Annotated in this window: 108 protein-coding genes and 1 pseudogene (2 of these 109 cut by a window edge); 29 read left to right on the top strand and 80 right to left on the bottom strand. The window is 61.0% G+C overall.

Annotated elements, in window-relative coordinates:
• Positions 1–164, top strand: the 3' portion of a protein-coding gene (locus NXC14_RS03670; protein WP_085777007.1) for an ATP-binding protein. The gene continues 3,619 nt to the left of window position 1, outside the view; 164 of the gene's 3,783 nt are visible here — the last part of the coding sequence; its start codon lies off the left edge, out of view; its stop codon occupies positions 162–164.
• A 259-nt stretch (positions 165–423) separates the two neighbouring features.
• Here NXC14_RS03670 and NXC14_RS03665 read toward each other — a convergent pair whose 3' ends face one another.
• Complete coding sequence (locus NXC14_RS03665; RefSeq protein WP_085777006.1) at positions 424–2,376, bottom strand: acetoacetate--CoA ligase; 1,953 nt, start codon at positions 2,374–2,376, stop codon at positions 424–426.
• Between the two features lie 247 nt (positions 2,377–2,623).
• Here NXC14_RS03665 and NXC14_RS03660 point away from each other — a divergent pair, with 247 nt between their 5' ends.
• Positions 2,624–4,516: an AsmA family protein gene (locus NXC14_RS03660; protein WP_085777005.1), complete on the top strand. Its 1,893-nt coding sequence runs from the start codon at positions 2,624–2,626 to the stop codon at positions 4,514–4,516.
• 237 nt (positions 4,517–4,753) lie between these two features.
• On the opposite strand, the gene NXC14_RS03655 is transcribed toward NXC14_RS03660, so the two are convergent.
• The 5 genes and pseudogenes from NXC14_RS03655 to NXC14_RS03640 form a co-directional block, all read right to left on the bottom strand.
• Complete coding sequence (locus NXC14_RS03655; protein ID WP_085777004.1) at positions 4,754–6,481, bottom strand: biotin carboxylase N-terminal domain-containing protein; 1,728 nt, start codon at positions 6,479–6,481, stop codon at positions 4,754–4,756.
• A complete protein-coding gene (locus NXC14_RS03650; RefSeq protein WP_085777003.1) occupies positions 6,478–8,094 on the bottom strand; it encodes a 5-oxoprolinase/urea amidolyase family protein in 1,617 nt (538 codons plus the stop codon). Before NXC14_RS03650 ends, NXC14_RS03655 begins: the two co-directional genes overlap by 4 nt.
• 7 nt (positions 8,095–8,101) lie before the next feature.
• Positions 8,102–8,197 (bottom strand): annotated as a pseudogene (locus NXC14_RS32275) (DUF1445 domain-containing protein); the annotation flags it as partial.
• A 45-nt stretch (positions 8,198–8,242) separates the two neighbouring features.
• On the bottom strand, positions 8,243–9,010 hold the full coding sequence (locus tag NXC14_RS03645; RefSeq protein WP_085779967.1) for a 5-oxoprolinase subunit PxpA: 768 nt from the start codon (positions 9,008–9,010) through the stop codon (positions 8,243–8,245).
• Between the two features lie 74 nt (positions 9,011–9,084).
• Positions 9,085–10,341: an NRAMP family divalent metal transporter gene (locus NXC14_RS03640; RefSeq protein WP_085777002.1), complete on the bottom strand. Its 1,257-nt coding sequence runs from the start codon at positions 10,339–10,341 to the stop codon at positions 9,085–9,087.
• 370 nt (positions 10,342–10,711) lie between these two features.
• Here NXC14_RS03640 and NXC14_RS03635 point away from each other — a divergent pair, with 370 nt between their 5' ends.
• The gene (locus tag NXC14_RS03635) at positions 10,712–11,374 is read left to right on the top strand and encodes a GntR family transcriptional regulator (protein ID WP_085779966.1); all 663 of its coding nucleotides are present in this window, start codon (positions 10,712–10,714) and stop codon (positions 11,372–11,374) included.
• Positions 11,375–11,479: 105 nt separating this feature from the next.
• Here the strand turns inward: NXC14_RS03635 and NXC14_RS03630 are convergent, their stop codons facing one another.
• The 5 genes from NXC14_RS03630 to NXC14_RS03610 form a co-directional block, all read right to left on the bottom strand.
• Positions 11,480–12,298 carry an ABC transporter permease gene (locus tag NXC14_RS03630; RefSeq protein ID WP_085777001.1) on the bottom strand — a complete coding sequence of 273 codons (819 nt, stop codon included), beginning with the start codon at positions 12,296–12,298 and terminating at the stop codon, positions 11,480–11,482.
• A gap of 3 nt (positions 12,299–12,301) precedes the next feature.
• Positions 12,302–13,213, bottom strand: a complete 912-nt coding sequence (locus tag NXC14_RS03625; RefSeq protein ID WP_085777000.1) for an ABC transporter permease subunit — start codon at positions 13,211–13,213, stop codon at positions 12,302–12,304.
• 4 nt (positions 13,214–13,217) lie between these two features.
• Complete coding sequence (locus tag NXC14_RS03620) at positions 13,218–14,360, bottom strand: ABC transporter ATP-binding protein (protein WP_085779965.1); 1,143 nt, start codon at positions 14,358–14,360, stop codon at positions 13,218–13,220.
• Between the two features lie 89 nt (positions 14,361–14,449).
• On the bottom strand, positions 14,450–15,547 hold the full coding sequence (locus tag NXC14_RS03615) for a polyamine ABC transporter substrate-binding protein (RefSeq protein ID WP_085779964.1): 1,098 nt from the start codon (positions 15,545–15,547) through the stop codon (positions 14,450–14,452).
• 127 nt (positions 15,548–15,674) lie between these two features.
• Positions 15,675–17,084: an XRE family transcriptional regulator gene (locus tag NXC14_RS03610; protein WP_085776999.1), complete on the bottom strand. Its 1,410-nt coding sequence runs from the start codon at positions 17,082–17,084 to the stop codon at positions 15,675–15,677.
• Positions 17,085–17,276: 192 nt separating this feature from the next.
• Here NXC14_RS03610 and aceA point away from each other — a divergent pair, with 192 nt between their 5' ends.
• Together aceA and NXC14_RS03600 are read left to right on the top strand one after the other, a co-directional pair.
• Positions 17,277–18,566, top strand: a complete 1,290-nt coding sequence (aceA, locus tag NXC14_RS03605) for an isocitrate lyase (protein ID WP_085776998.1) — start codon at positions 17,277–17,279, stop codon at positions 18,564–18,566.
• 20 nt (positions 18,567–18,586) lie between these two features.
• Entirely contained in the window at positions 18,587–18,823 is a 237-nt protein-coding gene (locus NXC14_RS03600) for a hypothetical protein (RefSeq protein WP_064800722.1), read from the top strand.
• A 112-nt stretch (positions 18,824–18,935) separates the two neighbouring features.
• Here the strand turns inward: NXC14_RS03600 and NXC14_RS03595 are convergent, their stop codons facing one another.
• Positions 18,936–19,805 carry a LysR family transcriptional regulator gene (locus NXC14_RS03595; protein WP_085776997.1) on the bottom strand — a complete coding sequence of 290 codons (870 nt, stop codon included), beginning with the start codon at positions 19,803–19,805 and terminating at the stop codon, positions 18,936–18,938.
• A gap of 90 nt (positions 19,806–19,895) precedes the next feature.
• On the opposite strand from NXC14_RS03595, the gene NXC14_RS03590 reads away from it, so the two are divergent.
• A complete protein-coding gene (locus NXC14_RS03590) occupies positions 19,896–20,144 on the top strand; it encodes a hypothetical protein (RefSeq protein ID WP_198175495.1) in 249 nt (82 codons plus the stop codon).
• On the opposite strand, the gene NXC14_RS03585 is transcribed toward NXC14_RS03590, so the two are convergent.
• From NXC14_RS03585 to NXC14_RS03575, 4 genes are all read right to left on the bottom strand, one after another.
• The gene (locus NXC14_RS03585) at positions 20,117–21,964 is read right to left on the bottom strand and encodes a methyl-accepting chemotaxis protein (RefSeq protein WP_085776995.1); all 1,848 of its coding nucleotides are present in this window, start codon (positions 21,962–21,964) and stop codon (positions 20,117–20,119) included. The two genes, NXC14_RS03590 and NXC14_RS03585, sit on opposite strands and share 28 nt — an antisense overlap.
• A 154-nt stretch (positions 21,965–22,118) precedes the next feature.
• Complete coding sequence (locus NXC14_RS03580) at positions 22,119–24,650, bottom strand: HAMP domain-containing methyl-accepting chemotaxis protein (protein ID WP_085776994.1); 2,532 nt, start codon at positions 24,648–24,650, stop codon at positions 22,119–22,121.
• A 313-nt stretch (positions 24,651–24,963) separates the two neighbouring features.
• Positions 24,964–25,107: a hypothetical protein gene (locus NXC14_RS32855; RefSeq protein WP_198175494.1), complete on the bottom strand. Its 144-nt coding sequence runs from the start codon at positions 25,105–25,107 to the stop codon at positions 24,964–24,966.
• Positions 25,108–25,252: 145 nt separating this feature from the next.
• Positions 25,253–26,434, bottom strand: coding sequence for an NAD(P)/FAD-dependent oxidoreductase (locus NXC14_RS03575; protein WP_198175493.1), 1,182 nt, complete (start codon positions 26,432–26,434; stop codon positions 25,253–25,255).
• Between the two features lie 125 nt (positions 26,435–26,559).
• On the opposite strand from NXC14_RS03575, the gene NXC14_RS03570 reads away from it, so the two are divergent.
• From NXC14_RS03570 to edd, 5 genes are all read left to right on the top strand, one after another.
• Complete coding sequence (locus tag NXC14_RS03570) at positions 26,560–27,996, top strand: glutamine synthetase family protein (protein ID WP_085776992.1); 1,437 nt, start codon at positions 26,560–26,562, stop codon at positions 27,994–27,996.
• An 8-nt stretch (positions 27,997–28,004) separates the two neighbouring features.
• Positions 28,005–29,300, top strand: a complete 1,296-nt coding sequence (locus NXC14_RS03565) for an FAD-binding oxidoreductase (RefSeq protein WP_085779963.1) — start codon at positions 28,005–28,007, stop codon at positions 29,298–29,300.
• A 134-nt stretch (positions 29,301–29,434) separates the two neighbouring features.
• Complete coding sequence (zwf, locus tag NXC14_RS03560) at positions 29,435–30,910, top strand: glucose-6-phosphate dehydrogenase (protein WP_085776991.1); 1,476 nt, start codon at positions 29,435–29,437, stop codon at positions 30,908–30,910.
• A gap of 10 nt (positions 30,911–30,920) precedes the next feature.
• Positions 30,921–31,619 (top strand): 6-phosphogluconolactonase, encoded by a 699-nt coding sequence (pgl, locus tag NXC14_RS03555; protein ID WP_085776990.1) that lies wholly within the window; start codon positions 30,921–30,923, stop codon positions 31,617–31,619.
• A 78-nt stretch (positions 31,620–31,697) separates the two neighbouring features.
• Entirely contained in the window at positions 31,698–33,518 is a 1,821-nt protein-coding gene (gene edd / locus NXC14_RS03550) for a phosphogluconate dehydratase (protein WP_085776989.1), read from the top strand.
• An 84-nt stretch (positions 33,519–33,602) separates the two neighbouring features.
• Here the strand turns inward: edd and NXC14_RS03545 are convergent, their stop codons facing one another.
• The 6 genes from NXC14_RS03545 to NXC14_RS03520 form a co-directional block, all read right to left on the bottom strand.
• A complete protein-coding gene (locus tag NXC14_RS03545; RefSeq protein ID WP_009996042.1) occupies positions 33,603–33,956 on the bottom strand; it encodes a hypothetical protein in 354 nt (117 codons plus the stop codon).
• 176 nt (positions 33,957–34,132) lie between these two features.
• Positions 34,133–35,221, bottom strand: coding sequence for a sn-glycerol-3-phosphate ABC transporter ATP-binding protein UgpC (gene ugpC, locus NXC14_RS03540; RefSeq protein ID WP_085776988.1), 1,089 nt, complete (start codon positions 35,219–35,221; stop codon positions 34,133–34,135).
• A 21-nt stretch (positions 35,222–35,242) separates the two neighbouring features.
• On the bottom strand, positions 35,243–36,895 hold the full coding sequence (locus tag NXC14_RS03535) for an alpha-glucosidase (RefSeq protein WP_085776987.1): 1,653 nt from the start codon (positions 36,893–36,895) through the stop codon (positions 35,243–35,245).
• A 33-nt stretch (positions 36,896–36,928) separates the two neighbouring features.
• Positions 36,929–38,092, bottom strand: a complete 1,164-nt coding sequence (locus NXC14_RS03530) for a carbohydrate ABC transporter permease (RefSeq protein ID WP_085776986.1) — start codon at positions 38,090–38,092, stop codon at positions 36,929–36,931.
• 1 nt (position 38,093) lies between these two features.
• Positions 38,094–39,107 carry a sugar ABC transporter permease gene (locus tag NXC14_RS03525; protein ID WP_085776985.1) on the bottom strand — a complete coding sequence of 338 codons (1,014 nt, stop codon included), beginning with the start codon at positions 39,105–39,107 and terminating at the stop codon, positions 38,094–38,096.
• A 184-nt stretch (positions 39,108–39,291) separates the two neighbouring features.
• Positions 39,292–40,653: an ABC transporter substrate-binding protein gene (locus NXC14_RS03520; protein ID WP_085776984.1), complete on the bottom strand. Its 1,362-nt coding sequence runs from the start codon at positions 40,651–40,653 to the stop codon at positions 39,292–39,294.
• Between the two features lie 293 nt (positions 40,654–40,946).
• On the opposite strand from NXC14_RS03520, the gene NXC14_RS03515 reads away from it, so the two are divergent.
• On the top strand, positions 40,947–41,975 hold the full coding sequence (locus NXC14_RS03515; protein WP_085776983.1) for a substrate-binding domain-containing protein: 1,029 nt from the start codon (positions 40,947–40,949) through the stop codon (positions 41,973–41,975).
• Here the strand turns inward: NXC14_RS03515 and folD are convergent, their stop codons facing one another.
• From folD to NXC14_RS03385, 26 genes are all read right to left on the bottom strand, one after another.
• On the bottom strand, positions 41,976–42,875 hold the full coding sequence (folD, locus tag NXC14_RS03510; protein WP_085776982.1) for a bifunctional methylenetetrahydrofolate dehydrogenase/methenyltetrahydrofolate cyclohydrolase FolD: 900 nt from the start codon (positions 42,873–42,875) through the stop codon (positions 41,976–41,978). It lies immediately after the preceding gene.
• A 121-nt stretch (positions 42,876–42,996) separates the two neighbouring features.
• Positions 42,997–44,760 (bottom strand): succinoglycan biosynthesis protein exop, encoded by a 1,764-nt coding sequence (locus tag NXC14_RS03505; protein ID WP_085776981.1) that lies wholly within the window; start codon positions 44,758–44,760, stop codon positions 42,997–42,999.
• A gap of 171 nt (positions 44,761–44,931) precedes the next feature.
• Positions 44,932–45,771, bottom strand: a complete 840-nt coding sequence (locus tag NXC14_RS03500) for a WecB/TagA/CpsF family glycosyltransferase (protein ID WP_085776980.1) — start codon at positions 45,769–45,771, stop codon at positions 44,932–44,934.
• Between the two features lie 293 nt (positions 45,772–46,064).
• The gene (locus NXC14_RS03495; RefSeq protein ID WP_085776979.1) at positions 46,065–46,601 is read right to left on the bottom strand and encodes a hypothetical protein; all 537 of its coding nucleotides are present in this window, start codon (positions 46,599–46,601) and stop codon (positions 46,065–46,067) included.
• A complete protein-coding gene (locus NXC14_RS03490; protein WP_003556590.1) occupies positions 46,601–46,966 on the bottom strand; it encodes a hypothetical protein in 366 nt (121 codons plus the stop codon). The genes NXC14_RS03495 and NXC14_RS03490 overlap by 1 nt, the downstream gene beginning before the upstream one ends.
• 11 nt (positions 46,967–46,977) lie before the next feature.
• Positions 46,978–47,538: a rod-binding protein gene (locus NXC14_RS03485; protein WP_085776978.1), complete on the bottom strand. Its 561-nt coding sequence runs from the start codon at positions 47,536–47,538 to the stop codon at positions 46,978–46,980.
• Between the two features lie 31 nt (positions 47,539–47,569).
• Complete coding sequence (locus NXC14_RS03480; RefSeq protein ID WP_085776977.1) at positions 47,570–47,983, bottom strand: hypothetical protein; 414 nt, start codon at positions 47,981–47,983, stop codon at positions 47,570–47,572.
• Positions 47,984–47,990: 7 nt separating this feature from the next.
• On the bottom strand, positions 47,991–48,743 hold the full coding sequence (fliR, locus tag NXC14_RS03475) for a flagellar biosynthetic protein FliR (protein ID WP_085776976.1): 753 nt from the start codon (positions 48,741–48,743) through the stop codon (positions 47,991–47,993).
• The gene (gene flhA / locus NXC14_RS03470; protein ID WP_085776975.1) at positions 48,740–50,827 is read right to left on the bottom strand and encodes a flagellar biosynthesis protein FlhA; all 2,088 of its coding nucleotides are present in this window, start codon (positions 50,825–50,827) and stop codon (positions 48,740–48,742) included. Before flhA ends, fliR begins: the two co-directional genes overlap by 4 nt.
• 89 nt (positions 50,828–50,916) lie before the next feature.
• Entirely contained in the window at positions 50,917–51,183 is a 267-nt protein-coding gene (gene fliQ / locus NXC14_RS03465; RefSeq protein WP_011424049.1) for a flagellar biosynthesis protein FliQ, read from the bottom strand.
• Between the two features lie 90 nt (positions 51,184–51,273).
• Positions 51,274–51,699, bottom strand: coding sequence for a flagellar hook assembly protein FlgD (gene flgD / locus NXC14_RS03460; protein ID WP_085776974.1), 426 nt, complete (start codon positions 51,697–51,699; stop codon positions 51,274–51,276).
• On the bottom strand, positions 51,690–52,139 hold the full coding sequence (gene flbT, locus NXC14_RS03455; protein WP_012482697.1) for a flagellar biosynthesis repressor FlbT: 450 nt from the start codon (positions 52,137–52,139) through the stop codon (positions 51,690–51,692). The genes flgD and flbT overlap by 10 nt, the downstream gene beginning before the upstream one ends.
• Entirely contained in the window at positions 52,136–52,483 is a 348-nt protein-coding gene (gene flaF / locus NXC14_RS03450; RefSeq protein WP_064800698.1) for a flagellar biosynthesis regulator FlaF, read from the bottom strand. Before flaF ends, flbT begins: the two co-directional genes overlap by 4 nt.
• A gap of 31 nt (positions 52,484–52,514) precedes the next feature.
• Positions 52,515–53,567 (bottom strand): flagellar hook-associated family protein, encoded by a 1,053-nt coding sequence (locus NXC14_RS03445; RefSeq protein ID WP_085776973.1) that lies wholly within the window; start codon positions 53,565–53,567, stop codon positions 52,515–52,517.
• A 3-nt stretch (positions 53,568–53,570) separates the two neighbouring features.
• Positions 53,571–55,058 (bottom strand): flagellar hook-associated protein FlgK, encoded by a 1,488-nt coding sequence (flgK, locus tag NXC14_RS03440; RefSeq protein WP_085776972.1) that lies wholly within the window; start codon positions 55,056–55,058, stop codon positions 53,571–53,573.
• Between the two features lie 19 nt (positions 55,059–55,077).
• Positions 55,078–56,382, bottom strand: a complete 1,305-nt coding sequence (locus NXC14_RS03435; RefSeq protein ID WP_085776971.1) for a flagellar hook protein FlgE — start codon at positions 56,380–56,382, stop codon at positions 55,078–55,080.
• Between the two features lie 126 nt (positions 56,383–56,508).
• On the bottom strand, positions 56,509–57,180 hold the full coding sequence (locus tag NXC14_RS03430; protein WP_064709879.1) for a winged helix-turn-helix domain-containing protein: 672 nt from the start codon (positions 57,178–57,180) through the stop codon (positions 56,509–56,511).
• 280 nt (positions 57,181–57,460) lie between these two features.
• Positions 57,461–58,045: a lytic transglycosylase domain-containing protein gene (locus NXC14_RS03425; protein ID WP_085776970.1), complete on the bottom strand. Its 585-nt coding sequence runs from the start codon at positions 58,043–58,045 to the stop codon at positions 57,461–57,463.
• Positions 57,966–59,408: a flagellar hook-length control protein FliK gene (locus NXC14_RS03420; RefSeq protein ID WP_085776969.1), complete on the bottom strand. Its 1,443-nt coding sequence runs from the start codon at positions 59,406–59,408 to the stop codon at positions 57,966–57,968. Before NXC14_RS03420 ends, NXC14_RS03425 begins: the two co-directional genes overlap by 80 nt.
• Positions 59,405–60,700 (bottom strand): chemotaxis protein MotC, encoded by a 1,296-nt coding sequence (gene motC, locus NXC14_RS03415; protein ID WP_085776968.1) that lies wholly within the window; start codon positions 60,698–60,700, stop codon positions 59,405–59,407. The genes NXC14_RS03420 and motC overlap by 4 nt, the downstream gene beginning before the upstream one ends.
• Positions 60,701–60,710: 10 nt before the next feature.
• Complete coding sequence (locus NXC14_RS03410) at positions 60,711–62,039, bottom strand: MotB family protein (protein ID WP_085776967.1); 1,329 nt, start codon at positions 62,037–62,039, stop codon at positions 60,711–60,713.
• Positions 62,036–62,665, bottom strand: a complete 630-nt coding sequence (locus tag NXC14_RS03405) for a hypothetical protein (RefSeq protein WP_085776966.1) — start codon at positions 62,663–62,665, stop codon at positions 62,036–62,038. Before NXC14_RS03405 ends, NXC14_RS03410 begins: the two co-directional genes overlap by 4 nt.
• A gap of 202 nt (positions 62,666–62,867) precedes the next feature.
• Complete coding sequence (locus NXC14_RS03400; protein ID WP_085776965.1) at positions 62,868–63,830, bottom strand: flagellin; 963 nt, start codon at positions 63,828–63,830, stop codon at positions 62,868–62,870.
• 299 nt (positions 63,831–64,129) lie between these two features.
• Positions 64,130–65,041, bottom strand: a complete 912-nt coding sequence (locus NXC14_RS03395; protein ID WP_085776964.1) for a flagellin — start codon at positions 65,039–65,041, stop codon at positions 64,130–64,132.
• Between the two features lie 245 nt (positions 65,042–65,286).
• Positions 65,287–66,195: a flagellin gene (locus tag NXC14_RS03390; protein ID WP_085776963.1), complete on the bottom strand. Its 909-nt coding sequence runs from the start codon at positions 66,193–66,195 to the stop codon at positions 65,287–65,289.
• A gap of 282 nt (positions 66,196–66,477) precedes the next feature.
• Positions 66,478–67,383 carry a flagellin gene (locus NXC14_RS03385; RefSeq protein WP_085776962.1) on the bottom strand — a complete coding sequence of 302 codons (906 nt, stop codon included), beginning with the start codon at positions 67,381–67,383 and terminating at the stop codon, positions 66,478–66,480.
• 430 nt (positions 67,384–67,813) lie between these two features.
• Between NXC14_RS03385 and NXC14_RS03375 the strand changes: the two genes are divergently transcribed.
• The gene (locus NXC14_RS03375) at positions 67,814–69,730 is read left to right on the top strand and encodes a glycosyl transferase (RefSeq protein ID WP_085776961.1); all 1,917 of its coding nucleotides are present in this window, start codon (positions 67,814–67,816) and stop codon (positions 69,728–69,730) included.
• A 79-nt stretch (positions 69,731–69,809) separates the two neighbouring features.
• Here NXC14_RS03375 and fliP read toward each other — a convergent pair whose 3' ends face one another.
• The 13 genes from fliP to flgF all read right to left on the bottom strand — a co-directional run bounded on the left by fliP (position 69,810) and on the right by flgF (position 78,733).
• Positions 69,810–70,547: a flagellar type III secretion system pore protein FliP gene (gene fliP, locus NXC14_RS03370; RefSeq protein WP_085776960.1), complete on the bottom strand. Its 738-nt coding sequence runs from the start codon at positions 70,545–70,547 to the stop codon at positions 69,810–69,812.
• A complete protein-coding gene (locus NXC14_RS03365) occupies positions 70,544–71,047 on the bottom strand; it encodes a flagellar basal body-associated FliL family protein (RefSeq protein ID WP_085776959.1) in 504 nt (167 codons plus the stop codon). Before NXC14_RS03365 ends, fliP begins: the two co-directional genes overlap by 4 nt.
• A gap of 12 nt (positions 71,048–71,059) precedes the next feature.
• Positions 71,060–71,776, bottom strand: coding sequence for a flagellar basal body L-ring protein FlgH (flgH, locus tag NXC14_RS03360; protein ID WP_085776958.1), 717 nt, complete (start codon positions 71,774–71,776; stop codon positions 71,060–71,062).
• Positions 71,773–72,312 carry a MotE family protein gene (locus NXC14_RS03355; protein WP_085776957.1) on the bottom strand — a complete coding sequence of 180 codons (540 nt, stop codon included), beginning with the start codon at positions 72,310–72,312 and terminating at the stop codon, positions 71,773–71,775. Before NXC14_RS03355 ends, flgH begins: the two co-directional genes overlap by 4 nt.
• Complete coding sequence (locus NXC14_RS03350) at positions 72,309–73,430, bottom strand: flagellar basal body P-ring protein FlgI (protein ID WP_085776956.1); 1,122 nt, start codon at positions 73,428–73,430, stop codon at positions 72,309–72,311. Before NXC14_RS03350 ends, NXC14_RS03355 begins: the two co-directional genes overlap by 4 nt.
• Complete coding sequence (flgA, locus tag NXC14_RS03345) at positions 73,427–73,909, bottom strand: flagellar basal body P-ring formation chaperone FlgA (RefSeq protein ID WP_085776955.1); 483 nt, start codon at positions 73,907–73,909, stop codon at positions 73,427–73,429. Before flgA ends, NXC14_RS03350 begins: the two co-directional genes overlap by 4 nt.
• A 16-nt stretch (positions 73,910–73,925) precedes the next feature.
• Positions 73,926–74,714 (bottom strand): flagellar basal-body rod protein FlgG, encoded by a 789-nt coding sequence (flgG, locus tag NXC14_RS03340; protein WP_011424026.1) that lies wholly within the window; start codon positions 74,712–74,714, stop codon positions 73,926–73,928.
• Positions 74,715–74,733: 19 nt separating this feature from the next.
• Positions 74,734–75,075: a flagellar hook-basal body complex protein FliE gene (locus tag NXC14_RS03335; protein WP_085776954.1), complete on the bottom strand. Its 342-nt coding sequence runs from the start codon at positions 75,073–75,075 to the stop codon at positions 74,734–74,736.
• A gap of 3 nt (positions 75,076–75,078) precedes the next feature.
• On the bottom strand, positions 75,079–75,495 hold the full coding sequence (gene flgC / locus NXC14_RS03330) for a flagellar basal body rod protein FlgC (protein ID WP_064693821.1): 417 nt from the start codon (positions 75,493–75,495) through the stop codon (positions 75,079–75,081).
• A 5-nt stretch (positions 75,496–75,500) separates the two neighbouring features.
• A complete protein-coding gene (flgB, locus tag NXC14_RS03325) occupies positions 75,501–75,893 on the bottom strand; it encodes a flagellar basal body rod protein FlgB (RefSeq protein WP_085776953.1) in 393 nt (130 codons plus the stop codon).
• A 159-nt stretch (positions 75,894–76,052) separates the two neighbouring features.
• Complete coding sequence (locus NXC14_RS03320; protein WP_085776952.1) at positions 76,053–76,595, bottom strand: flagellar protein; 543 nt, start codon at positions 76,593–76,595, stop codon at positions 76,053–76,055.
• 2 nt (positions 76,596–76,597) lie between these two features.
• Entirely contained in the window at positions 76,598–77,995 is a 1,398-nt protein-coding gene (gene fliI, locus NXC14_RS03315; RefSeq protein WP_085776951.1) for a flagellar protein export ATPase FliI, read from the bottom strand.
• Between the two features lie 3 nt (positions 77,996–77,998).
• A complete protein-coding gene (flgF, locus tag NXC14_RS03310; protein ID WP_085776950.1) occupies positions 77,999–78,733 on the bottom strand; it encodes a flagellar basal-body rod protein FlgF in 735 nt (244 codons plus the stop codon).
• A 252-nt stretch (positions 78,734–78,985) separates the two neighbouring features.
• Here flgF and motA point away from each other — a divergent pair, with 252 nt between their 5' ends.
• The 6 genes from motA (at position 78,986) to NXC14_RS03280 (ending at position 84,288) form a co-directional block, all read left to right on the top strand.
• Positions 78,986–79,858: a flagellar motor stator protein MotA gene (gene motA / locus NXC14_RS03305; protein ID WP_020920386.1), complete on the top strand. Its 873-nt coding sequence runs from the start codon at positions 78,986–78,988 to the stop codon at positions 79,856–79,858.
• Positions 79,859–80,809 carry a FliM/FliN family flagellar motor switch protein gene (locus tag NXC14_RS03300; protein ID WP_085776949.1) on the top strand — a complete coding sequence of 317 codons (951 nt, stop codon included), beginning with the start codon at positions 79,859–79,861 and terminating at the stop codon, positions 80,807–80,809.
• Between the two features lie 65 nt (positions 80,810–80,874).
• Positions 80,875–81,462, top strand: a complete 588-nt coding sequence (gene fliN, locus NXC14_RS03295; RefSeq protein WP_085776948.1) for a flagellar motor switch protein FliN — start codon at positions 80,875–80,877, stop codon at positions 81,460–81,462.
• Between the two features lie 27 nt (positions 81,463–81,489).
• Positions 81,490–82,530, top strand: coding sequence for a flagellar motor switch protein FliG (gene fliG / locus NXC14_RS03290; RefSeq protein WP_085776947.1), 1,041 nt, complete (start codon positions 81,490–81,492; stop codon positions 82,528–82,530).
• Between the two features lie 232 nt (positions 82,531–82,762).
• Positions 82,763–83,842: a flagellar biosynthesis protein FlhB gene (gene flhB / locus NXC14_RS03285; protein ID WP_085776946.1), complete on the top strand. Its 1,080-nt coding sequence runs from the start codon at positions 82,763–82,765 to the stop codon at positions 83,840–83,842.
• Positions 83,843–83,847: 5 nt separating this feature from the next.
• Entirely contained in the window at positions 83,848–84,288 is a 441-nt protein-coding gene (locus NXC14_RS03280) for a hypothetical protein (RefSeq protein WP_085776945.1), read from the top strand.
• A gap of 48 nt (positions 84,289–84,336) precedes the next feature.
• Here NXC14_RS03280 and NXC14_RS03275 read toward each other — a convergent pair whose 3' ends face one another.
• The 13 genes from NXC14_RS03275 to NXC14_RS03215 form a co-directional block, all read right to left on the bottom strand.
• A complete protein-coding gene (locus NXC14_RS03275; protein ID WP_085776944.1) occupies positions 84,337–85,083 on the bottom strand; it encodes a helix-turn-helix transcriptional regulator in 747 nt (248 codons plus the stop codon).
• 8 nt (positions 85,084–85,091) lie between these two features.
• Positions 85,092–85,838 (bottom strand): LuxR C-terminal-related transcriptional regulator, encoded by a 747-nt coding sequence (locus NXC14_RS03270; protein WP_085776943.1) that lies wholly within the window; start codon positions 85,836–85,838, stop codon positions 85,092–85,094.
• 447 nt (positions 85,839–86,285) lie between these two features.
• A complete protein-coding gene (gene fliF, locus NXC14_RS03265; protein ID WP_085776942.1) occupies positions 86,286–87,977 on the bottom strand; it encodes a flagellar basal-body MS-ring/collar protein FliF in 1,692 nt (563 codons plus the stop codon).
• 197 nt (positions 87,978–88,174) lie between these two features.
• A complete protein-coding gene (locus tag NXC14_RS03260; RefSeq protein WP_064800665.1) occupies positions 88,175–88,564 on the bottom strand; it encodes a hypothetical protein in 390 nt (129 codons plus the stop codon).
• 16 nt (positions 88,565–88,580) lie between these two features.
• Positions 88,581–89,138, bottom strand: a complete 558-nt coding sequence (cheD, locus tag NXC14_RS03255; RefSeq protein WP_085776941.1) for a chemoreceptor glutamine deamidase CheD — start codon at positions 89,136–89,138, stop codon at positions 88,581–88,583.
• Positions 89,135–89,524 (bottom strand): response regulator, encoded by a 390-nt coding sequence (locus tag NXC14_RS03250; protein ID WP_004672258.1) that lies wholly within the window; start codon positions 89,522–89,524, stop codon positions 89,135–89,137. Before NXC14_RS03250 ends, cheD begins: the two co-directional genes overlap by 4 nt.
• Positions 89,525–90,568: a protein-glutamate O-methylesterase CheB gene (gene cheB / locus NXC14_RS03245; RefSeq protein ID WP_085776940.1), complete on the bottom strand. Its 1,044-nt coding sequence runs from the start codon at positions 90,566–90,568 to the stop codon at positions 89,525–89,527.
• Complete coding sequence (gene cheR, locus NXC14_RS03240; RefSeq protein ID WP_085776939.1) at positions 90,565–91,473, bottom strand: protein-glutamate O-methyltransferase CheR; 909 nt, start codon at positions 91,471–91,473, stop codon at positions 90,565–90,567. Before cheR ends, cheB begins: the two co-directional genes overlap by 4 nt.
• A complete protein-coding gene (locus NXC14_RS03235) occupies positions 91,470–91,937 on the bottom strand; it encodes a chemotaxis protein CheW (RefSeq protein WP_011424005.1) in 468 nt (155 codons plus the stop codon). Before NXC14_RS03235 ends, cheR begins: the two co-directional genes overlap by 4 nt.
• Before the next feature lie 4 nt (positions 91,938–91,941).
• Complete coding sequence (locus tag NXC14_RS03230; RefSeq protein ID WP_085776938.1) at positions 91,942–94,224, bottom strand: chemotaxis protein CheA; 2,283 nt, start codon at positions 94,222–94,224, stop codon at positions 91,942–91,944.
• Positions 94,225–94,241: 17 nt separating this feature from the next.
• A complete protein-coding gene (gene cheY1 / locus NXC14_RS03225) occupies positions 94,242–94,607 on the bottom strand; it encodes a chemotaxis response regulator CheY1 (RefSeq protein WP_003570362.1) in 366 nt (121 codons plus the stop codon).
• Positions 94,604–94,900 carry an STAS domain-containing protein gene (locus NXC14_RS03220; protein ID WP_085776937.1) on the bottom strand — a complete coding sequence of 99 codons (297 nt, stop codon included), beginning with the start codon at positions 94,898–94,900 and terminating at the stop codon, positions 94,604–94,606. Before NXC14_RS03220 ends, cheY1 begins: the two co-directional genes overlap by 4 nt.
• Before the next feature lie 63 nt (positions 94,901–94,963).
• Entirely contained in the window at positions 94,964–96,595 is a 1,632-nt protein-coding gene (locus NXC14_RS03215) for a globin-coupled sensor protein (protein WP_085776936.1), read from the bottom strand.
• Positions 96,596–96,636: 41 nt separating this feature from the next.
• On the opposite strand from NXC14_RS03215, the gene NXC14_RS03210 reads away from it, so the two are divergent.
• Together NXC14_RS03210 and NXC14_RS03205 are read left to right on the top strand one after the other, a co-directional pair.
• On the top strand, positions 96,637–96,837 hold the full coding sequence (locus tag NXC14_RS03210; protein ID WP_157131368.1) for a hypothetical protein: 201 nt from the start codon (positions 96,637–96,639) through the stop codon (positions 96,835–96,837).
• 399 nt (positions 96,838–97,236) lie between these two features.
• Complete coding sequence (locus tag NXC14_RS03205) at positions 97,237–98,658, top strand: glycosyltransferase family 39 protein (protein WP_085776934.1); 1,422 nt, start codon at positions 97,237–97,239, stop codon at positions 98,656–98,658.
• A gap of 5 nt (positions 98,659–98,663) precedes the next feature.
• Here the strand turns inward: NXC14_RS03205 and NXC14_RS03200 are convergent, their stop codons facing one another.
• Positions 98,664–98,969, bottom strand: coding sequence for a helix-turn-helix transcriptional regulator (locus tag NXC14_RS03200; RefSeq protein WP_085776933.1), 306 nt, complete (start codon positions 98,967–98,969; stop codon positions 98,664–98,666).
• 33 nt (positions 98,970–99,002) lie between these two features.
• Here NXC14_RS03200 and ybaL point away from each other — a divergent pair, with 33 nt between their 5' ends.
• The 4 genes from ybaL (at position 99,003) to NXC14_RS03180 (ending at position 104,784) form a co-directional block, all read left to right on the top strand.
• On the top strand, positions 99,003–100,823 hold the full coding sequence (gene ybaL / locus NXC14_RS03195) for a YbaL family putative K(+) efflux transporter (protein ID WP_085776932.1): 1,821 nt from the start codon (positions 99,003–99,005) through the stop codon (positions 100,821–100,823).
• Positions 100,824–100,877: 54 nt separating this feature from the next.
• Complete coding sequence (locus NXC14_RS03190) at positions 100,878–101,258, top strand: hypothetical protein (RefSeq protein ID WP_085776931.1); 381 nt, start codon at positions 100,878–100,880, stop codon at positions 101,256–101,258.
• Between the two features lie 85 nt (positions 101,259–101,343).
• Positions 101,344–103,893 carry a protein translocase subunit SecD gene (gene secD / locus NXC14_RS03185; RefSeq protein ID WP_085776930.1) on the top strand — a complete coding sequence of 850 codons (2,550 nt, stop codon included), beginning with the start codon at positions 101,344–101,346 and terminating at the stop codon, positions 103,891–103,893.
• A gap of 174 nt (positions 103,894–104,067) precedes the next feature.
• Positions 104,068–104,784 carry an ATP-binding protein gene (locus NXC14_RS03180; RefSeq protein ID WP_085776929.1) on the top strand — a complete coding sequence of 239 codons (717 nt, stop codon included), beginning with the start codon at positions 104,068–104,070 and terminating at the stop codon, positions 104,782–104,784.
• Positions 104,785–104,908: 124 nt separating this feature from the next.
• On the opposite strand, the gene NXC14_RS03175 is transcribed toward NXC14_RS03180, so the two are convergent.
• From NXC14_RS03175 to NXC14_RS03165, 3 genes are all read right to left on the bottom strand, one after another.
• Positions 104,909–105,346: a response regulator gene (locus tag NXC14_RS03175; protein ID WP_085776928.1), complete on the bottom strand. Its 438-nt coding sequence runs from the start codon at positions 105,344–105,346 to the stop codon at positions 104,909–104,911.
• Between the two features lie 29 nt (positions 105,347–105,375).
• Positions 105,376–106,080 carry a helix-turn-helix transcriptional regulator gene (locus tag NXC14_RS03170; protein WP_085776927.1) on the bottom strand — a complete coding sequence of 235 codons (705 nt, stop codon included), beginning with the start codon at positions 106,078–106,080 and terminating at the stop codon, positions 105,376–105,378.
• A gap of 477 nt (positions 106,081–106,557) precedes the next feature.
• Complete coding sequence (locus NXC14_RS03165) at positions 106,558–106,935, bottom strand: response regulator (protein WP_085776926.1); 378 nt, start codon at positions 106,933–106,935, stop codon at positions 106,558–106,560.
• Between the two features lie 194 nt (positions 106,936–107,129).
• On the opposite strand from NXC14_RS03165, the gene NXC14_RS03160 reads away from it, so the two are divergent.
• Genes NXC14_RS03160 through NXC14_RS03145 form a run of 4 tightly spaced genes read left to right on the top strand, consistent with a single transcriptional unit; the run spans position 107,130 to position 112,990 of the window.
• Positions 107,130–109,274 carry a PAS domain-containing sensor histidine kinase gene (locus NXC14_RS03160; protein WP_085776925.1) on the top strand — a complete coding sequence of 715 codons (2,145 nt, stop codon included), beginning with the start codon at positions 107,130–107,132 and terminating at the stop codon, positions 109,272–109,274.
• Positions 109,261–109,686, top strand: coding sequence for a response regulator (locus NXC14_RS03155; RefSeq protein ID WP_064800648.1), 426 nt, complete (start codon positions 109,261–109,263; stop codon positions 109,684–109,686). The genes NXC14_RS03160 and NXC14_RS03155 overlap by 14 nt, the downstream gene beginning before the upstream one ends.
• 4 nt (positions 109,687–109,690) lie before the next feature.
• Entirely contained in the window at positions 109,691–111,286 is a 1,596-nt protein-coding gene (locus tag NXC14_RS03150) for a response regulator (protein WP_085776924.1), read from the top strand.
• A gap of 21 nt (positions 111,287–111,307) precedes the next feature.
• A complete protein-coding gene (locus NXC14_RS03145; RefSeq protein ID WP_245362123.1) occupies positions 111,308–112,990 on the top strand; it encodes a VOC family protein in 1,683 nt (560 codons plus the stop codon).
• Here the strand turns inward: NXC14_RS03145 and NXC14_RS03140 are convergent.
• Positions 112,956–113,861: a DMT family transporter gene (locus NXC14_RS03140; RefSeq protein ID WP_085779962.1), complete on the bottom strand. Its 906-nt coding sequence runs from the start codon at positions 113,859–113,861 to the stop codon at positions 112,956–112,958. The genes NXC14_RS03145 and NXC14_RS03140 overlap by 35 nt on opposite strands.
• A 109-nt stretch (positions 113,862–113,970) precedes the next feature.
• Positions 113,971–114,104: the 3' portion of an FAD/NAD(P)-binding protein gene (locus NXC14_RS03135; protein ID WP_085776923.1), read on the bottom strand. The gene runs 1,351 nt beyond the window's last position; 134 of the gene's 1,485 nt are visible here — the last part of the coding sequence; the start codon falls outside the window, past its right edge; it ends in the stop codon at positions 113,971–113,973.

Genomic DNA, 114,104 nt, shown 5'->3' with positions numbered 1-114,104 from the left:
CCTCGACCCAGTCACGCCATCGCGGCGACGGCACAGGGCTCGGCCTGCCGCTGACCAAGGCGATGGTGGATGCCAATCGGGCGACATTCTCGATCAATTCGGCGCCGAACGAAGGCACGCTTGTCGAGATCACCTTCCCGTCGCAACGTGTGCTGGCCGGCTGATCTCTATCGACGGAGCGGAGCCTCCTGAAGCCTGCACGGGCAAGCAAAAAAGAGGCAGCCCGGAGGCTGCCTTCAAATAGGTGCTGTTCAACAAAGAGCTCAGTCGATCAACGTCATGTTTCGTAAGCCCGGAGGCTTCAGGCCGCCTCGTTCATGTTCGGCCCCCAAGTTGTTTCACCTTTGACAAAGGTTTCTTAACGAAAGGTTTCCATGACAGGTCATTGCTGAATGGTGAAAGCTTGTGGTTTACCGTTCCTTATCAGTCCCTCAGTTCGCTCAAATTGGCGAAGAGGCGCAATGCTTCGGGGTTGGCGAGCGCCTCCTGGTTTTTCACGGGCCTGCCGTGAACGACCTCGCGCACCGCAAGCTCGACGATCTTGCCTGACTTGGTGCGGGGAATATCGGCAACCGCGATGATCTTTGCCGGCACGTGCCGCGGCGAGGCGCCGGTGCGAATACGCGTCTTGATCGCCTTGATGAGATCCTCGGTCAGCGTCACACCTGACGCAAGGCGGACGAAGAGGATGACACGGACATCATCATCCCACTCTTGGCCGATGCACAGCGCCTCGGCCACCTCGTCCATCTGTTCCACCTGGTTGTAGATTTCGGCCGTGCCGATGCGCACACCGCCGGGGTTGAGCGTCGCATCCGAACGGCCATGGATGACGAGACCGCCATGCTTGGTCCATTCGGCAAAATCGCCGTGGCACCAGACATTGTCGAACCGGTCGAAGTAGGCGGCGCGATATTTGGCGCCATCAGGGTCGTTCCAGAACATGACAGGCATGGAGGGGAAGGCCTTTGTGCAGACGAGTTCGCCCTTCTCGCCGCGCACCGGCTTGCCGTCATCATCCCAGACGTCGACCGCAAGACCGAGGCCCGGCCCCTGGATCTCGCCGCGCCAGACCGGCTGCAGCGGATTGCCGAGCACGAAACAGGAAACGATGTCGGTGCCGCCCGAGATCGAGGCGAGCTGTACATCTTCCTTGATGCCCTCATAGACGAAGGTGAAGCCCTCGGGCGACAGCGGCGAGCCGGTGGAGGTCATCAGCCGGAGGCTGGAGAGATCGTGGCTTTTGCGCGGCGTCAACCCGCCCTTGCGCACCGCATCGATATATTTTGCCGAGGTGCCGAAAATCGCGAATTTTTCCGCCTCGGCATAGTCGAACAACACATTGCCGTCAGGTGCAAAGGGCGAGCCGTCGAACAGGCAGAGCGTGGCGCCGCTGGCGAGCCCGCTGACCAGCCAGTTCCACATCATCCAGCCGCAGGTGGTGAAGTAAAAGAGCTTCTCGCCTGCCTCCAGGCCGCAATGCAGCCGGTGCTCCTTGAGATGCTGCAGCAGTGTGCCGCCGGCCGAATGCACGATGCATTTCGGCACCCCGGTCGTGCCTGAGGAAAAAAGGATGTAGAGCGGATGACCGAAAGCAAGCGCCGTGAAGGCGATCTCTTTGGCCTCATAGGGAGCAATGAAGGCGTCCAGCGTCGAAGCCCCGGGCGTCCTGCCCGCCACCGCCTGGGCATCGCCGGCATAGTGAACGACGATCGTGGGAACACCGAGGCTTTTGGCCACCGCGGCAACCTTCTGGCCTACGTCCTGCAGCTTGCCGGAATACCAATAGGCGTCGCAGGCGATGAACAGCCGGGGGCCGATCTGGCCGAAGCGGTCGAGCACACCCTGCTCGCCGAAATCGGGAGAGCAGGATGACCAGATGGCGCCGATCGAGGCGGCGGCAATCATGGCGGCGACGGTCTCGGGCATGTTCGGCATCATAGCGGCAATGCGGTCGCCCTTGCCGATGCCGAGTGCCGCGAAGGCCTGCTGCAGCTTGGAGACCAGTGCGCGCAACCGATCCCACGACCAACGGTCTTCGGCCTTGTCCTCGCCGCGGAAGATGATGGCGTCGGCCTCACCGCGGCCAGGCAGCAGGTTTTCGGCAAAATTCAGCGTCGTGTCGGGAAAGAAGCGGGCGCCGAGCATGCTGTCGCCGTCGACGAGCACCTCTGCGCCGCGCTCTCCCTTCACGCCGCAGAAATCCCAAACCGTCGACCAGAATTTCTCCCGCTCGGCCACCGACCATGCATGCAGATCCTCGAAGCCGGAAAGCGCAAGCCCGAACTCGGAATTACAGCGCTCGATGAAGGCATGGATCGGGCTTGTTGCAACGGTCTCGGCCGAGGGCACCCAAAGTGGCTTGTTATCCTGCATTCACTCCTCCTCCCCAATCCCGTCCTTATATCATGCTGCATTGCATTATAAAGTGCGCGACCGTCCGATCCCAAGCCTAAACGCGTCGCATAAACCGGATTCATGCGACGCGGTTCGGCTCTTCGTTTTATGATGTCATTGTCCCGGGCCCGCTGCACGCTTCCGGGCGACATGCATTGGATTTGCATAGGCCTGATATTTCATATATCGGGCGAAATCAGCGCTTGACCGGTAAGCGGCGGAGATCATGAGTACGTCTAGACATCACAGGTGGCGCAGGAAGATCGGGCCGGTTTCGCGCTGGCTTCCGGCCTTTGCCCGCATGTCGACACTGCTTCTGCTGGTTGCGCTTGCGCTGTTCGTGGCCCTCAGGGTCGCAGCACCCTATCTCATCACGGCCGGTTTCGTGCGCTCCGGCATCGAGGATGCGCTGTCGAAATGGACGGGCTACCATGCCGAGATCAAGGGTAATCCGGTTCTCGAATTCTGGCCGACGCCGCGCATCACGCTGAACCAGGTCACCATCCGCCAGCCGCGCGAAAGCGGCGACAAGCTGCTCGGCAGTATTGAAAGCCTGTCGGCGGATTTCAGCCTCATCGATGCGCTGCGAGGCCGGACGAGTTTCCACGAATTCCATCTGCTGCGGCCCAACCTGGCGCTGACGCGTGACGAGAACGGCCTGATCGACTGGAGTTACGCCGGCCTGCTTGCGCGCGCGATCAGCGGCGTGCGCTACGAAAACGGGGCTGAGGTGCTCGATCCCGCTCTCGATGCCGAGATCGGTGCGGTCACCGTCGAGGACGGCACGCTTGCCGTCACCGACCTCAAGAGCGCCAAGACTTACAATTTTGACAGCGTCACGGCCGACATTGGCTGGCCACGGCTCTCGGGCGCGATCTCGGCTGTCGTGATCGCCCGTATCAACGGCGTGGACCTGAAGGTGGATTTCGCCTCGCGCCAGCCGCTGCTTGCCTTTGCCGGCAAGAGCGCGGAGACGCGGACATCGCTGACGTCAAACCTGCTGACGGCCCATTTTCAAGGGATCGCCAGCATCGCCAACCTTTCGGCGCTGTCCGGCAATATCGCCGTCAGCATTCCCGATGTGCCGGCATTTCTGACATGGTCGGGCAGATCGCTCCCCGGCGTCGGCACTCTGAAGAGCGCCTCGCTGGAATCCGACATCATGTCGTCGGGCAGCGGGCTGCGTTTCAACAATCTCAGCCTGTCGCTGAACGAGGCGAGCGCCACTGGCGTGATGGACCTTTCGACCACGGCCGGCAGACGGCCGAAGATCGGAGGCACGCTCGCCTTCGACCACATGAACCTGAAGCCGTTCCTTGATGCTTTCGCCCTGAGATTGGCGGCCGGTGAGGCGGAGGACATCTCCGCCGGCATCAGCGAACCGCTGCAGTTGCTCGACGTCGACGTCAGGCTTTCGGCGCGGCGCGCCGAGATGGGCCGCTTCGAGCTTTCCGATGTCGGCGCCAGCATGATCGTCACGGGCGGCGAGGCGAAATTCGATATCGGCGACAGCGGCTTCGAAGGCGGCGAAATGACGGCGCATCTGGAGGCGACGCGGCGTGACTTCGACGGCGGCGGCAAGCTGCAGCTGTCGATCCGCGACGCCGACTTCGCCGGCCTTGCCGAGCGTCTGCAGCTCAAAGGGCCGCTGCCGCTTGCGACGGGATCGCTCGATCTTGACCTGCAGTCGTCGAAGGCGATCTGGACGGCCGGTCTTGCCGACGTCACCGGCAGACTGCATTTCTGGACGAGGGAGGGCACGATTCCCGGAATTGACCTAGGAGCGCTCAGGACACAGGCGGCCCAAAAGCCGTTCTTTCCGCTGAGTGCCGCAGCGGGCGGCGCTTTCGCCTTCAACCAATTGGACCTTCAGGCCGATTTCGCCAACGGCTCCGCCGAAATCCATGACGCCCGCATCGTCGGGCCGACGCAGACGCTGGCGCTTTCCGGCGTGGTCACCTATCAGTCCAACGGTCTGGCGCTTTCCGGTTCGCTGGAGACAACCGATCCGGCCAAGGCAGCAGAGCTGCCGCTTCTGCCGTTCTTCGTCGGCGGCTCATGGCCGAACCCGGTGATCTCGCCGGTTCCACTTCTGAACACCGCGCCCCACGCGCAATAGCCATCGGGACGACCGATCTGCCGTCGTTTCACAACAAGTTCCATTGACACAGCGAATCGCTAGTTGGCGGCAACCCAACGCTGCGGCCTTCTCAAAGGGCGGGCGTACCAGCCTCTCGCCGAGAAAAGGCCTGGCGGTCATCGGCGAAAAGCATTCCGAGCAAGACCAGCCTGCGCCGGGGACGATCGGTTAATTACCAATCGTATGGCGGCGGTAGATCGACCGTGCTCCTTCATACTATTCAAGCGCCATGAGCGGCACGCCAGCCTGCAGATAGTCGCCTTCCTTTACAAGAAGGTGGACCTTGCCCGCCTTCGGGGCAGCGATCTGTGTTTCCATCTTCATGGCCTCCATGACCGCCAGGAGATCACCTTCGGCAACAGTAGCGCCATCCTCTACCTTGAAGGATTGCAGCGTTCCGGAAACTGGTGCCACAACGCCTTCTTCCTTGTTTTGACCGTTCGCATCGGCTGCGGCGGTGTCGATCCGACCGACTGTGCTAAGACCGGATAACAATATGTTTGGCAGTCCAACTGATACGCGCTTGCCGTCAATCTCCAGCCATGTGTGGGTCATGGATGGGTCATTTGCCGGTTCGGGACGTTCCATCGCGTCTGGCATGGCGGCAAAGTCAGTCTCGATCCATCGCGTATGCACCTTGAAACCATCGCTGCCGATGAAGTCCTTGGTTTCGATGGCCGCACGGTGGAACGGCAGGACGGTTGCCACGCCCTCGATGCGGAATTCTTTCAAGGCGCGGCGAGCGCGGCGCAGCACTTCGTCTCGGTCTGAGCCGCTTACGATGAGCTTCGCCATCAGCGAATCGAACACGCCCGGAATGCTGGAACCGCCAACGACGCCACTGTCCACACGTATTCCGGGGCCGGAAGGCGCATCGAAAACCGAGATGGAGCCGGGCGTCGGCAGGAAACCCCGGCCGGGGTCTTCGGCGTTGATGCGAAACTCCATGGAATGGCCACGCGGTTCCGGCGTATCGATGACACGCAGCTTATGGCCTTCTGCGATGCGAAATTGCTCGATGACCAGATCGATGCCAGTCGTTTCCTCGGTTACGGGATGTTCCACCTGAAGCCGAGTATTGACTTCGAGGAAGGAAATCGTTCCGTCAACGCCGAGCAGGAATTCAACGGTACCGGCACCTGAATAGCCTGCAGCCGCGATGATTGATTTCGCCGCCTCGTGAATCTTGTGCCGCTGCTCCTTGGACAAGAAAGGTGCCGGCGCTTCTTCGATCAGTTTCTGGTTCCGGCGCTGTAGGGAGCAGTCTCGCGTTCCAAGAACGAGGACATTGCCGTGCTTGTCCGCAACGACCTGCGCTTCGATATGGCGGGGTCGATCGAGGAAACGTTCGAGGAAACATTCGCCGCGACCAAAGGCGGCGGTTGCTTCACGAACGGCGGATTCGTAAAGATCGGAGATTTCCTCCATTTTCCACGCGACCTTCAGGCCGCGACCGCCGCCGCCGTGAGCCGCCTTGATGGCAACAGGAAGGCCATATTCCTCGGCAAAGGCGATGACTTCTGCGGCGGAGCAGACTGGACCATCGCTTCCCGCGACCAACGGTGCACCTACGCTGGTGGCAATGCGTCGCGCCTCCACCTTGTCGCCGAGCGCTTCAATGACCTGGGGGGCCGGGCCGATCCAGGTCAAACCGGCATCCATTACCGCTTGCGCAAATTCGGCGCGCTCGGAGAGAAAACCATAACCGGGGTGTACGGCGTCTGCGCCGGCACGTTTTGCAATGGCGATCAGCTTGGAAATGTCAAGATAGGTTTCCGCAGGGCGGATACCTTCAAGTGCATAAGCCTCATCCGCCAGGCGCACAAATAGTGCGTCTTGATCAGGGTCGGCATAAACGGCGACGGACTGGATACCGTAGTCGCAGCAGGCGCGGATGATGCGCACCGCGATCTCGCCCCGATTGGCAATCAGTACTTTCTTCATCGCTGTTCTCCTCGGAATTCTGGGTTCTCGCCCGCCGATATTTCGGCGAACGGGCCTATTGGCCGGAACCTGATTTTTGCGTTCACCGGAATCTGACCCGCAAGATCAAGGTGATAATTGGCGACTGCGCCGATAACCGGATAACCGCCGGTCAACGGGTGATCGTTAAGGAACAGGACCGGCTGGCCGCTGTGAGGTATCTGGATGGCGCCTGTCGCAGTACCTTCGCTTGCCAGTTCGGCGCTATCCTTCCGTTCGACCGGAATGTCGCCAGCCAGCCGGATGCCGACGCGATTCGACTGTGGCGTCACCTGCCATAGCTGGCCTGTCAGGGTCTCGAGTCCCCTTTGCGTGAACCAGTCCGTGCGAGGACCCAGAACCACATCGAGCGTTACCACATCGCAAGGCCCCGGTGGATCGAAAGCCGGTACCTCGAAGATCGAAACGCTCGAAAGGCCTGAGTTCACGAGATTTAAAAAGAGGGTTGAGCCAGCAGTGACCGGCTGGGGGCCGACAATCGCCAACGTATCGGTTGCTACGCTGCCAAGAACAGGTTCGACCTTGAAACCGCCGCGCACAGCAAGATAGCTGCGCATGCCCTTCAGCGGTTGGCCAAAGGTCACCACATCGCCGGGCTCAACGGATACCGGGGCATAAGCTTCGGCAGTGAATGTGCGTCCGGCTGCGGTTTTGATCGTGATCGAGCCGAGCGCTCCGGCAGCACCAATAACGGTCCGGCTTGAGCTTTTGAAGGAAAAACCGCCGAGCGTCAGTTCAAGACAGGGTGTGTTGGCGGGATTGCCGACAATGCGGTTAGCGGCATTGAAAGCACTTCGATCAAGCGCTCCGGCTGCCGAGATGCCCTGCCCGGTTTGGCCGAAGCGTCCGAGATCCTGAAACAGCGCCGGCATCGGTGCCGCAAGAACCTCGAAGCGTGGTGCGGTCCTGTCTGTTTCCGCCTCATCTTTACGCGGCGTCGTGGAGGCAACAGAAACGGTGTTGCCTGCCATATTGAGGAAGCGGACGCGATAACCAGGCTGGAGAAGCGCGCCTGGATCGCGATCGATATCCCACATCTTCAATGGCGTTGTGCCGATGATCTGCCAGCCACCGGGGCTGTTTTGCGGGTAGACGCCACTGAAAGCGCCGGCAAGCCCGACGGAGCCAGCGGGTATACGGGTGCGGGGGCTTTGGCGGCGTGGTACGTGAAGCGCGGGGTCGCCACCGACGAGATAGCCGAAACCGGGCGCAAAACCACAAAAGGCGACAATGAACTCGCTTTCGGTGTGCCGACGGATGACCTCTTCAACACTCAGGCCGGTCAATTCAGCGACGTCGCCGAGATCTTCGCCGTCGTAACGAACGGGAATTTCGACGAGATTTTCCGAGACGGCGATTTTGGCCGAGAGATCGCGGGTCGCAAGCCTGCTTGCCAGTGTCTCGCCGCTAATTCTCTCTGGGCGAAAACGGATCATCAGCGTCCGGGCCGCCGGAACTGTTTCTTCGATACCTTCGATCGGATCGGCTTGAAGGGAGGCGAACAAAGCAAGCGTCTGGTCAAGATCGGCCAGTTCGACAAGCAGGGTGGTGAGGCTGACCGGAAGAAAACGCATTCTGTTCTCACACGTGATCGGCAGAATCGGAAATGTCGGTTACGAACATGTGGCTCGGTGCACGGGTTATGGCGAAGCGAACGCCGGAGGCCATGATGGCTGCCACGGCTTGCCTAAGGCAAGAGGGGGAATGCTCATGCGCTGTTCCTCAATTGGCGGGCGTGAACGAACGGATTTCGACGCCTTCCAGTTCGAAACGGCGGCGGACTTCCTGTGCTATGGCAACGGCGTCGGGGCTGTCGCCATGAACACAGATGGATTGCGCTTCAATCTTGATGCTGCTGCCGTCGATGGCCTCAAGCGTACCTTCACGGGCAAGCTGCAACATGCGCTCGGCGATATGGGTGGCGTCGTGCAGCACCGCACCGGCTTGGCGGCGGGAGACCAATTGTCCCTGCGGAGTATAGGCTCGGTCGGCAAAGGCTTCTGCGACAACAACGAGCCCCTCCTTGCGGGCGAGATCAAGAATGGGTGCTCCGGCAAGGCCCACTAGGATTAAGGAAGGATCGACGGCCTTTATGGCGTCGATGACGGCCCGTCCCTGTCTTGAGTCGTTCGCGATACGATTGTAGAGTGCGCCGTGTGGCTTCACGTAACGAACGGTCGTGCGAGCGGCTGCGGCAACGCCCTTCAGCGCGCCGATCTGATATATGACGTCGGCAATCAGTTCTTCAGAGGTGGCATCGAGATCGCGGCGGCCGAAGCCGACGCGATCCGGGTAGGAGACATGCGCGCCGACCGCGACGCCCTTCTCAGCAGCACCCTTGACTGTGCGGTAGATCCCGGCCGGATCACCGGCATGAAAACCGCAGGCAATGTTGGCGCTGGAAACAACGGCGAGCATTGCGGCATCATCCCCCATGCTCCAAGCGCCGTAACCTTCGCCAAGATCGCTGTTGAGATCGATAACGGCCATCATGATATTCCTCCTGAAGCAGTGGACTTGCGTGGCCACACCAATATGGCCGGCTAAAGTTTGGGTGGATGATTTTAATAGCCGAGCAGCGCGAAGATAGGGCCAACGGACTTGTAGGCCATGTACCAGGTCAGGCAGCAGGCGAGTGCACCAAGGCCCAGGAGCCACCGAGGATATTGGTATCCATGCATCAGGTCTGCGCGCTTCCAGGCTGCGAACAACAGGATCGAAAGACCGATGGGCAACACGAGACCGTTCAGACCGCCGACGAACACAAGCATAGCGGCCGGCGGGGTGGTGACAAGCATATAGGCGATCAGCGAGATGCAGATAAAACCAACTGTCGACAAGTTACGTTGCCGCTCGCTCATATCCGGCTTGAAGGCCGTGAGGAACGAGACCGACGTGTACGCTGCGCCGATAATGCTGGTTAGCGCCGAAGCAAGGAAGACTGCGCCGAACAGGCGGAAGCCGATGTCGCCGGCCGCGGCATGGAAGGCCTGGCCTGCCGGATTTGCTGCTTTGCCGGACAGGTCGATGACCGCTCCAGAGGCAACGACGCCGAGAACGGCCAGGAACAGGATATAGCGCAACACTCCGGTGATAGCGATGCCGCTCAGCGCCGCGCGATTGACCGCGCCGATGTTTTCGACTCCGACCGTTCCTTTGTCGAGCAGGCGATGCGCACCGGCATACGTAATGTAGCCGCCGATCGTGCCGCCCACGATCGTGGTGATGGTGGCAAAGTCAATTGTGGATGGCAGGACCGTCTGGTGGAAAGCATCAGCGACCGGTGGACCGGAAACGACTGCAGCGTAAAGAATAAGTGCAAGTTTGACGAAGGCGGCGACGAAGACCACGCGATCCATCGCCACACCCGCACGACGCGAAACGAAGATGCCGATGGCAACAAGGGCGCCGATCGCTCCGCCGATCTTCGGATCGAGACCGATCATGGCATTGAGGCCAAGCCCTGCCCCTCCCATATTGCCAATATTGAAGAACAGGCCACCGATAATCACCAGAACGGCCAGCAGATAACCTGAACCCGGGATTGCCGCGTTGGCAACTGCCGGCGCCCGCATGCGGGTCACCGTTACAATACGCCAGACATTTGCCTGGACGACGAAGTCGATCAAGATGGAAACGATGATCGCGAAGGCAAAGGCTGCCCCGAGCTTAACGGTGAAATTGGCCGTCTGTGTGATGAAGCCCGGTCCTACGGCTGCCATCGACATCAGGAACATTGCGGAAAGTAAGGCGTAGCGCTGCGCTTTGGCGCTTTGCACAGCCGCAACCTGGCGGCCGTGCGCGAGCTCGGTCTGCTGCATGGAAGTTTCTCCGTTTATCGTCACCCGCCCCTCGCGGATGCTTTTAGCACTCCCATCATGATCTGCTCTGCGACGTTGTCAAGATTGTTCAACGATCATTACTCATCGTTCCGCCAAAAACATGCAAAAATGGAGCGTATCTCTCATATTGTTGATCGATACACAATGTCTTAATCAGAGACACCTCCAGCGCGATGGGAGCAGGCGAAGACGTAGCTAACTGATTGTTCAACGATCAAATTGCATCGTTTACTGAAACCGTACTGATTTCCCCATTAAATGGATTTTCCGTTCTCACATTGGCGCTTCCAGTCGCCCATTTTAGTGGTATGCAATGGCCGAGTATCCCCATGCGGCAGAAGAGGTTTCGGTGACCGAAAAAGCTGAGAATCAGCCCTTGGCAGACCGATTGGCGAAGCGCATCCGCGCTTTGTTGATCTCCGGTGAATTGTTACCTGGGCAGCGGGTGTCGGAAGCAGGCTTCAGTGATCGGTTTGAAGTGTCGCGTAACTCACTCCGCGAGGCCTTTCGGCTGCTTACCAAGGACGGATTGCTCCGCCACGAGACCAATCGGGGTGTATTTGTAGCAACACCGAATGTGGCTTCTATCATGGACATCTACCGAGTTCGCCGGATGTTGGAATGCGGCGCGCTTCGGCAAGCCTGGCGACTTCATCCTGCGGTCAAAGCGATGCGCGAGGCTGTGGAGGAGGCGAAGACCAAGCGTGAAGAGCAGGACTGGCATGCAGTAGGAAGTGCGAACATGAAATTTCACAGCGCGATCGTGGACCTAGCAGACAGCGCACGGCTTAGCGATTTCTACGAACGCGTTGCAGCAGAGTTGCGCCTTGGGTTCGGGCTTCTGGATAATCTGGAGCAACTTCACGCACCGTTCATTGATATGAACAACACTATCGTTACCCTGACAGAAAAAGGTGAGAACAGTCAGGCGTGCCACGAGATGGAGACCTACCTCAATCTGTCCGAGCGAGCACTCTTAAAGGCGTTCGAGCGGGCATCCTATCTCGGCTGAGATTTCACAACGATGCGCTCTCGGCGACATCGGTGAACGAAGTCAAACGTTCATGTCGTCAGCGACCGCCAGCCAGACCTGCTGGAGCTCTTCGTTTTCGTTGGATCAGGCGCCGGCAGCAGCCGCCCACTCATCGCGCTCGCGCTGCACTTCGCGGCGCTTGGTGACGATCGATGCGCAGATAACGCCGACCGCGACGATGGCGATCAGGATCGTGCAGATCGCGTTGATCTCGGGCGTCACCCCAAGGCGCACCTGGCTATAGATCTTCATCGGCAGTGTGGTTGCGCCGGGGCCGGAGGTGAAGCTTGCAATCACGAGGTCGTCAAGCGACAGCGTGAAAGCCAGGATCCAGCCCGAAAACACCGCCGGCGAGATGATCGGCAGCGTGATCTCGAAGAAGGTCCGCACCGGCGGCGCACCCAGATCCTGGGCGGCTTCCTCAATGGACTGGTCGAAGCTCAAGAGCCGTGACTGCACGACAACGGCGACGAAGCACATGGTCAGCGTCGTATGCGCCAGCGTGATCGTCCAGAAGCCGCGGTCGAAGCCGATCGCCACGAAGAGCAGCAGCAGCGACAGACCGGTGATGACTTCCGGCATGACGAGCGGCGCATAGACCATTCCCGAAAAGAGCATGCGGCCGCGGAAGCGGCTATAGCGCACCAGCGTCAGCGCCGCCATCGTGCCGAGGACGGTCGCGAAGGTGGCCGACAGCAGACCGACACGGATCGTTACCCAGGCGGCATCGAGCAGGGCCTGGTTCGAGAGCAGCGAGACATACCATTTGGTGGAGAAGCCACCCCAGACGGTGACGAGCTTCGATTCGTTGAAGGAAAAGACCACCAGCAGCACGATCGGCAGATAGAGGAAGGCAAAGCCGAGCACGACGGAGATGATGTTGAAACGGGTCCATCTCAGCATGGCTTACTTCCCCCGCTCTTCGGCCTTGGCCTGGACATTCTGGAAGAAAACGATCGGGATCACCAGGATCATCAGCAGGATGGTTGCGACCGCCGAGGAGACCGGCCAGTCTCTGTTCGCGTTGAATTCGTTCCAGAGCGTCTTGCCGATCATCAGCGTCTGCGAACCGCCGAGAAGATCGGGAATGACGAACTCGCCGACGGCAGGGATGAAGACCAGCATGCAGCCGGCAACCACACCGGGGATCGACAGTGGGAAGGTGACGCGCCAGAAGGCCTGGATCGGCGTGCAGCCGAGATCCTGCGCTGCCTCGATCAGCGTGCCGTCCATCTTTTCGAGCGCCGAATAGAGCGGCAGCACCATGAAGGGCAGATAGGAATAGACGATGCCGATATAGACGGCGGTGGTGGTGTTGAGGATGATCAATGGGCTGTCGATCACATGCAGCGACAGGAGAAGCTGGTTCAGCAGCCCTTCGGGCTTCAGGATAGCGATCCAGGCGTAAACGCGGATCAAGAAGCTCGTCCAGAACGGCAGGATGACGAGCATCAAAAGCGTCGGCCGCATGCGGCGCGGGGCCTGAGCCATGCCATAGGCGATCGGATAGGCGATCAGCAGCATCAGCAAAGTCGAGACCGCCGCGATGATGACGCTCGAGAGATAAGCGTTGAAATAGAGCGGATCGTCGGTGAGATAGCCGTAATTATCGAAGGAGAAGGTCGCGACCTTGCTCCAGAAACCACCCCAGCCATCGGCAAAGGAGAAGACCGGCTCGTAGGGTGGGATGGCGATTGCCGTCGTCGACAGGGAAATACGGAAGACGATGAAGAACGGCGCCAGAAAGAAGAGCAGCAGCCAAGCATAGGGGATAATGATGACGAGACGGTTGTAAAGGCGAGATGCGAAAGTTTCCATAGCCTCAGTCCTTCAGCAGCACGCCGCCATTCTCGTCGAACGAAACCCAGACCTCCTGATCATAGGTGAAAGGGTCTTCGACGGAACGCTGCGCGTTGAGGGAAGAGGCTCTGACGAATTTGCCGCCCGGCAGCTTAATGTGGAAGACGGTCATGTCGCCGAGATAGGCGATATCCCAGATCTCGCCCTTGGCGGCATTGACCGAGGCGTTCGCGGGGGCCGTGCGCGTCACGCGAATCTTTTCCGGGCGGATAGCAAAACCGACCGTGCTGCCGGTCGCCGGCGCCTCCGTGGCGGCAGTCCGGATCGTCAGGCCGCTTTCGACTGATATCTCGACCGCCCCGCTTCCAGACGTCGTCACCTTGCCGTCGAAGATATTCACGTCGCCGATGAAGTCCGCGACAAAGCGGCAATTCGGCGCCTCGTAGATTTCGCCCGGCGTTGCCACCTGCACGACCTGGCCGTGGCTCATGACCGCGATGCGGTCGGCCATGGTCATCGCCTCTTCCTGATCATGGGTGACCACAACGAAGGTGAGGCCGAGCGTCTGCTGCAGGTCCATCAGTTCGAACTGGGTTTCCTCGCGCAGCTTCTTGTCGAGCGCGCCGAGCGGTTCATCGAGCAGCAGCACTTTCGGGCGTTTGGCGAGCGAGCGGGCGAGCGCGACGCGCTGGCGCTGACCGCCGGAGAGCTGGTTCGGTTTGCGTGAGGCAAACTGCTCCAGCTTTACGAGCTTCAGCATCTGCGTCACGCGCTCGACTATTTCGTCCTTCGGCATGCCGTCCTGCTTGAGGCCGAAGGCGATATTCTTCTCGACGGTCATATGCGGAAAAAGCGCGTAGGACTGGAACATCATATTGACCGGCCGCTTGTAGGGCGGCGTGCCGGCGAGGTCGGTGCCATCGAGGATGATCTCGCCCGAGCTCGGCTGCTCGAAGCCGGCGAGCATGCGTAGAAGCGTCGACTTGCCGCAGCCGGAGGCGCCGAGCAGAGCAAAGAACTCGCGATGATAAATGTTCAGCGACAGATCATCGACGGCGGTGAAATTGCCGAAACGCTTGGTGACATTCTTGAAGGCTATGAAAGGTTTTGCAGAAGGATCGGTCCAGGGTGCGAAGGCGCGGCGGATATTGCCCAAAGATTTCATCATATTCCCCGAGAATAAGTTTTCAGCCGGCCTCCACCCCGGCCGGTAATTGAAAGGCCCGGACGTTTCCGTCCGGGCCTGGCACCAACCTACTGGCCGGTCACGACCTTCGTCCAGATCCGCGTCGCCGTGCGTTGGGTCTTCGGATCCCACGGCTTGACCGTGAACAGGTTCTTCATCACCGCGTCGGTCGGATAGACGGCCGGATCTTCCAGCACTTCCTTGCTGACGAACTGCTGCGAGGCCTTATTGCCGTTGGCATAGAAGGTGTGGTCGCTCGCCTTGGCGATGACCTCGGGCTTCATCAGGTAGTTCAGGAATTCGTGCGCCTCGGCCACATGCTTGGCATCGGCCGGGATTGCCATCATGTCGAACCACATCTGGGCGCCCTGCACGGGGATCGAATAGTTGACCTCGACACCGTTCTTGGCCTCGGCCGCGCGGTCGCGGGCCTGCAGCATGTCGCCGGAATAGCCGAAGGCGATGCAGATATCGCCATTGGCAAGGGCGTTGATATATTCGGAGGAGTGGAACTTGCGGATATAAGGGCGCACCGCCGTCAGCAATTCCTCGACCTTCTTGAAATCTTCGGCCTTGGTCGAGTTCGGATCGAGGCCGAGATAACGCAGCGCCGTGGTCATCACGTCCTTCGGCGTGTCGAGCACGTAGATGCCGCAATCCTTGAACTTCTCGGCCACCTTCGAGTCGAATATCACTTCGAGACCTGGCTTGGCATCAGGCCCGAGGATTTCTGCGACCTTCTTGACGTTATAGCCGATCCCGTCGGTGCCCCACATGTAGTCGACAGCGTATTCGTTGCCCGGATCGTAGGCAGCGGTGCGCTCCTGGATCACATCCCACATGTTGGAAAGGTTCGGCAGCTTGGATTTGTCGAGTTTCTGGAAGACGCCAGCCTGGATCTGACGCTGCAGGAAGTCGGCCGTGGGAACTACGACGTCATAACCGGTGCCGCCGGCAAGCAGCTTGGTTTCGACAGTCTCATTGGAATCGAACGTGTCGTAGACGACCTTGATGCCGGTTTCCTTGGTGAAATCGGCAAGGATGCTGTCGTCGATATAATCCGACCAGTTGTAGACGTTAACGACGCGCTCCTGCGCAACGGCCGGCGCGGCGGCAAGGAGCGCGGCGATGGCTGCGGCCGTCACGGTTGCGATGGTTGACCTCATGAATTCTCCTGTTTGTTCGAAGAGCCCGCATCCCGCGAACATTTTTTTCCCTCTGGTTTTGTCCGCAGACTAAGAAGGAATTTCTAAGCCCACAAGCGCAAAAACTGCGCCTTCAATCATTTCACAATCACTGGAAGTCGAAGGCGCTGAGACCCGCCACCATCTCGTCGAGCCCGAGCGGCCGCGTTACCGGCGGCTCGGCGCGGGAAAGGCAGCCGCGCCGCTCGCAGAGACGACAGGCCGGGCCGATTGCAACCGGATCGAGCGCCGCCGCCTGCCCGTAGACCACGCCGTCTGCAAGAGCGGCATCGCAGCCGACCAGGATCGCAGTGCGTCTGATTCTTTCGCCGAATTCGACGCTCGGCCCCTCCAGGGTGCGCGCGACCGTCAGGAAGGACGCGCCATCTTGCATGACCACTGTCTCGGCAAGAATCTGGCCCGGCTGCAGGAAGGCGGCGTGGATATTGAGCTTCGGACAGCCGCCGCCGAAACGGGCCTGCGGAAAGCCTTGGGCGCCAGCTCGCCGCAGCCGATGGCCGGCCGCATCGATCTCGATCAGGAAGAAGGGGATTGCTGCCGCGCCGGGTCGCTGCATCATCGTCAGACGCGTTGCCGCATGGCCGAAGGAGACGCCGAAACGCGTCCGAAGAATATCGATGTCGTAACGCGTCGCCTTGGCCGCCGAAAGGAAGGCTTCATAGGGCATGGCCAGCGCCAGTGCCGCAATGCGGGCAAACTCGAAGCGGGCGATGCGGCGCGCCTCGGCGGAGGAAAGTTGGAGATCGTCGAGCTCGGCATCGATGGCCGGCAGCAAGGCAAGGGTCGCTGCCTCGACCGCTATCTCGTGCGCACGATCGGCCGGCGACAGGCGTTCCGAAATGAAAAGCCGCATCGAATGGCGATCGAAACGGCGGCGCAGATCCGGCATGACGTGCACGGGTAAGACGCGCACCGCAATGCCGCGTTCGGCGCGCAGCCAGTCCTTCAGTCCCGCCGCAAGATCGAGGCCGCCGGGCACCGTCGCAGCAAAGGCTTCCGCCGCTGCCTCGATCCGTCCGAAATAGCCGGATCGGCGCTCCAGCGCCTCGCGCAGCTCGTCCAGCGGCAGTCGGCCGGCGGCAACGGGCGCATGCCCCTCGGCCGCCATCAGCACTGTCAGATCGGATAGCCGCGCGGCCTGTTCGCGGTAGGCACGATAAAGCTTGATCATGCCGCTTGCGGCATTCGGCGCCGCTTCAGCCACCTCCACCAGTTCCTGGTCACCGGGCAGTTCGCCTGATAGCAGCGGGTCGGCGAAGACCTCCTTCAGCTGACCGAGACTGCCGCCGGTCTGTCCCCGCAACTCCTCCAGATCGATCCGGTAGACGGCCGCAAGCTTCAGGAGCAGCTGAACCGTCAACGGCCGCTGGTTGCGTTCGATCAGGTTCAGGTAGGAAGGCGAAATCTCCAGCGCCTCGGCCATGGCGGTCTGCGTCAGCGCCAGCGCATTGCGAATGCGCCGCAGTTTAGGGCCTGCGAAGATCTTCCGTTCCGCCATGTCACACCTTTGACAAAGAACAGGGGCGCTTAATTTACAAAACTTTACTACTTCACAGCGCCCCTCTGTCAATCCTCGTCATCTTAACCTCTTTCCGGTCCGAAAATCAAAGGTTTTTCTGGCCATAACGGCGCAAATTGTCAATCTTGTCATTCATTCACGCAATGACGATTTTCAGTGAGGAAAGCCCGCATGACCGATTTTTACAAGCTTGTCCGAAATGCGCCAGCAGGCCGCTTTGACGGTATCGAACGGCCCTATTCCGCCGCTGACGTAGAGCGGCTGAGAGGCTCGGTGGCGCTCAGCCATACGCTCGCCGAAATGGGGGCGGATCGCTTGTGGCAGCTCATTCATCAGGAAGACTTCGTCAATGCGCTCGGCGCGCTCTCCGGCAACCAGGCCATGCAGATGGTGCGCGCCGGGCTGAAGGCGATCTATCTCTCCGGCTGGCAGGTGGCGGCCGACGCCAATACCGCATCGGCGATGTATCCCGACCAGTCGCTTTATCCCGCCAATGCCGGGCCGGAACTCGCCAAGCGCATCAATCGCACGCTGCAGCGCGCCGATCAGATCGAGACCGCAGAGGGCAACGGCCTTTCCGTCGAGACCTGGTTTGCACCGATCGTTGCCGATGCGGAAGCCGGTTTTGGTGGGCCGCTCAACGCTTTCGAGATCATGAAGGCCTATATCGAGGCGGGTGCGGCAGGCGTCCATTTCGAGGACCAACTCGCTTCGGAGAAGAAATGCGGCCATCTCGGCGGCAAGGTGCTGATCCCGACGGCCGCCCATATCCGCAATCTCGACGCCGCCCGGCTTGCTGCCGACGTCATGGGCGTGGCGACCCTGGTCATCGCCCGCACCGATGCGGAAGCAGCAAAACTGCTGACGTCTGACATCGATGAGCGCGACCAGCCCTTCGTCGACTACGATGCCGGGCGCACGGTCGAAGGCTTCTATCAGGTCAGAAACGGCATCGAGCCCTGCATCGCCCGTGCCGTCGCCTATGCGCCGCATTGCGACCTGATCTGGTGCGAGACCTCGAAGCCGGATCTGGAGCAGGCTCGCCGTTTTGCCGAGGGTGTCCACAAGGTCCATCCGGGCAAGCTGCTTGCCTATAATTGCTCGCCATCGTTCAACTGGAAGAAGAACCTCGACGAGGCGACGATCGCCAAGTTCCAGCGCGAGCTCGGCGCAATGGGCTACAAATTTCAGTTCATCACGCTCGCCGGCTTCCACCAGCTGAACTATGGCATGTACGAGCTGGCGCGCGGCTACAAGCAGCGGCAGATGTCGGCCTATTCCGAATTGCAGCAGGCCGAATTCGCCGCGGAAGTGAACGGCTATACCGCCACCAAACATCAACGCGAGGTCGGCACCGGCTATTTCGACGCCGTGTCGCTCGCCATCACCGGCGGCCGGTCTTCGACCACGGCCATGCACGATTCAACCGAACATGCGCAGTTCAAACCGGCTGCGGAATGACCCGAAGAGGAGGATAGATCATGGCATCCATCGCACGCGTCCGCGAACGGGCCGAAGAGCAGGCATCGAGCATGAGCGAGGATCAGCAGACGACGATCCGCATGCTCGCCAATGACCTGCATCGGCTGAACCAATCCGTCATGAAGGCCGTCGAGGCCGGCGTTTCTGTCGAACTGGTGCGCTCGGCCCGTCACCACGGCGGCGACGGCAACTGGGGCGACCTGTTGATCCCGGTCGTCGTCACCAACCGGCACTGACGAAATAGGCGGCAGCCCGGGCACGTCGCTCGGATTGCGCTCGGTCACAGCGTCCGCGCCGCGAAAGAATGCGCGGACGCCCTATCGTCTTCCAGTCTTCCCGGGCCGGGTATCAGCCGCGGCTCGGACGCTTGCCGGCGAAAAGGTCGGCATAGCTTCTAACGAGCTTCGTCATGCGGTCGGCGACCGTGCGGATCTCCGGGCGATGGCGATCCTCGGCATTCATGACGATCCATTGACGATGACGCAATTCCGGCAATTCGCCGCCTTGGCGCTGCAATTCGGGATGAAGATCGCCGACGAAACAGGGAAGCACCGTCTTGCCGGCGCCGGCGCGCACCAGATCCGGCAGCGAGCGCGGCCGGTTGACGGTGGCGACGATATCAGCCGCGGCATGGGAATGCGGCCAGCGCAGATAGGCCGAGATCGCCTCCTCCTCGCCGACGGCAATCCAGCGCTCGTCGGTCTCGACTGCATTTCGCCTGACATAGACGGCGTATGCCACCTCTCCAAGCTGGCGGGCGGCCAGATTGGGTTCCTCCGGCTCGAAAGCGCGAATGCCGATGTCGCTCTCGCGATAGGCAAGGCTTGCCCGCGCCTCACCGATGGTGAGCGCAATGGCGAAGGCATCGCCCGGCATGCGGATGGCAGCGAAATTCTCCGTCAGAAGCCAGGCGACCCAGGTGCCTGCGGTGATCCTGACTGTCGTGCCGCCCTCACCCGATTGCCGCCAGGCTTCGACCTTGCGGGCGGCGGCTTCCATCTCTTGAAGGTGATCGAGCAGCGCCTGGCCATCCCGCGTCAGCCGATAACCTGTCTGGCTGCGGGAAAACAGGGTGCGGCCGACCTCCTGTTCGAGATCGAGCATGCGCCGGCCGATGGTCGCGGGGCTAAGACCGCTGGCGGCACTGGCCCCCGTCAGACCGCCAAGGCGGGCCACCTGCAGGAAAAGCTGATAGGAATCCCAATTCGCGTTTTTCATCAGTGAAAAACATAGCGTGGATTTCCCTGTTTATGAAGAGAAATTCGATGCTTAAATCAAGAGATGTCTTTGAGTAGGAAAGGACATCTCATGATCGACATGATCACCATCGCAGGCGTGCATGGATTTCGCCACCATCGCCCGCCGAGCAACAGCAAGGCGGATGAGGATCGATTCTATGACGAGTTCGGAGACAGCGGCACCATTCGCTTCGCCGCCTGGCTGACCTCGCTCGACCTCATCATCAGGCGCGTGGTGTCAAAGCGCCGCAAAGCTGCGGCGCAGTCTTGCGGCAGTCGCGGCCGGGTTCCTCAGGCGACTTTCCTTGCGCCGAGGTGAGCGGCCGCGGGCTCGGCGCCAATACGGAAGCGTTCGATCAGCGCCATCAGCGTATCGGCCTCGCCGGCGAGCAGACGGCTTGCCTGCGTGGTCTCGGCAACCATCGAGGCGTTCTTCTGGGTCATCTGGTCCATGGCGTTGACGGAGCCGTTGACCTCCTGCAGCGCGGCCGACTGATCGCGGCTGGCAGTGGCGATGGTCTCGACATGGCCGCTGATCGCGATGATCTCCTGGCTGATCGAGGCAAGAACGCCGCCGGTCTTCTGGACGAGTTCCGAGCCTGCCGTCACTTCCCGGCTCGACGTTTCGATCAACGACTTGATCTCGCGCGCCGCATCGGCTGAACGCTGGGCGAGTTCGCGGACTTCCTGGGCGACGACGGCAAAGCCTTTGCCCGCCTCGCCGGCCCGCGCCGCTTCGATGCCGGCATTCAGCGCCAGAAGGTTGGTCTGGAAGGCGATATCGTCGATCACCTCGATGATCTGCTCGATACGCTGCGAAGCCTCTTCGATACGCTCCATGGCGGCGACGGCATCGCCGACCACGGTGCCGGAATTGTCGGCCGTCTTCTTGGTCGCGGCGACGACGCTGTTGGCTTCGCGGGCACGCTCGGCGGAGGAGCGAACCGTCACTGTGATCTCCTCCACCGCGGCGGCGGTCTCCTCCAGGCTCGCCGCCTGCGCCTCGGTGCGCTTCGAAAGCTCGCCGGCGGAGGCCGAAACGGCGCTGCTGTTGCGCTGGATCGTCGAAGCGCTGTCGCGGATACCGGAAAGCGTATCCTGGAGCCGCAGCAGCGACGCGTTGAAATCGACGCGCAGTTGTTCCAGCCGGCCGATAAAGGGCGTGCCGATCGTTTGCGAGACATCGCCCTGGGACAGGCGCCCGAGGCCGGCCGCAAGCTGGCTGACGGCAAAATCGATCTGGCTGTCGAGCGAGCGCTTGTCGGCATCATTGCGGGCGCGTTCCGCGTCGCTCAAGGCGCGCTGTTCGACCGCTTCGGTTTCCAGATCGCGCCTGGCGCGGGCGCTGTCGCGGAAAAGCGCCAGGGCTCGGCCGATATCGCCGAACTCGTTCTTCTTCTCAAGACAAGGGATCGTCCCTTCGAGATCGCCCGAGGAGATCGAGTGGACGCTGGCGGTCAGCGCCTGCAAAGGCTTCACCGACAGGCGGATCGCATAAAAGGCGAGTACACCGACGAGCAGCATGACGATGGCGCCGATGCCGAGAATCAGGATCTGCAGCTCATTCATGCGTTGGTAATAGAATTCCATCGGAATGCCGATGAAGAGAATACCAACATTGGCATTGGATGCGTTCTTGATCGGGAAATAGCCGGTCATGAACTTGCGGCCGAATAGCTCGGCCGGGCCGTAATAGGCCTCACCCCTGGCAAGAACCGGCTGAGCCGGGTGCTCGGCTGCGAGCTTGGTGCCGACGGCGCGCTCGCCGTTTTCTTTCTTGACGTTCGTGGAGATGCGGACGTAGTCGCTGCCCTGCTTCTGGAAAATGGTCGCGACGCCGGCGATCGACTGCGCGGTGCGATCGACAAGCGAATGATCGGCAAGGGCTGGAACCGCATCCTCGGTGACGGCGGAGAGCTGATTGTCCTTCACCGCAATCTTCGCCGCCGGATCAGCCGCGCCGTAAAGGACAGCCATGGCGCGGGCGGCATCCCTGGCGTCGGAGACGGCCCCGTCCATCACATGACGGCTGAGATTGTAATAGGTTGCGCCGACAATGGCGGCCGTGCTGATCGCCAGCAGAAACAGCGTGATCGCAACGATCTGTCGCACGATAGACGTAGAAAAAAGGCGCAGCATCGTAACCCCCGGCCGGCATGACAAATGCTAAATTAAGCCAAAAGCGTTAAGGAAAAATTTTCCGTAAATCAGAGCGGCGAGAAGCGCGATTCTGCACACAAAAGAAAACGGCCCCGGGAAGAACCGGGGCCGTTCGGACGTGAAGTGATCGCGATCAGGCGGCGCGATAAACCTGGGCTTCGGCCGCCTCGCCGTGGATCTTGAACTGCTGGATCAGGCGGCGCAGCGCGTCAGCCTCGTCGGCTAGTTCGCGGCTGGCGGCCGTCGTCTCCTCGACCATCGCGGCGTTCTTCTGCGTCATCTGGTCCATCTGATTGACCGTCGAGTTGACGCTCTGCAGCGCGTTGGATTGGTCGTGGCTGGCGCGAGCGATCATCTCGACATGCTGGCTGATCGTGACGATCTGGGCGCTGATCTTCGCAAGCACGGTGCCGGTTTCCTGGACGAACTGCGAGCCGGAGCTGACCTCGCTGGTCGACTTGTTGATCAGGCCCTTGATCTCCTGCGCAGCCGCCGCGGAGCGCTGGGCAAGTTCGCGGACTTCCATGGCGACGACGGCGAAGCCCTTGCCGGCCTCGCCGGCGCGGGCCGCCTCGATGCCGGCGTTGAGCGCCAGCAAATTGGTCTGGAAGGCGATCTCGTCGATGACGCCGATGATCTGCTCGATCTGACGCGAGGCCTCCTCGATGCGGCCCATGGCGTCAATCGCATTGCTGACGACGACCGCGGAATCGTCGGCGCTGCGTTTGGCCTGGCGGACGATCTGGTCCGCGTCCTTGGCGCGTTCGGCCGACGAGCGGACAGTGACGGTGATCTGATCGACGGCTGCGGCGGTCTCTTCGAGCGAGGCAGCCTGCTGTTCCGTGCGCTTGGAGAGATCCTCGGCCGAGTGGGCCATCTGGTTGCCGTTGCCCTGGATCAATTCGACGTTGTCGCGGATCTGGCTCATTGTTGCCTGCAGGCGCAGCATCGAACCGTTGAAATCCTGACGAAGTTGTTCGAGTCGGCCGATGAAGGGGGTATCGATCGTAGTCGAGATATCGCCCTGCGACATGCGCTCGAGGCCGGCCGCAAGTGCGTTGACCGCGAACTCGATCTGACGGTCCATCTCGCGCTTTTCGGCATCGTTGCGCTGGCGCTCGTGCTCGGCGGCAGCGCGCTCCTCGTCGCTCTGTTCCTCGATGCGAATCTTCGAGATGGCATTTTCCTTGAAGATGCCGAGCGCCCGGGCCATGTCGCCGATTTCGTCATAGCGCTGCTCGCCCGTTATGCTGGTATCCAGGGCTCCGTCGGCAATGCGGCGCATCGCGGCGGTGATCTGGCTGATCGGGCGCTGCAGCGTCAGCACCAGGGCGATGCCGCCGAGGATCGACAGAAGAATGCCGAGGCCAGTGGTCATGACGGAGATGCTGTTTGCCTGGGTGCGCTCGGTTCCGGCTGTCTGCTTCTGCAGTTCGGCGAAATCAGTGAGCTTCTTCCAGATCTCGTCGAGTTCCTGTCGCGCCGCGGCATAGGCCGTCACGCGCTCGCCGATCGTATCGACGATCTTCGAACCGCCGCCCGATATGACGTCAAGCGCCGGCTTGATCGCGTCCGATATGCCTTCGGCAAAGCCCATTCCCTTGGCGCTGGTGGCCAGCACCTCCATGTCCTTGCCGAGCGTGCCGGTCTGCTGCTGCAGACGGACCAGATTGTCCTTGCTTGAATTGGCGAGGAAATCGGAAAGGACGATCTGCAGCGCATAGACCGAATTTTCCAGGCGCCGCGTATCCTGAAGAACGGAATTGGTCTGGCCAATGCGGCCCTCGAGTTCAGCAAAACTCTGTGTCGCCTGACGCATCATTTGCGTCGCGGTCAACTGTGTATAAGTCGAGGTCTGACGGAAGCGCGAAATGAGGCGGCCGAGTTCGGTGATGTTCTCGTCGGTCGGGCTGGGCATCTGGGCGATCGCCTTAATGCCGTCGATGGTCGCTGCCAGCGCGTCGATGACATTCTTCTGATTGGCCGGAACCGAAATGGCGATCAAGCGCTGCGACTTGATGATCGCGGGCATCTGTTCGTTGATGAAGGCGATCTTTTCCTCAGGCGTCTGCGGCTTGGCGTAGCCGCTGGCCACGGTGCCGAAGAAATCGCCGCCCTTCAATAGGCGGTCGGCAGTGCGCAGCGTTATGGTGGCAGCGCCTTCATCGCGCTGGAGCGCGGTCTGCAATTCCTCGGCCTGATAGGAGACCGTGAAACGGGTGCTGATCAGGCTCTTCTGCGCCGCATCGATCTGCTCATGCAGCGCCTGTTCCTGCTCGTGCAACGCCCAGAGCTTGTCGACGACGCCCGAAATCTCCTTGGTGCGGCTCGAAGCTTCCGCGAGGCTGTCCCGGCCGGCAGCCTGTTCACCGACCTGGTCGAGCGTCTGATCGAGCACGCCCTGCTGCATCTTCAGATCCGACAGCAGCTTGTCGCGCGCCTCGGGGCTGGTGACGCGCAGGAAATCGTCCATCGAACCGTAGAGATCCTTGAACCCGCTCAGCGACTGCAGCACGCTATTGGATATTTCCATGCGGCCCTGAAGAAGGCCGGATGCGTAAAGGCCGGTCAATCCCACCGCCGAAATGGTAACGACAAAGGGCAGAACGAAGATCAAAACCTTGGTCTTGATCCTGAAACGGGAAAGAATCTTGTCAATCAACATGGCGTTCCGGGCCTTTCATACACTACTCCTCCCGCCGGCAGCCATAAGGCGCGCCAGCCGAGTGCACATCGAATTATTCTCTTTCCATCGGGGGACCTGGAGGCCAGGCGGCAGTCATTGCCAGTTCATGTCCAAGCAAACTTGGAAACGCCCAAATAATCGCGGGCGATTGTGTCAGATTAGATATTAATTTTCAGATAAGCGGTAATGGTGACTTAAGCCAACACGGTGAAATAATTGCAGATTATGCGCCACGCGGGCGCAGCGTCGCGATCGGAGGCCGGCAAGTTTGCTTTCAGATGGGCGGGCAGGATCAGATGAGGTTGGCTAGCAGCAGCGCCAGGCTGGCGGCGGTCGCGCCGGCTGCGAGCATCAGGTATCGCAGGCTGGCGATGCGGGCGTCGGGTTTTGCCTGGGCGATTGCGATGGCGCGGGCGCGTCGTGCGTTTCTGTTCATGCTCGAAACCTCACTCTTGTGACACAACAGTCCAACAAAAAGGCCTGCCGGTAAAGCTTAATTTGGGAAAAGCTTTCAGATCCGGCAATTGAGACAGGATGGCGCACCTCTCTTAAGAAGTCTTGAATCGTTATTGCGGATATTTCTACGCAGATTCGCCGGCGGCAAAACCGGAAGCCCAGGCCCATTGGAAATTATAGCCGCCGAGCCAGCCGGTGACGTCAACACATTCACCGACGAAATAAAGGCCGGGAACGGTCTTTGCTTCCATGCTGCGGGAATCGAGGCCCGCGGTGTCGATGCCGCCGAGCGTCACCTCGGCAGTGCGATATCCTTCCGAGCCGGATGGTTTGATGATCCAGTTCTGGGCGCTGGCGGCCAGCCGCTGCAGCGCCTTGTCCGGCAGGTCGGCCATATTACCGGCGATCTTTTCCCGCTCGACGAGAAACTGGGCCAGCCGCTTCGGCAGGATATCGCCGAGAGCTGTCTGGGCCGACTGGCGGCCATTCAGCTGCTTCGCCGTCTTCAAATGCGCCGATATGTCGACATCCGGTTCGACTGCAACGACGATTTCATCACCCTCCCGCCAGTAGGAGGAAATCTGCAGGATGGCGGGGCCGCTTAAACCCCGGTGGGTAAACAGCAGCGCTTCACGGAAGGCAGTGCGGCCGTGGCGGATTTTGGCGGGGGCCGATATGCCGGCAAGCGGCGCAATGCTTGCAAGCATGCCTGGATCCAGCGTCAGCGGCACGAGAGCCGGGCGGGTTTCGAGCACGGTGAGGCCGAACTGTTCGGCAAGGCGATAGGCAAAGCCGGTGGCACCCATCTTCGGGATCGATTTGCCGCCGGTCGCCACGATGAGAGAGGATGCCTCGAAGACGCCTTCGCCCGTGGAGACGCGGAAGCCTGCCTCCCTCCTCTCGACGCCGGATATTTCGGTGCCGAGATGCAGGCCCGCGCCGACCGCGCGCATCTCGTCCAGCAGCATACGGATGATGTCCTTGGCGCTGTCATCGCAGAACAACTGGCCGAGCGTCTTTTCATGCCATGCAATGCCGTGCCGATCGACCATGGCGATGAAATCGGCGGGCGTGAAACGGGCAAGCGCCGACTTGCAGAAATGCGGATTGGCGGAAAGGAAATTCCTCGGTCCGGCATGGATATTGGTGAAATTGCAGCGGCCGCCGCCTGATATGCGGATCTTCTCGCCAGGCGCCTTCGCATGGTCGATGACCACGACCGAGCGGCCGCGTCTGCCCGCGCGAATGGCCGCCATCATGCCGGCGGCTCCGGCGCCGATGACGATGACGTCGCTTTTGTGCTGCAAACCTTTTTCCCCGATCCAACCGGCGTCTTCTTTTCCATCAAAGGACGAAAGTCAACGTTCTCAACCCCTCGCCAATTGGCAAACTCCGGCTATGATGGCGCCACGATCAACCAAACCGGTGTGTCATGTCCCCAAAAAAGACGACGCTGAAGCCTGCCAGAAACGTACCCGCCTCGACCAAAACACCCCCGGACCCCGGATCCCTGCGCGGCGTTGCGAACTGGAAGGAAGCGGCGCAGTGGCTGAGGGCCAGGGGCATCGAAGACATTGAATGCATCACGCCGGATCTTGCCGGCGTTCCGCGCGGCAAGATGATGCCGAGTTCCAAATTCACCTCCAACACCTCGCTGGCGCTGCCGTCGGCGATCTATCGGCATACGATTTCGGGCGAGTATCCGGAGGAGACGGAGAGCTTCCGCTACGAGCCGCGCGACAGCGATCTGAAGCTGATGCCCGATCTTTCGACGCTGTCGGTCGTGCCCTGGGAAACCGACCCGACGGCCCAGGTGATCTGCGACATTGTCGATTCCGACGGCGGCGAAGTGCCCTATACGCCACGCAACGTCTTGAAGCGGATCATGAGCCTCTATCACGACCGCGGCTGGAAGCCGATCGTGGCGCCCGAGATCGAGTTCTACCTGGTCGCCAAGAATGACGACCCCGACTATCCGCTGCATCCTCCGAAAGGCCGCTCCGGCCGCTCGATCCTCGGCGGCCAAGGCTATTCGATCGCCGGCATCAACGAATTCGACGAGCTGATCGACGACATCTACCATTTCTCCGAGAAGCAGGGGCTGGAGATCGATACGCTGATCCACGAAGAGGGACCGGCGCAACTCGAGATCAACCTGCGCCACGGCAATCCGATCGAGCTTGCCGACCAGGTGTTCCTGTTCAAGCGCACGATCCGTGAAGCGGCGCTGAAGCACGACATCTATGCGACCTTCATGGCCAAGCCGATGCAGGGCCAGCCGGGATCGGCGATGCACATCCACCAGTCGGTGGTCAATGTCGAGACAGGCAGAAACGTCTTCTCCAATGCGGATGGATCGGCCTCGAAGGAATTCTTCCATTTCATCGGCGGCATGCAGAAATTTGTGCCGAGCGCGATGGCGATGCTGGCGCCCTATGTGAATTCCTATCGGCGCCTGCAGCCCGACATGTCCTGCCCCGTCAACAACGCCTGGGGCTACGACAACCGGACGACCGCCTTCCGCGTTCCGGTTTCCGATCCGCAGGCGCGGCGGGTGGAAAACCGGCTGCCGAGCTCGGACGCCAATCCCTATCTGGCGCTCGCCGCCTCGCTTGCCGCCGGCCTGCTCGGCATCATGAGGCAGATCGAGCCGACGGCGCCGACCGAGGATTCGGCCAATGAGGGCTCGATCGACCTGCCGCGCGGCCTGCTGGAAGCCGTGGCGCTGATGGAGGACGAGCCCGCCTTCGAAGAGGTGTTCGGCAAGCAGTTCATCGGCCTTTACGCCGGCGTCAAGCGCGGCGAATTCGAGACCTTCATGCAGGTGATCAGTCCCTGGGAGCGGGAGTTTCTTCTGCTCAACGTGTGAGCGATATCATGGCATCGCAGGCGATGTGGCAGAGCCCGATTGCGCCCGGGCTATCCTGGTATCAGGCAACTGTCGGGGAGCGGCCGACCTACGCCGCTCTCGACGGCTCGAGAACATGCGACGTCGCAATTGTCGGCGGCGGCTATACCGGCCTGCAGGCCGCCTACAACCTCGCCAAGTCAGGCGTTTCCGTCGTGCTGATCGAGGCCTGGCGCTTCGGAGACGGAGCGTCGGGGCGCAATGGCGGCCAGCTCGGCACCGGCCAGCGATGGTGGCCGGAAGAGCTTGAGGAAAAGATCGGCTACGAACGCTCGAAAGCCCTGTTCGATGTCGCCGAGGCGGCCAAGCGCCATCTTCTCGATTTCGCCCGGGAACATCAGATCGAGATCGATTATGTGCCCGGGCAGCTCAACGTCGCGCACAAGGCAAGCTACGAACGTGACTACCGTGAGAATGCCGAAATCGCCGCCGAGCGCTATGGCTACCCGCATTTGAGCTTCATGGATGAGAAGGAAACGCAGGAGCGGCTCGGCTCGAAGCGTTTCCACTGCGGCGTGCGCGATGTCGGGACCGGCCATATTCATCCGCTCAAGCTGCTCATCGGGCTCGCCCGGGTGGCCGCCAATGCCGGCGCGTCCATTTTCGAGATGACCCATGCAAAGGCGATCCGCCAAAGCGGCGGCAAGGTGACGATCGAAACCGAAAAGGGCACGATCACCGCCGACCGGGCGCTGATCGCCTGCAACGGCCATATCGGCAATCTTGAGCCGGTGACGGCAAGTCATGTTATGCCGATCCGCTCCTTCATCGGCGCCACTGTTCCGCTCGACGGCTACCCCGATGTGCTGCCGGGGGGCGAGGCCGTCGCCGATTCGCGCTTCGTCGTGCGCTATTTCCGCAGATTCGAAGGCCGCCTGCTGTTCGGTGGGCGCGAGGCCTATACGGCGGACAATCCGCGGGACATATCGGAGCATATCCGCCGGCAGATCGCCGAGATCTATCCCGACCTGAAGGATATCGAGATCACCCATGCCTGGGGAGGCAGCGTCGGCATCACCATGCCACGCCAGCTTTTCGTGCGCGAGGTGATGCCCGGCGTCACCTCGATCGGCGGTTACTCCGGCCATGGCGTCATGCTGTCAAACTACTGTGGCAAGCTCTACGCAGAAGCGGTGCTCGGAAAATCCGGCGATCTTGATCTGTTCAAATCGCTCGACATTCCCGCCTTTCCCGGCGGAGCCCGGATGCGGGCGCCGTTGCTTTTCCTCGCCTTGTCGTGGTTTGCGCTTCGCGACAAGTTTTAGTCCGATTGCGGATTTCCTCTTTGCGGAATTCGCTCTAAAACCGGTGCCTGACAGATTCATTGCACTGCACACTGGCTTTTTTAAATCGATTAGATTAAAAGGGCCGCCAACCAGCCTGATTGAGAGACAAGCTCATGAGCAGCCAGATCATTCCCGTTGAGCCTTTTGATTATGTCGTCTTCGGTGGCAGCGGCGACCTTGCCGAACGTAAGCTTCTGCCTGCGCTCTACCATCGCCAGATCGAGGGTCAGTTCACGGAACCGACGCGTATCATCGGCGCCTCGCGCAGCCCGCTTTCGCATGAGGAATATCGCAAGTTCGCCAAGGACGCGCTGAAGGAACACCTGAAGAAAGGCGAATACGACGACGCGGAGGTCGAAAAGTTCTGTGCCCGCCTCTACTATGTTTCGGTCGACGCCCGCACTGACACGGGCTGGGATCAGCTGAAGAAACTGCTCGACGAAAGCAGAGATCGGGTGCGCGCCTTCTATCTGGCGGTTGCGCCCGGCATCTTCGGCGATATTTCCCAGAAGATCCATGACCACAAGCTGATCACCAAATCGACCCGCATCGTCGTCGAGAAGCCGATCGGCCGTGATCTGGCTTCGGCGTTGCAACTCAACGACACGATCGGCCGCGTCTTCAAGGAAGAGCAGATCTTCCGTATCGACCACTATCTCGGCAAGGAGACGGTGCAGAACCTGATGGCCTTGCGTTTCGCCAATGCGCTTTACGAGCCGCTGTGGAACGCCAACTATATCGATCATGTGCAGATCACCGTGGCGGAATCGGTCGGTCTCGAAGGCCGCGCCGGCTATTACGATACGGCCGGCGCGCTGCGCGACATGGTGCAGAACCATATCCTGCAGCTGCTCTGCCTGACGGCGATGGAAGTACCATCGTCGATGGATTCGGAAGCCGTTCGCGACGAGAAGCTGAAGGTGCTGCGCGCCCTGAAGCCGCTCGATGCCTCCAATGTCGAGCAGGCGACGGTCCGCGGCCAGTATCGCGCCGGCGCTTCGGGCAGCGGCCCGGTCAAGGGTTATCTCGAAGAGCTGGAAGGCGGCGTCTCGAACACCGAGACTTTCGTCGCCATCAAGGCCGAGATCAATAACTGGCGCTGGGCGGGCGTTCCGTTCTACATCAGAACCGGCAAGCGGCTTACCGGACGCATGTCCGAGATCGTCATCACCTTCAAGCCGATCCCGCATGCGATCTTCGACCAGGCGGCCGGACGCATCGTCGCCAACCAGCTGATCATCCGCCTGCAGCCGGATGAGGGCGTCAAGCAGTCGCTGATGATCAAGGATCCGGGTCCGGGCGGCATGCGGTTGCGCAACGTATCGCTCGACATGAGCTTCGCCCAGGCGTTCAATGTCCGCAATCCCGACGCTTACGAGCGCTTGCTGATGGATGTGATCCGTTCCAACCAGACCCTGTTCATGCGCCGCGACGAAGTCGAAGCCGCCTGGAAATGGGTGGATCCGATCCTCAAGGGTTGGGAAACGACCGGCCAGCAGGTGCAGGGCTATACGGCTGGCACCTGGGGCCCGAGCCAGGCCATCGCGCTCATCGAGCGCGACGGCCGCACCTGGCATGACGACATCTAGGACGACATCGATGGCCTCAACCCTGCATTCCTTCGCTAGTGCCGCCGAACTCGCCGGCGGCCTCGCCGATAAGGTTGCCGATACGCTCTCGGCGTCCATCTCCGCTCGAGGTGCGGCGTCCATGGCCGTTTCCGGCGGTTCGACGCCGAAGGCCTTCTTCCAGGCGCTTTCGACACGCGACATTGCCTGGGACAAGGTGACGATCACGCTGGTGGACGAACGTTTCGTTCCGGCCGATAATGCCCGCTCGAACCATCTGCTGGTCGATGCCAATCTCTTGCAGGACAAGGCGAAGGCGGCGCGTTTCGTGCCGCTTTACCAGCCGGCATCCTCAGTCGAGGAAGCCGCACGGCTTGCGACGGAAAAGAGCGCCGAAATCGGCATCCCCTTCGACGTGGTGATCCTCGGCATGGGCGGCGACGGCCACACGGCCTCGTTCTTTCCCGGCGGCAGCAATCTTGCCCAGGCGCTCGACGCATCGACGCCGCGCGGCGTCATCCCGATGGAAGCGGAAGGAGCCGGCGAGCCGCGCCTGACCTTCACCTTCTCCAGTCTTCAGGATGCCGCACTCCTGGTGCTCCATATCGAGGGCGAAGGCAAAAAAGACGTTCTCGCCAAGGCGGAAGGCAGCGGTGACGAGGCAGAAATGCCGATCCGCGCCGTTCTGCGCCGGGCCACTTCCCCGGTCGAGATCTACTGGGCTCCCTGATCGGCCCCAGACCCGGATCCGGATTCAGGCCGGAGCCGCCGAGAGAGATAGAGACAACGAATAAGGCAGGGATTTTCCATGTCCGCTCATGCACGCATTTCTGCGATCACGGATCGCATCGTCGAACGCTCGAAGCCGACCCGCGAGCGCTACCTGGACCGCCTGCGCGCCGCAGCTTCAAAGGGTGTGCAGCGCTCGGTGCTCGGTTGCGCCAACCTCGCCCACGGCTTCGCCATCTGTTCCCCCGCCGATAAGGACGCGCTCGCCGGCGACCATGTCCCCAACCTCGGCATCATCACCGCCTATAACGACATGCTCTCGGCTCACCAGCCGTTCGAGACCTATCCGGCAATCATCCGCGAGGCGGCCGCCGAGGCTGGCGGTGTCGCCCAGGTGGCCGGCGGCGTGCCCGCCATGTGCGACGGCGTCACCCAAGGACAGCCTGGCATGGAGCTCTCGCTCTTCTCGCGAGACCTGATCGCCATGGCCGCGGGCGTCGGCCTATCCCACAACATGTTCGATGCCGCCCTCTTCCTCGGCGTCTGCGACAAGATCGTGCCGGGCCTCGTCATCGCGGCCCTATCCTTCGGCCATTTGCCGTCGATCTTCGTTCCGGCAGGTCCGATGACGACGGGGCTGCCGAATGACGAGAAGTCGCGCGTGCGCCAGCTCTTTGCCGAGGGCAAGGTCGGCCGCGCCGAGCTGCTGGAGGCGGAATCGAAGTCCTATCATGGCCCCGGCACCTGCACCTTCTACGGCACCGCCAATTCCAACCAGATGCTGATGGAGATCATGGGTTTCCACATGCCGGGATCCTCTTTCATCAACCCCGGCACGCCGTTGCGCGAAGCGCTGACGCGCGAAGCCGCCAAGCGGGCGCTGGCGATCACGGCACTCGGCAACGAATTCACGCCGGCCGGCGAGATGATCGATGAGCGCTCCGTCGTCAACGGCGTCGTCGGCCTGCATGCGACCGGCGGCTCGACCAATCACACGCTGCACCTCGTCGCCATGGCGCGGGCAGCCGGCATTCAGCTGACCTGGCAGGACATCGCCGAGCTTTCCGAAATCGTGCCGCTGCTTGCCCGCGTCTATCCGAACGGCCTTGCCGACGTGAACCATTTCCAGGCGGCCGGCGGCATGGGTTTCCTCATCAAGGAACTCTTGAAGCACGGGCTGGTGCATGACGACGTTCGCACCGTCTTCGGCCAGGGCCTCGAAGCTTATACGGTCGATGCCCGCCTCGGCGAGAACCGCACCGTGCTGCGCGAACCGTCGCCTGACAAGAGCCACGATCCGAAGGTGCTTGCCAGCATCGAGACGCCTTTCCAGGCGAATGGCGGGCTGAAGATGCTGCGCGGCAACCTCGGCAAGGCGGTCATCAAAATCTCGGCCGTCAAGCCGGAGCGCCACGTCATCGAGGCGCCGGCGATCATCTTCCACAGCCAGCAGGAACTGCAGGACGCCTTCAAGGAAGGCAAGCTCAACCGCGATTTCGTCGCCGTCGTGCGCTTCCAGGGGCCGAAGGCGAACGGCATGCCGGAACTGCACAAGCTGACGCCGCCGCTCGGCGTGCTGCAGGATCGCGGCTTCCGCGTGGCGCTCCTCACCGACGGGCGCATGTCCGGCGCATCCGGAAAGGTACCGGCGGCGATCCACGTAACCCCAGAAGCCGTCGACGGCGGCCCGATCGCCCGCATCCGGGACGGCGACATCATTCGCCTCGACGCGATCAAGGGCACGCTCGAAGTGCTGGTCGACGCTGCCGACATGGCCGAGCGCGAGCCGGTGAGCATCGATCTCTCGGACAATGAATTCGGCATGGGCCGTGAACTCTTCGCCCCCTTCCGCCGCGCCGTCGGCGCTTCCGATCAGGGTGCGAGCGTGCTCTTCCACTGAGCATGAACGCCCGGAGCAAACAAAAACCCGCGGGGTGCGCACGAAGCACCCCGCGGGTTTTCTGTATCAGGTCCGGTGATATCCTTAGGCGCGGATATCGAGAACGTAATCCTTGTGCGCCGGGTGCGTGCTGTAGACGAAGATCTTGTTGAGTTCCTTCTGGGTCAGCAGTCGCAGGAAACGCACCTCGATCGTGTTGTTGGCATTCACCTTCATCAGCAGGCAACCGACCTTGGTGATGCGGGCATCCGGAATATCCAGATAGAACTGCTTCGGCAGGTTGAACTGGGTCAGGATGGCGAGCGTCGCGCTGCTCATCGAGATGCGGACGATATCGCAGCGGCGCGAAGCCGCGTGCATGACGCCCTTTTCCGTATATTCGATGCGCGCGGCATTCATTGTGTCCTCCATCTTGAACCGCGCCTCGCGGTCATACATGAAGGATTCTTCCTTGCTCAGGAAGTGAGGTCTTGGCTGTGATGGATTGGAAGCGGCCACGTGCTTGTCCCCCTCGTAAATCGACTGGGAAAAGGTAGCAGCCGATCTTTAACAGAAAGTGAGAATTCGGCCCGTCCCGCACAATTTCTGGTGTTATTACCCCAAAAATGGCTTCCTCATTTCCGATAGGTGTGGCCGGTCGCGTCAAAGAGATGCAGCTTCTGCCGATCGGCGGCAAAGCGCATCTTCTGGCCCTTATGGACATCGTATATGCCCGGCAACTTGACAACGATCGGCTCACCGGGAACCAGGCCCTCGATATAAAGCAGCGTCACTTCGCCGAGCGCCTCGACGATCGAGACTTCGCCCTCGAAAACATAGTCGCTCCCGTCGGCGATCCTCAGATCTTCGGGACGAACGCCGAAGCTCGCCTGCTTGCCTTTCTCGGAAGCTTCGGTCGCCACATCTAATGTCACCGACATGCCGCCGGTCAGCGTTACGGTCGTCTGGCTGCCGGTCCCGGCGATCGTCGCGGGAATGATGTTCATGGCGGGCGAGCCGATGAATTTCGCGACGAAGAGGTTGGCCGGGCGTTCGTAGAGTTCCAGCGGCGCGCCGACCTGCTCGATATTGCCGGCCGAGAGGACGACAATACGGTCGGCGAGCGTCATCGCCTCGACCTGGTCGTGGGTGACGTAGATCATCGTCGTATCGGCCATCTGCTCGTTGAGACGGGCAATTTCGATACGGGTGGCAACGCGCAGCGCTGCATCGAGGTTGGACAACGGCTCGTCGAACAGGAAGACCTTGGGATCACGGCAGATGGCGCGGCCGATCGCCACGCGCTGGCGCTGGCCGCCCGACAACGCCTTCGGCAGGCGGTCGAGATATTTGGTCAGCTGCAGGCTCTCGGCCGCCGCGCGAACACGGCGGTCGATCTCCTGCTTGCTTTCGCCGGCGATCTTCATGCCGAAGGCCATATTGTCGTAGACGGTCATGTGGGGGTAGAGCGCGTAGGACTGGAAGACCATGGCGATGCCGCGCTTCGACGGCGGCACGTCATTGACGAGCTGGCCGTCGATATACATCTCGCCGCCGGTGATCGCCTCGAGACCGGCAATCATGCGCAGAAGCGTGGACTTGCCGCAACCGGACGGACCTACGAAGACGATGAATTCGCCCTGCTTGATATCGAGGTCGATACCATGGAGAACATCCACGGAACCGTAGGATTTGCGGATGTCCTTCAGTGTCAGTCCAGTCATTTGTCACTCCCCTCCTGATCCTTAAGCGAGACGGGCGAAATACGCCCCCCAGGCCGGAATATCGATCTTGTCGCCATAGTTGTTGCTGGTAAAGCCATGGCCCGTCAATGCCTGCCATTCTCCCGCAGGCAGAGTGACGCCGGTCTCGGCCGGGCTCATGTTGAAAATGCAGAGCAGCTTTTCATCGCCGTATTCGCGGGTGAAGACCAGGCTGTCGCCCTGCGCCTCCTCGAATTCGATTTCACCCTTGGCAAAGGCCGGATGCAACTTGCGAAAGGCAATGAAGCGGCGATAGTGCTCCAGCACCGAAGTCTCATCACCCTGCTGGACGTTGACCGCGCGCAGGATGTGCTCGACCGGCACCGGCAGCCAGGGCTTGACGGTTGAAAAACCGCCCTGGGCGACGTGGCTGTCCCAGACCATCGGCGTGCGGCAGCCGTCGCGGCCCTTGAACTCAGGCCAGAACTGAATGCCATAGGGATCCTGCAGATCCTGATAGGCGAGATCGGCTTCCGTCAGCGCCAGTTCCTCGCCCTGGTAGAGGCAGACGGAGCCGCGCAGCGTCAAGAGCAGCGAGGCATAGAGTTTGGCGAAGGCGTCGTGATCGGCGACCAGCCCGCCCCAGCGGCTGACGTGACGCATGACGTCATGATTGGAGAAGGCCCAGCAGGCCCAGCCATCGGGTGCGGCAGCTTCGAAATCCTCCATCACCTCCTCGACGCGCTCCGGCGTCAGTGGATCGGGCGCCAGGAACTCGAAGGCATAACACATGTGCATCTTGTCATTGCCGGAGGTATATTCGCCTACGATTTCGAGGCCGCGCTGGCTGTCACCCACCTCGCCGACGGCGGCGATTGCCGGGAACTCTTCGAGCACGGCGCGGAAACGCTTCAGGAAGGCAAGGTTCTCCGGCCGGTTCTTGTCGTAGATATGCTCCTGGAAGTTATAGGGATTGACCGCCGGCGCCGTCGAGGCGTTGCGCCGCTCGGGCGCAAGCGCCGGATTGTCGCGCAAGAGCGGGTCGTGGAAATAAAAATTGATGGTATCGAGGCGGAAGCCGTCGACGCCGCGATTAAGCCAGAAGCGCACGACATCGAGCAGACGATCCTGCACTTCCGGGTTATGCAGGTTCATATCCGGCTGAGAGGTCAGGAAATTGTGCAGGTAATACTGCATGCGCGTCGGGTCCCACGCCCATGCGGAGCCGCCGAAGATCGACAGCCAGTTGTTCGGCGGCGAGCCATCGGGTTTTGCGTCGGCCCAGACATACCAATCAGCCTTGGCATTGGTCTTGCTGGAACGGCTCTGCACGAACCAGGGGTGCTGGTCCGAGCTGTGGGAGATGACGAGGTCGATCATCACGCGGATTCCGAGGCGATGGGCCTCTGAAATCATCGTGTCGAAATCCACCAGCGTGCCGAAGATCGAATCGACATTCTCGTAATCGGAAACGTCGTAACCGAAATCGCGCATCGGCGAGGTGAAGAAGGGCGAGATCCAGATCGCGTCGACGCCGAGGCTCGCCACATGCGGCAGGCGGGCGGTGATGCCCTTCAGATCGCCGATGCCGTCGCCGTTCGAATCCTGGTAGGAGCGCGGATAGATCTGATAGATCACCGCGCCGCGCCACCAGTCCTTGTCGGCGGTCAAGATCGATTGGGAAGCCACGTTCATGAGATATCCTGTTCGTCACATTTCGGGGGATTGTCAGCCGCCCTTGACCGAACCCGCCAGCAGACCACGCACCAGATAACGCTGCAGTCCGAAGAAGACGAGCAGCGGCACGACGATAGTGACGAAGGCCGACGCCGTCAAAATCTCCCAATTGCCGCCGCGCGAGCCGAGCAGCGCGTTCAGCCTGCCGGTCAGCACGAGGTGATCCTGATCGGTGCCGAGGAAGACCATGGCGACGAGCAGGTCGTTCCATACCCACAGGAACTGGAAGATGGCGAAGGAGGCGAGTGCCGGGAAGGACAAGGGCAAAACGATACGAGTGAAGATCTCGAAGTCGCTCGCGCCGTCTACGCGGGCCGATTCGATGATCTCCTTCGGCAGGCCGGCAATATAGGCCCGCAGGAGAAAGATGGCGAGCGGCATGCCGAAGGCGGTGTGCGCGAACCAGATACCGGGATAGGTCTTCGACGGCTGGCCGAGCATATTGCCGATCTCGTTGTAGAGGCGAAGCAGCGGAATCAGCGACATCTGCAGCGGCACGACGATGAGGCCGACGACGAGGGCAATCAGCAGCGCGCGGCCGGGAAACTCCATCCAGCTCAGGGCATAGGCGGCAAAAGCGGCAATCAGGATCGGGATGATCGTCGCCGGGATCGTCACCGTCAGCGAATTGATAAAGGACTGGCCGATGCCTTCGCCGGTCAGAACCGTTTTATAGTTCTGCAGCGTGAATTGCGGCGGCGCCGAGACGGACACGTAGATGCGCCGCGGCCGCTCGTCAGGTGAAAAGGCCGTGTTCTTCGTATAGCGATAGCTGCCGTCGCTGTTGATCTGCAGCATTTCGCCATCACCGAGATCGGCGGTCTCGCCGGCTTCGAAAGCGGCCGGCTGCTGCACGCGGTTGCCGAAGGCTTTTACCGAGCGGCCGGTCTGCCCTTCCAGCACATTGCCTGAAATGACGTAAGTGGCGCCTTCCTGCTTTTGCTGATCGGGCGTGCCCAGGCGGACGGCGACGGTCTGCGTCGAGCCGACAAAGGCCGTCCACCATCCGGAGACGACGATCTGGTCCTTGTCGCGCAGCGCGCTGACGAAGATGCCGAGCGTCGGGATCAGCCAGATGATGACGATCAGCAGAACGGCAAGGTGAACGAAGAGACGGGCGGGACCGATCTTGAAATAGTTTCCGACAGCGGTCATCTCAATGGCCCTTCAGTTCGCGGTTGGCGCGGCGCACGTTCCAAATCATGATCGGCGTGACGGCAAGCATGATGATGATGGCGATGACGGCGCTTCGGCCGGAATCGCCGCCGCCGCGGAACATCCAGTCGAACATCAGGTTCGCCAGCACCATTGTCTGCCACTGGCCGTTCGTCATGGTCAGCACGATGTCGAAGACCTTGAGGACGAGGATGGTGATCGTCGTCCAAACCACGGCGATGGTGCCCCAGACCTGCGGCACCATGATGCGCCAGAAGATCTGCCAGCCATTGGCGCCGTCGATGACGGCGGCCTCGATCGTCTCTTCCGGGATGCCGCGCAGCGCCGCCGAAAGGATGACCATGGCGAAACCGGTCTGGATCCAGATCAGGATGATCATCAGGAAGAAATTGTTCCAGAAAGGAACCGAGATCCAGACTTCCGGCGTGCCGCCGAAAAGCTGGACGATGGCGTTCAGCAAGCCGATCTGGACGTCGTTACCGCCGCGATATTCATAGATGAATTTCCAGATGACCGATGCGCCAACGAAAGAGATCGCCATCGGCATGAAGACGATGCTCTTGGCGATATTGCCCCACCAGATGCGGTCGGTCATCACGGCGATGACAAGGCCGAAGAAGGTGCAGGCGGCCGGCACGACGGCAAGCCAGAGGATGTTGTTGAAGATCGACTGGCGGAATTCGCGGTCCCCAATCGCCCATTTGTAGTTGGCAAGCCCGACGAACTGCAGACCGGTGCGGTCGTAGAAGGAGAGGATGAAGGTCGCGACGACGGGATAAACGAGGTAGACGAAAAGCAGGAACAGCGCCGGCCCGATGAACAACCACGGCCGGATCAGTGCGCGCCGGTTGAGGTTGCGCGATGCGGCGCGGATGTCGCCATCCTTCACCGGCAGAGCCAGATCCAGAATCTTGTTCGAAAAATAGAAATAGGCCGAGCACGCGACAACGGCCACGACCACGACGCCCAACGCGGACACTATCTGCAACAGCATTTCGCCCTCCCCTGCTTCCCCTGATTTCATTCCGACCGGATTTTATTCTGACGGATCAAGGCCGGCCACCGTCAATCTGTTTGATTGCCCAGTCACAATATATCCCGCGAAGGCCGGGCTCTTTGAGAACCCGGCCAGTCACGCAGGCCATGCCGCCGGCAAACCGGCGGCATCGTATTAACGATTATTTGATGCCGTCCCAGGCGCTCTGGATTTCGCCGGCCGCCTCTTCGGCAGTCTTGCCGCCGACGAAATCGACCATGCCCGTCCAGAAGGCGCCTGCGCCGATCTTGCCCGGCATCAGGTCGGAACCGTCAAAGCGGAAGGTGGTGGCCGACGTCAGGATCTCGCCTTCCTTCTTCATCTGCGGATTGGCATAGGCCTCCGTGCTGACGCCCTTGTAGGGTGTCAGGAAGCTCGACTGCGCCATCCAGACCTCGTGTGCGATCGGGGTCTTCAGGAAATCGATGAAGGCGCGGGCCGTTTTCGAGTCCTTGGTGATCGAGACGAGCGTACCGGCGCCGAGCACCGGCTTGCCGAGCTCGGGATGCGAAGCATAGGTCGGCATATAGAAGAAGTCGGCGTCCTGTCCGAGCTTCGTGCCCTCAGGGAAGAAGGAGGGTATGAACGAGGCCTGATGGTGCAGGTAGCACTTCGGCGGAACGGTGAAGAGGCCCTTCGGGCTGTCGCGGAAATCGGTCGAAGCCACGGCTGCGACACCACCGTTTACATATTTCTCGTTCTTGGCGAACTTGCCGAATTCGTCGATCGCGGCAACCACGGCCGGATCGGTGAACTTCAGCTCGTTGGTCGTCCACTTGTCGTAGGCTTCCGGCGGCTGCATGCGCAGCATGATGTCCTCGACCCAATCGGTCGCCGGCCAGCCGGTCGCGCCGCCGGAACCGAGACCGATGCACCAGGGAACGCCGCCATCCTTGACGATCTGGTCGGTCAGGGCATGGAGCTCTTCCATGGTCGTCGGGATCTTATAGCCGGCTTCCTCGAAATTCTCCGGCACGTACCAGACGAGCGACTTGACGTCGGCCTTATAAGGGAAGGCGTAGAAGGCTTCCTTGCCGTCCTTGCCCTTGTAGGTGCCATAACCGACCCAGCTGTCGCCGGCGCCGTAATTGTCCTTGATCCACTTGGAATTGTCGTCGCCGAGCGGCGTCAGGAAGCCCTTGCCGGCGAGATCGGCCAGCAGCCCCGGCTGCGGCAGAACAGCGATGTTCGGCGGCGAGCCTGCCTGCGTGTCGATGACGATCTGTTGTTCGTAGTTTTCGGAAGAGGAATATTTGACGTCGATTCCGGTCGCTTCGGTGAAATAGGCGAGAACGCTCCGGAAGAACGCCTCGTCCTCACCGCGCCACGGGCCGAAGATCGTCAGCGGCTGCCCCTTCAGGTCGGCATGAGCGGCCTTGAATTCGTCATAGCTCTTCCAGTTGAACTTGGCATCTTGTCCCGGCGCAAACTTCAGATCGGCCGCGGACGCAGCACCGGCAAAAAGCGCCGCCACGGCAACGCTCATCAAAAATGACTTTTTCATGTGATCAACCTCCCATCACAAACTCAACAGCGCCAAACTTCTTCAACGGAAATTTTCAAAGCGCTTTGGCACCCAACTCATTCCACTTTCGGTGGAGCGAAGTCAAGTCATTTCGCGAAAAGCCGCCGCAGACATGCGGAATGGCGCCGTCCACCGGTTTCTCTTGGGCAATATGGAGCGATTTTTCTTGAGTCAAGCGCGCCAAATGAATACATAATTGAAAGCGCTTTGGATGTCGCTGGGAGGCGGCTTGCCTGTCGAGGCGCCAAGCGGGCCGGGAGGAAGCATAGCAGGTGAATCTCAAACAGCTATCGGAATTGCTGGGGCTTTCGCAGACGACAGTGAGCCGAGCCCTCAACGGCTATCCCGAGGTCAACGAAGCGACCCGGGAGCGCGTGCTCCAGGCTGTCAAGGAAACCGGATACCGGCCGAACAAGGCTGCCCAGCGGCTTGCGACCGGCAAGGCGGGCTCGATCGGCCTTGTCATGCCGACGGCGCCGGGCCATCAGTCCGACGTGCATTTCGGCGAATTTCTGGCCGGACTCGGCGAGGAGGCCGTGCGCCACGATTTTCACTTCGTCATCATGCCATCCGACCCGGACGACGAGGTGGCGGCGCTCCGGCGCCTTGCGATCAGCGGCAATGTCGATGCGCTGTTCGTCGCCTATATGCGCGGCCACGACCCGCGGCTTCCCATGCTGAAATCCCTCTCCATGCCCTATGTCGTGCATGGCCGCTCCTTTGGGACGGATCCGGACTATCCCTACCTCGACATCGATAATGAGGGCGCCTTCTACGATGCGACGCGGCTCCTGTTGCAGCTCGGTCATACGCGCTTTGCGCTGATGAACGGGCCAATGCATCTGGATTTCGCGATTCGCAGGAGGAATGGCGTGACAGCCGCTCTAGCAGAGCGCGGGCTCACTCTCGACGAGGATTGCATCAGCCATGCGTTGATGACCGATGAGCAGGGCCTGCTTTCGATGGAGCGCTTCCTGCAGCTGCCGAACCGCCCGACGGCAATCCTCTGCTCCAGCACGGTACTGGCGCTCGGGGCGATCCGCGCAGTGAACCAGGCCGGATTGCGGCTCGGCGAAGACATTTCGCTGATCGCCCATGACGACGTGCTGCCGCTGTTGAAACCCGAGAGCTTTTCGGTGCCGCTGACGACGACACGCTCCTCGCTCCGGGCGGCGGGTGTGCGCATCGCGCAGCGGCTGATCGGCACGGTGAAACAGGCCGGCCCCTTTCCCGAACAGGAGCTCTGGAAAACCGAACTGATCGTCAGGGCCTCGACCGGCCCTGCCCCGCAGCAGGCTTAATCAGAACTGCGGCGGCGTCTGCCCTGCGGCCCGGTGGGCGGCGATGACAGTATTGGCCATCAGCATGGCGATGGTCATCGGACCGACACCGCCGGGAACGGGCGTGATGGTGCTGGCGATCTCGGAGACTTCGCCGAAGGCAACGTCGCCGACCAGCCGGGTCTTGCCCTCTCCCTTATCGGGAGCCGGCACGCGATTGATGCCGACGTCGATAACGGTTGCGCCGGGCTTGACCCAGTCGGCCTTGACCATCTCCGGCCGGCCGACGGCGGCGACCAGAATATCGGCGTTGCGGCAGACCTCGGCGAGATTCTTGGTTCTGGAGTGCGCGATCGTCACCGTCGCATTGGCGTTGAGCAGCAATTGCGCCATCGGCTTGCCGAACAGGTTGGAGCGGCCGATGACGACGGCATTGAGCCCGGAGAGATCCTCGCCATGGGTGCGGCGGACGAAGACCATGGCGCCGGCCGGCGTGCAGGAGACCAGCCCGGTCTTCAGGTCGCCGGTGGCGAGCTTGCCGGCATTGACGACGCTGAGGCCATCGACATCCTTTTCCGGCAGGATCGACTGGATGATCGGTTCACTGTCGAGCGGTTTCGGCAACGGCAACTGCACCAGGATGCCGTGGATCGACGGATCGGCGTTAAGCGTGGCGACAAGCGCTGCGAGCTCTTCCTGCTTCGTCTCGGCCGGCAGCGTGTGCTGCACGGACTTGAAGCCGCATTCCTTGGCCATGCGGCTCTTGGAGCCGACATAGGCATGGCTTGCCGGATCGTCGCCGACGATGATGACCGCAAGGCCTGTCGTGACGCCGCTCATCTTTTCCAGCGCTGCCGTCGCACTCTTGACCGTCTGAATTACGGATGCAGCAACAAGTTTGCCGTCGATTACTGTCGTCACGCGTCTCTCCGCCCTGTTTTGCGTCAATCTAGGAATAGTTGACGAGCGTCAAATGCCCGCTAACGCCCTATCCTGTCGGAAAGCGGCAAGGCAATATCAAATTTGCAAGGAAATGGGTGCTTCAGCGCCGCGGTTGCCGCGTTTCCATCACATGAACCCGAAGCCGGTCCCGCAGGCCTGAGATTTCGGAGCGCAGCTGCGCGATCTCGTCGACCGCCGCCGGGGCTTGCATGGGCAATGGCGGCGGAGAAGCAACGGGCGGAGATGCCGGCAACTCCGTTGCCGGAGACGCGACGGATTTGCGCAAGGACAGCAGGAAAGCCAGGGCAAGGCCGATTGCCAGGCCCGTGGCGGCGCCGGCCAGAGCGCGGCCGGTCAGACCACTCTTTGCCGATATCGCCGATGTCAGCGGTGGTTTCAAAACGGTGATATGGCCGTCGCCGGCTGTCGCCGATGCGGACGTCGCATCATCCAGGCGCGAGCGGGCGGCATTCGCCTTCTCTCGCAGTTCGGTCAGCCGCGACAGATCGACGCCGGTATCCCGGCTCTGGGCGATCAGCGTGTTGCGGCGGTCGTTCAGGCCCTTGCGTGCATCGACCGCAGCCTTGGCGGCGGCATTGGCGACCTGTGTGAGCCGGGCAAGCTCCCTGCCCATGTTCTCCTTGAGGCCGTCGGTTTCGGCCTGCTGTTGCAACAGGCGCGGATGACGCGGGCCAAGCTCAGCCGAAAGCTGCGCAAGCGTCGTCCTGGCGACCGCATATTTGTCGCGCCAGTCCTGCATCGCCGGCGAGAGCATGTCGGAGGGCAACGAACCGTCCAGCACGCCGGCAAGCTTCGCCGCCTTCAGCCGGTCGGCCTGCGCCTTGGCCGCGAGAATGTTCTGGTCTGCCTCTTTCAGATCGGCATCGAGCCGGTCGATCTGGCGGCGAAGATCGATCGCCACCTTGACGTTGCCTTCGCCGCTCTTTGCCGTGAAGGCGGCAAGCTCCGCCTGAGCCTCGTCATAGGCCTTGCGTAAAACCGCGTCGGTTTCGGTGTTGCCGCCGCGTGCGTCGCCGCCCGCTGCCTCGGCAAGCCTTGCGGCGATGCGGGTGGATTTGGCGCCGTCGCCGGTCGTCACCCGCACCCGGATCGTGCCGGCGGCGGCATCGGGCACAATCTCGACTGCACGTCTCAGCGCGACCTCGGCGCGCGAGGCCGGATCGGCGGCAGCACCGGTCGCCGAGAGAAGATCGAGCGCAACGGCGAACGCATTGGCGCCCGTGCCGACGAATTCGGGATCGTGATCGAGCTTCAGGGTGGCGACCGTCGACGCAGCCACGCGCGCCGACAGCAGTCCCTTCGCCGCAGCCTGCGTGAAAGCGGCGCGGCTTGCGGCATCCGTTCTCACAGCAAGTGTCGTTTCGGCGCGGTAGAGGACGGGCGCAGCCGGCATCAGCATCGGCAGGCCGGCGCCCAGAATCGTTGCGGCGGCGACCGTTACCGCAAGGCCGGCCCTGTCCGCGCGGCGATGCAGTGCTGCCGGGCGGGGCTCGAGCGTTTCCTGATGAATTGCGGCAAGCGGTTCGACCGAAATCGCCGGCTCTCCGGCGGAAGCCACCGGCTCCTCATATCGCGCTGGTTCCGGCGGAAGACGATGGCCGACATCGTTGGCAGCCCGGAGGCGGTTGCCGAGAATTGTTTCGATGCGGTCGACGAGCGGCGCCTCGGGCGCCGCCCTCATGCGCTGCTCTTCCAGCACACGGCCGATGGCGCGCAGCAGGTCGGCTTCGGGCGGGGCGATATCCGGTCCGTTTGATCGGGGCGGCCGATAGGGATCGTCATGGGCGCGCGGCCTTGCGGCTGCGTGATCGAGAAAACTACTTCTGGCCCTGCTATCGTACATTTGCGCCACATCTCATGCACATGATGGCCGAGTTTACTCATCCGCATGCGAAGCAGATGATTAAGTCACTCTAAATATTCATGGCAAAGAAATGGTTAACCGCAGCCGGCAAGAATTGCGGTCCGATTCTCGATAGCGCTGCTGCGCGTCAAACGCGCGGACACTGCAGGCTCAGCTCGCCCTCTTGCGATCGGCCGCCGGCTGCACGGCGTTGCGGGCCTCTTCCGGATGGCTGAGCATTCTTTCGCGCCGGCGGAAGCGGTAGCGCAGGACATGAAAGAGGAAGACCGGAATGCCGACGATGTAGCGCCGCCACAGGCGCGCGGGCTCCTGTATCAGGCGATAGGCCCATTCCAGACGCATCATCCGTACGGTCTTCGGCGCCCGCGGCACGGCGCCGGAGACGAAGTCGAAGAGCGCGCCCACCGTCAGCACCAGGCGCGCATGGTCGGCACGGATATTGTCATGAACCCATTTCTCCTGCAGCGGCGTCCCCATGCCGACGATCAGAATATCGAGTTTCTGGCGCTCGACCTCCTCGATGACATCCGTGGAGTCGACCTTGTCGAAAAATCCATCGGAAATAACCACAAACTCATGCCAGGGCGTGTGCTTGCGGAAATTTTCCGCCGCCGCCTCGACGACCGAGCGCTTGCCTCCGATGAGACCGATGCGGCGCGGGGTCTCCATGAAGGTGAGCAGGGCCGGCACGAAGTCGGTGCCGTTCAGATTGGCGGGAAATGGCCCACCATGGGCGATCTGCGATGCTATATTGAGGCCGATACCATCCGGCAGCACCAAGTTGTGCGACATGATCCGGTAATATTCATCGTCGCGCAGCGCCGTCAGCATGTTATGGGCGTTGACGAAGCAAACCACGGTCTGGCCGACGGGAATGGACGCCAGCTCGTTGATAAAAACGAGGGCATCGTCCCAGCCGAGATCGCAGACCGGCAGATCGAAGATCGTCCGCCGCGACGCAAGCACCGCGAAGTTTGCAATCAAATTCATTCCTACCTCCTGCCGAGGGTGCGTCATGCGCCCGAAATCCCGGAAAACAAGCCCATATTTCCGCACCCCGGAGATCTCGAAAGAACCGGTCGCGTCACGCATGGACGGCGTCGCCCCGATCGCGGAAAACGGCGCATGCCAAGCTGTGCCACCTGATATAGCAGGACGGTTTCAAACAACCCTTAGGAAAATTCCTTGGATTTTGATGCTCGCATAAGTAGTTTGTTAACCAAAGGCGGCCCAACGACAAACGGCGCCCGAAGGCGCCGTTTGTGCATCGATGATCGGTTGCTTCAATGTGCGGGGGCCGATGCTTCCTCGGCTGGGGCGCCCTCGACGATCTTGACCGGTGCGCCGAGCTTCTTCGGTTGACCGGCCGAATTTTCCTTGACCTCTTCCTTGGAGAGATAATCGAGCTGCTCCAGCATCACGTCAGCGACATACTCGCCGCCGAGGCGCTCGTTCATGCCCTTCCTGATCTCCTCGCGAAAGGCTTTCGGGTTGAAAGATTTGATGTGGGCAAGATCGACCATCTTGTTGCCGACGAGCAGGCTGAAAAGTTCGTCGGTCGTCATCTCGGTGAGCGGCAAGGTCACGCCCTTCAGCATGTCCTTGTTCATCATGAAGGAAATGCGGCCGAGAAAATAACCGGTGATCGCACCGTCGCCGATGACCGGCACAGTGATCGTTTCACCCTTCACCAGTTCGAGCGCGCTCTGCTTGGAATCCGTTGCCGCGGGTGCCGGCGCCGTCGCCAGGTACACCGAAAAATAGACTGAGGCCAAGGTGATGGCGCAAACCCAGATACCGGTAAGGACGAGCTTGACCATCAGTTTCCACGCGCGGCGAATTGTTCCTGGGAATAGGTGCCGTCGGCGTCGGCGTCCTGAACCGCGTTCTTCAGGAGGTCGGCCACGGCACGAACCGCTTCGAGATGCGCCTCGACACGCCTGGCGTTCAGAACCAGTTTCTTTTTCAGGCCGTGCAGTTGATCGAGATGGGCAGCGGCAAGCTCGGCCGGATCGGTATCGCGGAAAAGCATCGACAGTTCGTAGAGGCAACGGCTCTTGTGCGCGTTGGAGACCTTGAGATCAAATTGCGGATCGTTGCCGATCCGGGTGTTCTCATTGTCGATGATCATCTCGAGGCGTCCGAGAACGGATTTGATCCTGTATTCGTTCGAAACTATTTCCATTGTGTCCTCGATTATGTGTCGCTTGCTGTCTTGGAGTCGGCGGTCGGCGTGCCGAAGGTCCTGCGCTGGAAGTCGTCGATCATGCTGAGCGCTGTGTTGCGGTCGCGATCATCGGTCGAAGCGTTGACGATCTTGCCTTCCTGGCGGCGCAGCTGCTCGCTGTACATCTGCTTGGCGATGCCGATGCCATCGCCCTTGGCCATGGTGTTGCCGAGCTGCTCGGCCATCATGCCCTTCCAGATATCGCCGGTCGCGCCCTTGCCGTAAACGTCTTCGCTCTCGCTCGGCAGCATCGACTTCACGAAGTTCTGCAGCACCATGGCCTCGAACTTCCGGTAGCTTTCCGGAACCTCGGTCTTGGCGCGGTTCTGGATGTTGGAGAGGCCGCTCTTCTGGCCGATATGATCGAGAACGTCGACCGTATTGGAGAAGCCCTTGCCGTTCTCGGCGAGGCTCGTCGCGGCAAAAGCCGCACGGTTTGCCTTCAATTTTTCCTGGGCTGCCTGAACCTCCATGGGGTCGGCAGCTTTGACCACGTCCAAGACCAGATCACTGGGGGGCGAAATAGCCACGTTACAATCCTCTGAATTAAGATCGCAACGATTATGGTTTTTGAAGCTTGCTGGAGGCTGGCGTTGCGAATTGCTGATCGATTACATCGTAAACGGCATTGTCGTCGGCCTCGCGGCGCTCAGTGTCCAAGGCCTCTTTCATGCCCTCTTCGAGCCGATCGGCCTTGGCGCGCTCGCGCGACAGCCGCATCTCGTGGATCTGCTGCATGCCGGTCAGCTGCTGATCCTTGATGGTGAGCCGGCCGAATCGATCGGCATAATTCTGCGAGAAAGCGTGGTGGACGGGATCCATCGAGCCAAGCGCGACGATGACATCGTCCATCGCCGCATTGACCTCGATGCGTTGACGGCTGGTTTCGGCCAGATCGTTTTCCGCCATCCTTTCGATATGCCGCTGCACCGACAGGAGACGCTTGAGCTTCTGGGAGCGGCTCTTCTCGATCATGACAGCCTCATCGCCCGATATAGATCGAACTGAAGGCTTGGCCGAACTGGCTGACCAGCGCCGCAATCGAGATGTAAAGAAGGAAGAGCCCGCCCATCAGGAGATAGGGCGTGGAAATGAAATAGACCGGGATCTGCGGCGCCAGCTTGTTGATGAAGCCGATCGAGACGTTGAAGATCATGCCGTAGATCAGAAAGGGGCTCGACAGCCGCAGCATGATGTAGGTCGTCTGCTCGAGCGTGTCGGTGAAGGAGATCAGCGTCGCGCGCATCTGCACCAGGCCGCCGAAAGGCATGGTCGTGTAGGAATCGATCAGGGCGCGGAAGACGATGTGATGGAAATCCATGATGAAGAGAATCATGATCCCGGCAAAGGTGATGAAGGCGGAAAGGCTGGTCTCGGGAGTGTCTTCGATGACATCGGCCGAACCCGGTTGGGTATAGCCGACCATCATGGCGAGGATCGTCGCAGCGAATTGCATGCCGAGCGTATAGAGTCTGGCCAGCATGCCGTACATCACGCCGATCAGTGATTCGCTGAAGATCAGGCCGATATAGGTCGCGGATCCCGTATGAACGGCGGGATAAACGGTGTCCCAGAGCAGCGGCATGACGGCGATCGACAGCGCGAGAGCAATGAAGACGCGCAGCTGCTCAGGCACGCGCGCCGAGGAAAAACCCGGAAGAACCAGCACACAGCCGCCGATCCGGCAGAAAACCAGAAACAGCGCGAGAACCGTCCCTTGCGGGTCTGTTATCATGAAATCGAGCCCAAAATCTTTATCTCGATGCCCTTGGCCAATTCGACATGCGACAGGACCGGGAGCGTGGCGAACAGCCGTTCGATGATCATGCGCACATAGGATCGTGTTTCCGGCGACGTGACAAGGGCGAATGGCAGGCCGCGATCCATGAACTCACGGATAACTTTGCTGGCCTGCTCGCTGAACTCCTCCAGGCTGCGCGGATCGATGTCGAATTCGATTACCTCGCCCTTGGCATCGCGCTTCAGCGCCTGGTGGAAGGCGAGATCCCATTTGCTGCCGAGGCGCAAGACACGCAAGACGCCATTATCGGCGAGATCGCCGCAGAGCTGCTGGGCCATGCGGATACGGACATGCTCGACGATCTGCTCGGTCTTCCTGACATGCGGGGCAAGCTCGGCCACCGCTTCGAGAATGAGATGCAGGTTGCGGATCGAAACGCGCTCGGCAAGCAGGAGCTTGAGCACCGCCTGCAGGCCGGAATAGGACATGTGCGACGAGCAGATCTCATCGGCGAGCTTCTTGTATTCCGGATCAAGGCGGTCGATTAGCACCTTGACGTCCTTGTAGGACAGAAGTTGCGGCAGGTTGTTGCGGATGACTTCGCTCATGTGCGTGAGCACGACGGAGACATTGTCGATCGGCTGGAAGCCTTCGCGTTTCAGATCGTCGGCGAAGTTTTCGAGGATCGAGACGGCCGGCATGCCGAAAGCGGGTTCGCGGATTTCGTCGCCGGGAATGCTCGGCTTGCGACCGGCGCCGGTGACGACCAGGACTTCACCTACGCGCAGCAGGTTGGATGCGACCGTCGTGCCATGGATGCGGATCTGATAGGACTTCTCGGGAATGGCGATGTCGTCCGTGACCTTGATTTCCGGCACGACGAAACCGTATTGAGTGGCGAACTTCTTGCGCATCTTGCCGACGCGGAACGCCAGCTCCTGGTGAGCGCCGAGCAGGCGAGTCGACACCATCTTGCCGAGCGCGAGCTCGATCTCGGAAGTGCGGAGCACCGACTTGACCGAATCCTTCTCCAGTTCCTTGCTCTGGACGACCTTCTTTTCCTCCTGTTCGCGGCGAAGCTTGTTTTCAGCCTCGACCTGCCGCGGAATGAACCAGGCGCCGAAGGCGAGAAGACCGCCGAGGACGGTGAAGGGAATGGTCGGCAGGCCCGGCATCAGGCCGAGAACGAACATCAAGACGGCCGAGACGGAGAGCGCGCGGGGATAGCCGCTCAGCTGGTTGACGACAGCCTGGTCCGTGGAGCCCGTCGTACCGCCGCGTGACACGAGAAGGCCGGCTGCGAGCGAAACGATGAGGGCCGGCATCTGCGAGACGAGGCCGTCGCCGACGGAGAGCTTGACGAAGACGTCGGCCGCTTCGCCGATGGGCATGCCATGGCGGAAATAGCCGATGATGATGCCGCCGAAGACGTTGATCGCGGTGATGATGAGGCCGGCGACGGCATCGCCGCGCACGAATTTCGACGCACCATCCATCGCCCCGAAGAAGGAGCTCTCCTCTTCGAGCTCCCTGCGCCGGCGCTGGGCTTCCTTTTCGTCGATGATGCCGGCCGAGAGATCGGCATCGATCGACATCTGCTTGCCGGGGATGGCGTCCAACGTGAAACGCGCGCCGACTTCGGCGATACGCGTGGCACCCTTGGTGATGACGATGAAGTTGATGGTGATGAGGATCAGGAAGACGATCAGACCGATGACGAAGTCGCCGGACATCACGAGACTGGCGAAACCGGCAATGACGCCGCCGGCCGCATCGTGGCCTTCATTGCCGTGGGACAGGATGACGCGGGTCGTCGCGATGTTGAGCGCCAATCGTGTCATCGTTGCGATCAGCAGAATGGTCGGAAAAGACGAGAAATCGAGCGGCTTCTGGATCCATAGCGCGACCATCAGGATCAGCACCGAGAAAGCAATCGAGAAGGCCAGCCCCATATCGATCAGGAACGGCGGGATCGGCAGGAAGAGAATGCAGATGATGCCGATGATGCCGAGGGCAAAACCGATATCGCGCAGGCTCGGGGCGACTTTCGGAAGGGGGAGTGCAGGTGGTTGCGCCATGACGATTCCGTCTCTTCATGAGAGGAGGCGGACATGAGTCCGCCCAATTCGGATCGAGAACTAAATGGCGAAGCTTGCGCGAAGGTGGCTCAGAAACCCGACTGAATGCGCGAAAAGACCAGATTGGTGAAAATGGAGATCTGCGAGCCGACGAAGGGGGCGGTGATTCCGACCACGACCAGCACCGCGACAATCTTTGGCACGAAGGTCAGTGTCGCTTCCTGTACCTGGGTCAGCGCCTGGATCAGCGCGATGACGAGACCCACCACCATCGCAGCGAGAACCGCCGGACCGGAGGCAATCAGGACCGTCCAGATTGCGGCCTGGAACAGATCCAATGCATCAGCTTCATTCATCTGAAGGCAACCTCATATCGCCTCGAAGCAGCCCCGTATGACAGGGCTGCGATTGATCGGCATTGTCAGGCGCGCTGACACCCCTTTGCGTCAGGAGCTGCTGCTCGGCGCCTCGTCGGCGACAGTGATTCCCGCCTGCACGAGTATCTTATCGCCATCCGTGGTCGTCGCAATGATGCCGTCGGAATAAACCTTGACGGAATCGATGACGCCTTTGACGGTGCCGTCGGCGCTTTCCATATATTTGCCGACATAGCTGCTGGCCTGGGTCAGGCTCGAGCTTGCCAGGAGCGTATCCAGCTTGGTGTTGGTCTGGATCGTCTGCTCGACCTGCGAGAAGGTGGCAAGCTGAGCGACCTGTTCGCTTGCATCCATCGGATCGGTCGGATCCTGGTTCTTCATCTGCGCGATGAGCAGCTGAAGGAAGTTGTCGTAGTTCAGCGTCGCCTTGCTCTGAGTTGAGCTCGAGCTCGTGGTGGTCGAACTCGTCACGCTTGACGTTGCGTCTACCGCCATGGTGCGATCTCCCTGCGAATCTGCTCGACCATCGTCGGCGGCAGTTCGTGATTGTTGAGGATATTGTCTTCGATCGCGTAGAGACCGCGGATCGCCTTCAAGGCGTCGAAGGCGCGGCCGGTCGACACAAGCGCATCGATCCGCTTCAGCTCAGCGAGGATCTCTTCGTTCTTGAAGCAGGTGAGCAGCATGGTGATCGACTTGCGGAACATCGCCGTCGAGTGGTCCTTGCCCTCGGGATTGATGAGGATCATCTGCGCGATGAAATAGAGCTGGCGCAGGGGCGTCGTTGCGCCTTCAGGCTGGAGGACGTGATTCTCGAGAAGGAACGTCACATCGTTCAGGAATTCCAGCGCGACCTTGCGGTCGACACGCAGGACGGCGCCGTTGATGAAGATTCTTTCTCCGGCCTTCAGAGAAATGCGAAGTGTACTTTTCATTTAAGTCCATCCCTGATGATGGTGGTAACGTCGATGATGCCCTGGTAGTTATTAGACAGACGTTTTCTGATCCTGTCGCATTCCTTCAATATCCAGATCGCAATCGAGATGAGGTTGGCCCTGAGCTGGATATCCAGCTGGTTTTCCGGATGTTTCAGATCCTCGATAAAGCTGATCCAAACCCGGCGCGTATAAAACAGGGCTTCGATGGCTTCCCGACCGTATTTTTCCTTGTCGCGCGCCAACGCCAGCAGTTCTATGGACCGGTCAAGAACCTGCCATTCCCGCTCTTTCGCGTCGGCCACCGAGTCCTGCATGACTTCGGCATATGAGAACTGATACATTCATGCATCCTTCTGTGCGCGCCTTTGATCATCAAAGGTAGTTTACGAGACTCAACTGCTGGATCTTCGAGACGATCGTGTAAGCGGTTTCAAGCTGCGTTTCCAAAGTCTTGACGAGGGTCGAGGCTTCGTAGGGATCGACGCCCTGGAGATCGACCAGCTTGTTCTTGATGATGTTCGACTGAGCGTCGAGAGCGTCATTGGACTTCTTGACGCGCTCCTGGGAGAGGCCAAGCTGACTTGCCTGCGTCACGAGGCCGCTTGTGGCCTTGGCCGTGTAGCTGATCGCCTGCTTGGACACCGTCGTCATTGCATCGGTGCTGAGGTTCTGGCCGAGCAGGGCGGTGGTCATGACCGAAGCAAGCGCCAAATAACGCATGCCTTCGGAATTGGCATTGGTCGAAGATTCGATCACTTCCGAGTTGCTGATGCGGCTCGTCATGTTCTGACTCGACGCCTGCGACCAGCCGGTCCCCGCAGCCGTCCAGTTCGCTTCGCTGAACATCGGCTCGACCGTCGACGTGATGAAGGTCCCCATTTCAGCGCCGGTGAGGTCGCTGACCGCTTTCGGCGGAACGAGACCGGCCGCATAAGTGTTGAGCGCAGTAACGATGGCGGCGCTCGTGGCCGTCGTCTTGTCGGTCAGCGGCTGCACGTCCGTGTTGATGCCGGAGAACAGATATTCCCCGTTCACCATGGTGTTGGCCGTATCCATCATGGTCGAAAGTGCGCTGGTGGCCGACTGAATGGCGACGGTTATGCTGCCCGGATCGTGGCTACCCTGCAGCGCCGTCAGCTTCGAAACGAGGCCATCGCCGACGTCCTTCATCTTGGAAAGACCGAGCTGCGAGGATTCCATGCGTGCGCTGACAAGCGAATTGCTTGATTTGATTGAATCGATTCTGTCGGTCTCGCGGGTGAAATCTACGCTTCTGGCCGCATTGCCGCCGAGCGAGACGCCGATATCCGCATAGACCCCCGTGGTCGCTTCCATCGTCGCCTTCGTCATCTGGTTCTGCGCCTGACGGATCGTCAACCGCATTGCATTCTGAATGGCCGAACTTGAAATAAATGAGCTCTTCATGGCTTAACTCGCAATATCCAGCAATGACTTCAGCATTTCGTCTACGGCGTTCAGAATCTTGGTCGCCGCTTTGTAGGACTGCTCGATATCAAGGAGCAGCGTCAGCTCCTCGTCGAGGTTGACGCCGGTCTCATTGGAATAGGCTTCGTCGGAGCGCGACAGTGCCGCCGAAGTGTTTTCGGCCGCCGTCGTAGCGTTGCTGCGGTACTGCTCGAGCCAGCCGAGGGAATTCGTGGCATATTCCATGATGCTGACGTTGGAATCGATGCCCGTCGTGGCGTCGAAGCCGACCGGCGCTCCAGCTGCCGGGTCGAAATCCATGTCGGATGTCATCGCCGTATAAAGGCGGTCGAGTTCAGCCGTATAACCGCTGACGCCTGACGTGTTCAGGACGACGCCGGCGGCGTTGACGCCACCATCGCGCAGACGCATCGGATCGCCGCCCTGCGAGGTGATTACGCGGGTGCTGACCGTGATGGTCGACGCCATCCCGGCGACCGCGGTGGCGCCAGTATCGACCGTGCCGCCGCTCCAGGTGAAGAGGCCTGGCACATAGGCCGGGGGCCCTGCCGTGTTCTGCTCCTTGAAGAGCGAGACGAGGCCACGGGCGATTTCGTCGAGCTGCTTCTGGAAGTTGGGGGCAATCTCGTCGCGAATCTGCAGGAGCGACTGGAGGCTTCCCTGCCCCGTCGTCGTCGAACCCTTGCCGAGCGGCAGCGCAACACCGTCGATATAGACAGAATTGCCGATCGTGGTGGCGGTATAGATATCCTGGGACTTGAACGTCACCTTGCGCGGGATCGTCTCGAAGAGGATCGTTCCGTCCGGCGTGCTCAGCACCATGTCGTTGTTGTCGCGCGTCGTCGCACTGACGCCGACGATTTGCGAAATCTGCTTTAGAACTTTTTCGCGTTCATCGAGAGCGCCGGATGCATCCGTACCGGAGGCAGTGGCGGTCTTGACAGCATTGTTAGCCTTCTCGAACTGGCCGAGGAGCGTATTCAGCGTATCGACGGCGGTGGTGATTTCCTTGTCGGCGTTGGCGCGAACGTCCTGAACGGACTGCGAGGCATTGTTCAACGAGTTGGCGACATCCTGGGCGGCGGTGATGGCCCCCTGAGCGGCGACGGTGCTGCCCGGCGAGGTTCTGAAAGCCTGCAGTTTCTGTTGGAAAACACCGAGATAAGTCGACGGCGAGGTTTCGTAGTCGTTGCCACCCATGATCGATTTGAGATCTTCGAGGCCGCCCAGCAGGGTCTGCTGAGCGCTGTCCTGAGAGGATGTCTTCAGATACTGGCGCAGCAGGGCGTCTTCCTGTGCCCGGTTGATCTGGACGACCTGCGCGCCATTCAGGGACGTCGTGAGCATCGCCTGCCGGCGCACATAATCTTTATTGCCCGCATTCGAGATATTGTTCGATACGACACTGCTCTGCGTGCCGGTATTGTTGAATATGTTCTGCGCGGTATTAAGTGCGGACGTGAGCGACATGGCTTACCCGTTACCCTACTTATCTCTTGAGGTTGACGAGGACGTCCATGATGTCGGACCCCGTCTGGAACACTTTCGAATTGGCGGTGTAGCTGCGTTGCGCTTCGATCATCTCGGTCAGTTCGCCGGCAAGATCGACGTTCGAACCTTCCAGAGCGCCTGACTTGATCGTGCCGAGGCCGTTGGTTTGAGGGAAGCCGGTGACGGTAACGCCCGACTGGCCATTGGCACTGTAGACGTTGCCGCTCATCAGCGTCAGCTTGTCCGGGCTTGCGACATTGGCGAGCGGAATACGATAGAGCGGCTTGGTGCTGCCGTCTTCGTATTTGGCGTAGACGATGCCATCGCCATCGATCGTGACATCCTTGACCGGGCTCGCCGCCTGGCCGTTCGGTGTACCGGTGCCGGCAAAGGCGGCGCCCAGCTGCGTGAAGCCGGAGAGATCCATGTTGATCGATAGAGCATTCGTCGTATCGGCAATGGTGAGGGCGCCGCCGGTCAGCATCTTGCCGTTGCGGTCGAATGTAAGGTTTCCGGAGGCGACAACGGCGCCGGCGCCGCCGGTGTAAGGGAAGGAGGTCGTACCGCCCGACGCCGCATCGGCGTTGCGGAAGACCGCGACCTCCCAAGTGCTCGCCGTACCGGTTGCCGGCGGCGGTGTCACGACCGAGGTCTTGGTGAAGTAGAAGTCGTACATCACCTTGTTGCCGAGATGGTCGTAGGCGACCATCGAAAACTTCTTGGTGTCGGCCGTCGTGGTGGCGGCGTTCGCGCTCGGCAGCGTCGCCGGAGCGACCGGAGCGATATTGGCGCCGGAATCGAGATTGCCCTTGAAGACACCCGATGTCGAGGCGATCGCGGTCAGCCCCTCCTGATTGACGTTGACGGGAACGAGGCCGTCGAAGCCGTTGACTACGACGGCGGGAGCGCCGGAGTCGTAGGAATAACCCATCAGCTGGAAGCCGGCGGCATTGACGAGATTGCCTTCGTCGTCCTTCTGGAAGTCGCCGGCGCGGGTCAGAACCGGGGTGCCGTCGGGACCCTGGACGATGAAGAAGCCATCGCCCGAAATCGCAAGATCGGTGGTGGAGGTCGTGTAAGAAATATCACCCTGGTCGGAGACGGCCTGGCGCACGGAGGTCTGAACGCCGCCGGAATTGTAGTTGCCGCCCGAGGAGGGAAGAACCAACGAGGAGAAGCTCGTCGATACGGCCTTGTAACCGGTGGTGTTCACGTTGGCGATGTTGTCGGAGACGGTGCTGAGGCGGTTGGCCTGCGCGTTCATGCCCGACACTGCCGTCTTCATGCTGCCGAAAATGCTCATCTGAAAACCTCGTTTTACCTGTTAAACTCGAGAGTATTTGTCGGGCCTTGCGTGAAGCTGTCTGTCATGGCGAGCAGCAAGGCCAATATCGAGGTTCAGCCGGGCGCCGCCACCCGGCCGGAAAAATCAGGCCCAATCGATGCAGTAGCCGAGGAAGCGCTTGGAATCGACCGGATCGACGCCGAGCTTCTTGCGCAGCTTTTTGCGCAGCTTCGAGATGTGGCTTTCGACGACGTTCTCCTCGACCTCTTCATCGAAGATGCCGTAGATGGCGTTGAAGATCTGGGTCTTGGTGACCCGGCGACCGCGGTTGGCGATCAAATATTCGAGGATGCGGCGCTCGCGCCGGGGAAGCGCAAAGACCTCGCCGTTGATTTCGGGGTCACGGCCATCCGAGAAGACGCGGATGCCACCGATATCGGTGTAGTTGGCAATGGCCTTCAACCGGCGCCGGATCGCGGCCGCTCTGGCGAGAATTTCGCGCGGATGGACCGGTTTGCGCACCACGTCGTCGACGCCGCAATCGAAAAGCGCAAGGGTGTTTTCGAGCGAGGGCTGATCGCTGACCGCAATCACCGGCGCCATCGAACGGTCCCGGATCGCCCGGGGCAGTTCGAAGCTGCGCTGGCCCTGACCGATCAGGAAGGCCTCGACCGCCGCAATATCCGAATCGGCGGCGGTCTGCACCCACTCGCCGAATTCCGATGGATCAAAGCCGGTGGAGGGAATGCCCTCCCGGCCAAACAGGGATGTGTATCCGTCTTTTACGAGCTCACGCTCATCAACCACTACGATCATTCGTCCGCCTCCGAATCAGTGTGGCACTTCGATGATCTATGGGTACGAATCGCGCGAATCGGCGACAACTCGATAAAGTGAATGGCGGAAATTAATAATTGATTAAGATCCGCGTGGCGATTTGATCTACATCTAGTGGCTACGCCCAGATATCCACACAAAAGTTTCGTGGAAAAGTTAACGCTCGGTTAATTGTGACTTGCGTACCGACTTGGCGCCGGATTCCTGCCACATTGCGACACAGTTCTGTCACAATTTGGCAATTCTCTCTCTGGTTGAATTAATTCTGGCAGAAGTTACTCGCATTGGGAGTCCACTTGCCATAGCCGGTCGCCACCAAATTGGCGATAACGCGGCAGACATACTGCTTCTGCGCGGGATTGTTATTCGGCCCCGCGTGGTATCTTGCTACCGCCATCGTCCAGGTCTCATGACGGTCATGCAGGTTGCGGAGAAACCTCGCCGCATATTCCACATTGCGATGCGGATCGAACATATCTTCGGCGGAGGGGAAATTCTCGCCGTGATAATAGTGATTGATCTGCATGCATCCGATGTCGATGAGCTTCGCCCCGCTTCTGCGGGCCACATCGAACTGCCTCACCGCATCCTGTTCCGAGGGCGGGAAAATCGCCTTGCCTTCGACGTTCATGGCATAGGGATAGAGTGAGCCCCTGCGGCCGGTCTCCGTCAGGCCGACCGAATAGAGGATGCCTTCAGGGATACCGTATTTGACCGCGGCCGACTGGATTTCGCGTTCGCAGGCACCGGTGGAAGCGGCTGCCTCAGAGGTAAACGCCGCCAGCACCGCTGCTGCGAGCACCGCCAGCAAAGACGTCTTCGATACCTGTCTCGCCTGCGCCATTGAAGCCTCCATCCATCCGTTGGGCCATCTGATTGTGGCGCTCGCGCGCCTCGCCGCCCTGCCCTTGCTGAGGCAGCGACTGCTGCTGGGAGGCCTGCCCCTGGCTGCCGGCCTGGTTGCCGGCGTCGGCCCGTTCGACGGGGGCCATGCTGATGGTGACGTTGTCGACCGCATAGCCCTGGCTGCGCAGGGATTCGAGAATCTTGCCGTGATCTTCCTTCAGCTGCCGGTAGGCGGCGCCGGTTTCGACCCTAAGGTCGACGTTCAGGGCGTCGCCGGCCAGGCGCATGGTTGCCGTCACCAGGCCGAGATCGATCGGGTTCATCTGGATCTTCAGCGTATTGACCACCTTGCCGGTGCTCGTCCATTCCGCCGCGTTGGAGAGCGTCGAACTCGGCTGCATGGCGCGCGCCCATTCGGAATCACCGGAGAGAGCGGCGGTGACCGCAGCGGAATTGGTATTCTGCGCCAGGCCGATATAGCGGCGCGATTCGAGGACCGAGACATTCTCGAGATCGGTCTTCTTCGCACCGTCCTTGGACCCGGCCCGTTCCGCGCCGAGGTGAACGTCCATCGAAACGCCGCGGCCGTCGGCGCGACTGATCCGGAACGTCCGGCCGTCGGCGGCTTCGGTATTCTCGGCGCCGGGAACCTTGATATCATCAGACTTGACGCTTTCGATATTGCCGCTGACAACCGCCAGGGCGTCGGATGCGTGCCCGCTCGTTTTGGCGTCGATACCAGCGGTCGTCTTCTCGGCAGATCCGGCCTCGTCGGTCTTGGTGAAGGCTTGATGGGCGGCTGCGGCGGCTGGTGAAGCGACCGTGCCATCGGCGGGCTCCTGCTTCAGCAGGCCGAGCACATCGGAGATGCCGCCGTCCTCGGCCCCACCGTCCTTATCCGCATCTGTTTTCGAGATGTCCGTCTTGACGCGCTTGACGCCCTTGGCCTCCTGCGTGGCCTCGTCGGCGGACTGATCCTTGGGATCGGGCTTGCCGACGCCGGCCGGCAATTTGAGCCCATCCTTCGCCGGCTTTGCGACCACCTTTTCGGCATTAGCGACCGTTTCTGGCTGCACTTCGGCCTGTGCCTTCAGTGCGGCGTCGCTGAGATGGATCAGCGGTCTGGCGCCGCTGCGGCTGCGGATCGTCCGCGCCACCTTCCCTGGATCGCCATTGGCGACACTCTGATCCGGCTGTGCATCGTCCGGCGCGCCGTCGACGGCGCTGCCGCCTGTCTCAGCAAGCACATCGGAGAAGCCGCCCTGCTGACCGGCGGCATCCCCCTTTGCAGCCTTTGCAGATTTCGCGGCCGCAGCCGCCTCCGCACCAGAGGCTCCGCCCGAGACGCTCAAGTCCATCATTGTTCGTTGCCTTCCTGCGCCAGAAGACCATCGATCTCGTCGAGCTTGGATCGGCTGGTCGTCACAAATGTGTTGAATGAGGAGTCGGTATCCTGGCTCTGGCCAGTCGATGCCACACCTCCTGGAACAGGCTCGGGAGGCGCGCCTGGCGTCCCCGGTTGCGTGGCTATCGCCGCAGCCTTTTCAGAAGTGATTTCTTGATGAGAAGTGTTAGGATTGGATGCTTGCGTCAAGCTTGCCGGATCCGGCGCACGCAGGATCTGCTCGGCAACGGAGCGCGCCGCCGCCTGCAGCGCCTGATCCCGCGGCGAAAGCCTTTCGCCGTCGATGCCGCTGACATTCTTTGCCGCCTGGTCGATCTCCTCCGTGGGAAGGCCGGCCATGCCGCCATAAAAATCTGCGAGCGGGCCGAAGGCATTATCGGTGCCCGCGCCAAGCAACTGCACATGTTCGACCGCCATGCGCGCCAGCTCGGGCTTGCCCGCTATCGCCGCAGCGCGGGCGATGCGCAGATAGACCTCGCGCTGGCGCGGGGCATCCATGAATGAGAGGATATCGACGACATCCTGCGGTTTCACATCGTGATCATGGGCGACGACGAGCTTGACGAAAAGATCGGCGAACTGACTGGCATAGGGCGAATGCAGGAAGCGCCTGGCATAACGCTGCGAATAGGCGAGCCCCTTGTCGAGCATTCGCTTGTCGACGCAGATGGCGAGGGAACGGCGCAAGGCTGCCTCCTCGACGATTGTGCCCGGCGCGGCAAGGCGTGCCTGGTCGTAGAGATCAAGCGCATCTGTCGGTTTCGTGGCGATCAGCACGTTGCCGCCGATCAGCGCCAGGTATGGACCGATCTTCTTGTCGCGATATTCCCTGGCGGTTTCCTCCAGCGTCTTGGCGACGAGCAGCCCCTTGCCGGTCAGATATTTGCGCAGCACATCGGTGACGCGGTTATCGAAATAGCCGTCGACGTCATGGGCGATCAGATATTCGAGCGTCTGGGGATTGCCGCCGCTCATTGTATAGATCAGCGCCGCATCGACATTGCGGTCGTCATCGAAAATCTTTGTATTGGCCGTTCGCAGCCGCTCGTCGATGGTGCCCAGCATGAAGCGCTGCATTTCGCCGGCCGAATGATCGCCGGCGACGACGGAATCCTGCACGAACTGCAGCGACCGCAGCATCTTGTACGGCGCAAGATCGTCCGGATCCTGCGCTTTGCCTGCGGCAGGCGAAAGCATCGCCAGGCCGAGGGCCATAAATCCGACGTAGCGATGCTGCCGACGCGCCATCCGACTATCCCTATTCCGCCTGCACCAGGATCTCGATCCGGCGGTTGACCGCATTGAACGGGTCGGCGGGGAGCTTCAGCCGACGGTCGGCGAAACCGGAGACCTGGGAAACGCGCGTCTCGTCCAGTCCGCCGCGCACGAGCATGTAATAGGCGCTCTGGGCGCGATCCATCGAAAGCCGCCAGTTCTCGTTCTGCCCGCCCTTGTATTGGCGCCCGTCGGTGTGGCCGCGGATGGCGACTGCGCCACCCCTCTCCTTCAGGATCGTCCCGATCTTTTCCATGGCGAGCACCATCTCCTGGCGCGGAACAGCCGAACCGATATTGAACATCGAATCATCGTTCTGGTCGGAGATGCTGACCAGCAGGCCGCCTTCGGCCGCCGTCACTGTCAGGCCTTCCGCGAGCTTGCCGGCAACACCGCCGATCTGTTGGGAGATCTGCGCTTGAAGCTGTTCAGCTTCCTTCTTCTGCTGCTCGGGCTCAGCCGCGCTCTGGTCGGCTTCCTTCTGATGCTCGGCGTCCTTCCGAGCTTCCGCCTTCTTCTCCTCGACCGCTTTGCCCTCCGTCACCTTGCCGTCCTTGGCCTCTGCGGCGCCCTTCATTTCCTTGGCTTCCTTAGCAGGGGCTTCCTTTGCGGGCTTCTGGTCGGTCGCCAAAGGCACCGGCTTCATATCCTCGGCCTTGGCGATCTCCGTCGTCTCGCTCTCGGTCGGCTGCTCCTCGCTCTTGTCGGGCGGCAAGGGTTTTCCGGCCGTTGTCACCTCGACCTGCTTCGTCCAGAAATCCGGATCGAAGGGATCGCGATAGGCTTGCCCGCCATCGGCGCCGGTGGCAGGGCCGGAATCGGCCGCGCCGCCATCGCCCTTGGCGCTGACATTGGCCTGCTGGCCGACCTCCTGGGCGATCTCGGCGAGAACCGAATAGGGATTCTCGAAGAAATCGGCCTCGGAATAATTGGTCTGGTCGCCTGAGGTCGATGTCTGGTCGTCACCATCGGCGGCGGACTTACCCTCGGTCGGATTATCTTCCTTCTGTTTCGACTTTTCCTTCTTCTCCTCGCCCTCGGCATGGTCGACAGGCTTCTTCAGGCCTTTCTCGGTCGGCTTTTCGTCGGCAAGCTTGATCGGATTGAAATAGGTCGCAACCGCGGCCTTGGTCTCCTCGTTGGCGGCGTTCACCAGCCACATGACAAGGAAGAATGCCATCATCGCCGTCATGAAGTCGGCATAGGCAATTTTCCACGCACCGCCATGGGCACCATCGTGATCACCGCCGCCATGCCGCTTGACGATAATGATCTCGTTTCTGCCGTGGTGATGGTTTTCGCCGTCGCTCATTCGAGAACTTTCTTCAAGCTGGCCGCCCAGGCGGACATACGGGTAACGATGACGGACTCACCGATTTCGACGGCTAGATCGACATCTTCGGCCTCGATGTGCCGAACCGCCGTGGCATGTTCGCCGAGCTCGGCTTTCAATATGTCGAAAAGGCCGGTCGGCCCTCTGACAACGACCGGTCCGGCTGCACCTTCGAGAATTGCTTCACGCAGCAGAGCGGCGAGACTTTCGGCAGCCTTGGCCGCAAGCGCTTCCGTCACGACGGGCGCAATGGCGATCGCCGCGCCGGCGCTGACGAGCTGAGCGACTTCTTCAGCGATATCGCGGACGCGGGATGCAATGACCGCGGCCGCCTCCACTTCGTAGCGAATCTTCAGTTCCTCGAGCGCGCGCGTATGGGCCTCGGCCAGAGCGCGCGCCTCGCTTTCGTATTTCTCGGTCAAATCAGCGGTCGCCGCCGCATGGCCTTGCGCATAGGCCTCGCGCCGCTCCGCCTCGATGTCGACCGGAGGTTCGCTCGGCGTCTCCGGAAAACCATCTCCGGCCAAATCGTCGATATCGATGATCGGCGCTGACGGCTTCGGTTCGCCGAAGTCCTTCAAATACCGAGAAAGCGAAATGCTCATAGAAACCATCCAGCATCCGGAAGACGTGCGGCTTGCCCGCCCCCGTTCAAAATGACCTTGCGCGCGACATGTCCTTCGCAGCGAACAAGGGCTTGACCTTGCGCCGGCATGATTTTCGGACGATGCCTTCATGCCGGAAACTAGGAAGTCAAACTTGCGCGAGGATGAATGGCGCCGCCGCCATTGGTGATCGCGCCCAGCTCTACTCCAGCAGAATGAGGATCTTGCTTGCCGCCGTGTTGAGGATCGAGATCGCTTCGACAGCCATCTGCTTCTGAGTTTCGATCGCCTTCTGGCGGATCGAGGCCTCATCCATATCGGTATCGACCAGCGCGCCGACGCTCTTGTCGATCGAATCCGACAGATCGGCCGCGTAGTCGATCTGGTCGTCAATACGCGTCTTCATCACACCGATTGAGGCGGCCGTCGTCGTCAGCGAGGAGAACAGGGAGTCGGTCACATCGAGCATGTCGACGAGCTGGGCGTCAGTGGTGTTCTTGTCGATCGCGATCTCGCTGCCCGTCGCCGGCGTGGTCGACCCGGCGTCCAACAGGTAATAGTTCCGCGGTCCCGTGCCGCTGCTGTTGATCGCCTGGGCATCAATCGCCTTGGTGAACAGGCCGCCGCTCGCATTGTTCTTGTCGATGAGGATGGTCTGCGACGAAGGGAAGTCGATGGTCTGGGCCTGGTATTCGCCCGTCGAGGCGCGCACGAAACCTGAAATGACCGACCATGTCGGCGGCGCTGCCTTGTCACTGTTCAGCAACCAGTTCTCGCCTGCAAACGACGTCGACCCGACAACGGTCTTCAGCTGCTCCTTATATTCGCTGATCTCGGCATTGATCTTGTCCTTATCGGTGCCGGGCTCTCTTGCCGCAACCAGCTTGGCGCGGATCTGGCTGACGAGATCGATCGCCGAATTCATTGCCGTGTAGGTCGCATCCACCTTGGCAGCCCCGAGACCGAGCGCATCGCCGATCGTGCCGAGATTGGTGCTGTCCGAGCGCATGACAGTGGCGACCGACCAGTAGGAAGCATCGTCTGCGGCCGTCTCGATCCGATAGCCCGAAGACACTTGCTGCTGGGTCTGACTGGCTTCTTTGTTGATGCTGCGCAGCACCGCAAGTGCATTCACCGCGGCCGCGCTGGTAATCTTAACGGTCATCGACAGGGTCTCGGAATAAGATGAAAGGGCAGGCCGGATTGACGGCGGCGACTGAAGTGGCCTCATGCCTCCGGCGAAATTTCGCCGGCGCGTCGCAAAAGCAAATCAACTCAAGGCAAAGTTAACTCGATATCAACTTGTTGGGCAAGAGCGGCGCCGAGAGCCCGACAAGCGGCTTATCTCGCAAGTCAAGCTATTGATATAAAACAAAGAACCGCGCCTTTTCGGGCGCGGTCCGGAAGGTTTCCTGCTTGCGGCCGAACGGCCGCGCAAGATTCGGTCCAGCTTCAGCGGCTGATTTAGCTGCGGAACAGCGTGAGGATGTTCTGGGCGCTGGAGTTGGCGATCGACAGCGACTGGATCGCCAGCTGCTGCTGGGTTTGCAACGCCGTCAGCTTGCTCGATTCCTCTTCCATGTCGGCATCGACGAGGCGGCCGACGCCCGAGTCGATCGAATCGCTGAGCGCTCCGACGAAGTTCTCCTGCAATTCGATACGGGTCGAAATCGAACCGAGCTGCGATGCAGCCTTGGTCATCGCTTCGAGGCCGGCCTCAATGGAGGTCAGGGCCATGGAGATCTCAGCCGAACCGAAGGTGCTGATGTCCATAGAGTAGATCGAACCGATCGTGCCGTAGGATGTGCCGATGATGCCGGAGGTCGTCTCGATCGTACCGGTCGAGGTCATGCCGAAGAGAACGTTGCCCGTGGAGCTCGTGTCCAGGACGTAGTCGGTCGTCTTGACCGAGACATTGCCGTTACCGTCGCGGACAAAGGTCGACACGACGCTCTTGGTGCCATCGGCGCCGGCGACCCAGTTTTCACCGGAGAAGGAAGCCGACTGTGCGATGCTCAGCAGCTGCTGCTGCAACTGACCGATTTCCTCCTGGACCTTGGTCTTGTCGACGCCCTTTTCGGTTGCGGCGACGATCTTCGCCTTGATCTCGCTGATGACGTCGATGGCGCTGTCCATGGCGGAGTAGGCGGTGTCGACCTTGGCGGCGCCGAGGCCAAGAGCGTCGGACACGGCCGAAAGCGCCTTGTTGTCCGAACGCATGGTCGTTGCGATCGACCAGTAAGCGGCGTTGTCGGCAGCCTTTTCGACGCGGTAACCCGACGAGACGTGGTTCTGCGTGTCTTCGAGGCTGTCGTTGATTCCGCGGAGTGTCTGAAGTGCGGCCATTGCCGCGACGTTCGTCAAAATGCTGGTCATGAAATGATTGCCCCTTGTTGGCATCTGGGAAAAAGGGACATTCCGGAATGTTACCGGGAACGGGGATCAGCCTCATGCCTGTTAACCGGTTTTTAATGTCGGTTAACCCGCCGTCTCGTTGAGCTGAGAAGACAACATTATGGTTAATCAATCGTTAACGAAAATAAGAAAGCCGCGCTTCATCGAAGCGCGGCTCGAGCAGAGGTGCCCGCCGGAGACCGGCGGGCCATATTTTCTGGCGTTTATTAGCCGCGGAAGAGCGACAGGATGGTCTGCGAAGAGGAGTTCGCAATCGACAGGGACTGGACGGCGAGCTGCTGCTGGGTCTGCAGGGCGCTGAGTTTGGAGGACTCTTCTTCCATGTCGGCGTCGACGAGACGGCCGATACCGGAGTCGATCGAGTCGCTGAGAGCCGATACGAAGTTCTCCTGAAGCTCGATGCGCTTAGAGATCGAGCCGAGTGCAGCACCGGCGCTGGTCATGGACTTCAGAGCCGACTCAACGTTGGTCAGAGCCGTTTGGATCTGGCCGAGGGTGAAGTTGGTGATGTCCATCGCGTAGACGGAACCGGTTGCGCCGTTCGAAGTACCGAGGATACCCGTGGAGGTTTCAACCGCGCCGGCGCTCATGCCGAACAGGACGTTGCCCGTGGAGCTGTTGTCGAGAACATAGTCGGTCATCACGACCGAAACGGCGTTGGAGCCGTCGCGGACGAAGGAGGCAACGACGTTCTTGGTGCCGTTAGCGCCGGCAACCCAGTTTTCACCGGAGAAGGAAGCCGACTGAGCGACGCTCAGGAGCTGCTGCTGCAGCTGGCTGATTTCTTCCTGGACCTTGGCTTTGTCGACGCCGTTTTCAGTCGCGGCAACCAGCTTGGCCTTGATGTCGCCGACGACGTCGATGGCGCTGTCCATTGCGGAGTAAGCCGTGTCGACCTTGGCAGCGCCGAGGCCGAGAGCGTCGGAAACAGCCGACAGTGCCTTGTTGTCCGAACGCATGGTCGTTGCGATCGACCAGTAGGCAGCGTTGTCGGCAGCCTTGCCGACACGATAGCCGGACGAAACATGAGCCTGGGTGGTCTGGAGACCCTGGTTGACCCCGCGCAGAGTCTGAAGGGCTGCCATTGCAGCGTTATTGGTGTTGATGCTCGTCATAGTAAGTTTGCCCCTTATTGGCAGATCTTAAAAAAGGGACATTCCGGATTTTCGTCCGGCCCACAGCGATCAGCATCATGCCTGTTAACCATTCTCGTTAGGGTTAACTCGCCGTTTCGATGGGCCTAGAAAACAGCAAGATGGTTAAGGAAAGCTAAATTCAAAATGGAAATTTCGTAAAAATATCTGATACTTAGACGGACGCTCATTAACCTTATGTTAAAACATTTCGCGGCCGGGGCTGACCCGGCCGCGAAACTTGAAAGCCTTGTGCCGACCGCTTTAGCGGAAGAGCGACAGGATGTTCTGCGAAGAGGAGTTCGCGATCGACAGCGACTGGATCGCCAGCTGCTGCTGGGTCTGCAGGGCGCTGAGTTTCGACGATTCTTCTTCCATGTCGGCGTCGACGAGACGGCCGATACCGGAGTCGATCGAGTCGCTGAGAGCCGACACGAAGTCTTCCTGGCTGTCGATGCGGCTGGAGAGCGAGCCGAGAGCGGCACCGGCGCTGGTCATCGACTTCAGAGCCGATTCGACGTTGGTCAGAGCCGTCTGGATCTGACCGGCGGTGAAGTTGGTGATGTTCATCGAGTAGATAGAACCGGTCGCGCCCGTCGACGTACCGAGGATACCCGTGGAGGTTTCGACCGTCCCGTTGCTCATGCCGAACAGAACGTTGCCGGCGGAACCGCTGTTGAGAACGTAATCGGTCGTGGTGATCGATACTGCGTTCGAGCCGTCGCGGACGAAGGAGGAAACGACGCTCTTGGTGCCGGCAGCGCCAGCAACCCAGTTCTCGCCGTTGAAGGAAGCCGACTGGGCGATGCTCAGGAGCTGCTGCTGCAACTGACCGATTTCTTCCTGCACCTTGGCCTTGTCGACGCCGTTTTCAGTCGCGGCAACCAGCTTGGCCTTGATTTCGCCGACGACGTCGATGGCGCTGTCCATGGCGGTGTAAGCGGTATCGACCTTCGCAGCACCCACGCCGAGGGCGTCGGAAACGGCCGACAGTGCCTTGTTGTCCGAACGCATGGTCGTTGCGATCGACCAGTAAGCAGCGTTGTCGGAAGCCTTTTCGACGCGATAACCGGATGAAACGTGGTTCTGCGTCTTGTTGAGGCCCTGGTTGACATTGCGCAGCGTCTGGAGAGCGGCCTGTGCGGAAGAATTCGTGTTAATGCTTGTCATAAATCTGTCCCCTGGAAACTAGATACAAAAAGGAGGACATACCGGACTGTATTACCGGCGATGACGGACCAGCTTCATGCTACTCGGCGCCTGCTTGTTTGGCCCAAACCCGTCATGTCCAGGGCAATCTCGCAGCCAATGCTTGCCAACTTCTTAAAAATGGAGGCTCCGCTCCGGCACCTTACATCCCATAGTTAATACCGGCTGAATCTATCCCTTCGCATGCTAACGTATCGTGAAAGAAGCCGTTTTCTCTGGGGCGAGACGGTGTCTTCATGAGGCGCACCTGTTTCAAGCAAGCTTCGAATGGCAACATGCCAGGTGCCGGGATAGCATCATCGGATCAATCCACCCGTTGCCTGGGAGGACGGATCGTGCGCGCCCGGCGATCGACAGCCATGCCAGAAAATTTCCTTCACGGAGTTGGGTTTTGAACAGCAAAGTTTCGTTCTCTGCGGCATCCAAAGATTACCAGGCAGGCCGCTACACAAAGTCCTTGGCGACGCTCAACCAGCTCATCGATACTCAGCAGGACGCCAAGACCTATGCGCTGCTGGCCAAGAACCTCGTGCAGCTCGGCTTCAAGGCCGATGCCGCAAAAGCCTATGGCCTGGCCGGCAATTGCGAAGGACCGAACGCCTACGAATATCAGAAGCAGGCTGCCAAGCTGCACTACGAAACCGGCCACGAGGACGAAGCGCTGCTGATCGCCATGCGCAACCTCAGCAGGGCGCAGGAAGATGCCGAACTCGCCTTCATCATCACCGCGATCTATCTGAAGCGCCAGCAGCGAGATATCATCCGCCCGTTCAAGACGGTTCTGTCGGAAAGCATGAACCCCGATCACATGCGCCTGGCGGCCCTGCTGCTCAGCGACGATCTCAACGACGCGACCAACCAGACGCTTGCGCGCAACCTCTTCAAGCGCTTTCCAGGCAATCACGCCTTCCGCTTTCTTCACCTTGTATTCGCTCGTGAATTCAACGATTTCGAAGAGTCGGCCAAGCATCAGGCAGTGATCGACGAGGCCCTCGCAAAGGGTGATCTGGAGATCCTGCGCAAGGACAATCCATTCTATCATCTGCACTGGTGCGGCAACGAAGATTTCAACCGATATGCAACGATCGGCACGACCCCGCTTAACCAGGAACGGGTCGCGTTCCGCCGCAACCAGCCGCACACATGGTCAAACAAGATCCGCATCGGCTATATGTCATCGGACTTCTGGGATCGCCACGCGACGATGAAGCTGCTGCAGCGCATTCTCGAACTTCACGACAAGGACAGGTTCGAGGTGACGCTCTTCTGCCATACGGGCCCCGAATACCTTAAGCATAACGACACCGACCGCAGCCGCTGGGGCAGGATCGTCGACATTCACGGTTTCTCCGACCAGGCAGTGCTGGAAATCGTACGCGAGCACAATATCGACATCATGGTCGATCTGAAGGGTCATACGTCGGGCAGCCGCGCGTCAGCCTTCAACCTGCCGCTGGCACCTGTTCATGTCGGATGGCTCGGTTTTCCCGGCAGCACCGTCAACATTGACCTGGACTACGTCATCGGCGACCATTCGGTGCTGCCCGACGTGGCCAAGCCATTCTTCCACGAGAAATTCTGCCGGCTTCCGGAGAGCTACCAGCCGAACGATCCGATGCATCGCCCGAAGCCGCGTCCGGTCACCCGCGAGCAACTCGGCCTGCCGGAAGAGGCCTTCATCTTCGCCTCCTTCAACGGCAACCGCAAGATCACGCCCGATGTGGTCAACAGCTGGTGCCGCATCCTCAAGCGGGCGCCGAACAGCGTGCTCTGGCTGATGGCCAATTCGCCGCGCAACCAGGCGAACCTGCTGAAGCAGTTCCAGGCCGCCGGCATTGCGCCCAAGCGCATCATCTTCTGCCCGCGCGCGCCCTACGAAGATCACATCAGCCGCCAGCAGGCAGCCGACCTCGGGATCGACACCTTCCCTGTCAACGGTCACACGACCACCTCGGAGCAGCTCTGGGGCGGCCTGCCGGTTTTGACGGTCAAGGGCACCAACTTCGCCTCGCGCGTCAGCGAAAGCCTGCTCAGGGCGATCGATCTACCCGAGCTCGTCGCAAGCGACCTGCAGGCATACGAGGATCTCGCCGTCGAGCTGGCGCAGAATCCCGAGCGGATCGCCGAATACAAGGCACATCTGAAGGAGCAGCGTTATATCGCGCCGCTGTTCGACGCCCAACGTTTCTGCCACCACCTGGAGAAGGCCTACGAAATCATGGCCGAACGGGCGAAACAGCGCCTGGCGCCCGAGCACATGGATATTCCAGCGATGCCCCCGCGGACGGCCCCCTTCGCGGCCGAGTAACGGTTCGACTGCATGATGAACCCCGCCGGAGCGGATCCGGCGGGGTTTTCTTTTATCGAAATATAGAGAGCTCAGCCGATCAGCTGAACGAGCGCACCAGGCTGCCGACGAGCAGGTTCCAGCCGTCGATCAGCACGAAGAAGAGAATCTTGAAAGGCAGCGAGATCGACGTCGGCGGCAGCATCATCATGCCCATCGCCATGGTGATGGTTGCAACGATGAGGTCGATGACGAGGAACGGCAGCACGACCAGAAAGCCGATCTCGAAACCGCGACGAATCTCCGAAATCATGAAGGCAGGGATCAGCACGCGGTAGTCGATCGGATCGGTCGTCTGGATGTTCTGACCGCGCTCGCGCGCAAGATCGACGAAGAGCGCCAGATCCTTGTCCCGGGTATTGGCCGCCATGAAGGTGCGGAAGGGTTCGGCGATACGCTGGACCGCCTCGGTCTCATTGATCTGGTTGGCAAGCAGCGGCTGCACGCCATTCTGCCAGGCCTGATCGAAGGTCGGCGACATGACGTAGAAGGTCATGAAGAGCGACAGCGACAGCAGGATCATGTTGGAAGGCGTCGAGGAGATGCCCATCCCTGAGCGCAGGATCGAGAAGGCGATGACGAAGCGCGGGAAGCTCGTCACCATGATCAGGATGCCCGGCGCGACCGAAAGAACGGTCAGCAGGCCGAATGTGCGGATGATCCAGGCGGCGACGGAGCCATCGACCGGCACGTTCAACAAGTCGGTCGGCAGCTGCTGTGCCACCGCCAGTTCCGGTACCACCATCATGGCGGCAAGGAAAACTATGAAACGAATCATTCGATGACAAAGGTCCTGAACATGACCTTCGATACCCGCCCTTGCGAGCGAAGGTCAACACGTTCCTGGATGTCATCCTTGAGATATTGAAAGCCGCGCGGCCCCTCGATCTGCTGCAGGGAAACCGTCCTGACATAGGCGAGGATATCCTGGTGAATGTCCTCGGCGACCTTGACGTCGGGCGGCCCGTTGAACAGCAGCGCGACTTCGAGTCGGACCCAGTTTTCCGAAGGGTAGGCAAGGTTCGATGTAATCGGCTCGAGCTGGACGACGTTGTTGGCCTCGGTCGAGATGCGCGCCAGGCCTTCCTCGGCCTTCTTCTTGGCATCGGCTTCCTTGGACTGCTCTACCTCCTTGGCGCCCTTGATCTCGGGCGCGACGATCGTGCCGACCGCCCAGCCGCCGCCGGCGCCGAGAAGCGTCAGGACGGCAATGCCGACGATCGTCAGCAGGCCGGATTTCTTCTTCGATTGACCTGCGCTTATGTCTTCGTCTGCCATCGTCGTTCGGCCTCAAAGCGGCGAGAAAAGATCGACGGCCTGCTGGCCGCGCGGAGGCTGCTGCACTTCCATCAGGCGACCCCGGCCGCCATAGGAGATGCGGGCTTCGGCGATCTTGTCGTAAGAGATCTGGTTGTCGGCGTTGACGTCCTGCGGACGCACGATACCGGCGACGTTCAGGATGCGCAGCTCCTGGTTCAGACGGACTTCCTGCGAACCCGAGATGACGAGGTTACCGTTTTCGAGAATGCCGGTGACGACGGCCGCAACGAGAAGGGTGAGCTTGTCGGTGCGCTCGATCTTGCCCTTGCCGTCGGTGCTGGTGTCGGAACCATAGGTCAGATCGGTCTTGGATTCAGGCGTCCAGCCGAAGATCTGAGCATTGATGTCCCAGTTCATGCCGCTCGAATTCGTGCGGCTGCGGTTGGTCTCGTTGTCGAAGGAGGCCTTGTCGTTGATCTGGATGTCGACGGTCAGAATGTCGCCGACGTTCAAAGCGCGTGCATCCTTAAAGAGCGCGGCCTGGGAATCGCTCCAGAGCGAATAGCCCTGCGCCACGGCGCGCGGCTGCTTCGGATAGAGCGCCATCTGCGGGGTCTGGCCATAGGCAAGTCCGCTGCCGATCGGGCTCATGGCGGGCGCACGGCCGATCTCGCTGACTGCCGTCGGAGACTGGCAGCCCGCAAGGAGTGCGAGGGCGGCGATCGCGGCCGGGAAACGCATATTCATGAAGGATCCTTCGACGTATTGGGATCGGACGCACTGGCGATGACGCTGGCGATAGCCGCGGCCTTCTTCGAGTCCATCTCGTTGAGGATGAGGCTCGACTGGCGCGGGCCGAGCCGCATGATGACGGCCGACGCTACTTCGATGTTCATATCCTGCAGCTGCAGTGCCGCCGCATCCGGCTTCATCTTCTTGTAGATATCGGTGAGGCCGGCTTCGGCCTGCTTGAGGAAGTCGTCGCGCCGCTTCAGCCAGTCCTGGTATTCTGCCTTGCGCTTGTCCATCTCTTCCATCCGGGCGTCGATGTCGGCGCGGAGCCTTTCCAGCTCCTGTTTCTGCAGCAGGTAGCGCTGGTCGCGGGCGGGATCGGCGATGTTGGTGCAGAATTGCTTGATCTCGTCCTGAGACGTGATGTCTCCCTCCGGATGCTCCTGTGCGAAGGCGCCGGGGATCGACAGAAGGACGAGGCCGGCTGCCGGCAGCGCCAGGCGGCGCAGCAGCTGCAGCACGGTCATGTCAGGATTCAGGATCGTCATCATTGCAGCACAAGCTCCGCCTGCAGGGCGCCCGCCGACTTGATGCCCTGGAGAATGGCGATGATCCCATCCGGTTTCACGCCGATATTGTTGAGGCCGGCGACAAGGGTCCTGAGGTCGGGACCGTCGATGATGGCAACGCGCCCACCGGTCTGCTCGGCCGCAATGTCGGTCTGCGGCTGAACGGCAGTCCGCCCGCGCGAGAAGGGCTCGGGCTGAATGATCTGCGGCGTCTCGGTGACCTGAACAGTCAGAGTGCCGTAGCTGACGGCGACCGGCGAGACGCGGACATCTGAGCCGATGACGATCGTGCCGGTGCGCTCGTTGATAACCACCTTGGCCGGCGTATCGGTTTCGACAATAAGGTTTTCGACGTCGGCCATCAGCCGGGTGAGATCGGCCGTGCGCGGTTTCTGGATCACCACTTCCTGCGAATCCTTGGCTTCGGCAACCGGGCCGCCGAAGCGCGCGGAGGCATAGCCATTGACGATGTCGGCAATGCGGATCGCCGTCGAGAAGTCGGGATTGCGCAGCTGCAGGACGAGATTGACTGAATCCTTGAAGTGGGACGGCAGTTCGCGTTCGATGATCGCGCCGCCGGGCACGCGGCCGGCGGTGGTGACGCCTTCGGTCACAGTCGCCGCCTGGCCCTGCGCCTGAAAGCCGGAGACGATAACGGAGCCCTGAGCGACAGCGTAGATCTGGCCGTCGGCACCGGAAAGCGAGGTCATGACGAGCGTGCCGCCGCGTAGCGAGGTGGCATCCCCGAGCGAGCTCACCGTAACATCGAGACGGCTGCCGGGGCTTGCGAAGGGCGGCAGGTTGGCGGTGACCATCACGGCCGCGGTGTTCTTCGCGTTGGACTGGCCGCCCTGTGTCGAGATGCCGAGATTCTGGAGCATTGCCCGCATCGACTGCTCGGTGAAGGGGGAGGAACGGAAGCCGTCGCCGGTTCCCTGCAGGCCGACGATGAGACCGTACCCGATCAGCTGGTTATCGCGGCCGGCCTGAAGCGAAGCGATATCCTTGATGCGGGACGTCAGCGCCCAGGCGGGCGCCACGTCGGCCAAACTCATGGCGACAACCGCAACAAAGGTGACGATACGGAAGAACAATTTCATTTCGCCCTCACATGGATCGTGCCGTCCGCAAGCACCGTGCCGCTGACGATGACGCCGGAATCCATATTACGCGCACGGACCACCTGCCCCGTCGCACCGTCTTCAAGCGGCGTGCCGGCGGCGGAGATCGTCATTGCGCCGAGAGAGAAGACCAGGCGGATCGAAGAGCCGCGCGTCACCGTATAGGGTTCGCGCAGCGCTGAAACCGAGATCGTACGGCCCGGCAGCAGCGTGCGTTTGGAAACCAGACCTTCGACCTGCGAAATCGATTTGGCATAATCGCCGGCGAGGTTGGGGTTGGTGACCTCAACCTCCTGAAGCTGGCTGCCCGACAACGTGTCGCCGGGATAGATGATCGTCGTCGGGACGACGGCATAACCCATGCCGGCATCCGCATTCACGGGCAAGATGATGCCCGCGATTGCGATCGTGGCTACCGCCACCCATCCTGAGATGCGTCCTGCCCGGCAAAACATCATGTTTCGGCCCTTCCCTTTACTTCAGGTTCTTGCTGACGATGGAGGCCATTTCATCAGCCGTGGTGATCACCTTGGAATTCATTTCGTAAGCACGCTGAGCCGATATCAGCTCGGTGATTTCCTTCACCGGGTCGACGTTCGAGGATTCCAGATAACCCTGCTTCATATAGGCAAAGCCTTCCTCGTCAGGGTTGCCGACGACCGCCTCGCCCGAGGCCGGCGTTTCCTGGAAGAGATTGTCGCCGATCGGCTGAAGGCCCGCTTCGTTGACGAAATCGGCAAGCGTCAGCTGTCCGAGAACGGTCGGATCGGTCTGGCCCGGCAGCTTGGCCGAGACCTCGCCGGAGCGGCTGATGGTCAGTTCGGTCGAACCCTGAGGGATGGTGATCCCAGGCAGGACTTCATAGCCGTCGATGGTGACGAGCTGGCCCTGGTCATTCTTGTTGAAAGCGCCGGCTCGAGTGTAGAGCGTCGTGCCATCGGTCGACTGGATCTGAAAGAAGCCCTTGCCGATCAGCGCCACGTCGAGATCGTTGCCTGTCTGCGTGAGTTCGCCCTGGAGATGCAGGTTGCGGACCGCGGAGGTCTGGACGCCGAGGCCGATATTGGCGCCTTCGGGAACGACGGCCTGGTTGGCCCGGTTGGCGACGCCCTTGGCGCGTTCGGTCTGGTAGAGAAGGTCGGTGAACTCGGCGCGAGCCCGCTTGAATCCCGTCGTGTTGATGTTCGCAATGTTGTTCGCGATGACTTCCAGATTGGTCTGCTGGGCATCCATGCCCGTTGCTGCGATGGCGAGCGCTCTCATGTGTTCGTCCTCAAATCAGTTACATCTGCATCTTGGTGACTTCGAGAAAGGCCGAAACGACCTTGTCGCGGATGGCAATCGCGGTCTGCAGCGTCTGCTCGGCCTGGAGCATGGAATCGACGACTTCACGGGTCGTCGCCGTGCCCTTGATGCCGGCGAAGGACATGCTTTCGGCACCCTTCAGGTTGTTGACGGCGTCGGTCGCCATGCCGCCCAGCACGGAGGCGAAGCTCAGGCCGTTGGCCGCACCTGCGGTGCCCGGCATGGCTGTTGCGGAGGACGAGGCGGAATTTTCGGAGTCGACGGCGCCGAGCGCGCGGGTCATCGAAAGATTGCTGACATTCTGGACGCTGCTGATCATTGATTATTGGCTCTTCAGAAGATCGATCGTGGACGAGATGAGGTCGCGGGTCTGCTTGATGGTCTGCAGATTGGCATCATAGGAGCGATTGGCTTCACGCATGTCGGCCATCTCGACCAGGATGTTGACGTTCGGCAATTTGACGACGCCCTTGGCGTCCGCCGCCGGATTGCTGGGGTCGAATTCGGTGCTGAAGTCGCCTTCGTCGACACCGACCTTCTTGACGTTGACGGTCTCGACGCCGCTGGTGCGGTCCATCTGCTGGCCGAAGGTGATCGTCTTGCGGCGATAGGGATCGGCGCCCGGCGTGTCACCGGTCGAGCGGGCGTTCGCAATGTTTTCCGAGACGATGCGCAGGCGCGTCGATTGCGCCTCGAGCCCCGAACCGGCGATTTTCATAGCTGCGGAAAGCGGATCCATGACACTTACTTCCTGACCGTCATCAACATCATGCGATTGAAGGAGCTGACCAGCGAGGTGTTCAGATCGTATTGGCGCTTGATGTCACCCGACTTGGAAAGCTCCTCGGCCAAACCGACGGTGTTGCCGGATTCCTGAATGCCGATCTCCTGGTCGAGGGCCGCTTCCTTGACGTCGATATCGCCGCTTGCGCTGAAATCGTTGCCGCTGAAGTGCGCCGGATTGGTGCGCGCCATGGTGATGTCAGACCTGTCCAGCACGGCATCGAAGGGCGTGACGTCTTTGGCGCGGAATTTCGGCGTATTGGCATTCGCGATGTTGCCGGCAACAACCTGCTGACGGATCGTCAGCCATTCCGCCTGTCGCGAAGCCAAGTCGAAAAGTTGGATCGGTTGCATGAGAACTCTCCGTTTTTACTATCCGGAACCTAGAGCGGTAATCTTGCGTGGGACTTACGGGAATCCGGCCATCGAGGCGCTTCGCCCAAGGCCGCCAGAGAAAAGGGCTCCTGCCGGTTTGCGGGGGAGCCCTCTTGTCTTCAGCCTTTGCGAAGAGGTTCAATCGTTCTTGTAGATATCGCCCTTGGAGGTGATGATCACCCACTTGCCCTCGCGCTGCTCGATCATCGCCAGGCGGCTTTCGTCGGGCAGGACCGAGCCGATGCGCACCACATACATGCCCGAGGGATCCTCGATCAGCGCTCGGCCGTTGGACACATGCAGAAGGCGGAAGGAAGACTTGCCCGGGAAAGGCTGGTCTTCCAGCATCGCGCCGCCGTCACGCTGCTTGCCGAGATCGGAGACCGTCGCCGTCGTCAGCGGATCGACCGGCGGAGCCTTCTTGGCTGCCTCGTTCTTGTTGACCATGGCCAGCGGAGAGACGCTGAAGACGTTGCGGGCGGGCCAATCCGGCAGTTCGCGCGAATTGCTGCTGGTGGCGACGTTGATGCCGAACTTGTCCGCATTGAAGAAGACGTACCAGGGGAAAAAGGCGGAGGCGCCGGCAAGCGCCAGGCCGGCGAAGGTGAGAAACCGATCCAGAGTGGCGGTCTTGTCGCGCGGCTTCAGGGAAGCGATGCGTTCATCATCGAAATCAGCCACTATTATCTCCTCTGCATGGGTGCGCCCTGATTGCCCATGCCGGCAGCAGCCTTGAGCGCGCCGGCGAGATCGGCAAAAGCGTCGACCGAGTCGCGATCGCCTGGAGACTGTTTCAGGACGTCGTAAATGATAGGGACCTGCTTGACCGCCATGTCGAGATCAGGATCGGCGCCTTGGCGATAACCGCCGATCAGCCGCAGGTCCCTCGTTTCCTCAAAGCGGTGGATCAACACCTTCAATCGCGACACCAGCTTTTCCTGATCCGGCGTCCAGGCCTTGCGGGCAAGACGCGAGATCGAGGCGAGCGGATCGATCGGAGGATAGCGCCCTTCCTCGGCAAGACTGCGCTGCAAGACGATATGGCCGTCGAGAATGCCGCGCGTCGAATCGGCGATCGGGTCGTTGTGATTGTCGCCATCGACGAGGATCGAGATGATGGCGGTGATCGTGCCGGCGCCCTCCGGGCCAGGACCAGCGCGTTCGAGCAGGCGCGGCAGCTCGGTGAAAACGGAGGCGGGATAACCGCGGGCGATCGGCGGTTCGCCGGAGGCGGTCGCCACCTCGCGGATCGCATGGGCGAAACGGGTGACGCTGTCGACGATGAAGAGCACGTTCTCGCCCTTGTCGCGGAAATGCTCGGCGATTGTGACCGCCGTCAGCGGCGCCATCTTGCGCAGCATCGGGCTTTCGTCGCTGGTCGCGACGACGGCAATCGCCTTCTTCATATTGCTGCCGAGCGTATCCTCGATGAATTCGCGCACCTCGCGGCCGCGTTCGCCGACGAGGGCGATGACCACCTTGTCGAAGGCGTCGGCGCGGGCAAGCATGGACAGAAGCGTCGACTTGCCGACGCCGGAGCCGGCAAAGATGCCGAGACGCTGGCCGAGGCAGAGCGGCGAAAAGATGTCGATCGCACGCACGCCGGTCTTGAAGCCGGTCGCCACGCGCTGGCGCGTCATCGAGGGTGGCGCGGCGTTGGAAATCGAGCGGCGATCGAGCCCCTGGGCGATCGGTCCCAGACCGTCGATCGGCTCACACAGCGAATTGATCGTGCGCCCGCACCAGCTGTCGGATGGCGAAATTCGGAAGGCGCCCTTGCGAATGACCGTGTCATGGATGCCGATCGGCTCACCGGGTTCGATCGGGCAGACATAGATCAGGTCCGGCTCGACACGCACGACCTCGCCGAGATGGATGCCGGTCGCCGATTTATGCGCGACGAATTCACCGAGACGAACATGACGCGAGAGACCGCGAACAGTATAGTGGCCGGCAGCGATGGTCTGGACGCGACCGCCATGAGCGACGGCGAATTCCGGCGATGCGTATCGATCGACGAGACCCGCCAGATGCGCGAGCTTCGGAGAAAGGCCGTCTTCGGACAGTAGCGTTGTGCTCATTGCTTAGCGGCTGCCCCCAAGCGTCTGGACGGCCTGCTTGAACGAATCCTCGCTGTCGCGCATCAGCGAGGAAATGCTTTCGAAGGCACGGTTGACTTCGATCAGCTGAGTGATCTCGCGCATGGCGTTAACGTTGGAATTTTCCAGATAGCCCTGCTCGACACCGACATTGAAGCGGTCGACGACGGCGCGCGGCTGGTCGGTGGTCATGATGCCGCTGTTTTCGTAACGCAGGTAACCCTTGCTGATATCGGCCTCGAACAGGCCGAGGGAGCCGACCTGGCGGTCGCCCTGATAGATGATGCCATCGCTGCCGACAGCCGGCTCGCCGGCCTTCGTGTCCAGCTGAATCGGTGCGCCGCCGGCATCGAGGACGGGATATCCCCGGATCGATACGAGTTCGCCGGTTTCCTTGAGCGTAAAGCGGCCGTCCCTCGTGAGCACACGGCCGGCTGGCGTATCGAGCGCAAACCAGGCGTCGCCCTTAAGCGCGAAATCGAGCATGTTGCCGGTGTGCTGCAACTCGCCGTTCTGCTCGTTCAGATAGTCGTTGCCCTGAGAAACGAAGGCGACCTTGGTGTTCAGCTTGTTCTTGGTGGCCGCCACCATCTCGTCGAACTTCACCTCGGTGGCGCGAAAACCCGTGGTGTTCACGTTCGCCATGTTGTCGGCGATGGTGTTCAGGCGCTTTTCAAGCGCCATCTGCGACGACAGAGAAACGTAAAGACCGGATTGCATGTCTGTAAGCTCCAAGCATTGGCGATGAACGGGACGAAAAGCCGGGCGTCGTCTGATCTGGTTCGGCCGGAATTTCGCTGAGGCGGCATCTCAGAAACGGGCGCGAGCGCCCATTCGTCTCCTTTAGATTGGCGGCAGATGCTTGCGCGAAGCTGGCACGTGGAAATGCCCGGACCGACCCGTTCATCAGCCTCACGCAAGGCAGAAACCCTATCCGTCCTAGAGAAAAGCAACGTTCAGATTGGGCTGACGATGAACATCATTATCGGATTTATTGTTGTCTGCGGCTGCATCGTCGGCAGCTTCATGGCGATGGGCGGCGAAGTGGACGCGCTGTTCCAGCCCTTCGAATTTCTCATCATCGGCGGCGCCGGCCTCGGCAGCTTCATCATGGCGAACCCGATGAAGGTGGTAAAGGATTCCGGTAAGGCGCTTGCAGAGGCCTTCAAGCACGCCGTTCCGAAGGAGCGGAACTATCTCGATACGCTCGGCGTGCTCTACTCGCTGATGCGCGACCTGCGCACCAAGTCGCGAAACGAAATCGAAGCCCATATCGACAATCCTGCCGAATCGACGATCTTCCAGCAGGCTCCGACGGTGCTGAAGAACAAGGAGCTGACGGCGTTCATCTGCGATTACGTCCGCCTGATCATCATCGGCAACGCCCGTAGCCACGAAATCGAGGCGCTGATGGACGAAGAGCTCAACACAATCATGCACGACAAGATGAAACCCTATCACGCGATCCAGATCATGGGCGATTCCTTCCCGGCGATCGGTATCGTCGCGGCCGTTCTCGGCGTCATCAAGGCGATGGCCCACATCAACGATTCGCCCGAGGTGCTCGGCCATCTGATCGGTTCGGCGCTCGTCGGCACCTTCCTCGGCATTCTGCTGTCCTACTGCGTCTGCTCGCCGCTGGTTTCCCAGATCAAGGTCGTCCGCAACAAGCAGCATCGCCTCTATGTCATCGTCAAGCAGACGCTGCTTGCCTATATGAACGGCTCGGTGCCGCAGGTCGCTCTCGAATACGGCCGCAAGACGATCTCGGCCTACGAACGTCCGTCCATCGATGCCGTCGAACAGGAAATGATGAACCCAGGCGGCGAGAACAAGGCGGCTTAAATGACCATGAGCGATGCTTCACATGACAAACCGGCAATGGATCCCGCCCTTCTCGCCAAGCTGACCGGCGGGCTCGGAGACAGGGGCAGGGTCGCCAAGATCTGCAGCGCCTTTGGGGATGTCTATAGCGAGTTCTTTCCCGACGTCATCAAAAGCGAGACCGGCCTCGACGTGACCGTCAGCTATCTCGGCTGCGAGATCGGCTATAAGAACCACCTGATCGACGACCTCAGCCACAACGTCACGCTCGTCGACGCGACGTTGCGCAACTGGTCTCAGAACGTCGCGCTTGCCTGCGGCAACGGTTTCGTCATCACGCTGATGGAACACCTGCTCGGCGCCACCGCCGATACGATCGAGGAGCCGGCCGAGCGGCTGCTCTCGGTCATCGAACTCGATCTGGCGGTCATGGTCTTCGACAAGATCGCCAAGGTGCTGCGCTCGGCGGTGAACGCACCGGGCGGTTTCGAGCCCAGTCTTTCGGCCCCGCATGCGCATGACTCGCGCCCCCGGCCGGCGGAGGACAAGCCGGACGAATTTGCCGCCGCCATCAACATGTCGATCACGCTCGCCGGCATTGTTTCGGAATTCGCACTGATCATTCCACAGACGGCGCTGCTCAAGACCAAGGTGACGCCGCCAAAGCCGAAGCGCCAGACCGGCGGCAATTCGCCGGAATGGACCGAACAGCTCGGCGATCAGGTCCGCCGCTCGCATGTCACACTCGAAGCCAGGATCAGGTTACAGGACCTGACGCTGCGCACCATATCGAAGCTGATGGCCGGCGACGTCATTCCGTTCCGCGACAGCGGCGACGTACGCGTCGAGGTCAGCGCCAACAGCAAGGAATTGTATATATGCGAATTCGGGCGTTCTGGCGAAAACTACATGGTCCGCGTCAAGGATACGATGAACTCGGATGACGAACTCATCCGTCACTTAATGAATTGATCGGTTCTCTGGCTTCTGGGCTGCAAAGGCAGTTTGAGGCAAGTTTCAACTGGAATAGTGATTTCATGGCAACGAAGAAAACACAGCAGAACAGTGACCTCTCCCTGGATATGCCGGGCAGCGAAGCCGATCTTGACCAGGCGATCGACGATCTGCGCGGCGTGCTGAAGAAGGACGCCGATAGCGACCTGTCGCAGTTTGGCGGTGAGCTGGAGAATGACGACTTCGCGGCAGGAACGGATCTGGCCGCCTTCGGCGGCGAGATTTCGGATTCCCCTTTCGGCGGCGATGATTTCGGCGGCGATTTCGGCGCAGGCAATGCCAGCCCGGCTGCAGGCATGGATTTCGGCGGCAGCTCTTCGTTCGAGGCGTCCTCGGCGCCGCTCGGCAGCGCGCTGACCTCGAACTTCGAGCTGATCATGGACATTCCGATCGATGTCCAGATCATGCTCGGCACCAGCCGGATGCAGGTCTCCAGCCTGATGAATCTCAATGAAGGAGCGACGATCGCTCTCGACAAGAAAATCGGCGAACCCGTTGAGATCATGGTGAACGGCCGCAGGATTGCACGCGGCGAGATTACGGTTCTTGATAACGACGACACCCGATTCGGCGTGAAGCTGATAGAAGTTTTGAGTACGAAAAAAGCCTGATCCCTGTGGGGACGGAGAGGTTAGACCATGATGGACTTTGACGATTTCGGCGGCGCGCTAGCCGGGAAACCGTTGACCCAGGCTGAAAAGGCGGCGGCGGTCCTTCTCGCCATGGGAAAGGGTGTCGCCGGCCGGCTGTTGAAATATTTCACTCAGGCCGAGTTGCAGACCATTATCGCATCTGCCCAGTCGCTGCGCGCCATTCCGCCGGACGAGCTCCTGTCCCTCGTCTCCGAGTTCGAGGACCTCTTTACCGAGGGCGCCGGACTGATGGACAATGCCAAAGCAATCGAAGCCATTCTGGAAGAAGGCCTGACCCCCGACGAGGTGGACAGCCTGCTCGGCCGCCGCACGGCCTTCCAAGCCTACGAGACCTCGATCTGGGATCGCCTCAGCGAGGCCGAGCCGGCATTCGTCGCACAGTTCCTGCTGCGCGAACATCCGCAGACCGTCGCCTATATTCTGTCGATGATGCCCTCCGCCTTCGGCGCCAAGGTGCTGCTGCAGCTCCCCGACAACCGCCGCGCCGACATCATGAACCGGACGGTCAATATGAAGGCCGTCAGCCCGAAGGCGGCGCAGATCATCGAGAACCAGGTGATGACGCTGCTTGCCGAAATCGAGGCAGAGCGCAACGCTGCCGGCTCGACGAAGGTCGCCGATCTCATGAACGAGCTCGACAAGCCGCAGGTCGACACGCTGCTCACCTCGCTCGAATCGATCAGCCGCGAATCGGTCAACAAGGTTCGGCCGAAGATCTTCCTCTTCGAGGACCTCATGTACATGCCGCAGCGCAGCCGCGTCCTGCTGCTCAACGATATTTCGACCGACGTGCTCACCGTCTCGTTGCGCGGCTCGCCGGCCGATATCCGCGAATCGGTTCTGTCCGCCATCAGTCCGCGCCAGCGCCGTATGATCGAATCGGATCTGCAGAGCGGCATGGGCGGCGTCAACCCGCGCGAGATCGCCATTGCGCGCCGCGCCGTGGCGCAGGAGGCGATTCGCCTGGCCAACTCAGGCCAGATCGAGCTCAAGGAGAAGGAAGGCGAAGCTTCGGCCGCCGCATGAGCTTCTGAGACTGTTGACAAATCCGGCCGACAAACAGGCCGTTGTTGATCGCCGCGCCTCAGGCGACTACCCTTCATCGATCGGCCGCATTCTATGGCGTGTCGCAGAGCACTCGGTTTCTGCGGCGCGCTTTGGGTTTTTGCTTTGACGCATCTCGTCATCCCAGAATCGCTGCCCGGTTCGGGGTGGCACGCATGAGCTGCGGCCTGTTTTTTTGACGGAGGGCCGCGACTTGGCAGATGATGACAAGGACAGCAAAACAGAAGCCCCGACCGCGAAGAAGCGAACCGACGCCGCGGAAAAAGGCAATGTGCCGTTTTCGCGCGAGCTGTCGATCTTCGCGACCATCCTCGCCACTTTCATCTATCTGGTGTTCTTCCTTCCCGACAGCGTCGGCCGCATGGGCGAAACGCTGCGCGACATTTTCGAGCAGCCCGACCAATGGAAAATCGAGACGGGCCCGGACATTCTGGCGCTCTTCGTCCGGCTCGGCTGGTCGAGCGCGGCGCTGCTGGCACCCGCCCTCATCCTGTTCATGGTCTTCGGCATCGCCTCCTCGATCTTCCAGAACCTGCCGACGCCTGTGCTCGAACGGATCAGGCCGCAAGCCTCGCGCATCTCTCCGGTGAAGGGCTGGTCACGGCTCTTCAGCCTGCCCGGCCTCGTCGAGTTCGGAAAGTCGCTGTTCAAGGTCGTCGTCGTCGGGGTCGTCCTGTTCTTCGTGCTCAGGAGCGAATATTTCGGCTCGATTGATGCCATGTTCTCCGATCCGCAGACAATCCTCGTGCGAATGATGACGGCGATGCGCAAGATCATCATCGTCATGCTGATCGCTACCGCGATCGTGGCGATCGCCGACCTTTTCTGGACGCGCCATCACTGGTTCACCGAGCTCAAGATGACGCGCCACGAGGTGAAGGAAGAAAACAAGCAGGCGCAGGGCGATCCCTTTGTCAAAAGCCGCCAGCGCTCGCTGATGCGCGACCGCGCCCGCCGGCGCATGATCGCCAACGTGCACCGCGCCACGCTTGTCATCGCCAACCCGACGCACTACGCCGTGGCGCTGCGCTATGCGCGTGAAGAGAACGACGCGCCGGTCGTTCTGGCAAAGGGCCAGGACCTGATTGCGCTCAAAATCAGGGAGATTGCCGAGCAGAACGGCATCCCGGTGTTCGAGGACCCACCGCTCGCGCGCTCCATGTTTGCGCAAGTCTCGGTCGATAGTGTCATACCGTCAGTCTTCTATAAGGCCGTTGCGGAGCTCATACACAGGGTCTACGCCGCAGACGCCAAGAACAAACGGGTAAGATAAGCCGAATGAAAAAATGCCCTCACTCTGCCCAGCGTGAAAAGATCCTCGCAGAGGCGATCAGCCCGGTCGCCACCGAACTGCGCCTTCTGGATGCCTCTGACCTCATTTCACTGCTGCGCTTCGAGTATTACGGCAATCTGGCCGATCTCGTCGCTTCGGCGGCGGAGCTTTTCTTTCATCCCGGCACCGTCAATTTCGGCCTTGGCGGAAATTATACGCTGGAATGGGGCGGCAAGCCGGAAGTCGTTCTCGACCTGGAAATCAAGCCGCGCGGCGTCACCGTCTATGCCCAGCTCGCCCTTGCCGACAATCATGCCGGCATTGAAATCAACCACATCGCCTTCGAAGATCCCTCATCCGATCCCGACGAGAATACAGCCTTTCTGGAAAAGAGCCTTCGGCAATCCCGCTACAGCGTGAAACCGCCGCGCGCGCTCGCCAGCTGATTTGCCTCAGGGCATTTTCGCCGTCCCTGAAGTGAGTGTCCCCCCGGTTCAGCTGATGTAGCCGAGCCGGATCGCCTTGGCGATCGCCTGAATGCGATTGACGGAATCGAGCTTGATGGTCGCCGAGCCGAGATAGGCATTGACGGTGTGTACGGACAGGCCGAGTTTTTCGGCGATCTCTTCGCTGATACGGCCATCGCCGGCGAGCTGGAGACAGGCGACTTCGCGTTCGCTCAGCGCTTCGGCGGCCGCCGAGCGGCGTTCGTCCAGCGAGAGCAGATCCATCATCACGTGGCAGCAGCGGCCGTGCAGCTCGACGATCGTATCGCTGGCAGGATCGATATCATCGCCGGTGAAAAGGATGAAGCCATTGCCGACAGCGCCGAGCCGCACCGGGAAGGCGAGGCCGGAAAAAGGCAGAATTCCATCCTTCAGGCGCGTCATGAAGGGCGAGAAATCCGCCGGACCGGGGGCCGCCCTGTCATGAGCGCCGGCCCATGAAAGCGGCAGCAGCGACTTTTCGATATGGTCGAGAAGAATATCGCCATAGGCGTCCGTGAGAGCCTTGCCAAAACCGGTATTCGAAGGGCCCCAATTCTCGAGCTCGCAGACAAGCCGCTGCTTTGCCGGTAGTCCCGAGCCGCTGACACGGTAGATCGCGAAGCCCTGAGCGTCAGCGAGCTTCTGCATCGCAATCAGCCGCGGAAAAAGATCCGAACGGCTGGAAATCCTGTTCATCCGCACCATGCGCAGCGGATCGGCGCCGTTCATCGCCCTGCTTGATGGATGTCCCATGGATTCCCCTATACGAGATTGTTGCGGACCGCGAAGGCAATGGCCTCCGACCGGGTCTTGGTCGCCGTCTTGCGCATCACGCTGGTGATGTAGTTGTTGATCGTATTGCGAGATATTCCGAGAATCATCGCAATCTCGTCGCTGGTCTTGCCCTCGGCGATCCAGAAAAGGCATTCCAGCTCGCGGTCAGTCAGTTCGAAATCGCGATCGTTCCTTGCGCCGCCGCAGCGAACGAAGCTCGCGACATAGCCGGCAAGCAGTCCCACATCCCGCAGGCGCTCCGGCGACAGGATGAAGCCTTCGCCGAACAGGAACATCAAGGCGAGCCGCGAGCGGCCGACATTGAAGGTCAATGAGCAATACTGGCGGCTGGCGCCATCAGGCGCATCGGCGTGATCTGGCAGAAGAGCGAAGCTCGGCTGGAAAACCTGCATGCATTTTTCCAGCTCGGTCGAACGGGCATAGCCGCCGACCAGATCGTTGGCGATATCCTTGACCAGATCGAACGGCCAGTCAGACGATACGATGAAATCGAGGCCGCTTTCCTGGATGAGATCACAGCGCGCCAGAAGATAGTGCGAGGCACCCACATAGTCCGTCAGCGCGCGCAGACCGGACTGCAATCTGCCAGTGTCGGCGACACCGTGCAGGCGCCGAATCAGCTCGTCGCGCGGCAAGAGAGCCGGCGCCACCACGCTCGCGAAATTCGCCATTTGCCTCTCGCCTTTGCTCGCCTGAGATATCGTCATATCCATTGGCAATTTCCTGGGGCTGAGGAACGATCAAACTCGGTGCAGCAGCATTTTTTTTGCAAAGGATTCAATTCAAGCTCCGCTCGAATCCCATTTCGAATCACTCAAGGGTAAGCCAGCCGGTGTAAATCACCATCTCCGACTTCTAGGGATTTACTTTCGTTGCTGCTCATGCCGTGATTCGAGGACGACTCGCGCCCCTCAGAATACTGGAAAGGGTAAGATGATTCTGGCTGTACCGCAACTTCATTCGCGTTTTACGCGAGTGATCCTCAACAGTTTTGTCCAAATTTCTTGAGGCGATTGGATCTATTCCCCATTCGACACCCGCGGCCAAATACAGACTGGGTAATGAGATATCAGCTCTCTTGCGGGCGACCGATAACAATCCTGCTCAGGTAGTGAAAAGCGTGAATAACACGAAAAAGGCCGGGTTGCCCCGGCCTCCTTTTATGCTGCGTCGTCGATCGCCCATTTCCTGAGGATCTTGGCGGCGCGCTCCTCGTTGATTTCCACCATGCGGGCAAGCTTGCGTTCCGGGCCCTCCTTGACGCGGCGGTTGAAGTTGCCGTCGTCGTCGCCGAGGCTGAGCAGATCCTCGGTACTGTCGAAGCCGAAATCGGAGCCGAAGCCATCCATGAGGGCACCTCCAGGGGCGCCGGCCGCCGGCGCGAAGTCCGGAAGTTCGAGGCCAGCCGCTTCCGGCGTGGCGTCGCCAAGCACCGAGCCCACGCCGTTGCCGCTAACGCTGCGTACCAGCGGCCGCAGGCCCATCCAAACCACTACGAAGGCGACCGCGACGAAGGCCAGCGAGTTGATGATGCCGGCAAGGTTGCGGCTCAGCATATCCATGACGCGGACACCGCCGGTGGCGTCTTCCAGCAGCTGATTTTCGAGGAAATCCATCGCCGTGACGGTGACGACATCACCACGCTTGGCGTCGATGCCGGCCGCCGAAGCGACGATCTTCTGCATTTCGGCGATATAGGCATCGATCTTGGCCTGGTCGGCGGGCTCGCCGACCATCTTGGCGATGCGACCTTTGTTGACCACAACGGCGATCGAAAGCTTCTCGACCTGATAGCTGTTGCGGGTCGTGGCCGTCGTCTTGCTGTTGATTTCGTAGTTGGTCTGCTCTTCGCGCTTGTCGGACTTGTCCTGAGATTCCGGACCGCTTGATCCGCCGGCATCAGGGGCCGCCTGGGGAATGTTCTGTTCGACGGTCGTCGCGTTGTCGGACTGCCGCTGCTGCGACTGCTGGGCTTCCTTCGTAGAACGGACGGAGCGTTCGACCTTGGATTCGGGATCGTAGACCGTCTCCTGAATCTGCTGAGCATCGGTGTTGAGGTCGGCGGTGACGCTGGAGCGGAAGTTATCCATGCCGAGGAAGGGCGCTAAGGCCTTGTCGATGTTGGATTCGACTTCCTGCTGAACGTTCTGGACAATGTTGAGCGAGCGGTTCAGCGAGCTGTTGCTCGCCTCGTCGCCGGACGCGAGAAGCTGGCCGGCAGAATCAAGAATCGTGACGTCATCGACATCAAGCCCCGGCACGGCCGAGGCGACGAGGTGACGGATCGAGGTCGCGGCGCCCCGCCCGGTGGCGGCGCTGGCGCGAATCATCACGGAGGCGGTCGGTTTCTGCTCCGCCTTCCGGAAGTTTCCGACTTCGGGCATGACGATATGGACGCGCGCCGCCGTTATGCCCGAGATCGACTGGATGGTGCGTGCGATTTCGCCTTCCAGCGCTCGAACCCGCGTCACTTCCTGCATGAAGGAGGTCAGGCCGAGGGAGCCGACATTGTCGAAGAGTTCATAGCCGGCATTGGCGCTGTTCGGCAGGCCGCGCTCGGCAAGCATCAGGCGGGCCTTGCCCGTCATACCGGCGGGAACGGTGATGCTGGAACCGTCCGTGCCGACCTGGAAATTGATGTTGGCTTCGGCAAGCGCCATGCTGATCTGGTTGAGATCGGGAGCGTCGAGACCGACGTAAAGCGTTTCTTGGGCCGGTTTGTTGACGAAAAGGGCAGCCGCAAGGATGATTGCGATGGAAACGGCACCGACGCCCCCCAGAATCATCAGGCGCGTCCGGCCCAGGGCACCAAAGTTCTTAAATATCTGAACTAATTGATTTAACAGATTCATTCTGTTCTCGCACGATCCGTCAAAGACAAAGCAGGCTTATTGCCTCACCTGACCAATAATCGGCGAAACTTGTGCGAGCGTTTCGTGAGGAGCGCGCGGGAGCGAAAGGCTGATGCATGTCGCGCAGCGATTTTGCGAGAACGACGTGCGTGAAAAGAGGACCTGAGGCGCGAGAGGCGGCGTTGAAACCGCGCGCTTCAGAAGAAGTCGAAGTCGCCGGCGGCTTTGCTCAGCGGCTGAGAATGACCGTGGCGCGTGGAGCCGCCCAGCGCCTTCTGCATTTCCGCCAGCTTGACGAGGCTGAGCGCGGTGGCGACGTCGACCGTCCAGCCGAGCGGGATTTCGCCGGTGATGGTGTCGATGAATTCGGCAAGGCCGCGTGACTTCTGCACGGCCAGATCGATGCCCTGCATGACCTTCATGGCGTCCGGCGAGTTCAGAATTTCAGCGCCGCCGAGTTCGAGTAGCTGCGGTTCGATGCGCTCGATCAGGTAGGCCACATCGTGGAGTTCCGAAACGATGCGCATCAGGATGTCGCTCAGCGCTTCGACAGGCGCGGGCGGCTCCATCACCGGAGTAAATGTCATATGAAAATCCTCGCCATCAAAAAAATTCGATACTGGTTTCGGCGGGCTTCTGCGGAGCGGCGGGACGCTGCTGCTCGAGAGCGACGGTTCTCTGCGTTTCGGCGCCGGTCAAGGGGTATTGCCGGGCTCGACCGGAGACCGGCCAATATTCGAGCTTGCGCCCATGCTCTCCCCCGGTGGAGGAGCCGACCACCGGAATGCCTTCATCCCTCAGGAACTGCATGGCGAAGGCCGCATTCTGCTCACCGACGTTGGAGAACGTCGAGATCGTCTTTGCGCCGCCGAAGATCTTTGCCTCCAGCCGGTCGCGCCGGGCGCCCTGCTTCAGGAGACCGTTGATCAGCAGTTCCATCAGATGCACGCCATAGCGTGTGGCATCACCGCCTGATGTCGGCGACGTCGCCGAACCGGGCAGCAGAAAGTGGTTCATGCCGCCGATGCCGGCGACGGGATCTCTGAGGCACGCAGCCACGCACGAGCCGAGAATGGTCGAGAGAACCGCATTCGGATCGCTCAGAACCTTGTACTCGCCCTGAATGATGTGCACGCGGCGGGCTGCCCCCTCAGTGATCATTTCAAAGCTCCAAACACGGCTTCGATGGCCGCTTTCATCTTCTCGATCGTAAACGGCTTGGCGAGCACGTTGTTGGCGCCGAGCTGAGCCGCCTTCTGTACCAGCGCGCGATCGCCCTGGGCGGTGAGGATGATGAAGGCCGCCTTCTTGGTGTTCGGATTGGTGCGCACGGCCTGGAGGAAGCCGATGCCATCCATCTTCGGCATGTTGAAATCGGAGATCACGAGGTGGTGCGGCTGCTCGGTCATGATTTTCATGCCCTGCTCGCCGTCGCCTGCGGATGTGATCTGCTTGAAACCGAGCTGGGTCAGCGCGTCGCTGAGCAGCAACCGGCTCGTTACCTGATCATCGACGATCAGAACTTTGATTTTCTCCGCGATCGACATTTATTCGGTCCCTTCCTTTCGGGCGGCTGTCAATTTCAGTATTTCTTCACCGATGGCAGTCAGTGGCAGCTGCTGCTCGACGGCGCCAAGTTCGTGAGCAACCCTTGGCATTCCGTAAACGACGCAGGTTTTTTCGTTCTGGCCGAGCGTTCTGGCGCCCGCGTGGCGCATTTTCAACAATCCGGCGGCGCCATCGCGGCCCATTCCGGTCAGAATCACGCCGACGGCGTTGCGGCCTGCGAGTTCTGCGACCGAATCAAAGAGCACGTCCACGGACGGGCGGTGACCGTTGACAGGCGCCCGGTCGACTAGACGGCAGCACGGGGCAGAGCCGCCGCTGACCTGGAGATGACGTTCGCCGCCCGGCGCCAGATAGATCTTGCCGATCTCGAGACGGGCGCCGTCGGTCGCTTCCTGCACCACCGGCGCGCAGAGACGGTTCAGCCGTTCTGCGAAACTCTTGGTGAAGGTCGGCGGCATATGCTGGGTGATGACGGTCGGCGGGCAATTTGCCGGGAATTTCTGCAGTACTGCGATCAGCGCCTCGACGCCGCCTGTGGACGAGCCGATCGCGACGATCTTGCGGCCGACGCGAAAATCGGCGACCGAAGGCGGGGGCGCGACGGCGGCCGCCGGTTGGGAGAACTGACGCTGCGTGCGCGCGGCCGCCTTGACCTTCTCGGCGAGATCGCCGAACGGCCTGGGTTCGCCGGGGCCCGGTTTGCCGACGCAATCGAAGGCGCCGATCTCAAGCGCCGCAAGCGTCGCTTCGGCGCCGCGATGCGTCATCGTCGAGACCATGATCACCGGCATCGGCCGCAGCGTCATGATCTTTTCGAGGAAATCGAGGCCGTTCATATTCGGCATCTCGATGTCGAGCGTCACGACGTCGGGGTTCAACCGTTTGATCGCCTCGCGTGCTTCCAGCGCGTCGCCGGCCTGGCCGATGACACTGACTTCCGGGTCGGAGCTCAGCACTGCGGTAATCAGACCCCGCATGGTCGGCGAGTCGTCGACAACGAGAACTCTTGCCGGAGCGCTCATGCCTTCCTCCCGAGACCCTTGGTCGTGTAGCGATAGGTCGTGATGCCGATATTGTCGAAGACGTGCTTCGCCTCACCGGAGACGCGCTCGGAATGGCCGATATAGAGGTGGCCGCCTTCCGGCAGCAGGCCGGCGAAACGTTGCCATATCTTCATCTGGGTCGGCTCGTCGAAATAGATGACGACGTTGCGGCAGAAGATGACGTCGAACTTGCCCTTGAACGGCCATTGCGCCATCAGGTTCAGTTCGTTGTAGGTGATCAGCCGCTTGACGCGGTCGTCCACCTGGAACTTGCGGCGGCCCTGCACCTCGACTTCGCTAAACCATTGCTTGCGCATGGCTGGCGAGACGGTTTCGAGCGCACTCTCGTCGTAAGCGCCGGCCCGGGCGATGGCGAGGATTTTCGGATCGATGTCGGTCGCCAGGATCTTAAAGTCGTAGTCGGCGACATTCGGCATCAGCGATAAGACGGTCAGCGCGATCGAATAGGGTTCCTGTCCGTCGGAGGAGGCGGCCGACCAGATGCGCACCCTGCCGCCCGATCTCGCCCGCTGCAGAAGTTCCGGCAGAACATGGTCGCGCAGGTGCTCGAAATGATGGTTTTCGCGGAAGAAGCGAGTGAAGTTGGTCGTCAGATGCGAGAGCATTTCGCGGCGCGCCGCGGCGCCGGCCGGCGAAGCCACAAGGTCGCAATATTCACGGAAACCCGACAGACCAAGATTGCGGATATGCTTGGACAGACGCGAATAGACGAGCGAGGCCTTCGTCTCATTGAGGAAGATGCCGGCATCCGAGTAGATCATGGCGGCGATTTCCGTGAGGTCGCGGCGCGTCAACGGATATTCTCCGTTAGCCAGCACCTCATCGGCTCCCTGCCTCTGATCTTTTGCACCCATTGCACTCATGCGGCTTCGCTTTCGGTCTCGGAAAAGAGGGCTTCAAGTTCGATCAGGCAGATCATGCGCTTGTCGATGGCGAGAATGCCCCGGGCAAATTGGCGCTCGAGGTCGGAAGAGATTTCGGGCGTCGGCTGAATGATCTCGTCGGTGACCGTCAGAATGTCGGAGACGGCGTCGACGAGGAGGCCGACGACTTTGCGGCGGACCTGGGCAACGATGATGACATGGCGGGCTGTGGGATCGGCGGGCTTCATGCCGAGACGAGCGGCAAGATCAATGATCGGCAGCACCGCGCCGCGCAGGTTGATGACCCCCAGCATATAGGCAGGCGAGTGCGGCATCGCGGTCGCCGGGGTCCAGCCCCGGATTTCGCGGACCGACATGATGTTCACGCAAAATTCCTGATCTCCGATGCGGAACGCGATCAGCTCGCGATCCCCCTGGTTCAGACTTTTTACAGCGTACGACATTCCCTTACCCTACCGCTGCTAACGACATTTCCGCTTTGAGCGACTGGCCGCGCGAGGCGCCGACAACCGCGTCGACATCTAGGATGAGAGCCACGCGGCCGTCGCCGAGAATGGTGGCGGCGGCGATGCCGGGCACATGAGTGTAGTTCGCTTCGAGGCTCTTGATGACCACCTGGCGCTGACCCTGGATAGCATCGACCATCAGGGCGCGCTGACCGCCGCCTTCCGATTCCACAAGCAACGCCACGCCCTCAACGGGGTTGGCCTGCGTCGCGCGGAAGTTCAGGATGCGGCCGACATCGACCAGTGGGCAGAATGAGTTGCGGATCGAGATCAGCCGGTGGTTCGCACCGAAGGAATGGATTGCGGAAGCTTCCGGCTGCAGGGTTTCGACGATCGCCGTCAGCGGCACGACCAGCGTCTGGCCGGCGACGGTGACCACCATACCGTCGAGAACGGCAAGGGTCAGCGGCAGGCTCATGGTGAAGACCGAGCCGTGGCCCGGCTTGGAGGTGATGTTGATGCGGCCGCCGAGCGCCTGGATCGAGCGCTTGACGACGTCCATGCCGACGCCGCGGCCCGATATGTCGGAGATCTTGTCGGCGGTGGAGAAGCCCGGCAGGAAGATCAGATTGTCGATTTCCTCGTCCGACAGGTTGGCGTCGGCCGGGATGAGATCGTTGTCGATCGCTTTCTGGCGAACCTTCTCGCGGTTGATGCCGGCGCCGTCGTCGGCGAGCTCGATCAGGATGCGTCCCGAACGGTGCTTGGCGGTGAGGCGAACCGTGCCTTCAGTGTTCTTGCCAGCGGCCGCGCGCTTTTCCGGCGTTTCGATGCCGTGGTCGACGGCATTGCGGATCATGTGGGTCAGCGGCTCGGCGAGCTTGTCGATAACCGTCTTGTCGACTTCGGTGTTTTCACCTTCGGTGATCAAGCGGATCGACTTGCCGGTCATGTCGGCGATTTCGCGGACGATACGCGACATGCGCTGGAATACCGGCTTGACCGGCTGCGCGCGGATCGCCATGACCGAGTCCTGGATCTCGCGGGTGAGCTGCTGCAGCTCCTCGAGACCCATGTTGATCGAAGACGTGCCTGTCGTGTCGTTCTCGATGACGCTCTGCGACAGCATCGCCTGGTTGATGACCAATTCGCCGACCAGGTTGATGAGGCGGTCGACGCGATCGAGATCGACGCGGATTGTCTGGCCGGCGCCGGCGGCGTTGTTCTGGGCGGCGGCATTGGCCGCGGCGGCTGCGGCGGCGGCCGATTCCTTCTTCTCGACGCGAGCGGCGGCTGCCGCCATCTGCGTGACGTTGGAAGCGGTCTCGGCGGCGGCAACAGCAGCGGCCGTGGCTTCGGACCGTGCAGCGGAAACACTCTCAGTTGCCTGGGTCTCGTCCAGGATCGACAGGTCGAAGGGAACCGGCACCATCGGCAGTTCCTCGTTGCTCGAAGCGGCGTCAACTGTCTCCTCGACCGGCTTCACCGTCAGCTCGCAATCCCACTCGGCGAATTCGAAGACGGCGCGGATGGCATCCTCGCCCTTGTCGGTCTTGAGCGTGACGTTCCAGAAGAAATAGGCAGCCTCCGGATCGAGCTCCTCGAGACCCGGCAGCTCATCCATATTGCAGTAGATCGTCATTTCGCCGAGGCGCGAAAGGTCGCGCAGCAGCAGGGTGGCGTCGTTACCCTTCGAATAGAGTTCGTGGCGCGGCTTAAAGGTGATCTCGTAGGCCGGCAGGCCGGTCTCTGCGCCGTCCTCGTCGCCGAAATCGTCGAAGGAAAAGGGGATTGGCTGGAAGCCGCTGTCGTCGGTCGGCTTGGGGGCTGGCGCCGGAGCGGCCGGAGCGGCCTTTGCGGCGGCCTTGGGCGCAGGCGTCTCGGCCGAAGGAGACGGTAGCTCGCCATTGGCCAGAGCCTCCAGCTCCTTGACGAGGCCGCGGCTGCGGCTTTCATCGACGCTGCCGCCGTCGCGCGCAGCATTGGTCAGGTCGGCGAGCACATCGGCCGACTTCAGCATCACCTTCAGCACGTCCTGGGTCGGCTCGAGCTTGTTGGAACGAACGCAATCGAGAGTGGTCTCGAATACATGGGCGAAGGCAACCAGATCATCAAGGCCGAAGGCGCCGGCGCCCCCCTTGATCGAATGCACGGCACGGAACACCGCATTGACGGTTTCCGGATCGCGATCGCCATCGTTCATTTTCAGAAGACCGGATTCCAGCTCGGCGAGCTGTTCCTCGCACTCCTGGAAAAAGATCTCTTTGATTTCGTTCATATCCATAGGAGCAAATCCTGGGTTTAAGCGGTTACGCGCTCAATTGCATCGATCAGCTTGGCCGGGTCGAAAGGCTTGACGATCCATCCGGTGGCGCCGGCCTGGCGGGCGCGGTTCTTCTTTTCCGCGTCGCTTTCGGTGGTCAGGACCAGGATCGGGATCGCCCGATATTTCTCGTTGCGGCGCACACCTTCGATGAAGCCGAAGCCGTCGAGGCGCGGCATGTTGATGTCGGTCACGATCACGTCAGGATTGGATTCTTCGAGAACCTCGAGGCCCTCGACGCCGTCTTCCGCCTGGATCGTCTCGAAACCGGCATTGTTCAGCGTCACGAGCAGCATGTTTCGGATGGTGCGGGAATCATCCACGGTAAGCACTTTTTTCTTCATTGCCGAATCTCCTTGGCAAGCAGGTGGTCAATATTGACGCCAACCAGCTGCATGGTTTTGTGAAATGCGTCGGACACCTTGGAGAAGGTGAACGGCTGCTTGTCCTGCTCCCAGGTCTTCTCGGCGGACATCAGGACCTGAGCGCAAAGAGCCCCGATCCGCTCGACGCCCGATGCGTCGATCGAAAGACCGCTGCCCCTGAGGGAGATGAGTTTTTCACGCAAGGCGGAAGCCTCGTTGAGATCGAGCACCGCTGTCAAATTCAGCGTCTTGCCACCCTTCTTTGCTACCATCAGCTTGTCCTTGTCCCCTTGTCCCCGGCCCGAAAAGATGAGCTGCGGCGATCATCCGATAGGTTAGTAAACATTCCGCCCACCTCTGACGCTCGCGAGCGCCTGCGGAAGGCCAAAATCGTCATTTTCATATTCGTCTTCGACCGCAGGACGGCCGGCCGCTTCGATCGTGCGGGACGGCGCAGCGCGAACCGAGCCCAAGCGCCCGGAATGCGCATTTTCGCGGGCGATGCGGAATTCGCGAATCGTCTGGCCGAGCTCAAGAATGACGGTATGGAGGTGGTCGGCGCCTTCAGCGGAACGTTCGGCCAAACCGGCGTTGTCCGCCACCTCTGCGCCAAGTCCTTTGACGTCGGCCGCCACGCCGTCGAGGCTTGCGGCATGCTCGCCGGTCCTGGTGGCGATGCCCGATATGGCGGCGTTGATGTCGGCGACCTGCCGCACGATGCTGCCGATCGAGTCCTGCGTTCGTCCGACCATCTGCACGCCGGCGTCGACCTGCGCCTTGGTCGTCGTCACCAGCGTCTTGATCTCGCGGGCGGCGTCGGCCGAGCGCTGGGCAAGCGCACGGACTTCCTGGGCGACGACCGCAAAGCCGCGGCCGGAATCGCCGGCGCGAGCCGCCTCGATGCCGGCATTCAGCGCCAGAAGATTGGTCTGGAAGGCGATCTCGTCGATCGCGCCGATGATCTGGCCGATCTTCTCGGCCGACTGCTCGATATCGGCCATCGCGCTGATGGCGCGGCCGACGACCTCGCCGCTTTGCTCGACCGCAGCGCGGGTAGAGGCGGCCGCCTGTTCGGCGGCGCGGCTGTCGGCGGCGCCGTCGCGCACGCTTCCGGCAATGCCGGCAAGGATAGCGGCGGAAAGCTGCAGCCGCTCGGCCTGGCCAGACGCCGTGCCGGCGAACTGCCGCGACTGGCCGGCAAGCGAAGCGGTCGCCGTCTCGGCCTTATCAGTGCGTTCGGTCATGGCGGCGAATTCTGCCTGGAGGCCGCCTAAGGCGCCGTTCAGGGCGGCGGCGATCCCGGCATAGGCACCGTCGGCGTCGACAGGCGCGCGCCGCGTCAGGTCGCGGGCGGCGAGGCCTTCGATGACGTCGCCGAATATCCGGGCGATCTCCGCTTCACTTTCGGCGCGCTGATCGGCAACCGCGCGGCTCTGGGCAGCGCGTAGCGCATTGAAGCGGAGCGAAACGGCGATTTCGACATCGACCATCACGATGCGGATGATCGCAGTCATCAGCTCGGAAATTTCGCGGGCGCGGCGCCTGGCCGAGGGCAGCAGGGGGCGGCCGGCAATCTCTTCGGCGAGGCCGGAAAGAACATGCTCCAGCACGACGCCGTGGCCGGCTACGTGCCAACGCGGGTCGAGGCCCATCTTGCTTTCGGTGTCGGAGAGAACCTTGACGCGCTCGGCATAGAGGCTGTCGAAGCGGGCATCCGTCAGCACGTCCCAATGCGAAGACTGCAGATCATGCAGACGATCGGCCTGTCTGTCGCTCTCGAAGTTGCGCGCGGCGTCGGGATAGGACTGGAACCTGTGGAAGAGATCGCGCAGGCCCGCTTTCAGATACGCTTCGAGGGCCGGCCGGTTACGGCGCACCAGTTCGCACTGATCGGCATCGAGACCGGCAAAACGCAGGCGATCACGCAAGCTGCCTGCCTGCGCTCCACGAGCCTGATCTGATGGCATGTCCTGCCTCAACGCCTGTCCCCGACCCACTTTCCAGGCGAATGCCCGGCAAAAAACTTTTGCAGCATTCGATCAACGCAAGCGCGGAGCCGGTCTTCACCACCGGCGACGACCGGCAGGAAAAGCCCCTGATCAGCTATGTTTCGAAGCTGTCTGAAGAGATGGATACCGGATCGACCCGGTACGGCGGTACGGCGTCATGCCTGCTGGGAACGACCACATCTTCCCATTCCGACGTGTAACCCAATGTTTATGGTTAATTCCTTGCCCGAAGGTTAATAAGTCTTTTCAGGAACAGGCTTTTGGAGCAATTCAAGGCAGTTCGCAGGAAATACTTCCGCGGAGTTGCACGGCTGCTACAAGGCACACGCAAGCTCCGTGTTATAGGCCGGTCGACAACCAAGACATGACGTCGACAAGGACAGAGCAATGATTGTTCTCGGATTGGGTTCCTGTTTGATCGCAATGGGCATACTTGCCGCCATCGCCCGCCTCGATTTCCTTGCCGCAAATCGCGACATCCGCATGCTTCGGGTGTTCTGAAGCCTCTCTGGCTTCAAGCCGATCCAATCCCCGTTGGCAGTCCGGTGCCTTTGGTGTAATCGCACTCGCGCCTTTCACGTCAGCGGAACACTCGGTTCATGTCTCCCAGATCTGGTCTTCTCATCGTTCTCGGCTTCACGCTCTGGCGCGTCGTCACGCTGTATTTCGATGCCACAGACCTGTTTGTCGACGAAGCCCAGTACTGGTTCTGGTCGCAGAATCTCGATCTCGGCTACTATTCAAAACCGCCGATGATCGCCTGGGTGATCCGGGCGATGACGGAGCTTTCCGGCTCCAACGCCATCTATTTCATCAGGCTGCTCGGGCCGCTGATCAACATGGTGGCGGCGCTGGTGCTGATGAAGCTGGCAAGGCGCTTCGTCGGGCCGGAGATCGAAGGCTGGACGGGGGCCACCTACATCACGCTTCCCGGCGTGGCGCTCTCTTCGGTTTTCTTCTCGACCGACGTGATCCTGCTGTTCTTCATCGCCGTCGCCCTGCTCGCCTATTTCAGCCTGACGAAGCGGCGCTCTGGGGCACTGGCGCTCGTCATGGGTCTCGCCGTCGGCCTTGCCTTTTTGACGAAATATGCCGTTCTGTTCGTCGTACCAGGCGGCGCGATCGCCCTCCTCCTCATTCCCGCGGCGCGCATCGCTGTCCGGGACTTCATCATCGCGGTCGCGGTTGCCGCTGTCGTCGCCTCACCGAACCTCTGGTGGAACCTGCAACACGACAATACGACGGTGCGCCACACGCAGGATATCGCCCACTGGAGCGATCTCGGCATCAATCTACGCCGCGGGCTCGAATTCTTCTCCGCCCAATTCGGCGTCGTCGGGCCGATCATCTTCTTCGCAATGCTGTGGGCGGTCTATCGCATGATCAAGGGCCGAAGCGAAGACCACGAAAAGATGCTGATCTGGCTGTCGATGCCGGTGGTTGTGCTGATCACCCTGCAGGCGACCGTTGCCAAAGCCTATGCCAACTGGGCCGTGACCGCCTATGTCGCGGGGACCATTCTTGCCGTCTGGCTGCTTTACCGGATGTGGCCGAAGGGGCTGAGGCTGTCGCTCACCATCAACGGCATCGCAAGCCTGCTCTTTCCGCTGGCGACCATCCTTCCGCAGCAATTGCTGCTGCCGAACGGCGACGAATTGATGAAGCGCTATCTCGGGCGCGCCGAGGTCAGCCGCGAGGCGGGAGCCCTTGCAGCTCAGGCGGGCACCGACATCATCGTCACCGACAACCGCGACATGGTCGCTGATCTCTTCTATACGCTGCGGGATGCATCTTACAGAATCTATGCGCGCGCACCCGCAGGCCTGCCGGAGAGCTATTATGAGCAGGAATTCGCCCTGCCCGCCGACATCGCCGGCAAGGTGCTTTTCCTGACGGACACGCCGCTAACCTGCGCCACTGAAACGCCCGAGCTGCTGAAGAGCTGGCTGCCTGCCGCAGGCTACTATAAGCGAAAGACGCTTTACGTTTACAAGGTTTCTGCCGCGTGCCTGGCGCCCTGAGGGCTTCAGTCTGTTCGATTGGGCAGGCAGAGGCCGGTGCCGGCGCCTTCTATCTCAACGAACCTGACGCCGCCTTCCTCGAAGGCGAGGCGCAACTGCGCTTCGGTCGCACGGTGGATATCGTGGTGGCGTCCCTCGTAATCGCGGATGGTGCTGCGCGAGACGGCGGCCTTCTCGGCGAGCTCGTTCTGGGTCCAGTCGAGCAGACCGCGTGCAGCCCGGCAGAGAGCGGGGGTTAGAATTGTTTCTCTCGCGCCTTGACCCATGATCTCAAAGTACCCATATTGGTTGATATAGATCATATATGTCATAATACGAACGAAATTTCCAGATCGGGAGAAGCGATGCCGCACGATACGCCCTTGATTTCGACAATCGTCGGCGGCCTGGTGCTGGCTTTCATCTTCGGCGCGCTTGCTCATCGGCTGCGCATGCCGCCGCTCGTCGGCTATCTGATCGCCGGTGTGCTGGTGGGGCCACATACTCCGGGTTACGTGGCCGATCAGAGCCTCGCGCCGGAGCTTGCCGAAATCGGCGTCATCCTGCTGATGTTCGGCGTCGGGCTGCATTTCTCCCTCAAGGACCTGCTCTCGGTGCGCGGCATCGCGCTGCCTGGCGCGGTCGTGCAGATCGGTTTTGCCACCTTGCTCGGCTGGGGCCTCGGTGCATTGATGGGCTGGCCGACCGGCGGCAGCCTGGTTTTCGGCCTGGCGCTTTCAGTTGCCTCTACCGTCGTGCTCCTCAAGGCTCTGCAGGAGCGCCGGCTCATAGAGACGGAGCGCGGCAGGATCGCCGTCGGCTGGCTGATCGTCGAAGACCTCGCCATGGTGCTGGCGCTGGTGCTGATCCCGGCTGCAGCCAGCATCGGCGGCGACGGCCATGGTCCCGTCGAGCCGCTGTCGGCGGGGCTGAACAGCCTGTTCGGCCTCGATCTCGGCATCGGCGGCATGATCGCCATGACGCTGGTCAAGGTAGCACTCTTCGTGGCTCTGATGCTCGTCTTCGGCCGCAAGCTCATTCCCTGGACGATGCATCGCATTGCCCATGCCGGCTCGCGCGAGCTCTTCCGGCTCGGTGTGTTGGCCATCGCCCTCGGCGTCGCCTTCGGCGCGGCCAAACTCTTCGGCGTGTCCCTGGCGCTTGGCGCCTTCTTTGCCGGCATGGTGCTTGCCGAAAGCGAGCTCAGCCACCGCGCAGCCCAGGAAAGCCTGCCGCTGCGCGACGCCTTCGCCGTGCTCTTCTTCGTCTCGGTCGGCATGCTGTTCGATCCGAACATCCTGATCGACAGACCGCTGCCGATCCTCGCCACCGTCTTCATCATCGTCATCGGCAAATCCGTCGCCGCCTTTCTGATCGTGCTCGCCTTCAAGAAGCCGCCCGGCACGGCGCTGACGATTTCGGCAAGCCTCGGTCAGATTGGCGAGTTCTCCTTCATTCTCGCCGCTCTCGGCGTCGAGCTCGGGCTGTTGCCGGAGGAGGGCCGCGACCTGATCCTTGCCGGCGCCATTATCTCGATCATCGTCAATCCACTGCTGTTCTTCCTCTGCGACCGCATGCGGCCTGTTCTCGAAGGTGCAAGGCGCGAGGAAACCGTGGCCGAGCCGGCTTCCGCCGCCGATGTGGGTGCCGTTCAGGAACAGGCGCCGCCCGAGGACGACGACGTGCGTCCGACCGCGCTTACCGGCCACGCAATCCTCATCGGTTACGGCCGAGTCGGCAGGATCGTCGGACAGAATCTCAAATCGTCAGGCACGCCCTTCCTCGTTATCGAGGATTCCGACAAGCGCATAGGCGAATTGAAAGCGCAGGGGATCGAAGCCTACATGGGCAATGCAGTGGCGCGGGAAACGCTCGATCTCGCCAATCTTTCGTCTGCACGCAGCCTCGCCATCGCCATCCCGAACGCCTTCGAGGCCTGCCGCATCGCCGAGCAGGCGCGCAGCGTCAATCCCTCGATCCTTATCGTCGCCCGCGCCCATTCCGACGCCGAGGTCGACGAGTTGAAACAATACGGCGCCGACACCGTCATCATGGGCGAACGCGAAATCGCCCTTGGCATGGTTGACCGGCTCGCTCAAGTGCATCATGAGAGTGTTTCCTATGAAGACAGGCAGGAGCCTGCTACAATCATCCCGACGGGCACTGCTCCGCCGGAACGACAATGAGAGATTGGCGCGCTTTTGAGCCGATACGGGAGTGACATCGCCGGGACGGAGGAGATGGAGCTGGACCAGCACCGTCTGACGAGCCGTATCGCCTTTTCCCTCCTCTTTGCCATTCTTGCCTATATCGGCCTGCTTTTCGGCGGCAATCTCATCATTGCGCCGGCGACCGCCGTCAATACGCTTTCCTCTTCCGGCCGCGATCCGCAGCCGCCGCAACTGAGCGCGCGCGATGCCGTGCGCGGCGTGCTTGCCGCCGAGCGCAGGCTTGCGCCGAAACAGACCGCCTACGACGCCGGACCGCCGGCCCTTGCCGCCGCCCCTGCTGTCGACTTTACCGGCTGGGACATGGCCGCTCCTCTTGCGGCATTCGAGCCTCCGCTTCATCAGGCAGTTTCCAGGACCCATCAGGCGCGCGCGCCCCCGATCATCGCCTGAGGCCTGCGCCGAGCGGCGCATCCGACCATTGACGACATGCCGCCAGCGCCCGGGCGCCGGCCCTCGATTATCTAAGGAATACAACATGCGTAATTCACCATGGCTGGTGTTCACCTATACGGTGATCATCGTGATCGGGCTATTGATCGCCCTGCCGAACGCCCTGCCGCAATCCGTGCTCCAGCGAATTCCGGCCTGGCTGCCGCATGAGCAGGTGTCGCTCGGCCTTGACCTTCGCGGCGGTTCGCACCTCGTTCTGGAGGTCGACGAAGCCGATCTGACCAAGGAGCGGCTGCAATCGCTGCTGCAGGACGCCCGCCGCGTCCTGCGCGAAAAGGGCATCCAGCCCAAGGCCGTCGTGCGCAGCCAGAACCAGATCGTCGTGACGCTCGCCGATGCCGCGCAGAGCGACGCGGCAGTCACCGATCTTAAGACGCTTGCCAACCCGATCAGCACCGGCCTCAGCGCCGGTCAGGCGGATCTCAACGTCACCGCAAACGGAGCGACCATCACCGTCGGCTTCTCGCCGGCCGGCATCTCCGCCAATGTCGACAACGCCGTCCAGCAGAGCCTTGAAGTCATCCGCCAGCGTGTCGACCAGGTCGGCGTCTCCGAGCCGACCATCCAGCGCATCGGCGGCAACCGCGTGCTCGTCCAGCTTCCCGGGGCGCAAGATCCGTCGCGCCTGCGCGAACTTCTCGGCTCCACGGCAAAGATGTCCTTCCATATGCTGGCGCCGAACAATCAGCCCGGCCCCGGCGTCACCATGCTGCAGGACGACGAAGGCAGATCCTATCCGGTTCTCGACCGTGTCGAAATATCGGGCGACCGCCTATCGGATGCCCGCGTCAGCTTCGATCCTAACACGCGCGAGCCCATCGTCAGCTTCCGCTTCGACAGCGCCGGCGCCACCCGCTTTGCAGAGATCACCCGCCAGAATGTCGGCAATCCCTTTGCCATCGTCCTCGACAACAAGGTGCTGAGCGCCCCCGTTATCCGCGAGCCGATCACCGGCGGCTCCGGCCAGATCTCCGGCAACTTCTCGGCAGACAGCGCCACGACGCTTGCCGCCATGCTGCGCGCCGGCGCCCTGCCCGCCAAGCTGACCGTTATCGAGGAGCGCACGGTCGGCGCCGATCTCGGCGCCGACGCCATCAAGATGGGCATCTATTCCGGCATCGTCGGTTTCGCCCTTGTTGCAGCCTTCATCTTCGTGCTCTACGGCACCTGGGGCATCCTGGCGAACGTGGCGCTGCTGATCCACACGATCCTGACCTTCTCGGCGCTCACGCTGGTCGGCGCGACGCTGACACTGCCCGGCATTGCAGGCGTCGTTCTCGGCATCGGCCTTGCGGTCGATGCGAACGTCCTTATCAATGAACGTATTCGCGAAGAGACCCGCAAGGGCAAGGGTGCCTTTGCCGCTATCGATACAGGCTTCAACCGAGCCTATTCGACCATTATCGACGGCAACATGACTGCCCTGATCGCTGCGGCGATCCTGTTCTGGTTCGGTTCCGGGCCGGTTCGAGGCTTTGCGGTGACCATGGCGCTTGGCCTGATCATCTCGATGTTCACCTCCGTCGCGTTCGTTCGCGTCGCGATGATCGAGATTACCCGCCGCCGCAAGTTCAAGGTGCTGAACATCCGGCCGTTGATCCCGTTCAGCCCGTATGACAAGCACATCCAGTTCATGAAGGCGCGCTTCTTCGGCGTCACCGTTTCGGCGCTGCTTTCGATCGCATCGGTCGTGCTCTTCATCCATCCCGGCCTCAACTACGGCGTCGATTTCCGCGGCGGCATCCAGATGTCGGTCAAGACGAAAGAGGCGGCCGATCTGGCAAAGTTCCGCGAGGGTCTCGATAGTCTCGGCCTCGGCGAAATCACGCTGCAGACCTTCGGCGACAACAACAGCATTCTCGTTCGCGCGCAGCGGCAGGAAGGCGGCGAAGAGGCACAGACGGCGGCGGTGACCAAGCTGAAGGCCGAAGTCGCCAAGATCGATCCTAGCGCTACCGTCGAAGGCACCGACGTCATCGGTCCGAAGGTCAGCGGCGAGCTTGCCTCGGCCGGCATCCTGTCGGTCGTGATCGCCAGCATCGCGATGCTGCTCTATATCTGGGCGCGGTTCGAATGGCCGTTTGCCGTCGGCGCCATCGTTACGCTGGTGCTCGACGTCACCAAGGCAATCGGCTTCTTCGCAATCACCGGTCTCGACTTCAACCTCACGGCCATCGCAGCCATCCTGACGCTCGTCGGCTATTCGGTGAACGACAAGGTCGTTGTTTACGACCGCATGCGCGAAAACATGCGGCTCTACAAGTCGATGCCGTTGCGCGAGATTATCGACAAGTCGATCAACGAAACTCTTGCGCGAAGCCTCTACACCAATGCGACGGCCTTCCTCGCCCTGGTGCCGATGGCGATCTGGGGCGGCAGCGCCGTCTCCAGCTTTGCGATCCCGATGGTCTTCGGCATTCTTGTGGCCGGCGCCTCGTCGATCTTCATTGCCGCACCGATCCTGCTGTTCCTCGGCGACTGGCGCCGCCGCCACGCCAAGGCGGCAACGGCGACCGATGCGGCAGCCCAAATCATCCCGCCGGAAGAGGGTCGCTCGCGCAAGTCGGCGAGCTGAAAACGGGTTGTTAACGTATCCTTGAAGAGGGCGCCGGTTGCAGAGCCGGCGCTCTCTTTTTATTGTTGCCTATTGCCAGGATAAAATTATGCAGCAATTCAAGCTATTACAGCGTCCATCGCGCAGCTGAAAAAGAGAGCGCGACGATGCATCAGAGATCGGGGAAACCGCGCGATGTCACCCAACCCGACGAAACCGCTTGAAACCAATATTGCCGGCGACAACGAAGAACGCATTAAGCGCTTTCTTGCAATCGCCTCGCACGACCTGCAATCGCCGCTGCGCCATATCGCCATGTATGCCGAGCTGCTGCTCGACGATCTTGAGGAGACACTCGACAGCGAGCAGCTTCAGAGCCTCAAGATGATCCTGGAAAAGGTGCAGGCGGCCCAGCGTCTCACCAAGGCACTGATGAGCCTTGCCGGTGGCGCACCGCAGGTGACGCTGGAACAGGTCGACCTGAAGGTCTTGGCCGAAAAAATTTGGAGCGAACTCATCGAGGAGACGGGGGCTCTCGACGCGACGTTCGCCAGTCGGGACCTCCCCTCCATCCGCACCGACCCGGCGCTGTTCGGCTTGGTGCTCAGGCAGCTCATGTCCAACGCCCTCACCTATCGGAGCTCATCGCCGCCGCATGTGGCCGTGACGGCGGAGCAAGAGCGGGCGAACTGGGCCATCCGGATTTCCGATAACGGCACTGGCATCGATCCCGCTTATCGAGAGCGGATCTTCGAGCCGTTCTGGAAATTACCGAAGGCGGGGGCAGCCCCTGGCGCCGGCCTCGGCCTGACGACGGCGCAGGAACTTCTGAAGGTGCTTGGCGGCGATATCCGTCTCGAGCATTCCGACGAAAACGGCAGCCACTTCACCATCCGCCTTCCTGCCGGCTGAGGCACATATTGCAATCGCTCAGCCTCGTTTGCCGTGCTTGAAGCGCACCGCGATCTCACATTCGGCGGACGTGCTTCCTTTGCGCATGTCGCTACCGCAAAGCCTTCGCGCTGTTTTGCGCGGCTCAAATGCTGTAATCGTCCTTCCAGAAATCCGGCACATCGTAGTGCACATATTCGCGGATGATGTACTGCAGCGTCTGGACGTCGATTTCGTCCTTGCCGATGCGAAAGTCGACGCCGTAATCCGGAAATTCCTGGAAATAGCCGCCCGATATGTCGGTCGAGACGACGCCGATCGGGCCGGTATAGCCGATGCCGCGCAGCTCCGGCACCGTCTCGCGGAAATCGGCATTGGGCAGAAGGCGATTGTCGAGCAGGATGAGATCGAAGCGCGCCGCGCGGATCTTTTCCAATGCGTCTCCGATCGACGGCGAATATTCGATTTCGACCGCCGGCTCGGAGAGATCGGCGATCTTCTTTTTGAGCGCGCGGAATTCGATGAACTCGTCGTCGACGAAGAGAACCTTGACGGCGTTCTGCCGGACCGTTTTGGTGATCATTTCAATTTCCCCAGTCCCGAAGCCGATTTTCACGAAACCAAACCATTCCTCAGGGCGATCGCCACCATGTGGACGCGGTTCACGGCGTCGAGCTTGCGCGCGGCCGCAGTGATATGCGAATTGACCGTATGTTCAGACAGACCGAGGATGATGGCGATTTCGGCCGAGGTCTTGCCTTCGCTGGTCCATTTGACGATTTCCGCTTCGCGCTGGGTCAACCGCCCGGACATTTCCTGCGTCAGGATTTCCTCGTAGAGCTTGTCGAAAATGCGCATGGCATCAAGAAGCATGTCGGCAATCTCGCCCTGGTCCGGCTCTTCACGCTCGCCGCTCAGCACGAGACAATATCGCCGCCCTTCGGGCGTGAACAGCGGAATGAAGAGGAAGACGCCGCTGCGGAACTCGTTGAAAAGCAGATCGGAGGGATAGGTGTCCGGCTGCGCGCTCCGGCCATGGACGGGCGTTGCCAGAAACTGAGCGCTCTTTGCGCGGGTGGTCCCGAGCGCCTCCCTCAACGTCGCAATGAACAGGCCAACCCGTCGCTCGGCGACATTGGTGATGACGATATCGCGTTCGCCGAATGGAGCCGAAGCCTCGGAAATGCGGGCAAGCGCGAAATTATCGAAGTGGTAATGCTGCGCCGCCGCTTTCAGCAGACGGAAAAAATCGGTGCGGTTGATCGCTCGGCTCAGCTCCGGTCCGGCATGAAAAGGAGTTGCCGCGGCATTGTTCATTCCCACTCTTCCTCTCCTCCCGCCATGCCCCCGATCCCCAAATCTTGGGATATACGTCTTAAACGCGAACAGCTACAAAAATTGCGAGACGGTTGATGAGAGATATCGAAACGGGGACTTTCGGTATACAAGGCGGATATCATCAATGTCTCAACTACAGGTGATGCACGGGCAGATATACTGAGGGGCAGTAATTCTTACCTGGGTGTCGTAAATCTTCCGCGTTCAACATCCATGAATGCGAGAAGGCAGTGCCAGACGTAAGCGCGAGAGAGCCGACAGGCCCATTCAGCTAAGGGGTTGGCTGGAAGTTCGTGGCGGCGAACACGGGTCAATCGGCTCTCTCAGCGCTTATTTTACGTTCCGTCCGTTTCGTTTCGGTTGCATCTTGGGATGCGCACTCGGCCTTGTCAATTGCGGTTCGTCACGTCGCCAGGACCAACGCCAGGAAACGCACCATTCGGCTTCCGCTGTTTCCTACACTTCCAGATTGAGAAGGATCGCTGCGAGGTCAAGCGGCTTCTCAAGGTAAAAATCGGCACCGGCTTCGAAAGCACGCATGCGATCCTCATCCGCATCCGACCCGCTGCAGACAGCGAGACGCATTGTTCTGAAGCGGTCATCGCTGCGCAGCGTGCTTACCAGGCTGATGCCGCTGTCGAGGGGCATATAGAGATCGGCGACCAGCAGCTCCGGCGGAGCCCAGCCTTCTGTCACGCGCTGCTTCAGCGCCTCCAGCGCCGTCTCGGCGGTCGAGAAACAAAATAGATCGACGTCTATATGCTGCTTCTTGCGGATATAGTCGAGATAGAAGAGATCATCCCTGCTGTCGTCGACGTAAACTATCGTAGGCATCCGGCACCGTGATCTGGGTATTGTTCGAATGAACCTCGTTGTCTTCCGACGTCACGATATCGCGATTTCACGAAAATTCGATCTGTCCGATCGAAAAATCATTTCGGAAAAAGCGCGACGGCGGCGGCCGCTGCCTATTGAGTATTCCTCGATTTCGGAAAAAATGGCCGCGCGAACCGAGAGAGGATACACGGGTGCAGGATAAGGGCAACGTGGACCTGCAGGACCAGCGGAGGCGACGGCGCTACCGTGCCTTTGCAATTGCAGTCGGCTGCCTGCTGTTCCTTCTCGGAGTGAGCGCCCTTGCCGGCTGGCTGTTGCAGATCAAGCTCATCATTTCGCTCTTCCCCGGCTTCCCGTCAATGGCCTTCAACACCGGGGTCTGCTTCATACTATCCGGCCTTGGGCTTGCGGCCTCGATGCGTGATGGCCGCCGCTCTCGGATAGCGGCAACGATCATGACAGGGATCGCAGCGGCGATCGCGGCGGCCCGGCTGGTGGAAATCGCTACGGTTGGGCGGGCCGTCCATAACATCGACCAGTTGATCACCCGCCTGGTGATTCCTCCCGATTTCATCGCCGAGATCGGAGGCGGCATGGGCCCCAATACGGCGCTGATCTTTCTCATTGCCAATCTTTCGCTGCTGCTCTCGCTTTATGTGGAGAAGTCGAAAAACCAGGTCGTGCAGGAGCTGACGAGCTATGTCGTCGTCACGCTCGGCATGATCGCGCTCGCCGGCTATCTCACCGATGCCGAACAGGGCTACCGCTGGGGTCCCTATGCGGCGATGGCGTTGCACACGGCGGTCGGCATGGTGCTTTTCGGCGCGGGCCTGCTTGCCCGCTCCTGGTGGATGCAGCCGGCAAACCGGGCGCAGATCCCGCTCTGGATTCCGGCGGCAGTCTGCTTCACCGGCCTCGTCGTCGATCTCTATACGCCGCTCGGCCTTGCCAACGGCATTCTCTACGTGCCGCTGGTGCTGACGGCGCTCTGGTTCGGCAACAGGAATGCGCCGCTGTTCTTCGCCTTTGCCTGCACCGTGCTCCTCATGCTCGGCTTCTTCGCCGTCAGGCATGACGAGGCGGCATTCTGGCAAGAGATCGCCAATCGCACCATCACCGCCGCCACGCTCTGGCTGATCGCCATTCTCGTCTTCTATTTCCTGCGCAACAACAACAACCTGGAAGCCGAACGCGTTCGCTTCGGCGCGCTGGCGCGCAGCACGCCCGATGCCGTCCTCGTCATCGACGGGCGCGGAACGATCAAGAGTTTCAATCCGGCAGCCGAAATCATGTTCGGCTATTCACCGCAGGAAACGATCGGCCGGAACATCAAGATGCTGATGCCTGAGCCTTATCATTCCGAGCATGACGGCTATCTCGCCCACTACCGCCAGACCGGCGAGGAGCGCATCATTGGCACGACGCGCATGGTCTCCGGGCGGCGCAAGAACGGCATCGTCTTCCCGATCGAAGTATCCATCAGCGTTGTCGTCAGCGGCGAGACCAAGACATTCGTCGGCATCGTACGAGATATCAGCGAGCGCGTGCGGCAGGAAGAACGGATGAAAACGACGCTCGCCCAGCTCGAGGCATATACGGCCGAACTCGAGCGCAGCAACCACGACCTCGACGAATTCGCGTATATTGCCTCGCATGACCTGAAGGAACCGCTGCGCGGCCTGCACAACCACTCGCGTTTCCTCCTCGAGGATTATGAGGACAAGCTCGACGCGGACGGCGTGCGCCGGCTGAACCGGCTCGTGCGTCTGAGCCAGCGGATGGAGAAGCTCGTCAACGACCTGCTCTACTTCTCCAGGCTCGGGCGGCAGCAGCTGGCAGTCAAACGCACCGATATCAGCCTGATCGTCAAGGACGTGGTCGCGACGATGGAGCTGCTGCTGGAAGAGCGGCATGCCAGGGTCGTCACCGACGGCCGGCTCCCTGACGTGGTCTGCGACGCGCCGCGGCTGACCGAAGTGTTCCGCAATCTCATCACCAATGCGATCAAGTACAACGACAAGCCGGCGCCGCTGGTCTCGATCGGCTATCTCGAGCGGTTCGTCGGCAAGGACGGCACGGTTGCGCGCAACGTGTTTTTCGTTAGGGATAACGGCAAGGGAATACCCCAGGAATTCCATGAGGATATTTTCCGCATTTTCAAACGGCTCGAAAAGTCGCAGGATTCCGACGACGGAACCGGAGCAGGCCTTACCTTCGTCCGCAAGATCATCGCGCGGCACAACGGCGATATCTGGCTGGAGTCCGAGGTCGGCGTCGGCACTACATTCTATTTCACCCTGGGAAGAAAACGCGAGGGGCAGAATGCAGCAGCGTGACACGCAACCGATTTTGATCGTCGAAGACAGTGAAGACGATTTCGAAGCGACGATGCGGGCCTTCAAACGCACCAACCTGCGCAACTCGATCCGCTGGGCCGCCTCGGGTCAGGAAGCACTCGACATGCTCGGCGTCATGGTGCCGAAACCAGGGCTGATCCTGCTCGATCTCAACATGCCGGGACTCGACGGCCGCAAGACGCTGGAAGCGATCAAGTCGAACGACGGCTGGCGCAAAATTCCGGTGGTGATCCTGACGACGTCAGACGATGAACGCGACATCGAAGGCTGCTACGCGCTCGGCGCCAACACCTATGTGCAAAAGCCGGTCGATCTCGACGGTCTCTTCGCCGCGATCCAGCGGTTAAAGGAATATTGGTTCGAAATCGCGATTCTGCCGCTCGAGGACTGACGGTTTGGCGGAAGACTGCTGCATTCTCATCATCGACGACAACATCGACGACCGCGAGGTCTATCGGCGCATTCTGGGCCGCGTCTCCAGCACGGCCTATACCGTCCTCGAGGCGGAGACGGGTGAAGAGGGCCGCGCTCTCAACAGCCGGAAACGGCCGAACTGCATCCTGCTCGACTATTCGCTGCCAGGGCGCGACGGGCTCGGTGTTCTTGCCGATATTCTGGAGGACGATCCCGTCGCCAACGTCATCATGCTGACCGGTCAAGGCAGCGAAACCGTTGCCGTCGAGGTGATGAAGAGCGGCGCGCGCGACTATCTCACCAAGGATTCCCTTTCACCCGAAACGCTGCATCGCTGCATCCAGAACGCCATCATGCACGGCATGCTGGAAGCCCAGCTGGAGCAGAAGCGGCAATCGCTTGAGATCTTCACACGCGCCATGGCGCATGACCTGAAGGAGCCGCTGAGGACGATCAAGTCCTTCAGCCGGATCCTGCACGGTTCTGCAGTGCTTCCGGCCGAAGACCGCGAGCTGCTCGATTATGTCTTGAGCGCCGCCGACCATATGGAAGACCTGATCGTCAAGGTCTCGAACTTCACCAAGCTCGAAGCCTATGGCGGGCCGCAGCTGACGCCGGTCTCGCTGTCCGATGTACTCAACCAGGTGGAAGACAATCTGCGCCAGCAGATGGAGAGCCGCGGGGCCGTCGTCATTCGCGGTGTGCTGCCGGAAGTGATGGGCGATGCGACGTTGCTGACCCAGCTTCTGCAGAACCTGGTGTCGAATGCCATCCGCTACTGCGATCAAAAGGTTCCGGAGGTTCAAATCTCGAGCGAAGCGCGAGGGGGTAGCTGCCGCCTGACGGTGCGTGACAACGGACCCGGCATCGATCCCCAGCACCGCGAGCTGATCTTTCAGCCGTTCAAACGGCTCGTCGGCCGCGGCATCGAGGGCACCGGACTCGGCCTTGCCATCTGCCGCCGCATCGCGCAGCTGCATGGCGGCGCCATCTGGTGCGAACCGGACAAGGGTTCCGGCGCCACCTTCATCGTTGAGATGCCGCTTGCCGAGGCACGGCCCGCACTGCCCGCCGCATCAGCCGTTCCGCCCAGCCTGAAGCCGGCGGAGCAGCCGGGCGAAGGTTCCGGCAGGCTTGCCGAGGTTCTGCTGGTCGAAGACAGCCCCGCCGACATCCAGATCCTGAAGATCAAGCTGATGCGGCGGGAGAGGGTGACCTTCAACCTTCATGTCGCCACCAACGGACGCGAGGCGATGCGGCTGCTCGAAGAGCGCGCCGGCATCGCCGATGTGCCGCAGATCGACCTGATGCTGCTCGACATCAACATGCCGATCATGGATGGTTTCGAGGTGCTGAACGCGCTTTCGGCTGACGCCCGTCTGAAACGAATTCCCGTCTGCATTCTCAGCACCTCAAGCGATGAGAGCGACATGCAGCGGGCCAGAAATCTTGGCGCGCGCGCCTATATGGTGAAGCCGCCGACCCTGCAGCAACTGGAAGAGGCGCTCGAAGATGTCGATCATTTGGAACTGCTGCAGCGCGGCGATTCGCTTGCGCTTTGCGCGGAACAAAACTAAGCGGTGGTCATTGGCAACGGTATGACTGTCGCAGCTCTCATACTCGCGCTCCTGACGACGCCGCTTCAATCAGGACTGCTCTCGATGGTATCAGGCATACATCACGTTACGGCCATCACCCGAAAGGTGCAGGCAAACGTGGATTTTTACGCCGGCTTTCTCGGCATGCGCCTCGTCAAGCAAACGGCCGGCTACGAGGATGTGACGCAGCTCCATCTCTTCTACGGCGATTCGGCAGGTACGCCGGGTTCGCTCGTCAGCTTCCTCGTATGGGAAGACGGCGCGCCCGGTCGGGCAGGTTACGGCCAGATCAGCGAAATTTCGCTGGCGATCGATCCGGCGAGCATCGGCTATTGGCTGACGCGCGCCATGAACTTCGGCCTGCGTTCGGAGGGACCGGCCGATGAATTCGGTGAGCCTGTTCTCAGGTTGAAAGACCCTGATAATATCATCCTCAAGCTCACGGGCGCAAAGAACCTCACATCGCCTGCTGTCTGGGATGGCGCCTCGATCCCGGTCGAGCATGCCGTCAAGCGGGTGCGCGGCGCAACCATGCTGACGGAAAAGCCGGCCGAGAGCCGCAGCTTCCTCGAGCGCCACTTCGGTTACCGATTCCAGGCCAACCGCGGCACGATTGACAGGCTGGTATCACAATCGGGCGACGTCATCGATGTGCGCGATGCACGCGGCTTCTGGTCCGGCGCGCCGGGAACCGGCACCGTCGATCATGTCGCCTTCCGGGCCGCCGATGAGGAGGCGCTGCGTTCGGTTTCCAAGGCGTTGGAGAAGGCCGATGCATCGCCGACCAACATGCACGACCGCAAGTATTTCCGCTCGCTCTATGCCCGCGAGCCCGGCGGCACGCTGGTGGAGCTTGCAACCGACAAGCCCGGCATGACTGTTGACGAAGAGCACGCAGCCCTCGGCACCAAGCTCTTCGCGCCGCCGGGAGCGATCACCAGTCTCGACGACCTGAAGGTGGTTCTGCCGCAATTTTCGATGCCCGGCCAGCCGCGCATCAATTACCGCGAGCTGCCGTTCGTCCATCGCTTCTATACGCCGCCGAATCCCGACGGCAGTGTCTTCGTGCTGCTGCACGGCTCGGGCGGCAATGAGACGACGCTGATGCCGCTCCTCAACAAGGCGGCGCCCCGCGCAACCCTGCTCGGCGTGCGGGGCCGTGCGACGGAAGAGGGTTTTCCGCGCTGGTACAAGCGCATTACACCCTTCTCCTTCGACCAGAACGACATCAAAACCGAGGCCGAAGCCTTTGCGGCCTTCATCGAAGGCGCCGTCAAATCCTATGGCCTCGATCCCAACAAGACCGTCTATGTCGGCTATTCCAACGGCGCCAACCTGTTGAACTCGCTGCTCTACCTGCACCCGAACCTTGTTCACAAGGCCGTGCTGCTGCGCTCCATGCCTGTGCTCAGCGACTATCCGCATGCCGATCTGAAGGGCACGGACCTGCTCGTGATCAGCGGCAAGACCGATGCCTACGGCAAGTATGCAAGCGAGCTGGAGGACCGGCTGAAGAGTTCGGGCGCTACCGTGGATTCCGACGTCATCCCCGGCGGCCACGATCTCGGCGACGCGGATGTGCCGATCATCCAAAAGTGGCTGCTTCAGAGAATGGGGGATAATCCATCGCCGCTGGAGCAGCAGGCGGTCAAGCCGACGAGCGAGCCGTTCGGGCAACCATGATGCCGGCGAGCACCACGCTGGCGCCCAACGCCTGCATCGTCCCGATCGCTTCGTCGAGCAGCGCCCAGGCGAGGATTGCGGCGACGACCGGCTGAAGCAGCAGCGTCAGCGATGAAAAGGCGGGCGGCAGATAGGCCAGCGCATAGGTAATCGCCACCTGTCCGCCGGCATGGCTGACAAAGGCGAGGCCGAAGAGGATCGACCAGCCGTAGAGGGTCGCCGGCAGCATATGGCCTTCGAAGAAGAAGGCGATCGGGAAGATGCAGACGGCAGCCGATGCCGTGCTCCACAGCATGATGCGGATCGTATCGAACCGGCTGCGCAGCCTGCCGATCGCCAAGATATAGCAGGCATAGAAGAAGGCGGCGATCATCGCGGCGCCGTCGCCGCTCAAATCGCCATCGCCGAGCCCTGCCGGGCCGCCTTTCAAGATAACGACACCGGCGAGCGCCAGGACCAGCCCCAGCAGGAAAACGCCGCTGGTTCTCGCCTTAAAGAACAGGACGGCGATCAGCGTGACGAAAACAGGCGCGAGGTTTGCAAGCAGCGTCGCGTTGGCGACCGAGGTCATGGTGAGCGAGAGATGCCATGCGGCGAGGTCGAGCGCCAGCATCAGGCCTGGAAGCACCAGCAGGCCATAGTCGGGAAGGCTTCGCGGCTTCGGCCCCCTATCCTTCTTCATACGCGAGACGATGAAGATCGGGATCAGCGCCAGCGCCACACGCCAGAAGGCAGTGGCCATCGGCCCGGCCTCGGACAGTCGGACGAAGATCGGCGAACCGCCGATCGCCGCTCCGCCGACAACAAGCGCGGCAAGCGCCAGACGATTGGAAGGCGAGGCTTCGGAGAGGGTGGAAGCGGTCTGCGACATGGTCTCTATATTTTGAATGCCCGAATATTGGCGGCGGGCCATTGATTGGCGCGTTCGTAGCAGAAGTCGTCCGCCGGCGACAGTCGAAGAGCGACATCGGAACAAGAAATCAGGCCGGATGCCTGCTCTCCATGATCAACCGCAGCTTTGCGGCTATTTCGCCTGCGACGAAGAAGGCATGCTCGGTCACCTGCGGCAGCCCCATCAGTTCGCCGAAAGTGCCGCGCGCCAGCGGACCGGAGA

Origin of the sequence: Rhizobium sp. NXC14, from assembly GCF_002117485.1 — a bacterium.
Classification (GTDB): Bacteria; Pseudomonadota; Alphaproteobacteria; order Rhizobiales; family Rhizobiaceae; genus Rhizobium.
The sequence above is the reverse complement of the archived record's forward strand: the minus strand, read 5'-3'. Positions and strand labels throughout refer to the sequence as shown.

Bases quoted from the DNA above. Each gene is read 5' to 3' on its own strand.
- NXC14_RS03665 (WP_085777006.1), bottom strand. From the start codon at position 2,376: ATGCAGGATAACAAGCCACTTTGGGTGCCCTCGGCCGAGACCGTTGCA.
- NXC14_RS03660 (WP_085777005.1), top strand. From the start codon at position 2,624: ATGAGTACGTCTAGACATCACAGGTGGCGCAGGAAGATCGGGCCGGTT.
- NXC14_RS03655 (WP_085777004.1), bottom strand. From the start codon at position 6,481: ATGAAGAAAGTACTGATTGCCAATCGGGGCGAGATCGCGGTGCGCATC.
- NXC14_RS03650 (WP_085777003.1), bottom strand. From the start codon at position 8,094: ATGCGTTTTCTTCCGGTCAGCCTCACCACCCTGCTTGTCGAACTGGCC.
- NXC14_RS03645 (WP_085779967.1), bottom strand. From the start codon at position 9,010: ATGGCCGTTATCGATCTCAACAGCGATCTTGGCGAAGGTTACGGCGCT.
- NXC14_RS03640 (WP_085777002.1), bottom strand. From the start codon at position 10,341: ATGCAGCAGACCGAGCTCGCGCACGGCCGCCAGGTTGCGGCTGTGCAA.
- NXC14_RS03630 (WP_085777001.1), bottom strand. From the start codon at position 12,298: ATGCTGAGATGGACCCGTTTCAACATCATCTCCGTCGTGCTCGGCTTT.
- NXC14_RS03625 (WP_085777000.1), bottom strand. From the start codon at position 13,213: ATGGAAACTTTCGCATCTCGCCTTTACAACCGTCTCGTCATCATTATC.
- NXC14_RS03620 (WP_085779965.1), bottom strand. From the start codon at position 14,360: ATGAAATCTTTGGGCAATATCCGCCGCGCCTTCGCACCCTGGACCGAT.
- NXC14_RS03615 (WP_085779964.1), bottom strand. From the start codon at position 15,547: ATGAGGTCAACCATCGCAACCGTGACGGCCGCAGCCATCGCCGCGCTC.
- NXC14_RS03610 (WP_085776999.1), bottom strand. From the start codon at position 17,084: ATGGCGGAACGGAAGATCTTCGCAGGCCCTAAACTGCGGCGCATTCGC.
- aceA (WP_085776998.1), top strand. From the start codon at position 17,277: ATGACCGATTTTTACAAGCTTGTCCGAAATGCGCCAGCAGGCCGCTTT.
- NXC14_RS03600 (WP_064800722.1), top strand. From the start codon at position 18,587: ATGGCATCCATCGCACGCGTCCGCGAACGGGCCGAAGAGCAGGCATCG.
- NXC14_RS03595 (WP_085776997.1), bottom strand. From the start codon at position 19,805: ATGAAAAACGCGAATTGGGATTCCTATCAGCTTTTCCTGCAGGTGGCC.
- NXC14_RS03590 (WP_198175495.1), top strand. From the start codon at position 19,896: ATGATCGACATGATCACCATCGCAGGCGTGCATGGATTTCGCCACCAT.
- NXC14_RS03585 (WP_085776995.1), bottom strand. From the start codon at position 21,964: ATGCTGCGCCTTTTTTCTACGTCTATCGTGCGACAGATCGTTGCGATC.
- NXC14_RS03580 (WP_085776994.1), bottom strand. From the start codon at position 24,650: ATGTTGATTGACAAGATTCTTTCCCGTTTCAGGATCAAGACCAAGGTT.
- NXC14_RS32855 (WP_198175494.1), bottom strand. From the start codon at position 25,107: ATGAACAGAAACGCACGACGCGCCCGCGCCATCGCAATCGCCCAGGCA.
- NXC14_RS03570 (WP_085776992.1), top strand. From the start codon at position 26,560: ATGTCCCCAAAAAAGACGACGCTGAAGCCTGCCAGAAACGTACCCGCC.
- NXC14_RS03565 (WP_085779963.1), top strand. From the start codon at position 28,005: ATGGCATCGCAGGCGATGTGGCAGAGCCCGATTGCGCCCGGGCTATCC.
- zwf (WP_085776991.1), top strand. From the start codon at position 29,435: ATGAGCAGCCAGATCATTCCCGTTGAGCCTTTTGATTATGTCGTCTTC.
- pgl (WP_085776990.1), top strand. From the start codon at position 30,921: ATGGCCTCAACCCTGCATTCCTTCGCTAGTGCCGCCGAACTCGCCGGC.
- edd (WP_085776989.1), top strand. From the start codon at position 31,698: ATGTCCGCTCATGCACGCATTTCTGCGATCACGGATCGCATCGTCGAA.
- NXC14_RS03545 (WP_009996042.1), bottom strand. From the start codon at position 33,956: ATGTATGACCGCGAGGCGCGGTTCAAGATGGAGGACACAATGAATGCC.
- ugpC (WP_085776988.1), bottom strand. From the start codon at position 35,221: ATGACTGGACTGACACTGAAGGACATCCGCAAATCCTACGGTTCCGTG.
- NXC14_RS03535 (WP_085776987.1), bottom strand. From the start codon at position 36,895: ATGAACGTGGCTTCCCAATCGATCTTGACCGCCGACAAGGACTGGTGG.
- NXC14_RS03530 (WP_085776986.1), bottom strand. From the start codon at position 38,092: ATGACCGCTGTCGGAAACTATTTCAAGATCGGTCCCGCCCGTCTCTTC.
- NXC14_RS03525 (WP_085776985.1), bottom strand. From the start codon at position 39,107: ATGCTGTTGCAGATAGTGTCCGCGTTGGGCGTCGTGGTCGTGGCCGTT.
- NXC14_RS03520 (WP_085776984.1), bottom strand. From the start codon at position 40,653: ATGAAAAAGTCATTTTTGATGAGCGTTGCCGTGGCGGCGCTTTTTGCC.
- NXC14_RS03505 (WP_085776981.1), bottom strand. From the start codon at position 44,760: ATGTACGATAGCAGGGCCAGAAGTAGTTTTCTCGATCACGCAGCCGCA.
- NXC14_RS03500 (WP_085776980.1), bottom strand. From the start codon at position 45,771: ATGAATTTGATTGCAAACTTCGCGGTGCTTGCGTCGCGGCGGACGATC.
- NXC14_RS03495 (WP_085776979.1), bottom strand. From the start codon at position 46,601: ATGGTCAAGCTCGTCCTTACCGGTATCTGGGTTTGCGCCATCACCTTG.
- NXC14_RS03490 (WP_003556590.1), bottom strand. From the start codon at position 46,966: ATGGAAATAGTTTCGAACGAATACAGGATCAAATCCGTTCTCGGACGC.
- NXC14_RS03480 (WP_085776977.1), bottom strand. From the start codon at position 47,983: ATGATCGAGAAGAGCCGCTCCCAGAAGCTCAAGCGTCTCCTGTCGGTG.
- fliR (WP_085776976.1), bottom strand. From the start codon at position 48,743: ATGATAACAGACCCGCAAGGGACGGTTCTCGCGCTGTTTCTGGTTTTC.
- flhA (WP_085776975.1), bottom strand. From the start codon at position 50,827: ATGGCGCAACCACCTGCACTCCCCCTTCCGAAAGTCGCCCCGAGCCTG.
- fliQ (WP_011424049.1), bottom strand. From the start codon at position 51,183: ATGAATGAAGCTGATGCATTGGATCTGTTCCAGGCCGCAATCTGGACG.
- flgD (WP_085776974.1), bottom strand. From the start codon at position 51,699: ATGGCGGTAGACGCAACGTCAAGCGTGACGAGTTCGACCACCACGAGC.
- flbT (WP_012482697.1), bottom strand. From the start codon at position 52,139: ATGAAAAGTACACTTCGCATTTCTCTGAAGGCCGGAGAAAGAATCTTC.
- flaF (WP_064800698.1), bottom strand. From the start codon at position 52,483: ATGTATCAGTTCTCATATGCCGAAGTCATGCAGGACTCGGTGGCCGAC.
- NXC14_RS03445 (WP_085776973.1), bottom strand. From the start codon at position 53,567: ATGAAGAGCTCATTTATTTCAAGTTCGGCCATTCAGAATGCAATGCGG.
- flgK (WP_085776972.1), bottom strand. From the start codon at position 55,058: ATGTCGCTCACGTCCGCACTTAATACCGCGCAGAACATATTCAACAAT.
- NXC14_RS03435 (WP_085776971.1), bottom strand. From the start codon at position 56,382: ATGAGCATTTTCGGCAGCATGAAGACGGCAGTGTCGGGCATGAACGCG.
- NXC14_RS03430 (WP_064709879.1), bottom strand. From the start codon at position 57,180: ATGATCGTAGTGGTTGATGAGCGTGAGCTCGTAAAAGACGGATACACA.
- NXC14_RS03425 (WP_085776970.1), bottom strand. From the start codon at position 58,045: ATGGCGCAGGCGAGACAGGTATCGAAGACGTCTTTGCTGGCGGTGCTC.
- NXC14_RS03420 (WP_085776969.1), bottom strand. From the start codon at position 59,408: ATGATGGACTTGAGCGTCTCGGGCGGAGCCTCTGGTGCGGAGGCGGCT.
- motC (WP_085776968.1), bottom strand. From the start codon at position 60,700: ATGGCGCGTCGGCAGCATCGCTACGTCGGATTTATGGCCCTCGGCCTG.
- NXC14_RS03410 (WP_085776967.1), bottom strand. From the start codon at position 62,039: ATGAGCGACGGCGAAAACCATCACCACGGCAGAAACGAGATCATTATC.
- NXC14_RS03405 (WP_085776966.1), bottom strand. From the start codon at position 62,665: ATGAGCATTTCGCTTTCTCGGTATTTGAAGGACTTCGGCGAACCGAAG.
- NXC14_RS03400 (WP_085776965.1), bottom strand. From the start codon at position 63,830: ATGACCGTTAAGATTACCAGCGCGGCCGCGGTGAATGCACTTGCGGTG.
- NXC14_RS03395 (WP_085776964.1), bottom strand. From the start codon at position 65,041: ATGACCAGCATTTTGACGAACGTCGCGGCAATGGCCGCACTTCAGACA.
- NXC14_RS03390 (WP_085776963.1), bottom strand. From the start codon at position 66,195: ATGACGAGCATCAACACCAATAACGCTGCAATGGCAGCCCTTCAGACT.
- NXC14_RS03385 (WP_085776962.1), bottom strand. From the start codon at position 67,383: ATGACAAGCATTAACACGAATTCTTCCGCACAGGCCGCTCTCCAGACG.
- fliP (WP_085776960.1), bottom strand. From the start codon at position 70,547: ATGATTCGTTTCATAGTTTTCCTTGCCGCCATGATGGTGGTACCGGAA.
- NXC14_RS03365 (WP_085776959.1), bottom strand. From the start codon at position 71,047: ATGGCAGACGAAGACATAAGCGCAGGTCAATCGAAGAAGAAATCCGGC.
- flgH (WP_085776958.1), bottom strand. From the start codon at position 71,776: ATGAATATGCGTTTCCCGGCCGCGATCGCCGCCCTCGCACTCCTTGCG.
- NXC14_RS03355 (WP_085776957.1), bottom strand. From the start codon at position 72,312: ATGATGACGATCCTGAATCCTGACATGACCGTGCTGCAGCTGCTGCGC.
- NXC14_RS03350 (WP_085776956.1), bottom strand. From the start codon at position 73,430: ATGAAATTGTTCTTCCGTATCGTCACCTTTGTTGCGGTTGTCGCCATG.
- flgA (WP_085776955.1), bottom strand. From the start codon at position 73,909: ATGATGTTTTGCCGGGCAGGACGCATCTCAGGATGGGTGGCGGTAGCC.
- flgG (WP_011424026.1), bottom strand. From the start codon at position 74,714: ATGAGAGCGCTCGCCATCGCAGCAACGGGCATGGATGCCCAGCAGACC.
- NXC14_RS03335 (WP_085776954.1), bottom strand. From the start codon at position 75,075: ATGATCAGCAGCGTCCAGAATGTCAGCAATCTTTCGATGACCCGCGCG.
- flgC (WP_064693821.1), bottom strand. From the start codon at position 75,495: ATGGATCCGCTTTCCGCAGCTATGAAAATCGCCGGTTCGGGGCTCGAG.
- flgB (WP_085776953.1), bottom strand. From the start codon at position 75,893: ATGCAACCGATCCAACTTTTCGACTTGGCTTCGCGACAGGCGGAATGG.
- fliI (WP_085776951.1), bottom strand. From the start codon at position 77,995: ATGAGCACAACGCTACTGTCCGAAGACGGCCTTTCTCCGAAGCTCGCG.
- flgF (WP_085776950.1), bottom strand. From the start codon at position 78,733: ATGCAATCCGGTCTTTACGTTTCTCTGTCGTCGCAGATGGCGCTTGAA.
- motA (WP_020920386.1), top strand. From the start codon at position 78,986: ATGAACATCATTATCGGATTTATTGTTGTCTGCGGCTGCATCGTCGGC.
- NXC14_RS03300 (WP_085776949.1), top strand. From the start codon at position 79,859: ATGACCATGAGCGATGCTTCACATGACAAACCGGCAATGGATCCCGCC.
- fliN (WP_085776948.1), top strand. From the start codon at position 80,875: ATGGCAACGAAGAAAACACAGCAGAACAGTGACCTCTCCCTGGATATG.
- fliG (WP_085776947.1), top strand. From the start codon at position 81,490: ATGATGGACTTTGACGATTTCGGCGGCGCGCTAGCCGGGAAACCGTTG.
- NXC14_RS03280 (WP_085776945.1), top strand. From the start codon at position 83,848: ATGAAAAAATGCCCTCACTCTGCCCAGCGTGAAAAGATCCTCGCAGAG.
- NXC14_RS03275 (WP_085776944.1), bottom strand. From the start codon at position 85,083: ATGGGACATCCATCAAGCAGGGCGATGAACGGCGCCGATCCGCTGCGC.
- NXC14_RS03270 (WP_085776943.1), bottom strand. From the start codon at position 85,838: ATGGATATGACGATATCTCAGGCGAGCAAAGGCGAGAGGCAAATGGCG.
- fliF (WP_085776942.1), bottom strand. From the start codon at position 87,977: ATGAATCTGTTAAATCAATTAGTTCAGATATTTAAGAACTTTGGTGCC.
- NXC14_RS03260 (WP_064800665.1), bottom strand. From the start codon at position 88,564: ATGACATTTACTCCGGTGATGGAGCCGCCCGCGCCTGTCGAAGCGCTG.
- cheD (WP_085776941.1), bottom strand. From the start codon at position 89,138: ATGATCACTGAGGGGGCAGCCCGCCGCGTGCACATCATTCAGGGCGAG.
- NXC14_RS03250 (WP_004672258.1), bottom strand. From the start codon at position 89,524: ATGTCGATCGCGGAGAAAATCAAAGTTCTGATCGTCGATGATCAGGTA.
- cheB (WP_085776940.1), bottom strand. From the start codon at position 90,568: ATGAGCGCTCCGGCAAGAGTTCTCGTTGTCGACGACTCGCCGACCATG.
- cheR (WP_085776939.1), bottom strand. From the start codon at position 91,473: ATGAGTGCAATGGGTGCAAAAGATCAGAGGCAGGGAGCCGATGAGGTG.
- NXC14_RS03235 (WP_011424005.1), bottom strand. From the start codon at position 91,937: ATGTCGTACGCTGTAAAAAGTCTGAACCAGGGGGATCGCGAGCTGATC.
- NXC14_RS03230 (WP_085776938.1), bottom strand. From the start codon at position 94,224: ATGGATATGAACGAAATCAAAGAGATCTTTTTCCAGGAGTGCGAGGAA.
- cheY1 (WP_003570362.1), bottom strand. From the start codon at position 94,607: ATGAAGAAAAAAGTGCTTACCGTGGATGATTCCCGCACCATCCGAAAC.
- NXC14_RS03220 (WP_085776937.1), bottom strand. From the start codon at position 94,900: ATGGTAGCAAAGAAGGGTGGCAAGACGCTGAATTTGACAGCGGTGCTC.
- NXC14_RS03215 (WP_085776936.1), bottom strand. From the start codon at position 96,595: ATGCCATCAGATCAGGCTCGTGGAGCGCAGGCAGGCAGCTTGCGTGAT.
- NXC14_RS03210 (WP_157131368.1), top strand. From the start codon at position 96,637: ATGCCCGGCAAAAAACTTTTGCAGCATTCGATCAACGCAAGCGCGGAG.
- NXC14_RS03205 (WP_085776934.1), top strand. From the start codon at position 97,237: ATGTCTCCCAGATCTGGTCTTCTCATCGTTCTCGGCTTCACGCTCTGG.
- NXC14_RS03200 (WP_085776933.1), bottom strand. From the start codon at position 98,969: ATGACATATATGATCTATATCAACCAATATGGGTACTTTGAGATCATG.
- ybaL (WP_085776932.1), top strand. From the start codon at position 99,003: ATGCCGCACGATACGCCCTTGATTTCGACAATCGTCGGCGGCCTGGTG.
- NXC14_RS03190 (WP_085776931.1), top strand. From the start codon at position 100,878: ATGGAGCTGGACCAGCACCGTCTGACGAGCCGTATCGCCTTTTCCCTC.
- secD (WP_085776930.1), top strand. From the start codon at position 101,344: ATGCGTAATTCACCATGGCTGGTGTTCACCTATACGGTGATCATCGTG.
- NXC14_RS03180 (WP_085776929.1), top strand. From the start codon at position 104,068: ATGTCACCCAACCCGACGAAACCGCTTGAAACCAATATTGCCGGCGAC.
- NXC14_RS03175 (WP_085776928.1), bottom strand. From the start codon at position 105,346: ATGATCACCAAAACGGTCCGGCAGAACGCCGTCAAGGTTCTCTTCGTC.
- NXC14_RS03170 (WP_085776927.1), bottom strand. From the start codon at position 106,080: ATGAACAATGCCGCGGCAACTCCTTTTCATGCCGGACCGGAGCTGAGC.
- NXC14_RS03165 (WP_085776926.1), bottom strand. From the start codon at position 106,935: ATGCCTACGATAGTTTACGTCGACGACAGCAGGGATGATCTCTTCTAT.
- NXC14_RS03155 (WP_064800648.1), top strand. From the start codon at position 109,261: ATGCAGCAGCGTGACACGCAACCGATTTTGATCGTCGAAGACAGTGAA.
- NXC14_RS03145 (WP_245362123.1), top strand. From the start codon at position 111,308: ATGACTGTCGCAGCTCTCATACTCGCGCTCCTGACGACGCCGCTTCAA.
- NXC14_RS03140 (WP_085779962.1), bottom strand. From the start codon at position 113,861: ATGTCGCAGACCGCTTCCACCCTCTCCGAAGCCTCGCCTTCCAATCGT.